We start from the raw sequence: 115,343 nt of genomic DNA, 5'->3' as shown, positions 1-115,343 counted from the left end.
ACCTGATGCAACCAATTTTGCTGAGTGGTTCCTTTCATGACCAATAGACTACCAGAAGTGAGCGTCATTTTGTGCTTCAATTTTGGCACTGTTTTATGCTTTAGGTGAAAAGAGCGCTCCTGACCCAAACTTAAGGACGCTATGACAGGATCCTTTCCCAACTCTTTTTCGTCATCCGCATGCCACCCCATACTGTCCTTTCCGTCACGATATAGATTGCACAGGACGCTATTAAAGTCACTGCCAACTTCGGCCTCAATACGTTCTTTTAACATTGCTAATGGCCTAATCCACGGTATCGGGGTATGCAGTTTGCCTGAATAACGATACTCAGCTTCCGTATCACCATACCAAGCCACTAACCGAGGAACTTGTCGCTCTTTTCCCGCAATCCACAGCGACTCTTGTCGCCACTCAATCTGTTGCGATAGTGCCTTAAAGACAGCAATAGCGTCATCGTCTTCAATAAAGTTAGGCTGAAATTGTACCGCGTCATTAGACTGTTCATCAGACTGATGAGCGCCCAATGCTAAAGTCTCAATCTCTTGGCCGAAGCCTAAACCAAACTGCTGCATATCAATCTTATACGTATAGGGTTAATCCCTAGCGGGAAAGTAATGACTAGACATAGAGTATCAGATATGGCACCGCTTTGTGGGTTAAATTGACATTCTTGAATTGACATTATTATGAGCATAAAAAAGGCCACCCATTTTCATGGCTGGCCTTTGTCAGTGCTGTTAAAAGTAACAGACAATCAGTAGTTAATTACTTCTCATCTCGTACTTCTTCTAGCACTTCTTTTCTTTCAACAACTTCTTGCTCCCACTTTCTACTAAACATACCAATAAGTAGAACAATGGCACCAACACCGATGCTGAAGGTCGCAATGAACTGGAACAAGCTAGGCATTTCTGACACATTGTCAGGATCGAAGCCGCCAGCCAGTAAGCCAGCAATAATACTACCGATAGAGTAGGTAAAGATGAATAGACCCATCATCTGACCCATGTAGCGACGTGGTGATAATTTACTGACAGCACTTAACGCGATAGGGCTTAAGCAAAGCTCACCCACCGTATGTAAGAAGTAAGTCAGGATTAAAAAGAATGCTGCAGATTTACCGCCGCCAGCTGCAATGTGCGCAGCAAAGACCATAACGATGAAACCACTACCCATGATAATCAAACCAAAAGCAGTTTTAAGACCGTAGCCTGGCGTTACCATGCGCTTACCTAGCTTTACCCAAAAAGCAGCAAAGAATGGCGTAAGTACGATGATGAAGAAAGAGTTCACACTTTGGAACCAAGCCGTTGGGATCTCAAAAGTGCTGATGAATCTATCCGTGTAATCTCTAGCAAATAGGTTTAAAGATGAACCCGCTTGCTCAAAACCTGACCAGAAACATGCAGAAGCAATACAGATGAGCAACAATGCCCACATTCCCTTCTTTTCAGTTGCGTCTAAGTTTCCGAAGAAATAAATAAATGCAAAATAAATAATAAACAAGGCGCTGAGAGTGATAGCTGTTTTCTCAGCTAGGCTTACTGCGTCGATCGAAATGGTACCGGCTAAGGTTAAGGCCGTAACAACCGCTAAAGCCACTAAGAACATACCAATGATTGACCAGCTTTTCTTACGAGCACTGTCTGAGATGGCAACCGATGGTTTGTCACTAACCTCTGGTAAGCTTCTATGAGTGATATAGAATTGAATTAAGCCTAATCCCATACCTACGGCAGCAGCACCGAATGCATAGTGCCAGCCTGCGCTTTCCATCAAGTATCCGCACACAAAGTAACCGATTAATGAGCCGATGTTGATACCCATATAGTAAATCGCGTAACCCGCATCACGACGCTCATCTTCACTGCCATAGAGTTGGCCAACAACCGCAGTAATATTAGGCTTTAACAGACCTGTACCTAAAGCGACTAAAATCAAGCCTACAAAAAATGAGCTTTCATTGGGAATCGCGAGCACTATGTGAACACACATAATGACGATACCGCCGTACCAAATGGCTTTTTTACCGCCGATCAATCGATCCGCAATCCAGCCACCAGGTAGCCCCATGAAATATACCGAACTGGTATACAAGCCATAAATAGCCGTTGCAGTAATCGTTGTCAGCCCTAAGCCACCTTCTTGCAACAAAGCCGTCATAAATAAAACCAAAATACCGCGCATGCCGTAATAACTCATGCGTTCCCACATTTCGGTCATAAATAAGGTCTGAAGCCCCTTAGGATGTCCAAAAAAGGACTTGTCTTTTGTTTGATCTGTCATTGATATACCCTTTAATTACTCAAAATCTTATACTTACCCTGAAGTAGAGTGATAGATCCTAGTGATTTATTGCGCTTACCCGACTGTGACTTTCGATCTTTTGTCGAAATAATAACCTGATAAGCTGCTGATTATCTTAATAATTTATATTTTAGTAACACATTTGGCCCAAAATAAGACACCACATTGTTATATAATGACTTTGATTCGTCCAGTCCTTTTTCTAGCTCAATATTGAGCATAACTGAAGATTTCTTTGCAAACGCGAGTCTAAATTTATTGGCGGCTTAATCTGATGTTTCGAGCTTTATGTCCAGCACTATTCGTTCTGAAAGGATTGATATCCAATCCGCCACGTCGTGTGTAACGAGCGTAAACGGTGAGTATATGAGGTTGGCAGATCCGCATGATGTCGCTAAAAATGCGTTCGACGCATTGCTCGTGAAACTCATTGTGGGTTCGGAATGAAATCAGGTACTTCAGTAACGACTCGTGATCGATGGCTTTGCCTTGATATTCGATGAAGACACTTGCCCAGTCAGGTTGGTTCGTAATCAGGCAGTTACTTTTCAGTAAATGACTATAAAGACTTTCCTCAACCACTTCATGACTGGGGTCAAGTTGCAGTAATTCAGGCTGATAGGAGTATTGTTCAATATCAATATCCAAATCATCCAGTAGCTGCCCTTCGAACCGCGTCACAGGGTATTCAAGGTCATACTCATCAGGATGATACAACTGAACTCTAACCACTCCATCAGCAGCCTCGGCTAAATCCTCAGTCAATCTTGATTGCACCTGCTCCCAGCTCTCAAAACGTGTTTGGTTATAAGAGTTGAGGTACAGCTTAAAGGATTTAGACTCAACGATATTGGTCGTATCGTGAGCAAACTCAAAAACGCCTAGCGCCACTTGAGGTTTTCCCTGACTATTTAACCAAGACAGCTCGTAGGCATTCCAGAAGTCACTGCCCTGGAACGGTAGCGCTTGGGTAAGGCCTAGCTCGTCACGCTTTAATTGTCGTGGTACCGGAAAGAGCAAGCTGGAGTCGTACTGATCGGGGTAGCTGACGTCTTTGCCTAAAGGAATATCATTATGGTTCATTGTAAGTTCCTCAGCCCTAATTCGGCGCGACTCTGGCCTTTAACCTGAAATAGACGGTGACTTCTTCGCGATCATGATAGAGGTGTTTTGCCTGCCAGAAGTAAGCCAGCCCAGCATCGTCTAAACGATCACAAATTAAACCAATACAGTCTGCGACTTCTTGAAAGCGCTTCTTCATCGGTAACTTTAAGTTAAACACCGCGTGCTGCGTGTGGCCGCCTTCAAGCCACTGAGCCATCAAGTCTGCCACCAATGAAGGCTTCTCCACCATATCGCAAACCAATACGTTGACTGGCTTTTCCGGCAGCCATGTGAAGGCGTTTTCCTTGAAATGCTCGACGTGCTCTGTCGCCATCAGCTTTTTGTCCATAGGGCCGTTATCGATCGCTGAGACTTGGAGCCCACGCTCCACCAACTGATAGGTCCAGCCCCCTGGCGCAGCGCCTAAGTCAACTCCAGTATTACCTAGACGGAAAGCATCTTTTTGCTGCTTACGAGAAATCAGCACTTGAATTGCTTCATCCAACTTTAAGGTCGAACGGCTTGGTGCATTTTTAGGGGCTTTTAAGCGGAGAATGCCGCCCTTGTGTGGACTCGAACACTCGATAGGCGAATAGCCAATGATGCAGTGGTCGGTAGCCAGGAAAAGTATATGCAACCTAAAGTCGCTGTCCTCATGGATCAAGCCTTGCTTTTCCATAGCAATAGTCAATGGCGTCGAAAACTTCTTACAAAACTTCGACAGCTCACGGCCATCATCATCGTCTAAATGTTCCACCAACAGTGTTTTTGCCATAGCGACTTCAGCACACACCTCTTGGATGGGTGAAATGCGATCGTCCAGCGGTAACTGTTCAAGTTCAGCCTTCGCCCAAAACCATTGCCGGGCAAAAATAATGTCATCCAAATCCAGTAGCTCAAAAAATTGTTCGGCACTCGATTCATCGAACATATGAAAACGAACATACCCTGTATCTGGCTGTGCGTTAGCGTACCCCGCAAAGTTATGAGCTGTCGCGATGGCCTGTACTTCTGCTGCACAGTCAGACTCAAAGCCCGGTCGGCAGAAAAAGATAAATGGAGCTTGTTGCATAGATAGACACGATTAAGAATATAAGTTGCGCAAATTCTAACATAGTGACGCCAGCTTTGATTAGGGTTTTAAAGGCGCTAGTGCTAAAATAGCGCCACTTTCCATGAATTTAGCTCAGTTACCCAGCAAATATGGCTCATTACACCAAATCGCAAATCGCGGAACTCAAAAAAGATCTCTCCATCGAAGATACAGTGACCGGTTATCCGATGTCTTTTGCCACCACGTGGGGAATTTTCTCACCTCGTGCGATCGACGATGGGTCAATCATGCTTCTCAAATATTTAGAAGTTGAGCCGGATGATAAGTGCCTCGACTTAGGTTGTGGTTACGGGGTGCTTGGGTTGACCATGGCAAAGATGGCTCCGCAAGGCGAAGTCATCATGGTCGATAAAGACTTTGTTGCGGTCAACTACGCCAACAAAAATGCCAAAAAGAACAATACTCCTCATGCCAGCGCTCGACTAAGCAATGGCTTTAGCGATGTCCCTGAAAAAGAGTTCAATGTCATCGTTTCGAACATTCCAGCCAAGGTCGGTAATGAGCTGCTCTATATTTTCCTTAACGACGCCTATCAACGTCTAGCCCCTGGCGGTCGTTTGTATGTGGTCACCATTACTGGCCTTCGTGATTTTATGAAACGCGCTTTTAAGGAAGTCTTTGGCAATTATAAAAAGCATAAACAAGGGCCGGCTTATACCGTCGCTAGTGCGACAAAAGAAGGCTAACTGTCATAAAGAAAGTCTATTTTCTGTACAGCCGTCATATTGTCATCTTATCGTCAAAAAGTTTACACATTTCCTGTGGATAACTTTGGGGAAAAATTGCCGAAACATGCTCATAGCCCATAAAATAAGGTGCACCTTAACAAATCGTTCATTTTTTGTACAACCTCATGCTTTTCCTATATATATCAAAAGGTTAGTACCTTGTTCATAGTCTAGGATAGCTCTATTTATTCATCGTAGCGGCTCAACCCCTTATAAAATAAGGCTTCTTTGACAATTGTGGATTTCTTACGGTCTCAGTGTCATGTTACCGAATACAATCTGTCAAAAAATCAAGTCATTTTTGTAGTTTTTTCACAGGTAAGCGTTTACTTACTGCTAAGGGTTTATGTTACGAGAAAAACCAATAGCTGAGACTGATCGCTGCAATAATTCCAGCCAAATCCGCAAGCAATCCACAGGACAAGGCGTGACGTATTCGTTTAATGCCAACAGCACCAAAGTAGACAGTTAAGACGTAGAATGTGGTTTCCGTACTCCCTTGTATCGTTGAAACCATGTAACCGGCGAGAGAATCCACGCCTTGCGACTCCATGGTTTCTAACATCATTGCTCGTGCTCCACTGCCGCTAAAAGGCTTCATCAATGCTGTCGGAATGGCTTCAACGAACTGAGTATCCAGACCCAGCGAACCAAAGAGCCAGCTCAACCCTTTAGCAAACGCATCAAGCGCCCCTGATGCGCGTAGTGCGCCAATCGCAGTCAACATGGCAACAAGGTATGGAATAATAGTGACCGCTACTTTGAAGCCCTCTTTAGCCCCTTCTACAAACTCTTCGTAAACAGCGACCTTGGCTCTCCAGCCATGAAGTAAAATCAATACGATTGCCGCCATCAGCAAAAAGTTACCTAAGGCTGAACTCATCGCTGACATTTCATCTGGCGGTAGAGCCATTAAAGCCCACACCAAACTCCCGATAATGCCAGCGAACACCAAAAAATAGAGGCCGATAACACGATTAAAGATGGAGAGACGTTGAACCATCGACACAGCCAATAACCCAACGAAGGTTGAAGCGCTGGTAGCCAATAAGATGGGTAAGAAAATAGCAGCCGGATCGGACGCACCTAATTGGGCTCGATACAGCATAATAGTAATGGGGATAATCGTCACGGCTGAGGTGTTTAACACCAGAAATAAAATTTGTGCGTTTGAAGCGGTATTTTTAACCGGATTTAACTCCTGTAACTGCTCCATAGCTCGAATACCCATTGGCGTAGCAGCGTTATCAAGACCTAACATATTGGCGGCCATATTCATGCTAATACTGCCCAGTGCTGGATGACCATCGGGGACTTCGGGCATCAACTTTCGAAACAGCGGCGCTAATAATTTGGCGAGCTTACTGACTAACCCACTTTGTTCGGCAATTTTTAGCAATCCCAACCAAAAGGCCAAGACTCCGATCAAGCCAATGGCGATCGTCACGCTGAGCTTTGCCATATCAAACAGTGATTTAACCAGCTCAGGGAAAGCCGCTTGATTGCCCCCAAAAACCCAATCAAAGAGCGCTAACGCAAAAGCAATGACAAAGAAAAATAGCCAGATGATATTCAGCATAGGTAGCTTATGTTGTTATTCCTGAGTCAAACTTACCCAAAATCATTGGTAGTGTAAATTTTGTTTTAAAATACGGCTAAACTGGGCAGACAGAGCAAACGCTAAACCCTAGTAGCATTAGTACTAAGGCAGAGGCTCATCAGCTAGCCATAAAAAAAGCACCTCGATGACTCTAAGTGCTCTTTCTATATCCTGTTTTAAATATGGCTTGCCGGACTACTTCGATACTTGAGATGAGCGCGATTTTTTACTCTTACTGTTTTTCATCTCAAACCGCTTCGACACATCTTTTGCAGCAAAAAACACACCTACGTTGGCTCCGGCCTCTAGCTCAGCCATCAACCTTTCTTGTTCTTGCGGCGTAATATCTCTATCAGCAACATAGCGTTTTCTGTTTTTATAGTTAAACTTTGAATCAATGCTTAACTTAACACCCAACAGCTTCTGCACACGATTTTTCGCTTTTAAGATATCCCCAGCACCAACGGTGTTAGAGCTTTTTATGATAATAACGTTTGTCGCAGTCGCTTCCGGCTGAACCATTTGCAACTGAGCTCCAAACAAGGGCATCACAAACAGACTGATAACAATTAAATACACTGCTTTTTTCATAATAAAACCTAACTTAGAAATCTGATGGGTTATCGCTGTAGTTGACTGGCATCGTCACAGTAACTTGGCCGCCAGCGGGGATATCAGCAGTTAAACTGACGCTAGTACCGCCAGCTGCACCACCTGACGCAGCACTACACGAGGCCCCACCAGAAGATACGCAGCTCCAGCTACCACTTAAGGTCACACCCGACGGTAAGTTATCTGAAATGGCAACACCGTTTGCTTCACTTGGCCCAGAGTTGCTGACCACTATGGTATAAGTATCGGTTCCGCCCGGCACAAAGTCATTGACCGATGTTTTGCTGACCGCAATGTCGACCACGCCCGCACTCACGTCAACAGAAGACTCATCGTCATCCGCAATACCGTCAGACAAATCATCCGTCGCAAAGCCACTTCTAAACTCAGAGTCTGGATCGACACGATCAGCATTAATAATTTCAGCCTGGTTAGTGATGACTGTGGCAGTATTGGGGCTAGCGACGATGTTCAACGTCACAGAGTTACCGTTAGCAACCGTACCCACGGTCCAAACACCCGACGCCGAGCTGTAACTGCCTTGACTTGCCGTTGAAGATACAAAATCTAACTCGGCCGGCAAAATATCCCTCACCTGAATATTGTTAGCGCCGTCTGGACCGTTGTTGACCAGGGTTAATGTAAAAGTGATATTTTCGCCGACATTAGGAGCGTTGTTGCTAACCGTTTGAGTTAACGATAAATCCGACTGCGGAACACAAACCACCATCTCCATGCCGTCACCACCAGCTCCTTCCAGCCCTATACCGTCTAGGCCAAGACTCAAAGAAGAATATTGACCTCGGTAGACAACAGAGCCCGCGGCGGTTCCGTTTGCTCCGTTTGTGGATGACTCTGTGTTTGCTGACTGCACAAGCATGGTTCTAAACAAGGTGTTGTTAGTAAAGGTTCGAAAGTGCCCTACCCCAGCTAAACGGCCTAAAGTGACACCAGCTGTATTGGTCGACCAACGAGCAGAGTTAGCAACGCCTCCACCGACACCACCCACACGATCTAGGTGAACAATCGCATTATTTACGGTTCTGCCACCAAAACTGATTTGCAGGGTACCAAGACCACCGGGATCATTATCATTAACCGCACCATCGGTATTAACGGCCTGATAAACAGGCTCAAAACCGTTGGCTCCGGGCGTTGGGTCCCACTCAAATAATGTTCCTAAGGATTGACGCCCTTGAACCGCTGTTGAGCTCCAGGCATTAATCGTATTCATGGTGTCAGCGCTAAATACCCATGATGCTGGAGAGGTCGTCGAGGTCGTGATTGCCACAGGAATCGAGCCAGAGGTGGCTTGGGGACTTGAAGCTAAATTCGACCAAGCACTGGTTAAGCTGGTGTTAGAACACGTCTGAGTGGTGGTTCCAGTAGCCGTATCACTTACAGCAAAAGTCGCTGTCGCAACTGATGTTGATGTACCTGTAGTTGGAACCGAAGCACTACCAATATTCACACCATTGATAAAAACGGTTACATCACCACCGCCGTCCCAACCATCACCAAAGCTGTCATACATGACAATGCTGTAGTTACCCGCAGGAACATTATTAAAAGTATATGTTTGAGTAAAAGGAGTGTTAGCGGTCGCCGCATTAGAGCAAAAGCCAGGCACACACATGGCATTTTCCCCGCCATAGCGCGTGGTCACCAAGTTACTATTAATGATTTCAGTAGTATTACCATCGTTATCGCGATCAACAGCATCCACTGCAGTATTATAAAACTCAATACGGTTTTCTTGTGACCATTGCGGCCAATCCACCTGAAATTCAACCGTCGCAGCTTTGGCACCTGATGCCAAAAACCCTCCGATTGCAACCATGACTGCTGTTAACTTACATTTTAAGCTTTTCATAACTTACTAATAACCACCCCAAATATTCACAGATATCTTTCATACCCAGTCGAGTAAACCTTCACAGTGGCTATAAATACCACACACCGGCCTTTTGCGACAGTCTGCCACAATAATTTATTATAATTTAACATTATAAGGCATCAAAGTTTGGTGAAAAAGGCTGCATTTCACAGAGCTCCTAAGGCATTTGATGTAGATTTTGGTACGGTTTTCCTTAGTCTCAGCCCACTTTTTTAGCTATAATTCACGTCCTTGTTAAGAACTGCTTGTAATGCTACTTCTAAAAATGACCGAACGACGCTCAAAACTAGAGTTTAATAAGCTCCAAAAACGCCTTCGTCGCAATGTTGGAAAAGCCATCATGGACTTTTCTATGATTGAGGAAGGCGACAAAATCATGGTTTGTTTATCCGGCGGTAAGGACTCTTACACTCTGCTTGATATCTTAATGAATCTACAAAAGAGCGCTCCAGTAAAGTTCGACTTGATCGCTGTTAACCTCGATCAAAAGCAACCCGGATTCCCTGAGGAAGTATTACCGAACTATTTATCGACACTCGATATTCCTTATGAAATCATTGAGGAAGACACCTATAGCGTTGTCAAACGAGTGATTCCAGAAGGCAAAACCACCTGCGGCCTTTGTTCAAGGCTACGACGCGGCGTGATTTATGGCTGGGCAGAGCGTAACGGCATTACCAAAATTGCCCTGGGCCATCATCGCGATGACATGATTGAGACGCTATTTCTCAACATGTTCTTTGGTGGCTCGATGAAATCCATGCCACCAAAGCTAAAAAGCGACGACGGTAAACATATCGTTATACGCCCCCTTGCTTACTGTAAGGAAAAGGATATCGCCAAATTCGCGCAGGAAAAGCAGTTCCCAATCATTCCGTGCAACCTTTGTGGCTCACAGGAAAATTTACAGCGCCAAAATATCAAAATGATGCTACAAGACTGGGATCGTAAATACCCTGGCCGGATCGAAACTATTTTCAAAGCCATGAGCAACGTAGCTCCCTCACACTTGGCTGATACCGAGCTGTATGATTTTCAAGGCCTGACACAAGACGTCCTTAGCCAAAAATCGGGTGGCGATACCTTGTTCGACGCGCCTGATTTCTCAAGTCTGCCGATTGACGACAATGATGATGACGCAGAGACACAAGAGCAGCCAATCCAATTTGTAAACATCGGCTAGCAACTGAGTTTGATTGAAGAAATCTATTCGCCTCAGTTCTAATCCTTGTTAAGATGGTCGGATGAGTTAAACAACCATCTTAACAATGATTATGAAAGCACATTCAGCTGACACCCTTGAACAATTTACCCAAGACTTTCCTGTTGTACTTCCTATTCGCGTAGCATGGGGAGAAATGGACGCTTTTCAGCACGTCAACAATGTTAGCTATATCCGTTACTTTGAGAGCGCCCGTATTGCCTATATGGAAACGATGAAGATGGAAGCCAACATCAAAACCTCACCGGTTGGCCCAATTCTTGGCGATATCTATTGCCGCTACCGTCGCCCAGTGGTTTATCCAGACACCTTACACATCGGCACTAAGATTAGTGAGTTGAATGAGTTCGGTTTTGTCATGGAGTATCAAGCTTTTAGCGAAAAGCAACAGACGGTGACCACGTTAGGACACTGCAAAATCGTGATGATCGATTATCGCAGTAACCAAAAAGTAGCGGTCGAAGGTGACATGTTGGAAAAAATCCTAAAGCTACAACCTGAACTGAAATAGTCACGCCCTTATAATCCAGATTCCCGCTGCTGCGGGGATCGCCACTTCTCCCCAGACCGTCCCTCCACATAGCCTTACTAAAAAGACTCTCTAGACATATTCTGTAACGATTAGCAGACTTGCAGCACTTCCACTGCCCTACAATTCTGGTAGTATGTTGTGCTAACAAAATTCTAACTTCACAAATAAAACAGGTGTCACTATGAAAAAACTGGTTATAAGCTCAGTATGCTTAGCCGTTTTAGCGGCGTGTAATTCTGAACAACCTCAGAAAGAAACAGCTGCCACTAAGACTGAAGTACAGGCTAGCGAACAAAAAGTTACAGCTTCAGAGAAACAGGAAGCCAAGCAGCAACTTGTGTCAGGTATCGAGACTAAGTACATCGATCGTTCGGTTCGCGCTCAAGACGATCTGTTCCGCCACGTTAATGGTAAATGGTTAAAAGAGTTTGAAATCCCAGCGGATAAATCAAACTACGGCTCATTTACTAAATTAGCCGAGCAAGCTAAAAAAGACGTTCGCGCTATCATTGAAGAAGCGGCACAAACAAAAGCTGCTGACGGTACTGAAGAGCAGCAAGTGGGTGACTTGTTCGAAAGCTACATGAATACGGACAAACTTGAAGAATTAGGCACAACGCCGATACAACCCGAGCTAGACCGTATTGCTTCTATCGAAAACCTATCGGATTTGTCAGAATACCTCGCTTATGCGCAAATGGTTTCAACGTCGCCATTCAGCACATACGTTTATGTCGATGCGAAAGAGCCTGATAACTATATTACCCAAATGAATCAAAGTGGCCTTGGCCTTCCAAGCCGTGACTCTTACTTAAAAGAAGATGAGAAGAGCCAGAAAGTACGCGACCAATATGTTGAACACATCGCAAAGATGTTTGAGCTGGCTGGCGTTGAAGGTGGCGAAGATAAAGCCGCTAAAGTCATGGGCTTAGAAACGGCGATTGCACAAAAACATTGGCCAAAAGAAAAATTGCGTAACCCTGTTGCTCGTTACAACAAAATGAGCTTCGCTGATTTACAAAACACTTTGTCTAACCTCGACTGGGATCGCTGGCACGATAACGCCATGTTGGGTGATATCGACAATGTAATCATCGGCCAACCAGACTACTTCGCGGCCCTTAATGATATGTTTAAGGAAGTCCCGCTGGAAGACTGGAAGACGTATTTCCAGTGGCACGCGATTACGAATAGTGCGAGCTTTCTTAACGAAGCAATGGACAAAGAAAACTTCCGCTTCTATCAAGGCGTATTGAGTGGTGTTGAAGAACAAGAACCGCGTTGGAAGCGTGGTGTTAACGTTATCAACGGTACGTTAGGCGAAGTGGTTGGCAAAATCTACGTCAAAAAACACTTCAAGCCAGAAGCGAAAGAGCGCATGGTTGAGTTAGTTGAAAACCTACGTCGCGCATACGCTCAAGGGATTAAAGAACTTGAGTGGATGAGTGAAGACACGAAAAAGCAAGCGTTGGATAAACTCAGCAAGTTCACGCCAAAAATCGGCTACCCTGATAAGTGGAAAGATTACTCTGACTTAGTAATTAAAGATGACGATCTTTATGGCAACATGAAGCGTTCAGCATTAATGCAGGTTAAGAAAAACCGTGAAAAGCTTGGTCAACCGATTGATCGTACAGAGTGGTTCATGACCCCACAAACGGTTAACGCTTACTACAATCCTGTGATGAACGAAATCGTCTTCCCAGCAGCCATTCTACAGCCACCATTCTTTAACATGGAAGCTGACGATGCGGTGAACTACGGCGGTATCGGCGCGGTTATTGGTCACGAAATGGGCCACGGGTTTGATGACTCAGGCGCACAGTACGACGGTGACGGCAAACTTCGCAATTGGTGGACTGAGGAAGACTTAACAGAGTTCGAGAAGCGTACTGATAAACTCGTAGCACAGTACAATAACTTTACGGTTCTTGATGGTGTTCACGTTAACGGTGAATTCACTCAAGGTGAGAACATTGGTGACTTAGGTGGTCTAACGATTGCTTATAAAGCTTACCAAATCTCTAAAGACGGTGACAAAGCACCGGTTATTGATGGCATGTCTGGTGATCAGCGTGTTTTCTACGGCTGGGCTCAAGTATGGCGTCGTAAATACCGTGATGAAGAACTTCGTAAGCGTATTGACACGGACCCGCATTCGCCAAGCGAATTCCGTGCAAACGGTACCGTACGTAACATGCCTGAATTCTACGAAGCGTTTAACGTAGAACCGACGGATGAGATGTACTTAGCGCCTGAAAAACGCGTTAAAATCTGGTAGTTCTAACCTCGTTTAGAACAGAACAGTAAAAAAGCCAGAGCAAACGCTCTGGCTTTTTTTGTTTCTGCCAATAAATATTCCCCGAAGTTAAGCCGATAATTTCTGGCGCGCCTCAACCGCAGCTTCAACTAGATTCTTCAATGCAGGCCTAACCTGATCCCAATTACGGGTTTTCAATCCACAATCGGGATTAACCCACAACTGATCCACAGGAACATGCTTCGCCGCCAACTCGATCAGTTCACTGACTTCTTCTTTAGTAGGAATACGGGGTGAGTGAATATCATAAACTCCGGGACCAATCTCATTCGGATACTTGAAGTCATTAAAAATCTGCAACAACTCCATGTCCGAGCGTGATGACTCAATCGTTATCACATCCGCATCCAGTCGTGCAATGGAGTCTATGATTTCATTAAATTCCGAATAACACATGTGGGTATGAATTTGTGTCGTGTCCGCAACGCCGGATGCTGACAACCTAAAGGCATTCACCGACCACTCTAAATATTCTGGCTGTTCACTCTTTCGTAGCGGCAATAATTCACGGAACGCAGGTTCATCGATCTGAATAACATCAATACCGTGCTTTTCTAAATCCAACACTTCATCACGTAGGGCCAAGGCAATTTGATCCGCGATCTGTGGCGCGGGTAAATCTTCTCGCTCAAAGGACCACGCCAGAATGGTTGTTGGGCCAGTTAACATTCCTTTCACTTTTTTATGAGAAAGTGACTGAGCGTATTTCGACCACTCTACTGTTATCGCTTGTTTTCGCGACACATCACCATAAATAATCGGCGGTTTCACACAGCGACTACCGTAACTCTGGACCCAACCAAACTGCGTAAACGCAAAGCCGTTTAATTGCTCACCAAAATACTCAACCATGTCATTTCGCTCGGCTTCCCCGTGAACCAACACATCCAGACCAACAGCCTCCTGCTCATGAATCGCTTGTTGAATTTCCTTCTGTATCGCCAATGTGTATTCTTGTTCACTGATATCCGCAGCTTTAAAAGCACGACGCGCCTGTCGAATGGAATCCGTTTGTGGAAACGAGCCGATGGTTGTGGTTGCCAGAACAGGGAAGTTGAAGTGCGCTCGTTGTGCCAATTTTCGTTGAGAGAACTCTGATTGACGTTGGCGCAAGATGTCCGTGATATTGGTTGTTCGCTCTTGAACGTTCAGATCATGAACACGTGATGATGTTTTTTTCGATGCAACCGATGCATCACTCGCTTCCAGCGCAATTCTCACCGCCTCTTCGCCTTTTACTAATGCCGCGGTCAGATCAGCTATCTCCTGCACTTTCTGCTCGGCAAATGCCAGCCAGGACGTCAGCTCGGCATCAAGTTGCTGCTCACTTCTGAGATCCACAGGACTGTGAAGCAACGAGCAAGACGACGACAGCCATAAGTTATCGCCATAACGCGACTTAATAGCCCCCAGCGCCTTTAAACTTTGTCGTAAGTCGTTTCGCCAAACATTACGTCCGTTGACAATACCAACCGAGAGTACTTTAGATTTTGGCCAGTAATCAACAACCTCCGACAACTGATCAATCCCTCCGCTAACCACGTCAAGGTGCAAGCCATCAACAGGCAACTCCGCTACGCGATCAAACTTATCAGCAATATGGCCAAAATAAGTGGTTAACAATAATTTTACTTCTGACTCTGAACCAAGCTCAGTATAAGCCTGAGTAATCGCATTCAACCACTTATCATCAAGATCTAGGGCCAATATCGGCTCCTCGATTTGTACCCACTCAACACCTTCCGTTTTCAAGTGAGTCAATAATTCTTGATAAGTTTTCACTAATTTGGGTAGCAGGCCTAACTTATCAAACTCATTGCTAGCGCGCGCTTTACCCAACCACAAATAACTGACTGGCCCAATTAGCTGCAACTTTAATTTTGCTGAATATTGTTTTGCTTGCTCGATTTGCGGAGCCAAAAGATCAAAGTTAAGCGAAAAACTCTGCTCCTCTGTAAACTCTGGAACAATGTAATGATAATTGGTATTAAACCATTTCGTCATCTCGCTCGGCTGTACCTGCTTTCCCTCAGGAGCAGAGCCGCGAGCAATGCGGAAGTAATTATCCAATAAGTTATCGGCTTTGCCTGCTTCAAAACGCTCAGGTACAACGCCTAACAAGACAGACGTATCTAAGACCTGATCATAAAATGAAAAGTCACCGACGGTTAACCAATCGATTCCCTTGTCTTGAGCCGACTGCCAATTATTTTCACGTACTGTTGTGGCGACCTGTTGCAACTGTTCCTGTGAAATCTCTTTACGCCAGTATTGCTCCAGTGCAAATTTCAACTCTCTTTTTGCACCAACTCTGGGTAATCCTAATACATGTGATTGTGCCATTCTTCCATCCTCAACTCTATTTAGAACAAAAAGAGCCCGCAGGCTCTTTTCATATCAGTATCAAACATCACAAAGATGTTTAGACGTCTAAATGGCCATTATCATCATTTATCGTATAAAAGCAACCCTATTAATCAATTCACTCCAAATCGTTCAAATTATCAATACAAGGATGTATCCGAGCGCTCACTGCTCAGAATAGGTCACTCGGTAGATCTTCCCAAAACCATCATCAGAAATGAGCAATGATCCATCCGGCATCTGAATCACATCGTTAGGTCGGCCTTTGACTTCACCATCTACCAGCCAACCGGTGACGAAATCAGTTTGGGAGACTACTTTCTGCCCGTCTAAAGTTAAGTGCACCACTTTGTAACCAACCTTTGTACTACGATTCCAAGAACCATGCTGGGTCACAAACATCGTATTTTTGTACTTCTCAGGAAACATATCACCGGTGTAGTACATCATACCTAATGGTGCGACATGCGCTTGGAACTCCCAAGCGGGCTTGGTGAACATGCGATCGCCCAGTTTTTTACCAAAAGCGGGATCCATGAAGTCGTCACCATGAACATAAGGAAAACCAAAGAATTCGCCGAGCTCAGTGACATGATTCAACTCACAAGCGGGCTCATCGTCCCCCAACCAGTCGCGTCCATTGTCGGTAAACCACAACTCTTTGGTTTTAGGGTGCCAGTCAAAGCCAACACTATTACGCACACCGGTCGCCACGACCTCTCGCTCTATGGTGTCAGCATCAAGGTCAATACGGATGATTAAGCCATAACCTTCATCATCACAGACATTACAAGGCACGCCGATAGGGATATACAACTTACCGTCTGGGCCAAACTTGATGTACTTCCAACCATGATGACTATCATCGGGCAAGTTGTCATACACCACTTCCGGCTTTTTTGGATCTTTATACTGATTATCGATGTCGTTAAATTTTAAGATTTTATCCACTTCAGCAACATACAAATCGCCATCTTTATAAGCAATACCACTTGGCATGTATAGGTCTTCGATAATGGTATAAACCTTGTCAGCTTTAAAATCTCCATCGGTGTCTTCAACCGCATAAACTTTACCCGCTTTACGAGTACCGACGTAAAGCACTCCCGAGTCTGATAGGGCCATCTGTCTTGCCCCCTCAACTTCAGGCGCAAAGAGTTCAATACTAAAGTTCTCTGGAACTTCAGCGGCCTGTAGACCGAGTGATAATAAAGCTAAGCTGCAACTATAAAAAATCTTCAACATAAAAACTTCCCAGTTATAGGTTTAATAACAGACTAATACTGATGATATCAATAGGCAAGCACGTTCCGTTGAGTCAAAAAAAAGCGACCCAAAGGTCGCTTCTTAAAGGGTACTGACTACTTCAGGTGTTCTTCAAAGTAATCGGTGATCGTATTGAACACATGCGTCCGTGTTTTTTGCCCCCAAATCGAATGCTTACTGCCCGGGTAATTCATCATGTCGAACGGCTTGTTCGCGTCCTGAAGTGCCTTGAACAGCTTGGTACTATTGGTAAACAACACGTTATCGTCTGCCATGCCATGAATGATCATTAAGTCACCCTTTAAGCCTGAAAGGTAGGGAAAAACATTGCTTTGCTCATAGCCTTCTTTATTATTTTCAGGATGGTCCAAGTAACGCTCTGTGTAGTGAGTGTCGTACAAATACCAGTCCGTAACGGGAGCAACGGAGACACCAGCCTTGAATACATCAGGCTCTTTGAACATGCTCATAATGGTCATATAACCACCATAAGACCAACCAAACATACCGATCCGCTCAGGATCAACAAACGGTAACGTTTTAAGGAACTCAACACCTTTTACCTGATCGATAACCTCGACATCACCTAATTTACGGTAAATCGGGTCTTCAAACTTTTTACCACGGTTCCACGAGCCACGGTTGTCCAGTGAGAAAATCACGAATCCCCTATCAGCCATCATGTGGTGCCAATAAGTATTACGCGCTCCCCAAGTATTGGTCACACGTTGCGCGTGTGGGCCGCCATAAACATCAACCACCACTGGATATTTTTTACCCGGCTCCATATTGGTTGGTTTATACAAGCGGTAATACATGCTCTGGCCATCTTCAGCTTCAATCGTACCAAACTCAGGTTTCGGGGCTTGTTGATAATAGGTAAAGTAAGGGTGACTACTATCCAGTTGGTTCTGCTCCAGCCAGGTCACTAACTCACCATCAGCCTTTCTTAAACTGACTTGGGGAGGCTGCTCGACCGACGAGAAATAATCAACGAATAAAGACATATCTTTTGAGAAGCTGACACTGTGTACACCCGCTTTACCGGTAACTTTCTTAATATCACCTTTACCATTCATCGGTACAGAGTAGAGATGCTGCTCAAGTGGACTTGCTTTGTTGGCGTCAAAATAAACCAAGCCCTTCTCTTCATCAACGCCATATAGACTATCGACAACCCACTCGCCATCGGTGAGTTGATTAATCAGATTACCTTTCAAGTCATACAAATAGAGGTGGCGGAAACCGCTGCGCTCAGAACTCCAGACAAAGGCATTATGGCGCTTCAAGAAATAGAGATCCTTGGTCAGGTTAATCCAAGTTTTAGAGGTTTCTGTTAAGACTTCATGGGATTTTCCAGTTTCTGCATTAGCAAACATCAACTTTAGCGTCTGCTGATCACGACTTTGCCACTGGAATGACACACGCTTAGAATCGCGCAACCATTTTACTCGTGGGATATAGATATCGTTATTTTTACCCATCTCTTGTGGAGAAGTATTCACCCAGGTTGTCTCGCCACTCTCTAAATCCAACACACCCAGCTTGATCAGGACATTATCCGTGCCGGTGCTGGGGTAGCGCTGCTCAAATACCTCAAAATCTTCAGCATTAATTTCATAACGCTTTTCGATATTAACAGGCGACTCATCCACCTTAAGGTAAGCCACTTTTTTACTGTTAGGAGACCACCAGTACCCCGTTAAGCGGCCCATTTCCTCTTGCGCCACAAATTCAGCCATACCGTTTTTGATTGGCCCCTCACCATCAGTGGTCAGCTGGCGCTCTTTGCCCGTCTCGATATCCACCATAAAGATGTCTTGGTCGCGAATAAACGAGACGCTCTTACCATCCGGAGAAAGCTTTACATCCGTTTCGTAAGCATCCGTTTGCGTTAGTTGCTTGGTAGCTTCGCTGCCCGACTTGCTTAAGTCATAGACAAAAATATCCCCTCCGAGCGGGAACAAAAGGGTTTCACCATCGTCTCCCCAGTAATAGCTAATGATACCTTTAGCAAATAACCGCATGCGCTCACGACGAGCTTTTTCTTCGGCTGAAAGATTTTCTTCGCCCGGCATTAAGTCAGCGGAGTCAACTAACATCCGAGACTGCTTATCGGCAAGGTTGTACTCCCACAAGTCTAAGCGCTCTTGCTCGTCCTCTTTACCTTTAAGGAAGGTCACACGCTTACCGTCTGGTGATAACTTTACCGATCGCGGTGCTGGACCGGTTAATGAAGGATCAGCATAAATTCGCTCAACCGTTAACGGTACTGTTTTATTCTCATCAGCCTTGGCGTTACTCATAACTCCAGCACCTGCCATAGCCAATACTGCGCAACCCAATAAGGACTTAACATAACTCATAACCTTATATTCCCCGTGATTTTTAGATACCGCATCATAGAATTTACAGCCGTAACAATCAACGCTAACACCCGCTACATTTTTCTACTTTAGTGCCGGTAATGGCTAGTCTCAGCCTATTATTTATTACATAATGCGGACTTTATGTCAGTTCGAGAGTCATTATGCATACTGTATCCGGTCGCTGGCAATTGGGCCTTATGTTATCGCTTACCACGGTATTCCTGTGGGGGTTACTTCCAATCGCGCTGAAAGGCGTTTTGTTGCAGATGGACGCTGTAACCGTGACTTGGTATCGCTTCGCCGTGGCGGCAGTTTTCGTCTTTTTCTATATGGCGCTACGTAAACGAATCCCCAACTTTAGAGCAATCAAAGGCCTTATCGCTATTTTAATGCTGATTGCGATCTTTGGACTTTGTGCAAATTACGTATTCTATTTGTTTGGGGTCGATAATATCACCCCCAGTAGTGCGCAGGTAATGATTCAGACCGCCCCCATGTTCATGCTGCTGGGCGGTTTGCTCGTCTTCAAAGAAAGCTTTAACAAGTGGCAGTGGCTAGGCTTTGCCTCTTTTGTCATCGGACTGGTGTTATTCTTCAATATGCGCTTCGCTGAGATTCTGAATAATTTAGATGGCGCTTATACGGTTGGACTGTTTTGGATGCTTTTAGCAGCAGTAACTTGGGCCGCCTACGCTTTAGCGCAAAAGCAATTACTCAACACCTTTACCTCAAACCAAATCATGTTCATCATTTACATCACCAGCACCATTATCTTGGCGCCAATGAGTGAACCTGATCAGGTCATGTCGCTGAACGCTTTAGGCTGGGCGCTACTGATATTCTGTTGCCTCAATACCATCGTCGCATACGGCGCATTTGCCGAAGCTTTGGCTCACTGGGAAGCTTCACGAGTTAGCGCGATATTAGCGCTAACCCCTTTGGTCACTATCATGTCGATGAAAGTGGTCGCTTACTTCTTCCCTGACTACCTGCCCGATGAGCCCATGAATGCACTTAGTATTGTCGGCTCTATTATGGTGGTATTAGGTTCAGCCACCACAGCCATAGCCGGCAAGAAAAAGTCTAAAATACTTAAAAAGGCGCCTTCACCATAAAAAGTTAACAGTTTCAGGCACAAAAAAGTCTTCCTCTAGGAAGCCTTTTTTAGCGTTCAAAATTAACGAGAAGCAATGTACTCGTCAATCTTAGCTTTTAGGTTATTGACCCAGCGTGGATAACTACGATGAATGGTACTTCCATTGTAATCCAAGTTTTTACTATCCACATACAGGATACTATAGTCGTTTAACGTATACGGTATGTCCACTACAGCAGTATGCGCTCTTAGATGTAAAGTACCACGAATCAAACCTGGCTTAACAGCATCCATTTTCCAACCTAAAACCTGTCCAGCTCGGAGAATACTTAACTTGATGTCTTCAACCGTTTCATCCTCGTCAACTAAATATTCGATACTATAATTGTTTAAATTAGTGAGTGGGCGACTCGTATTACAAGCACTTAAAAATCCAACTAAAAGTATCGATAAAATAATAACTCTCATCATATTTTCCCTTTATCGTTATTTCACTGCTAAAGAAAAGCCTCCAAAAGGAGGCTTCAAAACTTTACTTTGGTTTTAAACCAAACTAGAAATTAAGATTTTTGTTTCTGAGCGCGGCATAAAGCTTTTCGAGAAAGGAGTTTACTGTTAGTAAACGACTGCCGCTGAAAAGCTTTATAACAAGGCTCAGGAGCAAAAAGATAATTTCTTATTTCTTTTTGCGCTGAGGAGGTAAATCAGTACAAACACCTTCGTACACCTCTGCCGCAAAGCTCACTGACTCAGATAAAGTTGGGTGCGCGTGAATGGTTAAGCCGATATCTTCAGCATCACAGCCCATTTCAATCGCTAAACCAACTTCTGCAATCAACTCACCTGCATTAACACCAACGATAGCACCACCGATGACGCGGTTGTTTTTCTTATCAAACAACAACTTAGTGAAGCCTTCTTTACGGTCTACGCCAATCGCGCGGCCTGATGCAGCCCATGGGAATTTGCCCACGCCGTAATCAATACCTTGTTCTTTGGCTTCTTTTTCCGTTAAACCAACCCAAGAAACTTCTGGGTCTGTATAGGCTACAGATGGAATCGTTAATGGGTCGAAGTAATGCTTCTTGCCAGCAATAACTTCAGCTGCAACGTGTGACTCAGCTGTTGCTTTATGTGCTAGCATTGGCTGGCCAACGATATCGCCGATTGCATAGATGTGAGGCACGTTTGTGCGCATTTGTTTATCCGTATTGATAAAGCCGCGCTCAGTTACTTCAACACCCGCTTTATCAGCATCAATCAAGTCACCGTTTGGACGACGACCGACTGCTGAAAGAATCATGTCAAATTTTTGCGGTTTTTCTGGTGCGTTCTTGCCTTCGAAAGTAACGTATAAACCGTCTTTCTTAGCTTCAACTTTAGTTACGCTGGTTTCCATCAAGATATTTTCGTACTTACCTTTGATGAACTTCTCTAGCACCTTAACCACGTCTTTGTCTGCCGCTGGGATTAGCTGATCAGCCATCTCAACTACAGTAATCTTTGCGCCTAGTGCACGGTAAACAGTGGCCATTTCAAGACCGATGATACCGCCACCGATCACCAACATATGCTTTGGAATATCGCGAAGCTCAAGAGCACCCGTAGAGTCTACAATACGGTCGTCCTCTGGTAGAAACGGTAGATCAACAACACGCGAACCTGCTGCGATAATAGCGTTATCAAACGTTACTTTTTGTTTTTTACCATCGTGCTCAACTTCAATTTCATTAGCACCAGTAAATTTACCGTAACCTTGAACCGTTTTTACTTTACGACCTTTTGCCATACCAGCCAAACCGCCCGTCAATTGCTTGATGACGCCATCTTTGTAATCACGGATTTTATCGATGTCTAGTTTTGGCTTACCAAAGTTAACACCATGAGCAGATACTTCTTCTGCTTCATCAATGACTTTTGCTGTGTGCAGCAACGCTTTTGATGGGATACACCCTACGTTCAAGCAAACACCGCCTAATGTGGCGTATTTTTCAATCAAGATCACATCCATGCCTAAATCAGCGGCACGGAATGCTGCGTTGTAGCCGCCAGGGCCACTACCTAAAACTACGACTTGAGCGTGTAAATTACTCATGAGTTCCTCTTTTCTATCTGAATTTAGAGTTTTAACTCTTAAATTTTAAGCGCTTATGTGGCGCGTATTTTACCTAATTTGGCCGAAAAATCATCAAACAATTCGATATAACGCTATGCGTTACAAAATTGTTCGACGTATATCCGCTAACATTTTCGACAAATGAACCGTAAAGCGTGCAGCCACAGCACCATCAATCACACGGTGGTCATACGACAAAGACATCGGCAACATCATGCGTGGCTCAAAGTCTTTACCATTCCACACAGGTTTCATTTGATTGCGTGATAAGCCAAGAATAGCCACATCAGGCCAATTAACAATTGGCGTAAACGAAGTCCCACCAATACCGCCTAACGATGAAATCGTCATTGAACTACCCTGCATGTCTTTTGCAGTAAGCTTCTTATCGCGTGCTTTTTCGGACATCTCAGCCAGCTCTTCTGCCAACTGATAAACCGACTTTTTATCCACTTCACGGATAACGGGAACCACCAAACCATCTGGAGTATCCACGGCGACACCAATATTGAAGTACTTCTTCAAGATCAAGGTTTCGCCGTCTGCCGCCAATGATGAATTAAAGGTTGGGAACGCTTTCAAGCTTGCCACCAGTGCCTTCATGATAAAGGCCAAAGGTGTTAAACGAACGCCTTCTTTGGCAGCCTCTTCCTTCATTGATTTACGGAATTTATCCAACTCAGTAATATCAGCCTCGTCATGCTGAGTAACGTGAGGAATCAGATTCCAGTTACGTTGTAGCGTGACACTACTAATTTTCTGGATTCGAGAAAGCGACTTTTCTTCAACCTCACCAAACTTTGAGAAATCAATATCAGGTAAGTCCGCAGGAGCGCCAGCACCGGTATTAGCAGTAGCTTTTGGACGCGATAACTCAAACTTAATGTACGATTGCACATCTTCTTTCATGATGCGGTTCTTGCGACCTGAACCTTTTATTTTTGATAGGTCTGCACCGAACTCACGAGCCAAGCGACGTACGGCTGGGCTAGCATGAATGACATCGCCTTCGCTGCGCTCAAATGGCTCAACCGTGACCGGAGCTGGCTTATATTCAGACTTCGGCATTGGCTCATCTTTAACGCTGGTTTCTTTCTCAGCTTTTGGCTCAGAAGCTTGCGCACTTGAGTCTTCTTCTGAACTCTCATCACCGGTATCATCAGTCACTTTCATGGTGCCAATTTGATCGCCATGACTGACTTTGTCGCCGACTTTAACCGACATCGACTCGATCGTACCAGCAAACGGAGAAGGCACTTCCATCGTCGCTTTTTCGGTTTCCAGCACGATTAAGCTATCGTCTTTTTCAACGTCATCGCCTTCTTTCACGCTGACCTCAATAACGTCAACGCCTTCTGAGTCGCCGATATCTGGGATCGTAATAGGCTCAGAGCGTGAGCCGCCGGAAGACTTAGGCTTACTTGCTTTTTGCTCACCTTTATTTTCAGCACTACCGGGTTGTGAGTCATCACTCTCAGTAGAATTATCTGAAGAGTTGTCTTCCGTTGATTCCGAGCCTGAGTCTGAATCAGACGAATCATCGCTTGATGACTCGCTGGCTTCAATCTTCAAGATCAAGTCGCCTTCAGAAACCTTATCGCCGACCTTGATTTCAATAGATTTCACCACACCGGCATCGCTCGATGGCACTTCCATCGTCGCTTTATCGGTTTCTAAGACGATTAAGCCATCATCAACGCTGATCTCATCACCAACGTTGACCAAGACTTCAATCACATCAACCCCACTGGCATCGCCAATATCGGGGACTTTTACCTCAGTTAAATTTGCCAAGGGAACCTCCTCCAATTATAGGGTTGCTGGATCAGCTTTATCAGCGTCAATGTTGTAACGCTTTATCGCTTTAGTCACTTCTTTAACATCGATTTCGCCTTCATCGGCCAACGCTTTAAGCGCTGCCACGACAACATAATAGCGGTCAACCTCAAAGAAGCGGCGTAAATTTTCACGGCTGTCTGAGCGACCAAAACCATCGGTACCCAACACCGTGTAATCCATTGGTACGAAAGCACGGATTTGATCCGCGTAAGACTTCATGTAATCCGTTGCTGCAATCGCAGGGCCTTTTTGTTTCTCAAGACACTTCTCAACGTATGATTTCTTAGGCTTCTTATCAGGATGTAGCATGTTTTCACGCTCAACCGCCAAACCTTCACGGCGCAGTTCTGTAAAGCTTGGAACTGACCAAATATCTGCTAGAACCCCAAAGTCTTCTTCCAACAACTCAGCGGCATGCTCAACTTCACGTAAAATTGAACCCGACCCCATCAGCTGGACGCGAGGTGCTTTCTTACGCGACTTGTTCGCTTTCAGCTGGTACATACCTTTGATAATGCCTTCTTCAACATCGTCCGGCATTTCAGGGTGGACGTAATTTTCATTCAGCGTCGAAATGTAATAGAACACATTTTCTTGGACCTTATACATACGGCGCATCCCTTCGCGCACAATCACGGCCACTTCGTAGGCATAAGTCGGATCGTAACTGATACAGTTAGGAACCGTCGCCGCAATCAAGTGGTTGTGACCGTCTTGATGCTGTAAGCCTTCGCCATTCAACGTTGTACGGCCTGAGGTTGCGCCAATCAAGAAGCCTCGTGCTTGCATGTCACCAGCCGCCCAGGCCAAATCACCAATACGCTGGAAACCAAACATCGAATAGAAAATGTAGAAAGGAATCATCGGCAAGTTATTGCTCGAATAACTGGTAGCCGCAGCCATCCACGATGACATAGCGCCCGCTTCGTTGATGCCTTCTTCAAGGATCTGACCTTTCTTGTCTTCGCGGTAATACATGATTTGATCCGAATCAACCGGATCATACAGTTGACCTACTGACGAGTAGATCCCAATCTGACGGAACATGCCTTCCATACCGAAAGTACGCGCTTCATCAGGAATAATCGGAACGATGCGTTCTTTAAGACTTTTATCTTTTAATAGCACGTTCAAGCCACGAACAAAGGCCATCGTGGTCGAGATTTCACGGTCACCACTCGATTTTAGTAGGGCCTCAAATGCATCCAGCGAAGGAATATCCAGGCTCTGCGAATCAGGGCGACGCGCTGGCAAATGACCACCAAGCTTTTCACGACGTTCGTGAAGGTACTTAATCTCTTCACTGTCTTCACCAGGGTGATAAAACGGTACGTCCTCTAATTTGTCATCAGGGATCGGAACATTGAAGCGGTCACGGAAGTGCTTAAGTGCTTCTAAGTTCATCTTCTTCATCTGGTGAGCCGCGTTTTTACCCTCACCTGAAGAGCCCATACCGTAACCTTTAACGGTTTTAGCTAAGATGACTGTAGGCTGACCTTCAGTATTTACGGCTTTGTGGTAAGCGGCATAAACTTTGTGTGGATCGTGACCACCACGATTTAAGCGCCAAATGTCTTCATCCGACATGTTGGCAACCATTTCCAGTAACTTAGGATCTTTACCAAAGAAGTGCTCACGGGTATAAGCACCACCCTTGGCTTTGCAGTTTTGGTATTCGCCATCAACGGTTTCTTCCATCACTTTGCGCAAACGACCTTCAGTATCACGCGCAATTAATGGATCCCAATATCTGCCCCAGATGACTTTCAATACGCTCCAACCTGAGCCACGGAATTCGCCTTCAAGCTCTTGGATAATTTTGCCGTTACCACGTACCGGGCCATCCAGACGCTGCAAGTTACAGTTAACGACGAAAATTAAGTTGTCTAGCTTCTCCCGACCCGCAAGACTGATAGCCCCCATTGACTCAGGTTCATCCATCTCACCATCACCAAGAAACGCCCATACTTTACGCCCCTTAGTGTCAGCTAAACCGCGGTTTTCCAAATACTTAAGGAAGCGTGCTTGGTAGATGGCTTGAATTGGTCCTAAGCCCATTGATACTGTTGGGAACTGCCAAAAGTCAGGCATCAGCCATGGGTGTGGATACGATGATAAACCTTTACCATCAACTTCTTGGCGGAAGTTACTTAGCTGATCTTCTGATAAACGCCCCTCAAGGAAGGCGCGGGCGTAAATACCCGGCGAAGAGTGACCTTGGTAATAAATCAAGTCACCTTTGTCTTCGTTATTACCTTTGAAGAAGTGGTTAAAGCCTACATCATAAAGCGTCGCACTTGAGGCAAAGCTCGATAAGTGGCCACCCAGCTCAAGTTCTTTGTTAGACGCTTGAAGCACGATGGCAATCGCATTCCAACGAATGATTGCTCGTAACCGGCGTTCCATTTCTTGATCGCCAGGCATGTGCGCTTCTTGCGAAGGTGGAATCGTGTTTAAGTAGGCGGTGGTTAAATCAAATGGTAAGTTAGCACCAGCACGACGCGCTTTAGCCACTAACTTTTCTAACAAGAAGTGCGCACGTTCTACGCCCTCTTCAGCCATCACCGCATCTAACGCATCAATCCACTCTTGTGTTTCTATAGGATCAACATCCTGCGCTGCTGCGGTTCTCTTTAAATCGTTCTCAGACATATCTTTTATCGCCCTATGACAGCCACATGCATTTATTTAACACGTGTTAAACAGAATTATTAAAATTCACAAAGCAGTCATCTTAGTCAAAAAAGCTGCAAAAAGATACCGTAGTGGGCAAAAAACGCCCATTCACAGCAAGAGGTCTGACCTTCTGTCATTCGATACAATTATTTAACCCATGTTAACAATCAAGTTCGTCAACTACACAAAAGTCCAGCCAAGGAAAGACGCTACCGCAATGATGGCAAAGAGAATCACGCCAGCGCGTTGAGACAAACTGATCGCGCAATGGTTAGCGGCACAGGCAGAGTCATCCTCGTAAGAACCTCCCATGCTGCCGTTTGCAACAAGGTTCAGAAGCTCTTTACCACTAACCTGTAAATCAAAGAACTTGCCTTTGCCGTGTTCTATACCTTGCGCCATATCACCAGCAAGCAAGTAGGTTAATGCTGATAACCTGAAAGCCAACCACTCCATACCGTAATGAATCTTTTGACCAAATTCACCGAGTTTATTTTCCTGTTGTTGCCATAGCAGCATGCGATAGAGCAAAGCTCCCGCGGGACCGAGTAGCACAAACCAAATGGCAACGCTGAAATATTGACTTTCAATGTTATAAAAAATCGAGTCCGTGACATCTTGAATCATCGTGTCTTCACTATCCGACTCTTTTCCAGTATAGGTCTTGGCATACTCATAAGCTGCTTGAGAGTCATCATTCTCCATAGCGCCAAAGTACCCTTGGAGTTGTTTGCTCGGTAGTTGAGGCCCAAAGGTGTGAACTAAAATCAGTACCATGAGCGCCAGCATAATGACCGAAGCAACAAAGCCATCATCAAATAGCTTGAATAGGATAAAGACTAGAACCGCGGGAAGGATCACTTCGAAAACTTCTTTCAACCAAGCACGGTACCAGCTTTTATCGCCGAAGCTTTTATCAAGAAACTTTAGATAAGAAAAGTACCAGTTGTCACTGCTTAATTTGTCTCTCGCGACCGACTGGTTACCGTGATAATAACGCTCTATTAAAATCGCGATGACTAATGCTAATAACGCCATATCCCCTTCCTGATAATGTTAATAATGTGATGCTTTTGACCACTGTTATACCACAAGCATAGAACGCTTCGTAAGCGCCTAAGTTAAGTTAGCCAGCAATTCTCGATAATAATCCCACTGAAAAGCAGGTCCAGGATCGGTCTTACGACCTGGTGCGATATCAGAATGTCCGGCAATTCTGTCTAGCGTTATCTGAGGATACGCTTTGAGCAGCAAATAACTGACTTTAGCAAGAACCCGGTACTGCACATTTTCATAGGCAATATCATCAGCGCCTTCAAGCTCGATACCGATTGAGAAATCATTGCATTTCTCGCGACCATCAAAGCTTGATACACCAGCATGCCATGCCCGGCGATGAAAAGGCACATACTGAACCACTTCACCATCCCGCCGAATAAGCAAGTGGCTGGATACTTTGATGCCAGCAATTTCCTTGAAGAAAGGGTCATCACCAGGGCTGAGACACCCTCCAAACAACTGATCAATGTAGGGTCCACCAAACTGCCTTGGCGGCAAACTGATGTTATGAATGACTAACAAATTAATATCGGCCTTACTTCCACCCTCACCCTCACGCTCATCATGATGATGACACTCAGCTTGGCGTACATTCTCGATGAGGCCATTATGTAAATTTATACAATATTCCTGCTCCACGAATGACATGCTATTCCTAAACCCGTTTTTTGTGATTACAATACCACAGATTACGCGCATTATGATGCCAGACATACATTTTAGTAACTCAGCACGGAACCCATTATGATTGATATTCCTTATCAAGCCCAATTGCAGCAAAGCATTGATTATCAAATAAAAAAAGCGCTTGAAGAAGACTTGGATGGTCTTGATGGGGTTGATGTTACCGCCGAATTAATAGCCGCCGACAAGATCGCAAAAGGCCGGCTAATCACCCGTGAAGACTGTGTGGTGTGTGGTATCGACTGGTTCAATGCCGTTTTCGCTCAACTCGACCCAAGTATCAAGCTGGAATGGAAATGCCACGATGGTGACAAGATGTCGGCGAACGATACTTTGTGCGAGATTAGCGGTAATGCCCGAAATATTCTAACGGCAGAAAGAAGCGCTATGAACTTCTTGCAAACCCTTTCAGCAACAGCGACCATGACCGCTCGCTATGTCCGCGAATTGAAAGGTACCGACTGCCAGCTGCTGGACACGCGTAAAACCATTCCTATGCTTCGTTTGGCTCAAAAGTATGCGGTGTATTGCGGCGGCGGTAAAAACCATCGTATGGGGCTGTATGACGCCTTTTTGATCAAAGAAAATCATATTGTCTCAACTGGCTCAATTGAAAATGCGGTTAATAGCGCTCGTCGAAATCATCCCGACATTTTAGTGGAAGTAGAGGTTGAAACTTTTGCTCAGCTGGATCAGGCTTTAGATGCTGGAGCCGATGTGGTTATGTTGGATAACTTCAGTATTGACGATATGCGAACGGGAGTTGCGATCAATCGCATGCACTCTCATACTGCAAAAATTGAAGCATCGGGTAACGTCACGCTCGACACTTTGCGTGATATAGCAGAAACTGGGGTCGACTTTATTTCTGTTGGCGCCTTAACCAAACACGTTAAAGCGGTCGATCTATCGTTACGTTTGGAGATGTAGCTAACAAATAGCGAGTTCAAAGCTTAAGTCTTGTGAAAGCGGCTTAAGCTCCCCCTCCTTTTTTTCAATAAAACGTATACTGAAGTAATGCTTTGAACCACTAACTTCCGGGAAGTAGCTTGAATCATTGGGCAGGTTAATCCGTAGCAATTTCGGATTAGATTTGTCAGAAAGACTGCTTTGAAAGACGCCTTGCTGGCATGTTACGGCCTCAAAGCCACCATTTTCTCTGAACAGTCGGAGAAGAATCTTTATACACTGCGCCAGCCCTTCTAAATGGGAAAACCATCCTCTCAAACTTTCAAGTCGATACTCAAAGGGCTGGTTTAGAAACAAGTACAACTCTGGCAAGTCAAAACTACAAGTCCCGCCGGGCATTCTGATACGGTTTTTTAGCATGTCAATAAAGCGATCGGAACGTAATTTAGTACCAAACTTGCCTTGATAGGTTCCTAACCAACTAAGTAATTGATTGAGTTGCTCTAGAAATCGTTTGAGCTTTAAACCATCAATGTAGGGGCTTTCTTCAAGCTGGGAAAAATAAAGTCGCTGAGCCTCAAGCTCCTTGATCAGCTCGCCCTTAATATCACCCCTGTCTAAACAATCGAGAACCTCCCACAAATTGCGCAAGGCAGCGACATGACAGGCTTTAGAGTCTTGATCTCGTAAGTGAAGTTGAATTGCAAACAGCTGCTCTAAGCGCAGGTATGTTCTAACCTGCTCACACAAAGGGTGCTCATATAAGATTGGCTCTGAGACGTCACTCATTGAGTTAGCTCCTTGCTAATTCACGATATTGCTTGTCTAAGTTTATAACTTGTTGTTTTAACGATTGCAAATCTGAGCTGTTGGTAATGATGTCATCTGCTACCGCTACTCTTTTATCCCGGGATGCCTGACTGTTGATAATGGCCTTTGCTTGCTCTTCAGAGCTTTCATCGCGTTGCATGAGTCTGTGGAGTTGAGTTGGCCCGTCCACATCCACCAGCAGCACTCTTTGGTAATGCTTTGCCTCAGAGGTGCCATGAATCGTTTCTAAATAGAGCGGTATTACATTGAGGGTATAGTCTTCACTGCGCTGCTCTGCGTCCTGTCGTAACGTCGACATTCTATCTCGGATCATAGGATGCAAGAGCTGATTAAGCCAGTTTCTATGCTCATCATTAGAAAAAACAATGTCACGCAGTGCCTGTCGATTTAATGTACCGTCAGTATGTAAAACCGCTACTCCAAATTTCTCGGTAATTCTAGACAATCCTTCAGAGCCTACGGTGACTACATCTCGAGCGACGATGTCTGCGTCAATGACTGTCACGCCTAGTTGCTCAAAATACTGACTGACTGCGCTTTTTCCACTAGCCACTCCACCAGTAAGTACAATGTGATACGTCATGGTTTCTATGGAGTCAAAAAGTTAAGGTAATACCCAGTCAGCGGCTCCCCCCATAGTAGGGTTACCCAGCCTGAGATCGCTAGAAACGGTCCGAAAGGAATCGTGTAATCGCGGCCTTTTTTATTAATGACCATTGCGATAATACCCAAAACCGCACCGGTGACCGTCGATAAAATAATCACCAGCGGCAGCATTTTGAATCCCACGAAAGCTCCGATCGCTGCCAACAACTTGAAGTCACCATGCCCCATGCCTTCTTTACCAGTAACAATTTTAAACAACCAATAAATGCTCCATAACACTAAGTAACCACATAAGGCCCCTACCACCGAAGAATAGAGATCAGGTGCGAAACTCGGTTGAATGACACTGGGGTCTAAGAATAGAAATGTACTCAAACCAACCCAAATCAAAGGTAAGGTCAGTTGATCGGGTAAGATCTTATGATCATAGTCAATGAAGCTGCTGATAATCAGGTATGAAGTAAAAATCACTGCAAATAAAAGCAACCAACTAAAACCAAAAGCCCATCCACACAGGGCAAAAGTCGTCGCTGTTAATAACTCAACCAATGGATAACGGACTGATATAGAGGCTTTACACGAGCGACACTTACCTCCCAGTACTGCCCAGCTCAGCACTGGGATATTTTCCAGAGCAGTTATTTGATGGCCACACTTAGGGCAAGCAGAACGCGGGGTTACTAAAGTATACTTTTCAGGAAGAGAGTCCTGCGGACAGTCTACCTTACAGTCCGCTTCTTTTAATATCTCTGTCGCGGTTTCCCGCCACTCGCGGTTCAATATTTTCGGTAGCCGATGAATGACCACGTTATAAAAGCTGCCAAATAAAAGCCCCAGTATAAAAAGAAAACCTGCCAACAAAGGCAGGTTATTTGATAATAATTCAATCATATTATTGTCTGTCTATTTTGAATTAGAAGGCGTCACCAAGTTTAAAGATCGGCAGGTACATCGCAACAATAATTGTACCGACTAAACCACCGATGAATACAATGACGAAGGGCTCAATCAAAGAACTTAAGCCATCTACCGCGTCATCTACCTCTTGCTCATAAATATCAGCAACTTTCGACAGCATCGTATCTACAGAACCGGCTTCCTCACCGATAGCAACCATTTGGTTGACCATGTTAGGAAAAACACCTGTCGACGTCATAGCCATGTTAATTTGCAGGCCACTCGTAACGTCTTCCTTAATTTTCATGATGGCCTTTTTGTATACACTATTACCTGAGGCACCAGCAGCTGAATCTAACGCATCAACTAGCGGCACACCTGCTGCAAAAGTTGTCGCTAGAGTACGCGCATAGCGGGCTACCGCAGCTTTTTGTACCAAAGGTCCAAAAATAGGTACTTTTAATAAAAACCGGTCTTTTGCTTCTCTAAATTGCGGTGAGTGTTTACTCGCTTGAACATAACCAACTACAATTGCAATTATCACACCAAGGTAGAGATACCAGTTTTCTTGCATACTTTCTGAAGCAGAAACTACCATTCCAGTTAATGCAGGAAGGTCAGCACCGGCCCCTGAAAACAAGTCTTTAAACATTGGTACAACATAAATCAACAACACAGCTGTTACAGCAAGTGATACCACAATCACCGCAGCTGGATACATCATCGCTTTTTTAATTTTAGATTTTAACGCTTCAGATTTTTCTTTATAAGTCGCGATTCGGTCAAGCATCTGCTCCAATGTACCCGACTGCTCACCGGCATGAATCAAATCACACACCAGCTCATCAAAATACTTAGGTTGCGCACGTAAAGCAGTCGCAAATGGGTTACCAGATTCAACATCATCTTTGATTTTTAAAACCAGTTCTTGCACGCTTGCATTCTCATGCCCTTTACCAATGATGTCGAATGACTGCACCAAAGGAACACCGGCTTTCATCATGGTCGCTAGCTGGCGCAAAAATACTGCGATATCGACTGGCTTAATCGGCTTTTTTCCCCCGCCAAAAGAAGCAAATAAGTCAGCATTCACGGTTTTAGGCGTAATCCCTTGTTTACGCAGAGAAGATTTAACTTCATCGGCATTTACAGCAGGCATTGAGCCCTTCACTTTCTGACCTTGCTTATTAACACCTTTCCACTGAAAAACCTTTTGTTTTTTTTGCTTTGACGATGTTTTTCGTTTCTTTACTGCCGTAGCCATGATGCTCTACCTTTGATATTCAGTTAAACCAATATAGCAGAAAACACGAGTTTCTGCCCAATGAGCAATTTATTACAAGCCACTCAATATTATTCCTGAGTGACTCGGTTAATTTCTTCTAAACTGGTTGCCCCAATTTTCACTTTGTTTAACCCAGTTCTCCGCAAGTCTGGAATGCCTTCTTTTTTTGCTTGATCGGAAATATCTATAGCATTACCGCCTTCCATAATTATTCTTCCAGTCTCCTCAGAGACAGGCATCACCTGGAATAAACCTACTCGACCTTTATAACCTAACGTACATTTATCGCAACCCACAGGTTCATAAATTGTGAGTTCGTTCAGCTCTTCTTTAGTAAATCCCTCTTCAAGCAAAGCTTCCTCTGGCAACTCAGAAGGCTTTTTACAATGTTCACACAAACGTCTAGCAAGACGTTGCGCAACCACCAAGTTAACTGTCGTCGCAATATTAAAAGGAGCAACCCCCATATTAACAAGCCTTGTTAGGGTTTCAGGTGCTGAATTTGTATGGAGCGTAGATAGCACCAAGTGACCTGTTTGTGACGCTTTAATCGCTATTTCTGCTGTCTCTAAATCCCGAATCTCACCCACTAATACAATATCGGGATCCTGGCGTAGGAATGCTCTCAAAGCAGAAGCAAACGTTAATCCAGCTTTCACGTTAACATTTACCTGGTTAACCCCAGCTAGGTTAATTTCAACAGGGTCTTCTGCGGTGGAAATATTCTTATGCTCATCATTCAGAATATTAACCCCTGTATAAAGCGTCACTGTTTTACCTGAACCTGTGGGACCTGTTACCAACACCATTCCTTGCGGCTTATTGATGGCATCCATGAAGTGCTTTTTTTGTTGCGATTCAAAACCCAGCGCATCCACACCCAGCATGGCGCTCGTTGGATCTAATATACGCATCACAATTTTTTCACCAAACAGAGTAGGCAGCGTATTGACACGAAAATCTATCGCTTTTGTTTTCGATAGCTTTAACTTAACCCGTCCATCCTGAGGAACTCTTCGCTCAGAAATATCAAGGTTTGACAGTACTTTTAAGCGTGCTGAAATACGTGCCGAAAGTTGAATTGGAGGGCTTGCAACTTCATGTAAAATACCGTCGATACGGAATCGAACTCTATACTTCTTTTCATAAGGCTCAAAATGCAGGTCCGACGCACCTTTTCGGATGGCATCAACTAGCATTTTCTTCACAAACTTAACAACGGGCGCGTCATCTTTTTCAGCCCCAGCACCCACATCCTCTGTATCATTAGTATCTACGGCATCTAGGTCAATATTATCTAGATCAGCATCATCAAAGTCCGATAAAGACTCGCTCTCTTTCTCATCTATGAGCTTGTTGACTAAAGAATCAAGCTTGGATGGCTCTACGAGTACAGCTTCTATTGAACAGTTAGTCTGGAACCTCACTTCCTCTAAGCTCTTAAGGTTCGTAGCGTCAGCGACACCAACAAATAGTCTAGTGCCTCTTTTATATAGGGGGAGAACACGATGCTTCCGCATCATATTGAGATCAATAATATCCTTCGGTAAGTTATCTGGATTGATTGAACTAGCATCGAAATAAGGAGCGCCAAAGTTTACACCCTGAGCTTTTACAGCATCCGTTCCTTTTACCCATCCTGAAGAAACTAGCCAGTCTATTAAACCAACTTTATCTTCTTTAGCTCTGTCAACAGCCTCTTTGACTTTCTCTTTTTCTATGAGGCCTTCTGCAACCAACATATGTGCAAGACCAGTTAGCCCAGTTTCAACTAATGCCATCAGAATAACTCCGCTTAGAGTTAAGTTTAATAATAATGTCTATATCCTTGAATAAAAAGGGACAAAAGTCAATTCTGAAGGTTAGTTTAATGACTTTTAAGCCACTCATCTGCTGTCCTAACTCCAGTGTAATAGCACTCGATTTGTAACTTCACATCTTCTGCTTTTTCTTTTTCGCCTAATATTTGGTATGAGTAATAAAGGTTGAAAAAATACTGTAGTCGTGGACTTATTTGATTCTGCTCTTCTAACCACTGTAGAAAGTCTATGACTGGCTGCTTTTCTCCAGATTCAACAGCAATATTGGCACGATGCTTTAGTAGCAACGAATTATATTCTGGCCTCCAACCTATATGCACTATAGATTTTTTCAACTGTTGCTCAGTTCTATTTAACGCTTTTTCGAACACAACAGCTTGATATAATGAGTAGATATTTAGCAGCAATGCCACCGCAACACCAGCACCAACAACACCAGCAAAACCTCGTCCAAATTTCGAAATAGTGGGACTTACATTAAATTCAAACACTTTAAGCTCATTAGCACTAGAGGTTATATAGAAAAAAAGCAATATCGCCAGTAGTAAGTGCGCCCCTGAAATATAAAATGGAAGTTCTACCAAGGTATGAAGGCCAATTGGTGTTAATAGAGCTACTCCTGCAAAAGCTTTCTTCTTCCCAGTAAAGGCAGGTAACAACAGGCCTACTAATATAATAACCAACCCCAGTATTGAAATCAGTCCTCCCTGAACTCCCCAATATAATAACTCATTATGTGGGTGAGAAAGATTTTCAGCTCTAGGAGTTGATGCTTTAACTACCTCATTGTTCAAATTATTTTCTAAACCTATCAAATAGACTTTCTCAAAGCTTCCAAGTCCATGCCCAAACAAAGGTTTTTCCTCTATTGCATTTAAAGCTGTAGAGTAAATTAGCTCTCGATTGTGTGTTTTCGAAAAGTCCTTTACTTCACTGTTAAAAAAAGTACTCATAAATATCAATGAAGCTAGCCCTCCTAGCAGCATGGGAGCAATTACCTTAAGATGTTTTTTTGGAAACTTCGGACCACAAGAAACAAATATTAATAAAAGAGCCGCAACCAACGAATACAAGCCAACCCTTGAGTTTGTCAATACAAGTATGAATGCAGAAAGAAAAACTAACACCTCAAACGAATAGCGGAAACACGGTAAGCTGTTTTCGTATCGAGATAATCGACTCCCCTCTTTTGAGGCTTTCAAGTAGTATACGACGACAAGGGCAGTGGTGATAAAACTAGCTAGTAAATTCCTTTGATTGAAAGTTCCTTTTAATCTAGGTAACTCCATCTCAGTGGCATTGCTTGTCAACTGCATCATTATGTCATGGAATAATTGCCAGCAAGCAATAATCACTTGACTAAAAGCAATACCAATAAATATTAATAAAATTGTTTCTAAACTATGATCACTTAATTCATATTGAAATAACGCCAAATAAAACAGCAAACATAGAATCAGCGCTACAGGTAAGTATTTACCGTAATCAAAAGTATCGGCTGGGTTCAGGTATAAAGGTGCTACTGCAATTAATACCCCTAAAATCAACAAGGAAGATCTCTTCGGAAAAACTACTTTTTTCTTATTTAATACATTTATAAATGACGTAACCACAACTATGCAGATTAAAACCCAAGTAAAATTGTTACGAATAAAAGCTAAGCCACCTGCTGACTGCAGTTCTGTCCAAGGTAACAAGGACAACACTGTCAGTATGCTCAGAAAAGTGAACGATTTATTTCTCAATAATTTCATAGGCAAAAAAAAACGAGCCGGAGCTCGCTTTTTTTAACTAAACTAAATTAGTTACGGCAGTTAGCCGGCTTGTAACGAGAATCAATCGTTCCAGCACATACCCAACCAGTCATTTCTGTACCTGCACCACCAGCAAACTGAGGAGCAAGAGTTAATGTTTCACCATCAACACCGGCACCAATAGCCTGTGCTTCCACAGAAATAACACCTGCAGTAACTGTTAGAGATGCAGGGGTTACATACTGAGAACCCGTTGTGGAGCAGCCAGCAGCATCTGCAGAATCAATCGAAGCAATATTGCTACCATTTGAAGCGTATGTTTCAGCTACAGACGTTTTACAGGCAGCCAAAGTTGCAGCCAACTCAGATACCTTAGAACGCTTGATGTAATCTTGGTAAGCTGGAATTGCTACTGCTGCCAAAATACCGACGATCGCTACGACGATCATTAATTCAATAAGGGTAAAACCCGCTTGTTTTTTAGTTTGCATGAGACTCTCTCCTATACATTTAACAAAAAAGTTATTTCATTTGTTCATACAAGATTTGCTGTTTCTAAGTATCCCTCAGAGGTTCTCATACTTAGTTTGCACAAGCCGCTCAAAACGAACGAAACTGTTTGAACAAATCTTGTAACTAAATATAACTGTGCAATTCAAATATAGCAACTAACGATTGTAAAATATCTCGACACACCCAGTAAAACAATGACTTAGGTCACATTTGTATGCAAGGTCGCATCATTTATAGCGAGTTCATTGATTAAATATCAACCATTTACAGCTGTTATTGACAATATTTGTCACTTCTAGCCTTTAGACTTAAGCCCTAAACAAGGGTTAAAACACCATTATTTTCATATATGCCCTTGTTTTTAAACAGCTTTTAAGAAAAACACCTGTTCTTCTGAAAGCCAAGAAAAGTTTTACATTGTCTCAAAAGTTTAACAATCACTCTCGATTTTTCATCCTCATGTGCGTATCCTTACGCCAATATCATAGCAAATAAGCCTTAATTTATGTCTGAAACAATGATTGTAAAGTGCCCGACCTGTACAAAATCGGTTGCCTGGACTGGGAGTAATGACTTTAAACCCTTTTGCAGTAAAAGGTGTCAATTAATTGATCTGGGCGAATGGGCCAGTGAAGGACATAAAATTGCTGGACAACAACTTGACCCAAATACAGTACAAGAATTGGCGAGAACTGAGGATACTAATTCAGATTAGCTTAAGGATGGCTTGATTTGCCTCAGGGAACTGGTAATCGCTTAATCGGTGACGCGGACACCATATAAGAGGCTGGCCTTCTTTTCCGTTAGGTACACCTAGATAATCTTTGACTACACAAACTTCCAAGCGCACAGACTTATCATCATAGTCATGCTCGATCACCGTCAAAGGTTCCACGCTTGCTGGGATGATATCCAGCTCTTCAAAGCACTCTCTTTGAGCAGCCTGCTCTAGCGACTCGCCATTTTCGAACTTTCCACCGGGAAACTCCCAAAGCCCGCCTTGATGTTGGCTTTTTGCCCTTTTAGCAATAAGCACGCGGTCGGCAATAATAATGACTGCGACCGCGACTTTAATGACTGCCATATTTCTTACGAGGCTTTTCCGTGGCAATGTTTGAATTTTTTACCAGATCCACAAGGGCATGGCTCATTTCGTCCGACCTTGGGTTGCTCACGAACAAAGGTTTCCGCCTGACGCTGCGTCTCACTCTCTTGCTCTGCTGGCATCGCTGAAGCTGAATCGTGTTGTGCATTCATCTGTGATGAATCACGCTGTTGACGCTCCATGGCTTCAACTTCTTCAGGCATACGGAACTTAACTTTCGACAGCACCGTCACAACATCGTGTTTAAGGTTATCTAGCAAGCCAGAGAAAAGTTCAAACGCTTCACGCTTATACTCTTGCTTTGGGTTCTTTTGCGCGTAACTGCGTAAGTGGATACTTTGTCTCAAGTGATCCATGTTACCAAGATGCTCTTTCCAGTGCATATCAAGGTGCTGTAGCATGACTTGCTTTTCCAGCTGACGCATCATTTTTGGATCTGGCAGCGCTGCTTCTTTAGCTTCGTAGCCAGACTGGATTTCTTGGTAAAGCTTTTCGCGTAACTCTTCTTCAGCAAACTTGTCGTCCTCATCAAGCCACTTCTGAATCGGTAGCTCAATATCAAACTCTTGGTCAACGCGCTGCTCTAATCCTTTGATGTCCCACATTTCCTCAATAGACTGTGGCGGCACATATTGGCTTATAATATCCTGCACCACGTCATAGCGCATATCTTCAACGGTTTCCTGAATATCATCAGATTCCATCAACTCATTACGTTGCTCGTAAATGACTCGGCGCTGATCATTAGCCACATCGTCATATTCAAGCAGGTTTTTACGCATATCAAAGTTACGCTGCTCCACCTTACGTTGAGCGTTTTCAATAGCACGAGAAACCATTTTATGTTCAAGCGCTTCGCCTTCTTCCCACCCAAAACGCTGCATCATCATGCCTAAACGCTCTGAAGCGAAAATACGCATCAGATCATCTTCAAGTGATAGATAAAAGCGACTTAAACCCGGATCACCCTGACGACCCGAACGACCACGTAGCTGGTTATCAATACGACGAGACTCGTGTCGCTCAGTACCAATAATCGCTAAACCACCCGCGTTAAGCACTTCATCATGGCGTTTTTGCCACTCTTCTTTAGCCTTAGCAATTTTATCGTCACTTGGGTTTTCGCCCAAAGCAGCAATATCCGCCTGCAAGTTACCGCCAAGCACGATATCGGTACCACGCCCTGCCATGTTAGTCGCGATGGTCACTGACCCAGCTCGACCAGCTTGAGCAATAATATCGGCTTCTTTCGCATGGAACTTCGCGTTCAAGACTTGGTGCTTAATCTTGCCTTTTTTCAGCGCTTTAGAAATTAACTCTGAAGACTCAATAGAAACAGTACCCACCAAAATAGGTTGGCCTTTCGCCTGCAGGTCTTTAATCTCTTCAATAATTGCGGCGTACTTTTCTTCCTTGCTTAAGTAAATCAAATCAGGCATGTCTAAGCGCTGCATAGGCTTATTGGTAGGAATAACCACAACTTCCAAGCCGTAGATCATATGAAGCTCGGTGGCTTCAGTATCTGCAGTACCGGTCATACCCGAGAGTTTGTTGTACAAGCGGAAGTAATTCTGGAAGGTAATTGAAGCTAGCGTTTGGTTTTCATTCTGAATGTTCACACCTTCTTTGGCTTCGATCGCTTGGTGTAAACCATCAGACCAACGACGCCCCGGCATGGTACGTCCAGTATGCTCATCAACAATAACCACTTCGTTGTCCTTAACCACGTAATCAACGTCTTTTTTGAAGAGCTTATGCGCTCTCAATGCCGCATTAACATGGTGCAACAACATGATACTGGCTGGGCTATAAAGACTTTGCCCTTCAGGGAGCAAACCTGTTTTACGCAACAAGTCTTCAATGCGCTCCTGACCCAATTCTGTCAGATTCGCTTGCTTGCCTTTTTCATCAATCGTGTAGTCACCCGTATCTTCTTCGCCTTCCTCTGACTCTTTCTCTTGAGCTTCGAGCTTGGGGATAAGTTGATTGATGGCGCGATACATTTCCGAGCTATCCTCAGCTTGTCCAGAAATGATCAAAGGTGTTCGGGCTTCATCGATTAAAATCGAATCAACCTCATCGATAACGGCAAAGTTGAGTTCGCGCTGTACACGCTGTTCTTTCTCAAACGCCATATTGTCGCGAAGATAATCGAAACCGTATTCATTATTGGTGCCATAGGTAATGTCTGAACCATAAGCATCTTTTTTCTGCTCATGGCTTTGACCTGATAAAATCACCCCCACAGACATACCAAGGAAATCATAAACTGGCGCCATCCACTCAGCATCACGTTGTGCAAGATAATCATTCACTGTGATGACGTGAACGCCTTTACCTGACAAAGCATTCAAATACACCGGCAAGGTCGCCACAAGCGTCTTACCTTCACCAGTTCGCATCTCACCAATCTTTCCTTGGTGTAGAGTCATACCACCAATCAATTGCACATCAAAATGGCGCATACCCAGCGTACGCTTACTGGCCTCTCGAACGGCGGCAAACGCTTCTGGCAATATGTCATCAAGACTTTCACCCTGCTCAAGACGTTGCTTGAATTCCTCGGTTTTAGCCTTAACCTGTTCGTCACTTAAAGCTTCAAACTCAGCCTCAAGCTGGTTGATACGCTCAACCTGCTTTCCCATACGTTTAATTGTGCGTTGATTTCGACTGCCAAATATTTTGCTAAGAAGACTCATGCTATTGGTTCTTTTATCAAGTTATTAAACAACTGTAGACTCTTTTTTCGGCTCAAGACCTTTGTTCTAGGAAGCAACAATTGTTTAGGGAATTATCATTAAGCACTCGATTGTACCGATATTCTAGAAGCTGTAAACGCCTGATCGGGCTTTTCGAGCAAGTATCACCAACTTATGGGGGTTATCAACTGAAATTTCAATAGCATCCATTGCTATTTCGGAATGGCTATTTGACGAGTAACTATTTGAAGGGTTAAGACTTAGGGAGTGGCTATTTAAGAATGACGAAAAAAAGCGAAGCTATAAAAAAGCCGAGCTTGATGCTCGGCTTTAGGCTGTATAATGCAAGTCTACGACTCTTTGAGATAACGCCATGGGTTGACGCGTTTACCATTTCGAGTGACTTCGTAATGCACATGAGGTCCGGTCGATCGTCCGGTGCTGCCAACTTTTGCGATGGTTTCACCCTTTTCAACAAGGTCACCTTTCTTCACCAACACGGCTTTATTATGACCGTAACGTGTTGTGTAGCCATCACCATGGCTAACTTCAACAAAAATTCCATAGCCCGCTTTGCGCTCAACCGTTGTCACTACGCCTGCTGCGGTAGCCACCACATCCGAGCCAGCTAAAGCTGAAAAGTCGATCCCGGCATGCCAAGCACGCTTACCCGAGAAAGGATCTGCCCGATAACCGTAGGGCGATGATAACCATCCTGTATTAACAGGACGACCAGTAATTTTTTGCTCAGCACTAATATTTTTATCAAGCAGTAATGACTCTAGCGCAAAGAGTTGCTGTTCTTTCGCTTCAATAGAACTTTGAATCGTATCCAACGAAGAAGCAACATCATGGTAGGTTGCCTTGTCGGCGCTATCGCCTTCAGACGGACCACCCATCGCAGGAGCCGCACCAAAGCCAAACTCTTCTGTGATTCCGGCTTCCTCTGCTAAACGCGCACCGGCTGCATCTAACCGCAGGATGTGTGCCTGCATCGAAGCCAAACGGCTCGACAATGCCTGTACTTTATCTTCCGATAATTTTTTAGCCCGCTCTAACTCTTCTTTTTGCTGAGTTAATTCGACTTGCCATTTCTGGATCGCAGATTCACTCACTAAGTCCTGCTGAAGAACCCATTTAGTGATATAGAAGGTAGCAGTAACCACAGCAACCAAGCTGAGCATGCTCAGTAGTACTGTCACCACTAGCTTAGATCGTCCTAATTCCAAAGCCTTGATTCCTTTCTGATCACTTTTAATAATCGTAATTCGCATAATCAACCAAAGTTACTCAAGTCATCGAAATTGTAACACTCGTGTTTACAATCTTTTGCGGTTTTATCCGCGGTACCGGATGACAAATTCAAGTTCGTCAGATTACAATAGTAACCTAACACCCACTAAGCCCAGAAGCATAAAGCTTATGAAGCGTCCTTCCCGAGCCAAGTCCGTGGCTGACATTCTTAGCAAGCCAGACAGCTTGCTTAAAGGGCTATTGAAACAATCCAACAGCCTCAAATCCATAAACGAAGATGTACAAAAATTACTGCCTGACGAGCTAAAAGACCACTGTATGGTCTCTGAGTATAATCAAACCAGTCTAATCATCACTGCGGAAAATGCAGCTTGGAGTACACGACTTCGTTATATCTCTTCAGATTTACTGACCAACCTACGAAAGGCTGGCCACTACTCATTGGCTAATATTCAGATAAAAGTAAAGCCAAGTCAAATCTGATCGTAAAAAATACCGGTGCTAAATACTTGTTTAAGTTCTTATTAAACAGAAAGCACAGGGTTCATGATGTATGAAATTGGCGCTGTTTTAGCATCTTCATACGTCGCCAGTTCCCACGTTGACTCATCCGCCATTAGCGTACGAATTAACTGGTTGTTTAGCGCATGTCCTGATTTATAGCCTGTGAAAGAACCAATCAAGCTATGGCCCAATAAGAATAAATCACCGATTGCATCGAGAATCTTGTGCTTAACAAACTCATCGTCATAACGTAAACCATCTTCATTAAGAACACGGTAATCATCCATCACGATAGCGTTATCTTGGCTTCCTCCTAGCGCAAGGTTGTTGGCACGCAAGAACTCAATGTCTTTCATAAAACCAAACGTACGCGCTCGACTCACTTCCTTCACGAAAGAGGTCGTAGAAAAGTCGATCACAGAAGTCTGGCTGCTTTTCTTAAATACCGGGTGATCAAAATCGATCGTAAAAGCGACTTTAAAACCATCAAATGGCTCGAACGTTGCTTTTTTGTCACCGTCTTCGACAGTCACTTTTTTCTTAATCTTAATAAATTTCTTTGGTGCATTCTGCTCAGTCACGCCAGCTGATTGCAGCAAGAAAACAAATGGGCTCGCACTGCCGTCCATAATCGGAACTTCAGGCGCAGACACATCAATGTAAGCATTATCAAGCCCCAAACCAGCCATTGCTGATAAAAGGTGCTCGACAGTAGAAATACGCACATCACCTTTCACCAAACAGGTGGAAAGCGTGGTATCACCCACATTTTCAGGTTTAGCATCAATTTCTACAATTGGGTCTAGATCAACGCGACGGAACACAATCCCTGTATCCACTGGTGCTGGTCGTAGGGTCAAATACACTTTATCTCCAGTGTGTAAACCTACGCCAGTGGCGCGAATGGTTGTTTTCAACGTACGTTGTCGTATCATTCGGTGTTTCTCCAACTTCTTGATAAATCAAGAATTTAGGGTGAAAGATGTCTGAATTTTAGCGCATATTACCACAATATTTCTATTGTTTGAATAATTTTTGAACATTTTTTGAACATTTGTTTGAATTCGCATCTTCCACACAAATTCTCACTATTCCCTGATTATCGTAAGTTCACCCTTAATCAACACTGAATGTAGAACAAGGTGAGTTAAGGAGGCTCGAAGGGAGTGCCTCCTTAGCTCTAGAACGCGAGTTAAGCGTTTAGTTTCATCGAATCAGAACACTTGACTCCTTAGCGTTGGCATATCTCTCTCCATTGCCAATGTTCATTACTGCTTTCAACTTGTGTTAGTCTGCTTGCTTACGCAAGAACGCTGGAATATCCAAGAAGTTATCAACATCGCTTCCAACGGCTACTTTTTGCGTTCTTTCAGACTCTTCAACGCCAGCCTGCTTACGTGCCGCAGGTGGAACATCAAGCTTGTTAAAGTCAAGTTCACCGCTTGGTTTACGGACTTCTCTCTCTTTATTGTCAGCGACTAGACGCATACCTGCTTCTTGACCTAGGCCAGTAGCAACAACGGTTACACGCATTTCGTCACCCATCGAATCATCAATCGCAGTACCAACGACCACGATAGCATCTTCATGGGCAATATCCTCGATAACTTCACAAACCTCAGAAAACTCATCAATCGTGAACTCTTCGTTTGCTGTCACATTGACCAAGATACCGCGTGCTCCAGAAAGGTCCACATCTTCTAACAGTGGACTCGCCACCGCCATGTCAGCAGCCACTTGGGCACGGCCTTCACCAGACGCGATACCGGTACCCATCATCGCTTGGCCTTGCTCAGCCATGACCGTACGAACGTCCGCAAAGTCAACGTTGATTAAACCAGGACAAGTAATCAACTCGGCGATACCTTGTACAGCACCATGCAATACCGAGTTAGCGGATGCAAACGCTTCCGTTAAACGTAGTCCAGCAAACTGAGCCACTAACTTATCGTTTGGAATAATAATCAATGAATCAACCACATTGCGTAATTCATCGATACCGTTTTCCGCCAGTTTCATACGTTTTTTACGCTCAAACTTAAACGGTTTCGTCACCACAGCGACCGTCAGGATGCCCATTTCTTTCGCAATCTCTGCGATTACTGGAGCAGCGCCTGTACCGGTGCCACCGCCCATACCTGCGGTAATGAATACCATATCAGAGCCTTGCAGCACTTCCATCAAACGCTCACGGTCCTCTAATGCAGCCTGACGACCTACGTCTGGATTAGCTCCAGCACCTAAGCCGCGTGTAATGTTTTGACCAATTTGGATTGTTGTCTTCGCTGTCGACGAGTTCAACGCCTGTGCATCCGTATTGGCACAAATAAATTCAACACCATCGATGTTAGCTTTCACCATGTGCTCGACAGCGTTACCACCGCCGCCACCAACACCAATGACCTTAATTACTGCGCTATTTTGGCAGCTATCTACGAGTTCAAACATATTAGGCATAACTATATCCCCTTCGATTGTTTAGCCAATGTTCACTTAAGTCTTGCGTTAAAAGTTCAAAGACCCTAAGTGATTTCTCCACTTTAATTACGACGAATGAACGTCGTTATTAAAATCCACTAAACCAGCTTTTCATGCGCTCCCAGAGCCCATTAAAACCAGTCACATTTCGTTCACGGTGATGGCCTACGTCTTGTTTACCGTAAATCAATAAACCAACGCCCGTGGCATAAATTGGATTACGCACAACATCGACCAAACCTTTGATGTGTTGTGGCATCCCTTGACGAACCGGCATGTGGAACACTTCCTCTGCCAGCTCCATCAAACCTTCCATCTTCGAACCGCCACCGGTGATGACCATGCCCGAAGCAATTAAATTCTCGAATCCACTACGGCGAATTTCCGCGTGAACCAATTCAAAGAGTTCGCTGTAACGTGGCTCAACCACTTCAGCTAAAATCTGGCGCGACACTCTGCGCGGCTGACGCTCCCCTACACCGGGAACTTCAATAGTTTCATCCAGATTGGTTAACTGACGCAATGCGCACGCATATTTCACTTTGATGTCTTCCGCATGTTGCGTTGGTGTTCTAAGCGCAACCGCGATATCGTTTGTCACTTGATCGCCAGCAATCGGAATAACCGCTGTGTGACGGATCGCGCCGCCAGTAAAAATGGCGATGTCTGTTGTTCCGCCGCCAATATCAATTAAGCAAACACCCAACTCTTTTTCATCTTCAGTTAACACGGAGTAACTCGATGCTAACTGCTCTAAAATCACGTCTTCCGTTTCTAGTCCACAACGCGCTACACATTTAGTAATGTTCTGCGCAGCACTAACAGCGCCTGTCACCATATGTACTTTCGCTTCTAATCGAACACCAGACATCCCAATCGGCTCACGAATACCTTCTTGGTTATCGATCACAAACTCTTGTGGCAATACGTGCATAATCTTTTGATCCGCGGGAATCGCCACCGCTTTCGCAGCGTCAATAACTCGGTCAACATCACTCTGCGCGACTTCGTTATCTTTAATCGCCACGATGCCGTGAGAGTTCAAGCTTTTGATATGGCTTCCTGCAATCCCGGTATAGACTGAATGAATCTGGCAGCCAGCCATCAGCTCAGCCTCTTCCACTGCACGCTGAATGGAGGCTACAGTAGACTCAATATTCACCACCACACCTTTCTTCATACCGCGCGATGGATGTGAACCTATGCCAATAATATCGACGGTGTCATCAGCGCCGACTTCCCCAACAATGGCCACCACTTTTGATGTACCAATATCAAGCCCCACAATTAATCGTTTATCTGTTGATTTCGACATAGTCTTATCTACTGCCTCCGTCATTTATGACTGACGTTTCATTCTCTACCCATTGCGCTGCCATACCATTTTGATACCGCAGATCAACGTATGCCAAAGTGGCTTCTTTTTGTTGTTTTACACTATCGATGTACTGCATAAATCGCTCTATACGCTCTTCCACATGAACATTACCTAAGCGAACTTCTAAGCCATCGGTTAGTACCAAACTAATAGCACCACGCTGACTTAATTCCATGCGCTCAATAATCATATTTTTCTCTAGCAACTGCTGTTGATACAGTTTCAAGAGTTCGGTTAAATCTTTTGCTAACTTGTCCGGCCCACTTAACTGTGTCCACTCCGCTTTTGGCAACACTGAGGGGTACAAAACATCACCCTCAACCGAGACCACCCCGGCATCACCCCAGTAAGCCATCGGCTCATGCTCTACCACTGAGACTTGTAATGTATCTGGCCACACTTTTCGTAATTGCACTGACTTAATCCAAGGCAGCTCAACCAGTTTCACTTCCACCTGCTCCATTTCCATGGTGAAGAAACCGCGATCTTCAATGCTACGCAACACCTCATAAACGCCAACCGCGTCAGTGAACGTATGCTTCTGCAATTCCACCTTTTTAATCGGAAAGACATTGTCAGTGTTAATGCTGAATACCCAAATCCCACCAAACACCAATGCTACGGCAACCAGCGATCCCGCAAGCAAACCAGCCACCCACTTTAAAGGCTTTGCAAAACCTTCCAATGAACGCTGTTTTTTGTCGCTTCGAGTTGCCATCTTAGCCATAGACTAGTTAGCTCCTTCCGTCATCAACCCACCTTTGAACAAACCATCTTGGCGTCCAAAACTTGTGTCCAACACGCTCAATACCAACTGCTCAAAACTCATACCTTGAACTTTTGCTGCCTTCGGCACCAATGAAGTTTGAGTCATACCAGGTACAGTATTGACTTCCAGTAATAACCACTGTCCAGTGTGTTGTTCACGCATAAAATCCACTCGGCCCCAGCCATAACAACCTAACGACTTGAAGGCTTTTTCGCTCAATTCAGCTAAGTTCTTTTCATCGACTTCTGACAAACCACTTGGGCAGTGATACTCAGTGCTGTTACTTTTATACTTTGCCGTAAAGTCATAAAACGTATGTGGGGTCTTAACACGAATACTTGGTAAAGCTTTGCCGTTCAAAATCGACACCGTGTATTCGTCGCCTTGTATCCACTGCTCTAACATAATGTCGGTATCAAACTGTTTAGCATCAGCTACCGCTTTTTGTAACAGCTCTGCGCTATCAGCTCGCGCCATACCAACGCTCGATCCCTCATGAATCGGCTTCACCATGACGCAGCCGTTTAACTCGGCCAATAATGCTTCAGCCTCTTGCAGAGACAAATCCCCTGTCGTGACCATTCTGTGTTTTGCCACTGGCAAATCTTGCGCACTCCATAGCAATTTTGTACGCAGCTTATCCATAGCAATAGCCGATGCCATAACCCCACAGCCGGTGTACGGAATTTGGTGAAGCTCTAAGAAGCCTTGAATCACACCATCTTCACCACCGCGGCCATGCAGAGCATTCCAAACCCGATCAAAACCTTGTTCAGAAAGCGCGTTTAAACCATCAGTTTTTGGATCAACTTTATGAGCATCAACTCCAGCACCAATCAATGCTTGATACACTGTCTCTCCAGAAATTAGAGAGATCTCGCGTTCAGCAGAGAAACCACCATAAACAACGGCTACTTTGCCGTAGTCTTTAGGCGATAGTGTTGCAGGAGAAAAGTCGTTGCTCATTGCTCCTCCTTTGGGATCAAACGTTCAAAGTCCAAACCAACCTGTACCCAAGAAGGTGCCAAAGTGCCAACGTTGCCAGCGCCTTGCGTTACCAACACGTCACCATCTTCTAGAACATGGTGTAACGCTTCTGGTAACTCCAAAATCGACTCAACAAAGATTGGTTCAATCTTCCCACGTTGACGGATACTGCGACACAATGAACGACTGTCTGCGCCAGGGACATGATCTTCGCCTGCCGCATAAACTTCTAGCATCAACAGCTCATCAACCTCAGACAAAACACCGCAGAAATCTTCATACAAATCACGCGTACGTGAATAACGGTGTGGCTGATAGACCATCACCAATCGACGCTCCGGCCAACTTTTGCGTAACGCTTTAATGGTGGCGTTCACTTCACTCGGATGGTGACCATAATCATCAATTAACGTCACCGTCTTATCATTCACTGTAAAGTCACCATACATCTGGAAGCGACGACCAATCCCTTCAAACTCTGCCAAAGCTTTTTGAATCGCTTTGTCACTAACACCATCGTCGGTAGCCACAGCAATCGCAGCTAACGCATTCTGAACGTTATGCATGCCCGGTAAGTTAAGCTCGATATCCAAGTTACCGACACAATCACGGCGTACAACTTTAAAGAAACTTTTCGTGCCTTTTTGCTCGAAATCAATCGCTCGAACATCCGCTTTTTTACTAAAGCCATAAGTAACCGTTGGTCTCGAAATCCTTGATATCAAATCTTGAACGGTTTCATCATCGATACACATCACCGCTAAACCATAGAATGGCAAGTTGTGTAAAAACTCGATGAAGTTATTTTCTAAATTCTTAAAGTCGCCGCCGTAAGTATCCATATGGTCAGCTTCAATATTCGTCACCACTGAAACCATCGGTTGAAGGTGTAAAAACGATGCATCACTTTCATCCGCTTCAGCAATGAAGTAACGACTTCTACCCAGTTTGGCGTTAGAGCCCGCACTATTTAATAAGCCGCCAATCACAAACGTCGGATCACAATTACCTTCCGCATAAATACTTGCTAACAAGCTGGTTGTCGTGGTTTTGCCATGTGTACCGGCGACTGCAATACCGTGTCTAAAACGCATTAGCTCCGCCAACATTTCTGCACGACGAACGATTGGCACTCGACGTTCACGCGCCGCTTCAATTTCTGGGTTATGCTTTGGAATAGCCGTTGAGCACACCACAACATCCACATCCAAAATATTGTTACTACGGTGGCCTAAGAAAATTTCAGCACCCAAACTTTCTAATCGCTGAGTGACATGACTTTGGCGTAAGTCAGAACCACTTACGGCATAACCCAAATTCAGTAATACTTCAGCAATACCACTCATCCCCGCGCCACCAATACCAATAAAGTGGATACGTTTAATGCGACGCATCTCTGGAATTACTTGCTGTAATTTATCGTTGTTCATTTGTACTCTCCGCAGCTTCTTTATCAGAAGTACCGATTGCGGTTTTTTCTAATGTATTCTTCATAATCTCAAACTGGCCTATAGCAGCACGCTTACAATACTCAGCTACTTGAGTTGTCGCATTTGGCTTAGCCAAACTTTTGGCGATGGTGGCTATTTCAATAATTCGACTTTTGTCATTGGCTAGTGCCGTGATTTGATGGGCCAGTTTTTGCTCATCCAAATCATGTTGTTGGATAATTAAGGCGCCACCTTGGTTTGCCAAATAGCGCGCGTTGTGCGTCTGGTGATCATCTACGGCGTGAGGGTATGGTACGAAGATCGCAGCACACCCAGCCATCGCTATTTCAGCCACGGTTAAAGCACCGGCACGACAAATAACTAAATCCGCCCACTCATAAGCTTCAGCCATGTCATCAATAAATTCTGTGACATCATGCTTGACCAGCGGGTTCTTTAACTCTTTATAACGCGCCGCAACATCGCCTAAATTGCCACGCCCACATTGATGACGAACATTCACCTTTAAACCGCCGTTAATGACGTCAAGCATTGCTGGAATCTTTTGATTCAAAACTAAAGCGCCACGACTGCCACCAATCACTAATAAATTTATACTGCCTTCTTCAACCACAATTCGTTCTTTTGCTGGCGATATTGTCATCAAGTCGGTTCTCACCGGGTTACCAACCGTCGCCACTTTTTTCATATCAACAAACGCACCGGGATAAGCTTGCAAGGTGATTTTGCTGAAACGATTTAATTGTTGGTTAGTCATCCCTGCAATGGCATTTTGCTCATGCAAAACCAATGGAACGCCACATAACTTTGCCGCTAAACCTCCGGGACCGCTTGCAAAGCCCCCCATTCCTAGCGCTACGTCAGGCTGAATTCTTTTTATCGCTTTTCGAGCCAGCAACACGCTTTTTATCAATTGCAGTGGCGCCTTGATCAACGATGCCAAACCTTTGTTGCGAACACCTTTGACTGGCAAAAGCGTCATCTTAATACCGTGTTTTGGTACCAATTCTTCTTCCATGCCACCTTCAGAGCCAAGCCAATGCAGTGTCCAACCTTGCTGCTCTAATTCTTTACCCACGGCTAGCGCCGGAAAAATATGACCGCCAGTTCCACCAGCCATTAATAAGATCGTTTTCTTTGCTTTATTCATTACGACCTCCTCTACTTCTACCGCGATAAGACTGCTTTGCACTTGAATACTCGTGCTCTTTTCGACGAACTTCAAAGTCAACGCGTAACAATACCGCTACCGCCACACAACTGACGATTAACGAGTTACCGCCGTAACTAATAAACGGTAAGGTTAAGCCTTTGGTCGGCAATGAGCCGCTGGCTACACCGATATTGATTAACGCCTGTAAGCTCAACCAAAAACCAAAACCGTACGACATATAAGCGGCGAAATAGTGCTCCATCTTTAAAGCACGGCGACCAATAGTTAGGCTCTTCATAAAGATGATGGCAAATAAGGTAATCACTAACGCCACTCCTAAAAAGCCAAATTCTTCAGCAAAGACAGCGAACACAAAATCCGTATGCGCCTCTGGTAAATACGACAGTTTTTGTACGCTGTTTCCAAGCCCTGCGCCAAACCAATCACCGCGACCAAATGCAATTAAGGACTGAACCAACTGATAACCGCTGCCAAACTGATCCGCCCATGGATCTAAGAAGCTCGTTAGACGCTTCATGCGGTAAGGTTCCTGCCATGCTACTAACCCCATGACAATACCCACAAACCCCGTCAATGTAATGAACTGCCACAATCGCGCTCCCGCTAAAAAGAGCATGGCTAACGCTGTGGCTAAGATCACCGCAGAGGTGCCGAAGTCGGGTTGCAATAATAAGAAAGCCACCACCAAACCAATCACGAACAACGGCTTGATGAAGCCTCTAATTTGAGTCTGGAGTTCATCGCTGCGTCGCACCAAGTAACCAGCGAGATAAATCACAATAAAGAACTTCACCAGTTCAGCGGGTTGTATCGTTAATGGCCCAACGCCAATCCAGCGTTTACTACCATTAACTTCTCGTCCAATGAACAATACTGCGACTAATAATAAGATTCCTAGCACTAAGAACTTTGGCCCATTTTCTTGCCAAAAGCGGGTATCCAGTTGCAGCGCGAACACTGCGGAAGCCAAGGCTATTGCCAAGTAAATGCAGTGACGGATCAAAAAGTAGAATTCATTCCCTTTCATGTGATCTTCTGCATAAGGCATTGAGCTTGATGCCACCATAACGACACCAATCGCCAACAACGCTATTACAGGACCTAATAACCAAGGGTCCAATCGCGTGCGTGGATCTGACAGTTTTAATTGTTCAACAAAATCGTTGAGGCGCAATACTTGGGTAATACTACTCATAGCGCCTCCACCAAATGTTCAAACTGTCCACCACGCTCAATATAGTTTTTGAACATGTCCCAACTGGCGCAAGCAGGTGATAACAACACGCAATCGTTGGCTTCACTCGACGCCACAGCTTGCTCCACTGCTTCTGTTAAGTTACTCACCTGTATCGACTTATTCTTAGCCAAGTCAGCAATCGCTTTTCCGTCTTTGCCAAAACAAATGACTGTTTTAACGTGCTGTTCGATACTGTCTTTTAAGCTGCCAAGTTCTGCCCCTTTAGCATCACCACCCGCGATTAAAATAATGCGGCCGGTAAAGCGAGGTGCAAAACTTTGAATCGCAGCAACCGTCGCTCCCACATTGGTCGCCTTAGAATCATTGATATAGGTGACATCGTTTTTCACCGCTACTAACTGGCTACGGTGCGGCATACCGCTGTATGTTTTCGCACACTCGATAACAGCCGAGTCAATCACCACACCTGCGCCTTCTAATAAGGCAAAAGCAGCGGCAACATTCATTGCATTGTGCGAGCCTTGTAACCTTAAATCTTTTAGCTCTAAGACAGTGCGTTCACTGCGACGTAAAACCCCAGCGTTAACATCCACCTGCCAGTCGCTTTCGCTACTAAAGCCGAATGATAAGCGCTTTGCCGTTACCTTTTCGGGCTGTGTTAAATCGTCTTCTGAATTTTCAATAATGGTTTCTGCGTTATCAAAAATCCGCTGTTTCGCTAAAACGTAAGCTTGGTAATCCGCGTAACGGTCTAAGTGGTCTTCACTGACATTCAATATTGTCGCTGCCACAGGTTTGAGCGAGTGCGTGGTTTCCAGTTGGAAACTTGAGAGCTCCAATACCACCACAGCGTCGCCTGCTTCTTGGCTCAGTAAATCAAGCGCGGGCAACCCTATATTGCCACCAACCAATGCGTTTAGTCCTGCGGCTTGCAGCAACTTTCCGACTAACTCTGTGACCGTACTTTTACCGTTTGAACCTGTAATAGCGATCACTGGATACTGATTAGCGCGGGCAAACAACTCAATATCGCCAATAATTTCTACGCCAAAATCTTCAGCACGAGCTATATCAGGTTGTGTTACCGCGATACCGGGGCTTACCACTAATTGTTCATACCCCAGCATCTGCTCCCCATTCCAAGGAATCAAAGCATCGCGATCCAATTGCGCTAGCTCTTCTGAGCCGGGAGCTTGGTCACGTGTGTCCATAACTTTAAAAGGCTGATCATTCTCTGATAAATAACGCGCAACCGACAGCCCGGTCTGTCCCAGACCGAGAATCAAACGATTTTTATGTTCGACTGCGTGTTGTTGCATTAAACTTTATCGCCTCTTAACGTATTTTTAGGGTCGCTAGACCAATCAATACTAAAATCAATGAAATGATCCAAAAGCGCACGATAACTCGCGGCTCTGGCCATCCTTTTAACTCATAGTGATGGTGCAGTGGCGCCATCTTAAAAATTCTTTTGCCAGTCAACTTGTAAGAGCCGACTTGTAGCATCACAGACACGGTTTCAATCACGAACACGCCACCCATGATAAAGAGCACTAACTCTTGGCGAACCAATACCGCAATGGTTCCAAGCGCTGCGCCTAGACCTAGTGCGCCCACATCACCCATGAAAACTTGAGCTGGGTAAGTGTTGAACCATAGGAACCCTAAACCTGCTCCTACGATAGCCGCACAGAAAATCACAAGCTCACCAACGCCTTGAATGTATGGTATCGCTAAGTACTCAGAAAACACCTGGTTACCAGTAAGATAAGCAAAAATCCCAAGTCCGCCCGCAACCAATACCGTCGGCAATATCGCTAAGCCGTCTAAACCATCGGTTAAATTCACCGCATTACTGGTGCCTACGATGACCAGATAAGCCACTAAAATGAACATTAAGCCCAACTGTGGCATCACATCTTTGACAAATGGAATTAACAGCTGTGTTTCTTGTGGGCTCGCCGTATAGAACAAGTAAATCGCAATGCCCGCGCCAATCACTGACTGCCACAAATATTTCCAGCGCGCGATCAAACCTTTAGGATCTTTTCTTACCAACTTAATGTAATCGTCTGCTAGCCCAACTAAACCAAAGCCCACGATGGCAAATAAGCAAACCCACAGATAGCGATTTTCTAACTCACCCCAGAGTAAGCATGCGAGTACAATGGCAACGATAATCAAGGCACCGCCCATGGTCGGCGTACCGGCTTTGCTTAGGTGGGTTTTAGGGCCATCATCACGCACCGTCTGCCCAATTTGATAACTGCTTAAACGGCGAATCATCGGAGGTCCCACTATCAACGAAATACCCAACGCCGTGATCACGCTCAATATTGAACGGAACGTTAAATATTGGAAAACGTTAAAGCCTGAGTAAAATTGTGATAGATATTCTGCCAACCAGGTTAGCATGGTTAACCTCCCCTCTTTTCAGTCTGTTGCGGCTCTTGTAACGCTTGTACTACTTGTTCCATGCGAGCACTGCGCGAACCTTTTATTAATATAATTTGCGATGGTTGAAGCTGTTTTTTAACGGCTTCTATCAACGCCTCTTTTGCAGCGAATAACTCGCCGCCTTCCCCAAATGTTGTCACCGTATGCTCGACTTCAGTCCCCGTGGCGAATAATTTTTTGACGCCCTTGTCTTTGGCATACTGGCCAATTTCTTGATGATATCGAGCGCTTTCGTTACCAAGCTCGCCCATATCACCAAAAATAAAAATGGCTTCGCCGGGCTTACTGACCAAAACATCAATGGCAGCTTTAACCGAACCGACGCTGGCATTGTAAGTATCATCAATAATTAAACTACCTTGCTGACCAGCCACCATATTCAAGCGACCTTTAACCGCTCCAGCTTGCTCCAAGCCGTCTTTAATCAGGCCTAAGTCAACATCAAGCTGGGTGCAAATCGCTGCTGCCACTAACGCATTTGATACATTGTGTAAGCCCGCTAGTTGTAGCGTTACCGTAGTCGATTCTTTGCCCGTTAAGTTTCTTTTAATCACGTCAAACGTCACCAAACCTTCAGAGTTTAGGTGTACATTATTCGCGCTAAAGTGGGCATCATTATGTCGAGACACTGTAACTTTATGACAGTCGATAAATTCTTCGAGCCATTGCGATGCAAACTCACAGTCAAGGTTAATGATCGCTGTGCCACTTTCGCCCAATGACTGATATATTTCCGATTTTGCCTTGGCCACGCCTTCAATCGAACCAAACCCTTCAAGGTGTGCTGGCTCAACATTATTTATCACGCTGACGTCAGGTTTGGCTAAGCTGGCACAATAAGCAATTTCACCTTTATGGTTTGCTCCCATTTCGATGACGGCATACTCGTGGTCCTGCTCTAACTCCAGTAACGTCAGTGGAACACCTATGTGATTGTTAAAGTTGCCTTTTGTAGCTAACACTTTCCCTTTCAGGCGCAGAATCGATGCGACCAATTCTTTAACTGTCGTTTTGCCTGCGCTCCCCGTGATGCCAATCACTTTTGGGTTGACTTCCTGACGCACGAACCGAGCCAGTTGGCCTAATGCTTTTTCAGTATCTTGTACGATGATTTGTGGTAACGGGCTATCCACTTTACGGCTGACCATAAGGGCTACCGCGCCTTGGTTTTCAGCGGTAGTAATAAACTCATGCGCATCAAATCGTTCGCCAACTAAAGCCACGAATAAAGCACCGCTACAATCAGCTCGACTGTCAGTCATGACTTTCGCAATGGTTAAGTCATCACCGATAAGTTCACCAACGCAGAAGTCGGCAATCGCAGAAAGTGTTAAAGGAATCATGACTGCTCCCCCAGCAACTGCTTGACCGACTCAAGGTCGCTATAATCGACTTTTTCAGTGCCGATGACCTGATAATCTTCATGGCCTTTGCCTGCCACTAAAATCATGTCATCCGCTTCCGCATGCTCGATGGCATATTTAATCGCTTCGAAACGGCTACTGATATAAGGTGTTTCTTGATTCTCCATCCCTTGACGAATCATTGCCACAATCGAATCGCGATCTTCAGTACGCGGATTGTCGTCCGTAATGATGACGCAATCAGCGTTAGCTTCAACCACACCACCCATGATCGCTCGTTTAGATGTATCACGATCACCACCACAGCCAAATAAACACCAAACCTTTCCAGTGTCACAATGAGCTTTGAGTGCTTTAATCGCTTTTTCTAGAGCATCAGGGGTATGAGCGTAATCCACCACCACGGTTGGTTTGTCATGTGCACTAAACTGTTGCATACGCCCTGGCACGGCATTCGCCGAATTCAATGCCACAATCCACTTATGACTATCACCCAGCATCACACCTAAGGCTCCTGCTACCGCCATTAAATTCGAAAGGTTAAAATCACCCAGCAGCCCTGAGTGCAACTTTGCGCTACCCCAAGGTGTGTGCAGGTCTGCCTTTAACCCATTCAAACTTAACTCTGTATTATCCGCAGTAATCCATTGCTCGATATCCAGTTCAGGATTTTGCCCTGACTGGCTATAAGCAATTTTCTGGCACTTAATTTTTTCATCGTTTAATAAGCGACGTCCGTATTCATCATCGGCATTAATAACGGCGGCTTTTAAGTCCTTTTTCAAGAACAGCTCGCGCTTCGCTAGGAAGTAAGATTCCATATCACCGTGATAATCAAGGTGATCAACTGATAAATTCGTAAACAATGCCACCGTAAACTCGACGCCATTGACGCGGCCTTGCAATAAACCATGTGACGAGACTTCCATCGTCATGTAATGATTTTTATGCTGTAAATATTCCGCACAAATCTTTTGAAGCGACACGGCGTCAGGCGTGGTGTTTGACGTAGCCTGTAACGCTGATGGATTTCCATTGCCAATCGTGCTCAACATCAAGGTTGGGTAATTCAAAAATTCGAGCGCCTGCGCTAACAGGTAGCAACAACTGGTTTTGCCGTTTGTACCAGTAATGCCGGTAACCGACATTTTTCGCGTTGGGTTTCCGTAGAAACGAGCAGCAATATCGCCACAAGCTTGTGCAAGGTTTTCAATCGCAACTAACGGTATACCAGCAAAGTTACAGACATCGCTCTCAGCAGGAGCAAACTCTGCTAAACCCACTTTCTCAACAATTAAGACACTAGCACCAGAATCGACAGCTTGCTGTAAGTAATGGCGACCATCCGATTGATGTCCTGGGTATGCGATGAATGCAACCCCGTCAGTTACGGCACGGCTATCCAAGCAAACTCCAGCAACGTCCAAATCAGCATAAGAACCAAGCTGGTCTTTACTGATATGACTTTTCAACACTTTGGCCAGTGCTTTTGGTTTAAAACTTGCGCCTTGGAAGCTAGTCATTGCTTGCTCCTTTGGCAATAGCGCCTGTTGCTGTCGCCACAGTTGGGCGCTTAATGTCGCCATCTGGAGCAACATTCAATAAGTGTAGAGCGGTATCAGCGACTTCTGAAAATACCGGTGCCGATACTGTACCGCCGTAATAGCTATCACCAGCAGGCTCGTCCACCATAACTACGATGGCAAACTTTGGATCAGTCGCTGGTACTAAGCCCGCAAAATAGGTCACATATTCGTCACCGTAACCGCCACGAATGGCTTTACGAGAGGTTCCTGTTTTACCTGCCACTCGATAACCATCGACTCGTGCACGCGTTCCAGTACCGCCTTCTTGGGTCACATGCTCCATCATGTTGAGTACCGCTGACGCGATCTCAGGTTGGATAACCCGCTCGCTGTCAATTTCTTCATGTTCTGGACGCTTTAATAATGTCGGCGTACGTCGAATACCACCGGTACCGATAATAGTGTAAGCCTGCGCTAACTGCATCGGTGTCACCATAAAGCCATAACCGTATGACCAAGTGGCTTTTTCATGACGTGACCAATTTGGGCGAGGCGATAAACGCCCTTCCGCTTCACCCTGGATTCCAAGCCCGGTATCAATGCCAAAACCTACCGCATACAAGGTTCTTAGGAACTCTTCGTCGGTCAGTTCTAGTGCAATTTTTGAGACGCCCATGTTGCTCGACTTTTTGATAATGCCATCCAGGTCGAGCACACCGTGATTCCGCGAATCACGCACCCAAGCGTAATCCAAATACATCCGTCCAGGTGAGGTATCTATCTCACTGTTAACGCTGAATTTTCCGCTACTTAATCCGCTAATCACCGTTAAAGGCTTGACCGTTGATCCGGGTTCAAACATATCCGTAATCGAACGGTTACGCGTAAGCTCTGGCAAACGACTGTCTGAACGGTTTGGATTAAAAGATGGTTGGCTTGCCATTGCTAGCACTTCGCCAGTATCAACATCCATCACCACCACTGAGCCACCTTTAGCACCATTCGACAAGACTGCTTTCTTTAACTCTTTATAAGCTGCGGCTTGAATTCGAGAATCAATGCTCAGCTGTAGATCATTGCCTTGCTCAGCTTTAGCCAGTACACCACGCTCTTCAACCACGCGACGGTACAAGTCAACAACCACTTGCTCTTTACCCGGCTTACCCGTTAAAAAGCTATCGAATGCCTTCTCAACCCCTTCTAACCCTTTATCGTCAACCCCAGTAAAGCCGACGACATGCGCCGCAACTTCGGCACTAGGGTAATAACGACGGTATTCGGTTTTGAAGTTTACGCCTTTAATATCTAATCGCTTGATATACAAGGATACGTTAGGATCAACCTGACGCTCTAACCACACGAACTGTCGCTCAGAGCGGTTGATAACCCATTGATTTAATTCATCTTCATCGCGTTTCAATGCAGCAGAGAATGCTTTCCACTTTTCACTCTGCAAGACTTTTGGTGTCTGCAATAAGGTTTTAATATCCAACCACACAGACTCAGTTGGCACTGAACGCGCAAGCTCGACTCCATTACGATCAAGGATTAAGCCGCGGTGACTCGAGATACCTTTGACGCGGACTGAACGCGAGTCACCCGCTTTAGCTAAATCATCAGCGCTCACAACCTGTAAGTAAGCCGCGCGACCTAACAGGGCAAAAAAACCGCACAGCAATACCACGCTCATGGCATAAAAACGCCATGTGCAGAGTGGTACTGTCTTAACTTTGCGGTTTCTAACCTTCTTCATTCGTTATCGGTCCTAACCTATCAACTGCGTTTAATCATTATTTCTTAGCGCCGGTTTCATGATGATTTCGTCATCATTGTCCGTGTGCTTCATTTGTAACTGTTCTTCCGCCAGCCGCTCGATTCTGCTGTGGTCGGCCAGCGCGCTCTGCTCAAGCCTTAGTTTCTGCCATTGCAAATCCAGCGCAGTTTGCTCATCTTGTAACGCCTTTAACGCTATCGTTGCCTGACGTAATTGATGTGTTTGGTAAGCCACTGTGATCGCTGAAATCACCACCACCACACCTAAAACAATCACACCAAAACGTCTTGCGAAAGCTGCTATCAAACTATAAAAAGGCCATAAACTATTGGTTTCTCTAACCTTTTTACCAGCTGCGGCTTTCTTGCTTTCGCTCAAGAAATCTTCTCCGCAACACGCATAACCGCGCTACGCGCGCGGTTATTTCGTTCTAACTCATCGTCACCGGCCTTGGTGAACTTGCCGACTTTTTTCATTCGGCGGTTAATCATGTCTTCCGTCACCGGCAAGCCAGGTGGAAAATCCTGGCCTTTTTCCTGCTTCTGTATAAATCGTTTCACCATTCGGTCTTCCAACGAATGGAAACTGATGGCGACCAAGCGACCACCAATTTTTAAGCACTTCAACGACTGTTCTAAAGTGTGTTGCAAGTCATCCAGCTCACTGTTAACAGCGATTCGTATCGCCTGAAAACAGCGAGTTGCTGGATGTTTATGTTTTTCCCAGCGCGGATGTGCCTCTTTTATAATTTCCGCTAACTGTAACGTGCGGTTGATAGAGGCTTTTTGTCGCTTCTCAATGATCGCGCGCGCGATTCGTTTCGCGTAACGTTCTTCGCCAAAGGTTTTGAACGTCCACACCATATCGTCTTCACTGGTTTTGGCGACCCACTGCTCTGCGGTTTGCCCGCGTGTCGTGTCCATTCGCATATCCAGAGGACCGTCTTGCATAAAGCTGAAGCCGCGTTCCGCCTGATCCAGTTGTGGAGATGAGACCCCTAAGTCCATCATGATTCCATCAATAGCGCCGACTAGTGATTTTTCGCTAACCTTTTGTTCTAACAGGGAAAAACTCTCATGAATAATTTCAAAACGAGAGTCTTCTTGTTCTAAAGCTTGGCCCTCTTGAATCGCCTGAGGATCTTTATCGAAAGCCATCAGACGGCCCTGTTCAGATAGCATCGACAATACTGCTCGACTATGGCCGCCACGGCCAAAAGTGCAGTCAATGTAAATACCATCAGGGTTGATCACCAGAGCCTCCACTGTTTCATCGAGTAGAACCGAGTCATGCGCCTTGTCTTTCATGGTTAAAACGCCAGATCCGGTAAGTTCTCTGTATCTAATGGACCCTCGCCCAACGCAGTAACATCGTCTTCAATTTTCTTATGCCAGTTGGTTTCATTCCAAATTTGGAAGGTTTTACCTTGACCAGCTAATAACACTTCTTTTTCAAGATGTGCGTATTCACGAAGAACCGGTGGTAGTAGAATACGTCCGTTACCATCGATATCATGCTCAGAAGCATGGCCAAGTAACATACGTTTTATGCGACGTTGATTAGGGTCAGTGTTGGAAAAAGTGTCAAGAGTCGCTTCGAGTTGTTCCCATTGGGGGAGCGGGAAAAGCAGTAAACATGGGTCGAAGAGGTCAATAGTCACCACGATTTGATTAGCGCATACATCATGAAAACGCGAGCGGTACTTCGCCGGAATGGCGATACGACCTTTCGCGTCCATATTGATTGCTGTTGCGCCTCTAAACATTGGCTTCTTTTAACCCCAGTTAACTCGACTGTTCATCATTAAGGGCACTTTAGGGAAAGAAGCTTGAAAGAGGACTGCTAGGAGAGAGTAAAAGCAAGGCTCTTTCAAGGTTCTTTTTAAAGCTCGCCATCAGTAATGATGGTTTGTTACAACGCTCAGTAAATCGTTTTGATCGTCACTGATCCTTTACGATCCACTTTGCGACACTTTTCTCCACTTCTCTACACTATATGAAGTTTGGATGATTTTTGCAAGGCAAATCTGCATGTAAAATGTGAAAAATGTCCTTATTTGACAAACACTTAGCAATGGTTAGTTGGCACTAACAAACACCTAAAAATAAAAGCGAGACTTTTCATCAAATTAGCGTTATAAGTTAGAAACTACTTTAAGTTAGAGGCCAGTTTTGGTGGATTTTGGAGGTCTCAACCAGCCTGAAACCACCCAAATAGCAGGTTTTTAGTGACACAATTTTACAATTGGTCGCTTCTGAGCTTGTTATTCTGCTGGACAGAAACGTAACACCTTGACGCCAGCTATGTGTCGAGCCCAGTTATAACCAATCGACATATGCTACAAATCTAAGGTGGTATTTCTGAGCGGAGTGCCCTAGACTGTCCTTAAGACTAATGTCATGATAACTCTATGAATTATAAAGAAATCTTTGAACAAATTAGTGAAGAGCTAAAAGGCTTTGATGAAATCGGCCAGGTTGCAACCTATATCCCAGCATTAGCTAAAGCCAATCCTAACAAGTTTGGGATCTATTTGGTGACGGAGGAAGGCCATGAATATGCGCATGGCGACACTGACGAGTCATTTTCCATCCAAAGTATTTCAAAGGTTTTGTCTCTGGTATACGCCTTCAAGTTAGTAGGTACTGACTTATGGAAGCGCGTTGGTGTCGAGCCATCGGGCAGCCCTTTCAACTCTTTAGTTCAGCTTGAATATGAGCAAGGTATTCCTCGAAACCCGCTTATCAATGCAGGTGCCATCGTGGTTTGTGACATTTTAGTCAGCCAACTCGAGAACCCCTATCAGGACTTCATCCAGTTTGTACGTGAGTTAGCCGGAAACCCACATATTGATTACTGTGTAACAACAGCAGAGTCAGAAAAAGAGTGTGGCTTCAAAAATAACGCACACATAAACCTCATGAAATCCTATGGCAATATTGAGAATGACGTCGAGGAGGTTTTAGACTTTTACTTCCACCTTTGTTCGATCGAGATGAGCTGCAAAGACTTAGCACAGACTTTCATGTTCCTCGCTCGTAGTGGCAAAAACCCGCTCAATAATGACACCGTTCTTACAGCACGCGAAACTAAGCGTATCAACTCCATTATGCTGTTATGTGGTTTTTACGACGAAGCGGGTGAATTTGCCTTTAAAGTCGGGCTACCCGGAAAAAGTGGTGTCGGCGGTGGCATCGTTGCCATCTACCCGGATCAGTACAGTGTCGCCGTATGGAGTCCAGGCCTCAACAGTAAAGGTAACTCCAGCAAAGGCATTAAAGCCTTAGAAATATTTACAACCATCACACAGTCCAATGTCTTCGGCCCCTCTCCCTTGTTTGACGAACTCGAATACGAATAGTCGTACTCCACTGCGTCATCAAAGTGTAGTCAATCTCTCACAAAAGCTTCATCGTTTACACCTAGCATCAAATTCCTACTTATTATTAAATTACAAGTGAACCGACGGACTGGTTCCGCTTTTAAGGATAAGGGCGAAAGGGAATGTCTCAGGACGAGTCATCTCAAGGAGGATCCCTTTAAGGACAAATCTCAGGAAGAGATCTCTAGGGAAAGAGCTTGCTCATGATGAGCATGTTGATGAAAAAGGGGAACGGCACAGGATGTGCACTCCCCTTTCAACATCAAAGTCACATAGAGACACTGTTTCAGGGATTGAACATTTACGGAAATACTGAAAAAGGAACTTTTCATGGCGATCAAACTGATTCAAAAATACCAAGGCTGGTGGGACTCTAGTCAAAACCGTGGTCACTTCTGGTTTACCTATTACGATAATACTCGCGAAAGAAGCGTCTATGTAGATGCTCCAGAATTTCAAATCATGATGGACATGCTACGCAATGAAAAACCCGTCTACGGCGACCATACCCGAGCACTCGTCACAACACAGTCAGAAGAAACGGGTGAAGAAGAATCATAGTTCATTTACCAAGTCAGCTTTACTTCAGTGTAACAGTCAGCGCAGTGTTTTAACCCAAGACACCTAACTACCCCTTAGTAACCTTCGCGCTGACTGTTTTTTTTCAAAAATATTCTAGATTCTAGACTTGACCAAGTCACTGTTTGCCAAAGTATGTCGGCTCAGGCAAACTAATCACAACTGAATAAACCCAACCCCACAATGAGCAACAGACAACTCGAACACGCTGATCACTTAGAAATCCAAAATAGAACAAAGAAAAGCACACGCCCAATCAGCCTACTCGCCCACAACATCACCGTACCCATGAACGTCGGAAGCCTTTTCCGTATTTCTGATGCGCTCGGCATCGAAAAAATCTATTTATCCGGCGATACACCAGTACCACCCAACAACAAAATCCGTAAAACATCACGCAGCACCGAAAAATACGTGCCGTATGAAACAGCAGAAAACCCTGTTGAATTAATAAAAAGATTAAAAGAAGAAAACTACACCATCATCGCCCTAGAAATCACCAGCGACAGCACTCCACTACAAGAATTACAACTAGAAAAAGAACAAAAAGTTTGCTTGATACTCGGCTCAGAAAACACCGGCGTCAGCAAAAAACTATTAGAGTTAGCCGACATCACCACCCACATCCCCATGCTCGGCAAAAACTCCTCCATGAACGTCGCCACTGCCTGTGGGATAGCGGTTTATGGTCTTACTTTAGCAGCTATTTAATTTAGACGTTCATTTTCTTTGCTTGCCTAAGTGACCGAAGGGAATCCCTTTAGGGAAAAACGAACCAAAAGAAAAGGCACCCCAGACCGTTAGGTCCTTCGGACTTCCCTCGCTCATTAAAGTTACTTACGCGCCGCTAAACGAAACCTCCCTGTTTCGTCTTAGCTAAATTAGGCTCCATGCCTAATTTACGCTATAACTTTTTCTCTCTCGGCTAACTTTAAGGGGCTACTAAAAGCACAAGCCTGCACCGATTCCCCCTTATATTGAGCTGATCGAAATGAAAGGCATAGCAATTCAAATCGTGGAAGATTTGAATAATGAAATCCAGACCATGGATGGGCTGTATTTCATGGTGCGTTAAATGACTTGAATGAAGTGAAGGAAGTTATTTGAAAAATAACCTCAATATCGGGGTGTCTTTCTTTTGGCTACTTTTCTTGGACAAGCAAGAAAAGTAGCTCGCTATAAAGCGAAATAAATACTAAAAATAAACCTAGATTCCAAATTACCTAAAGGCATTCCCTGTGGTTACCATTTGGAATGACAAGACTTAAGCAACTGTTGGGTTACGCCTAGCGGCTAACCCAACCTATAGAAAGTCGCTAGATACCGTAGTAAGCGACCGAAGGAAGTGCCTTTGGCGCCACGGTATGACGAAGATGATAGATTCCAAATCAAGTTTTGAATGACAAAAATAAAAAATAAGAAAAGCTGGCCGATAAGCCGGATTCTGTCGTGGACAGTCATTCGTCTAGGCCATCAATCACTCGATGGCTCCAGCAACCTACCCGGTTCCAACGCGAGCAACGCCGTACGGAACCCTATTTGGTCTTGCTTCGGGTGGGGTTTACCTCGCCGCTTTCTGTTACCAGAAGCGCGGTGCGCTCTTACCGCACCCTTTCGCCCTTACCTGTGAACTTAGCGAACTAAGAACCATCGGCGGTCTTCTTTCTGCTGCACTTGCCGTCGGCTTGCGCCGCCCAGGCGTTACCTGGCACCCTGCTCTATGAAGTCCGGACTTTCCTCTCCCTATGAAACATAGGCAGCGACTGTCTGGCCAGCTTTGCAGCAAGTTTAGTCTTCGCACAAAAAAAGGCAAGGAAAACTTAATTTCCTTGCCTCTGGTGTTGTTACATTAAGCGATTAGCTTTTCTTAATCGTGTCTTCAAACCACTCTCGGAACATGTGTTTTTCATAGTAAAAACCTTCTTTATAACGTTTCCAGGTTTTTTCATGATAAAGGTAGTTCATATCTTTTAAGCTTGCTTCGCCCTGCTTTATCACACTTCCATCAGCGCCAACAAGCTTGTAGCTAAACTCCATGCGTGGGAAGTCAATATCTTTCATCACGCGGATGCTTCTGGTTGCCTCTAGCTTAATGTTGCCCGCAAGATCTAAATCATTGATCTTAATAGACAAGCTTTGGCCATCGGGTAATTCCGAACTGTATTCACTGAAAAACTTGTCAAAGCTTTTCTTGACGCGCTTGTGAAATACACCTTTTGCTTCAGTGGCTGGGCGTACATCGCGATAATCATCAAAATCGCTCCACTCTACGACGATACCCGCTTTAGATTGAGCGGACTCATCGTTCGGGTTAGCAGCGCTCATTCCGGCCCAGCTTAATGCTAAGACACTCACTGCACTGATTAACATACTTCTATAGTTTTTCATAAAACCTCCGCTTAATCTGCTTTCTGATCTAACGCCCATTGATACAAGTCTTTCTTTTTTGCACCTGTGATTTGTGCCGTTAGTTTCGCCGCCTTGTTGGGCGGTAACTCTGTCATCAGGTGTGACATTACCGTTTTAGCTTCGCTACTGATTTCTTGATCAGCGGCGTTTTTTGCCACACCTTCGACCATCACCACAAACTCACCTTTTTGCTGATTCGGGTCGTTAATAACTTGTTGTAGTACTATAGACGTAGTTCCTGACAAAATAGTTTCAAAGTTTTTTGTGATTTCTCTGGCAATAACGACCTGACGCTCTCCAAAAACGTCGCTTAAATCCTTTAAACTATCTGCGATACGGTGTGAAGATTCATAAAATACCAGAGTTTCCTTATTATCTAAAAGCTGTTGATAACGCTCTTGACGAGCTTTTGATTTTGCCGGCAAAAATCCCCAGAAACTAAAGCTGTCGGTAGCTAATCCAGCTACCGACAAAGCTGAAATCAACGCACTGGCCCCGGGTATTGGGCTAATCTTAAAGCCTTGCTGTCGTAATCCTCGAACCAGTTTAAAGCCAGGATCACTGATTAATGGCGTGCCAGCATCTGAAATTAGTGCTATCGACTGCCCCGAGCTGAGTTTTTCCGCAATCTGCCCTAGGCGGGCCTCTTCATTGTGCTCGTGCAGGGATATCATTGGCGTACCAATATGATAGTGCACCATGAGCCTCTGACTATGGCGCGTATCTTCAGCACAAATTAAGCTAACCTGTTGTAATGTTTCTATAGCACGGTAAGACATATCGCTGATATTGCCAATCGGCGTTGCCACAACATACAAGGTTCCACTGCCAGGATGGAACTGATTGATTTGTTGTGAATTTTCCTTGTTAGAATCTGTCAAATCTGCCATTGGTTCTTTGCCTTGTTGTGCCCGAGCGCTTAGAATAACACTAACTATTTCTTGAGAACGGAATTATGACAAAAAAGTCCTTGAACAAGAACCTATCTTTAGCAATATGCAGTTTTTTGCTGGTCTCTTGTGTCACGACACAACCTCGCTCATCGAGCCAAGACTCGGGTATCCGTGATCGTGTGGCAGAGTCTCCCGACTATTATCTTGCTCAAGCTGAGCAATATCAGGGCACAGCTCAAGCTCCCTTTAAGTTAAAAGCCGCAATCGCCTATCACGAAATGGGCAATCCCGCTGAGTCTTACGCATTATTGCGTAGTTTCCAGCCGACCGAACTCCCGCTAGAACAACGCGATGGGTACTATCTTTTGCTCGGTGAAGTTGCATTAACTCAGGATAAGCCATTCGAATCCATCCGAGCCTTACACTCCGTTGGCAACCCTCAAGATCACAGTGTTAACTGGCAAGCTCATTATGCAATAACACTCGCGGATAGCTTAGCTGCCAATAATCGCCTTGCCGACGCCGCCGTTGTTCGCCTTGAAGCTGAGCCTCTTTTTAATGGTTACCTTAACGATAGTCGAATTGCTGAAGCGCAGTTCGAAAGAGCTTGGCAGGAGCTGTTAGCATCACCACTGGGCGCAATCGAGTTAAAACGCTCGCGGGCTTCTAGTCACCACGTCTTGGGTTGGCTCGACATGGCGATTATCCGTCACCGCTACATGCGTAATGCCTCCAATATGTCGACAGCGATGGAAGAATGGTCACACATTTACCCTGAACACCCTGCCATTGATTATCTCGATATGAGCCAAATGGGGTCTTTTGATTTCACCGCGTCAGCTCCGACTAAAATCGGCTTGTTTGTCCCCATGTCAGGAAACTTAGCGCCTGTCGGACAGTTAATACGTGATGGATTCATGGCTGGTTATTACCAACAACCCAATCGCTTTGAAGCTGCGGATGTGGCTGTTTACGATACCCATGGTATTGATATGCAAACGCTTTATCAGCGAGCTTTCGAAGAAGGTGTCGACTTTATTGTTGGGCCTTTACTTAAGCAAAATATGGAGGAGCTCGCGGCTCAGCCCAATCTTCCGATTCCAACTTTGGCTCTAAACCGCCTAGACTCGTATTATGCACCCAGTAACTTTTTCCAGTTTGGGTTACCGATTGAAGACGAAGCAAAGCAAATAGCTCGCCATGCCATACGACAAGGGCAGGATCGTGCTTTTATCATTAACGCTGACTCATCGTTAGGCAAACGGGCAGTAGATGCTTTTACCGAGGAGTTTGAGCAACTTGGCGGCTACATTGTCAAAACCGCCAACATTGCCCACAACCAAAATGTCAAAGCAGCAGTTATGACCATGCTTGGCGCAGATCAAGCTGAAAAACGTGCACAAGATCTGCAAAACTTCCTCAATATTCCAATTGAAGCCAGCGGCCAAGGCTCAGCCACAGCAGACTTCATTTTTATGATCTCAAAAGTTGAAAAGGCACGCATTATCAAACCTTACCTTAATTATTATTACGCGTATGATCTGCCGGTTTATGCAACCTCTGCAGTGTATGAAGGGTATACCAACCCAACCCGTGACAATGACTTGGATGGAATATCGTTTACCGATGCCCCTTGGATGCTAGGGAGCACCGAAGAATTACGCGATAGTCGCCGCAAAATGCAACAGCTGGTGCCTAACTCAACCAATACTTTGGCACGTTTTTTTGCGTTAGGTCACGACGCCTTCGCCATTATTCCCGAACTTCAGGAGTTTGCCCGTAATCCCAACCATCAAATCCAAGGCTTATCCGGTGGTTTGACAATGGATGCCTATGGCCAGTTTGTGCGACAACTTTCCTGGGGCTTATTTAGAGGCGGTCAAATGACCCCTGCTGGGGCAAATAACTAGCGCGGGAACTTTAAGGCTGGCAACAGTCAAAATCACTATCAAGGATTGATATGTTAGCTCGAACAAAGGGAGATAAGGTTGAGCGCTTTGCGATGAAATATTTGCGTCGCCAAGGGCTTGAACTGGTAGAAAGAAACGTTAACTCACGCTACGGCGAAATTGATTTGGTCATGCTCGAAGGCAAAACTCTGGTATTTGTCGAGGTGCGCTTCAGAGCTAAATCAACTCATGGCTCCGGCGCCGAGAGCGTTGACTTTCGTAAGCAACAAAAAATTATCAAAACGGCACAATTTTTTCTGCAACAGTCGAAAAAATATCAACATCTGAATTGTCGTTTTGATGTGGTTTCCGTAACATTACAACACAAATTGCTATCAGCCAATTGGGTAAAAGACGCGTTTCAAGTATCTGGCTGGTAAATAACATTAGGCTCTCTATGATAGAACGTATAAGAGATATTTTTACAGAAAGTATTCAAACCAAAATAGCCGCCGCCGACTCCTTACCAGAGTCAATCGCCAAGGCTGGCCAGATCATGGTTAACTCTCTGCTGGCAGGTAACAAAGTACTTAGCTGTGGTAATGGTGGTTCGGCGGGCGATGCACAACATTTTTCCTCAGAGATGCTCAACCGCTTTGAACGAGAACGTCCCAGTTTACCGGCCATAGCCTTAACCACGGATACTGGTACTCTGACCTCGATCTCTAATGATTATAGCTACAATGACGTATTTTCAAAGCAACTGCGAGCGCTAGGACAGCCTGGAGATATTCTGCTTGCTATTTCTACCAGCGGTAATTCCCGTAATGTGATCAATGCCATGGAAACTGCGCTCAGTAAGGATATGCTTATTGTCGCTCTGACTGGCAAGGATGGTGGCGAAATGGCAGGCCTGATGGGGCAAAATGATGTCGAAATACGCGTTCCATCAAACTCTACCGCTCGAATTCAGGAAGTACACTTAGTCGTGATCCACGCTTTGTGTGATTATATTGATAACTCTTTATTTGGTACCGAGGCTTAAATACCATGACTTTTAGACAAACCTTGCGCACATTGAGTCTTATATTCGTAACGCTGACCGTTGTACCTGCGTGTACAACTTTTGGCACCATGGCTGAAGATAACAGCATCGAAAGCCGCGTTTACACAATCACAGATGCTATTGAGGCTAAAAACCCTCCCTCATTTATTGGCGTCGATAGCCACAACTTATACGTACTGATCTATGGCCAAGTGCCTAATCAGGCAATCATTAACCAAGTTTCCAACGAAGTTAAGGGTATACCTGAAATACGCAAAGTATTTAATGAGTTAAGGGTCGCAAACCCGGATGATGTCAGTACCATGTCTGATTCATGGATTACCACCAAGGTTAAATCCAGTTTAGCTGCTGAAAAAGGACTCGACTCAAAACGCATTAATGTTACAACCGAAGCAGGCGAAGTTTTCTTGATGGGACTCGTAACGCGCGAAGAAGGCGATAAAGCTGCATTAGTGGCGCGAAATATCTCTGGCGTCCAAAAAGTCGTAAAGATATTCGAGTATATAAACTAGTGCATCTGTAATAAAACTCCCTAAAATAAAAGCCCAGCAGATGCTGGGCTTTTTTATGCTACTTCACGACTTTTAAATTCGGCCGTCCTTTTGGTGGCGTTGGAGGCTCATCATCTGGACCATCACCATCATCAGACTCAGAGTTTGAATCTTTTAATTGTGGCGCATCACCAACACCGTACATATTCGGTGAGAACATGATGCCTTGATCGTTTTCACGAGCATAAATAGCAACAATAGAGTTCATCGGAATATAAATATCAAGTGACTTGCCAGAAAAGCGAGCACTAAAACTTAAGTAATCATGATTTAACTCAAAATTTGCAACAGCACTCGGTGCAATATTGAGCACAATTTTACCATCATTGGCAAACTGCTGAGGCACATCCACTTCTGGGTGGGAGCAGTCGACTAGAACCTGTGGCGTCCAACCGTTATCAATCATCCACTCATAGTAAGCAATAAGCAGGTAAGGTTGTAATGGCGAAACATCCGCCATTACATAAGACCTAATTTCATTTCACGCTCTTCTTCAGTCAAACTGACCTTAAATGATTCGCGCTCAAAGATACGTTCCATATACTCGTGAATGGCTTTACTACCACGGCCACTGATTTCAATACCTAGCTGATCTGCGCGCCATAAAAGTGGAGCAATGACACAGTCAACTAAAGAGAACTCCTCGCTCATGAAGTAAGGATTACTAGCAAATACTGGAGATAGCGCCAAGATGCTTTCCTGAAGCTCTTTACGGGCTTTCTTAGCCTTTGCTTCAGTGCCGTTGACAATGATTTCATATTGGCTGTACCACTCTTTGTGGATACGGTGCATCATTAATCGGCTACGTCCGCGAGTGACTGGGTAAACAGGCATCAATGGCGGGTGTGGGAAGCGTTCATCAAGATACTCCATGACAATACTCGCTTCATAAAGCACTAAGTCACGATCGATTAGAGTAGGGACTGAGCCATACGGGTTCAGATCCATCAAGTCTTCTGGAACTTTATCAGACGTTACTTCAACCACTTCATAATTGACACCTTTCTCAGCAAGCACTATGCGCGCCTGATGACTGTATACGTCATTACCTGAATAAAGGGTCATTACCGAACGTTTGGCAACTACGGCCATATTTTTCTCCTAAACAGTAAGGGCCTCTGGGATGAGGCCCATCAAACCGATTTACTTCTTCTTGATATCTTTCCAGAACTCTTTCTTCAAGAAGTATGCTAATACCAGTAAGACGAGTAAGAACAACAAGGCCCATAGACCAATTGCCTTACTTTTCAGTTTTACTGGGTTAGCGGTATAAGCCATGAAAGCGACTAAGTCACGAACGGCGTGGTCGTACTCTTGTGGCGTCATGTCACCTTCTTCAACGATGGTGAACATTTTACCTTCGCGAGCAATCTTCGCGATTTCAAGCTCAGCGTCATGAACTTCTTCTTCAAGCAAAGCAACACCTTCTTCTGCTTTTGCTACTGCTTCAGCAGACGCATCAGCATCTTTCAAAGTCGCTTTTAATTGTTCGATACGAGCTTTTCCACTAGTAATCGCCTCTTCCGCAGCCACTAACTCATCACTTTTAACTTGTAGACCTTGCAGGTCCGCCAAAACGTGAGGCATACCAACACTTGGGAAGACAGTGTTATTAACGCCATACGGGCGTGAGTCATCGAGGTAGAATGCACGAAGGTAGTTATAAACCCAATCGTTACCACGAACGCGAGCTACCAAAGATAAGTCTAGTGGGTTCACACCAAACCATTTTTCTGCAAGCCCTGCATCCATCGCTTTATCCATCGTATCACCAAGCTTACCGTCACCTAAGATAAGCGCTGATGCTTGATCTTCAGTTAAGTCTAAGTCTTGAGCAATACGTGAATAACGCACGTACTCCATTGAGTGACACCCTTGGCAATAGTTAACGAATAACTTGGCGCCGTTTTGGATCGACGCCTTATCACCATAGTTCACGTTAGCCTTATCGTTCGGATAAGTCGTGCCGCCACCCGCAGCAAAGGCTGCGACGGGTAGCAGGAATAAAATAGCTGAAATTAACTTTTTCATTTGTCTGTTACCCTCTCTGGTACTGGCTTCGTTTTCTCGAACTTCGGTAAGAACCAAAGCGCGATAAAGAAGAAGAAATAGTAAGCCGTACAAACTTGACCTAGCAATGCTGTCGTTGGTGTTACTGGAACCACACCTAACACACCTAAGATGATGAACGACACAACAAAGAAGAACAGAAGTACTTTGAACGACAAACCACGGTAACGGATTGACTTCACTTTTTGACGATCAAGCCATGGCAACAAGAACAAAATCACGATTGCCAATGCCATCACCACAAAGCCACCAAACGGATCTGGAACCGCACGCAACATCGTATAGAACGGCGTAAAGTACCAAACTGGCGCAATGTGTGGAGGCGTTTTAAGCGGGTTCGCAGGCTCAAAGTTTGGACGCTCTAAAAAGTAGCCGCCAAAGTCTGGAGCAAAGAACACGATGCTTAAGAAAATCATTAAGAAGACCACCACACCCACGATGTCTTTTACGGTGTAGTATGGGTGGAAAGGAATGCCGTCTAGTGGAATACCGTTCTCATCTTTCTTCTCTTTAATTTCTACGCCGTCAGGGTTGTTAGAGCCTACTTTGTGTAACGCAACAATGTGTAAGAACACCATCGCAACTAACGCCAAAGGCACAGCGACAACGTGTAACGCGAAGAAACGGTTAAGAGACGCTAGCGACAAGGTAAAGTCACCACGAATCCACTCAACCAAATCAGGACCGATCACAGGAATAGTACCGAACAGGTTGATAATTACCTGAGCACCCCAGAATGACATCTGACCCCATGGCAATAAATAGCCCATGAATGCTTCAGCCATTAATAGTACAAAGATGATCATACCGAAAATCCACACTAACTCACGTGGCTTCTTGTATGAGCCGTAGATAATGCCACGGAACATGTGAAGATAGACCACCACGAAGAAGGCAGATGCCCCGGTCGAGTGTAAATAACGGATAATCCAACCCATGTCCACATCACGCATGATGTACTCTACAGACGCGAACGGCTCGCTTGGGCTGTAGAACATGGTCAACCAGATACCGGTTAATAATTGGTTAACCAGCACCAAAAGTGCTAATGAACCGAAGAAGTACCAAAAGTTAAAGTTTTTTGGTGCGTAGTATTCAGCTAAATGCTCGTTCCATACTTTTGTCGCAGGAAAACGTGCATCAAGCCATGTCATAAAACTTTTAAACATTAGGCACCTCCATCTTCGCCCACAACGATAACTTTGCTCGTTGTGTTAATTGAATAAGGCGGGACCTCTAAATTCGCGTTCGCTGGTACGCCAGAGTAAACTCGACCAGCCAAATCAAACTTAGAACCATGACATGGGCAGTAAAAACCACCAAGCCAGTCATTCTCAAATGAACCAGGCTCCGCATAAAGTGTTGGCGAGCAGCCTAAGTGCGTACACAAGCCAACTGCCACGAAGATTTCCGGCTCAACAGAACGATATTCATTTTTACAATATTCTGGTTGTTGGTCTGCTTCAGAGTTTGGATCGGCTACCTTTTCTTCACTTTTAGAAATGCTGCCAAGCATTTTCTTATCACGGCGAATAACCCATACAGGTTTTCCACGCCACTTTAGTGTCATTTGCTGACCCACTTCTAATTTAGTGTAGTCATACTCTACTGGCGCACCGGCCGACTGTGCTTTCGCACTCGGTGCCCAAGAACGGACAAAAGGTACAGCCGCACCAATCACACCAACCGCGCCTACTGCTGAAGTAGCCCCGATTAGGAGATTCCTGCGTCCTTTGTTAACGCCCTGATTACTCATTCGAATAGTCTCCCCACGAAGAAAACCCACCTGTTACAACAACACGTGGGACAAAATCAATATTGATAAATAAACTGCTCAAAGCCGCTAGAAACACACACGGTGTCAGTGGCAGGTTACTGGGCGCATATCTTATAGGAAATGTGGGGTTATTACAATGTGGTCAGACCACTCAGCGCTAAATGGGTTATTTAGGATGAAGAGATTTAACTATTTGAAAATAAATACTTAAAACAAAAACACCCGCCAAGAGGCAGGTGTTTTGTAATCCAACGATTCTCGCTTCCCGAAAAGAAGCGCGTAAAAATTAACGCTTAGAGAACTGAGGACGTTTACGTGCTTTATGAAGACCAACTTTCTTACGCTCAACAGCACGTGCATCACGAGTCACATAACCCGCTTGACGTAGTGGTGCGCGAAGCTCTTCATCATATTCCATAAGTGCACGAGTAATACCGTGGCGGATTGCACCCGCTTGACCAGTACCACCGCCACCAGAAACAGTAACGTAAACATCGAATTTTTCAAGAAGTTCAGTCAACTCTAGTGGTTGACGAACGACCATACGTGACGTCTCGCGACCAAAATATTGGTCTAAGCTCTTTTGGTTAACGGTAATTTCACCGCCACCAGGACGCAAGAATACGCGAGCTGTTGAGCTTTTACGACGACCTGTACCGTAGTATTGTTCAGCCATGATTTCCTACCTTAAATATCTAATTTAATAGGTTGCTGAGCGGCATGGTTATGCTCAGAGCCTGCGTAAACTTTCAATTTGCGGAACATATCACGACCTAATGGATTCTTAGGTAACATACCTTTAACCGCCTTCTCAATAATCATTTCAGGCTTTTCAGCTTGAAGTTTATTGAAGTTAGTCTCTTTGATACCACCTGGGTAGCCAGAGTGACGGTAGTACATTTTATTTTCCGCTTTGTTACCCGTTACAGTAACTTTCTCAGCGTTGATAACAACGATGTAATCGCCAGTGTCAACGTGAGGTGTATATTCAGCCTTATGCTTGCCTTTTAGACGGCGAGCGACTTCAGTCGCCAAGCGACCTAATGTTTTGCCTTCTGCATCGACGACATACCAGTCGCGCTTAACAGTTTCCGGCTTTGCACTAAATGTTTTCATATTCGTTAAGCTCCAAAAAGCCATTTGCACTCGCAAACAAATAAGAGGCGTTAGCGAACCTATTCAGCCGTTAACATCTCTTATATGAGCCTTCAGCGGCTCAGAAAAAAGAGCGCAAATCATACAGAACCCGCCCCTATATTACAAGTGGCAGGCGAAGGATTTACTAAATTTATATTTCGTCTTGGGCAAATTTACGAATTTTCAAACAAATCCTTTCAAAAAGACTTTATTTACGGGGCTTTTAACGCTATAAATAAAACTGCGTTGGGAGAGTCAATTTTGCATTGCTCGCCAAGACAAGTAACTATTTTAACAGTCAAACAACCCAAGAGGCAAAGGAAAAATGGCAGATAATAAAACTCGCAAGATTACTGCGGTCAAAGAGAAGTTCACCAAAACCCAAATTTTAAACGAAATCGCTGCTCAGACAGGCCTTACCAAGAAAGACGTAGGTGCCGTCATTGATGAACTAGGGATTGTTATTGAGCGTCACATCAAAAAGCGTTCAGTGGGTGAGTTTACACTTCCAGGACTATTAAAGATTAGTACAGTGAAAAAACCTGCTGTGAAAGCACGGAAAGGCATCAACCCTTTCACTGGTGAAGAAACCACATTCAAAGCTAAGCCAGCTTCAACAGCAGTTAAAGTTCGTCCTCTTAAAAAGCTAAAGGATATGGCGAAGTAATAAGTACTCCTAAAGATTCCAAAAAGCCGGCTTATGAGCCGGCTTTTTCTTACATTACAAAGTCCTAAGCTTAAAAAACAACATCAAAATGAAGCGCCCCCCAAGCAACTCGAAAAACACTAACAATACCTACAAACTGATCCCATTACTGCTGATCATGGCAATATTCACTGGATTTATCGTCTTGAGCCTATACGACATGGATCGTGGGAAACTGGTTTTTTTGGGGCAAGACACAGAGAATCAAATTTTTAGCGTCTTTTGTCTCGGTATTATTTTGTGGGCCTGCTACGGCATTTATCGAGTCTATCACCCCACATTTAAGCCACTGGCCGAGGCAGAAGAAATACCCACCGATTTAATTATTAAGCAATACAGTAGTAAATATGGCGTTCTAGGCAAAACCATTTTTTTACTATTAGCAGTACTGTCCACAGTGCTTTTTCCTACCATGATTTACATGATGGCTACGGGGCAAACTGAAGATCATATGCCGCCGTTAGAAACACTCCTGTTCTCGATAATTTTTGTAACCGTCATGCTATGGAGCACGATTTCAACACTCAAAGCGGCCTTTTATCAATACACAGTTACCATTGACCCTCTATTGAATGTGTTGATTCACGAAAGGTCTTTCTTATTTTGGTCGACTAGCGCCACCTACAGTTTTGATGATGTGCAATACGTTATTCCATCACCTCGAAAGTTCATGAACAGATACGTTGCATTTCAAGTGAGTTATGGCGGCAAGCACAATAAAACTTACATGTACTATATTTACATCAAACCGTATAACACAAGTCCAATCCTCTTTCTGGAGAGTAAGAGCTGGCTGGAAGTAGAAGAAAAAGCACAAGAACTTGCAAGTCTATTAGGGTGCAAAACTTACACCCTACCGTTTAATAAATGGATAAGTACTTATTGGTAGTGATCGTTATGCTAAATGCTCTAGACTTAAGTAATCGGTACTCTGCATTTCCTGCAGTCGACTTAAGGTCCTTTTAAACTCAAAAGCGAGTCCTTTGCCGGTGTAGAGCTCTTCCATTGGCACTTCTGCTGAGATGATAAGCTTGACGTGGCGCTCGTAGAATTCATCAATCAGCGCGATAAAGCGGCGAACCGCGTCATTTAAGGAGTCGTCCATTTGTGGCACTTGTCCGACAAAGACGGTGTGGTACCCACGTGAAATTTCAATATAATCCGATGCCGATCGTTCGGTGCGACAAATGGCATCAAAGGTAAACCAAACCACGCTGTCCGAAAGTTTTACTGTGTCAATTAATCGACCTTCTACTTTCAGCTTGCAGTTATCTTGGCCTTCGGTTGCCGCCAGTTGCTTGAAGTATTCGCGCATATTGGCGTTAGCGTCACTGTCCAATGGGTAATGATAAATTTCGGCTTGTTCTAAAGTTCGCATCCGGTAATCAATACCGGCATCGACATTGAGCACTTCGCAATTTTCTTTGATCAGCTCAATGGCTGGCAGGAACCGCTCACGTTGAAGGCCATTCCAGTACAGGCGATCAGGGGGAATATTCGAGGTCGCCACCAAGACCACGTGCCGCTTAAAAAGCTCCTCAAACAAACTTCCCAAGATCATGGCGTCAGTAATGTCAGTGACAAAAAACTCATCAAAACAGATGATTTTGGCGCGCTCGGCGAGCTGATCGGCGATTTTAATCAGCGGATTTTTTTCACCCGCTAAGGTTTTCAGTTCATTGTGAACTTCGTGCATAAAGCGATGGAAATGCAACCGTATCTTAGCGTTCAAAGGCAGAACATTAAAAAAGGTGTCCATCAGATAGGTTTTACCACGGCCGACACCACCCCACATGTACAGGCCTCTAACCGGCTGACTGTCGCCCGACAACCAGCGTGTGAGTTTTCGCATAAAGCCCGAATCTGGGCGCACTTGCATCAAGTCATCGTAAACTTTTTGCAAAGCTTTAACGGCCTCTTCCTGCGCAGGGTCTTTGCTGAACCCGTTGGCCAGATCGTGGTGATACTTTTCAAGTGGCGTCATGGCTTACAACGCTTCAGGCAACTGTGGTTTTAGTGCGGCCTCGAGCTCTTCACGCAGCTCTACTAAACGACCATGAAAGAAATGTCCCGCTTCCGGCATCTTGATCAGCTCTGGCTGAGGTTTAAGCTCATCTATCCAATTAAACACAGCTTCAGGATCAACCACTTCGTCAGCATCGCCCATCACGACTAACCAAGGGCAATCTGGAATTTCAAAGTTATCAAAGCTAAAACGATTGACCGGCGGAGCGATCGAAATAAGCTGCGCCGCATTGTGAGACTTTGCTTGAAGCGCTGCAATCCAAGAACCAAAACTAAAACCCGCTAACCATAATGGTCGGCCAGGATACTCTTTCTGCGCCCACTCAATCACCTTGAGTAAGTCTTGCTGTTCGCCTTCGCCTTCATCATAGCTGCCCTCCGAAGCACCAACGCCACGGAAATTAAATCGAATAGAAGGAATACCAAGGCTCGCCAGCGTCCGCGACACGGTGTGAATGACTTTATTGGTCATGGCCCCACCATGCACAGGATGTGGGTGACAACAGACGGCCACAGCATTGCGCTCATCGCCATTAGGAGTATCTAACGTGGCCTCGATAGCACCAATAGCACCATCAATCAAAAACTTGTCTTTGCTCAAAATGATGTAAGAATAAGGACTTATGTCAGTATTTTCGCATGTTTTGCTTGGTCATGGAACCATAAGGCAAGCAACGCCAAACGAAAGCAAATGGGCTAAAACAAAAAAGGAGTCCCGAAGGACTCCTTGCTCTACGAGAGAGCCACCATGACTGGTTATCACTCGCTACTTATCATCTTCTAAGCGAGTCTCTGATTCGGCTTTTACTTCAGCCTTAATTCGAGCATCCTTTTCTTCTTCGGATACCTCGGCTTTTGTCTCGGACTTAACTTCGGCCTTGGTTTTAGCTTCAGCAGCGCGTTCTTTCGCACGCTCGGCACGTTCTTTAGCTTCTTCAGCACGCTCACGAGCGGCCTCACGCTCTTCCTGAGCTTTTTCCATCGCCTTTTCAGTCGACTCTTGGACTTCCAGCTTTTTCTCAACTTCAACTTGGCTTTTAACGCCCACCGCTGAAGCACCAGCTGATAAGGTCATTGCGATAATCGTTGCAATTGCTAATTGTGTTTTCATAATCAACACCTGCTATGTTTTTGCTCAATGTGGACTATCAGGCTAGCTCAACCGCTAATATCCATCTAGCGATTGAGGCTGATAACAGCCATCTTTTACACTTTTTAATACAATTCAAAGGTTTCGTGAATAACGTCACAGTTCACTAAACCATTCTTACAATAGCCTTATTTATCAATGACTTGATTAAATTTTATCGTGTTCCCCCAAAGGGCGATTATCTTTAACACGAAAAGAGTCACTCCATTCTTTGGCAAAGTCGCGCTGCCACTTAAAGTTAATCGCCGCCACCAGTAGCATGGTGATTAAAGCGCCGATACTGGCGAGCGCCATATCCTTGTGGGCATCCCATACATCGCCTTGCGTTCCTAAGTATGCCACTCCTAAATCGCCACCAAAGTATTCAGCCGCGCCCCATTCAATTAACTCAAAGATCATGGAAGTGGACATGGTCAAATCCAACGGTAAAAAATAGCCCCAGAAACCTTTAACATTACCCACCCGAATAAACACTTCACGGATCGGATAGGCGAACAGGAAACCGTATAAAAAGTGCACCAAGCGGTCGAAGTGGTTACGCTCCCACCCAAACCAGCTGTTCAGCTCTGAGCCGAAAACGGCCAGGGTCCAATCGTTATAGGGGACTTTGGCGTAAGTATAATGTGAGCCAATTTCATGCAAACACAAAAAGATGAAAATACAACTGTAAGAGATTTTCGATAACGGAAAAATTTTATAAGTAGCCGCGAGTCCAATCACAAAGAGAACCGTTAAAACGTTCTCAAGCGCCCAGTCTGCTCGGTCATGAGGGTTAATTGCACAGATAATAAAGACGATACTGAATAGAACCCCAAGTATCATCAAAAAACGACTATTGTGTGTCATTATTCTACTCGAACTTTAGCTTATAATTTGTGTATCATAAGCGTAAAGTACAGATTTCTGCAATTTTACGTGAATCGCGTGAGTTGCAGAATTCTCATGGGCAATACACATCGTTAAAAAAGGATATTCTGAATGTCAGCAGTTCTTACCATTGTTCTCATCCTGCTTGCCGCCGTCGCTGCATTTTTCGTCGGACGTTGGCACGGACTTTCAACAGGCAGCAAAGAGCTGACCAAAGAACTTGAGTCTAAAGATAAAGAGCTTGAAGCATTAAAGTCTGGGGTCAATGAGCACTTTGATGAAACAGCCCGCCTTTTCTCTAACCTGACGGAAGAGTACAAGACGCTTTATCAACACCTCGCCACCGGTGCCAACACGCTTTCGAATAAAGAGTTTAAATTAAAGCTGTCGGCTCCTGTTGGCGCGGGCGCTCTGCCGTCTGAGTCATCAGCCTCACAAGCCAGTGCAACAGACGTTATTGATGCCGAGGAGCACTTAAGCAAAGAAGCTTCAAACAAGCAAGCAACTGACAGTCAGCAACATGAAGAAGAGTCCTTCATCCGCAAAGATGACAGCTCTGACGCACTTGAAGCTGAAGAGACGGACACTGATACTGACACCCAAACATTGGCAGACACCAATGATAAGCCTCTGGATAAAGATAAACCGGATCTGGATATCGAGGTATCACCACCTCGAGATTGGGCCGATGGTGATATGGATGATGATTATCACCCGAATGGTTCTAAGGGCGAAGAGTCCGAATTTGCCGATCTGGCGAAAGAAAAAGCAGACACAACCAATGCCAGTGGCCATAAGAGTGACAAGACCGAACCATCGGAATCAAATAACACCACAACAAAAGCATAACCTTTGAGAATAGAATGAAATTACTGGAATTTTTAGGATTCATCGTTAAGTATTTATTGATTGGCTTAGGCATCGCTGCACTATTCATTGTCTTTATGCCGGACCGCTTTTCGCAACAGACGCAGACGCAGCCGCAATCACAGACACAAAATACGGTAGAGCCGCACCAAGCGGAACATCGAACCAGCCAAAAAAATGGTTACGCTGACATGTTGGCGAAAGTAACGCCGGCAGTAGTCGCCATCAAGGCACGCTCTCAAGCATTCCCTCTAAACAGTGAAGCTTGTAGCTCCCGACTCCAGGCGTTACCGCCTGAAACCAATGCCTGCGCTTTTCTTAATAATGGCTCGGGAGTTTTCATTGATGAAGAAGGTCATATCGTGACCAATGCGCACGTTCTTGATAAAGCCTCAACCATTATCGTCGAGCTTAAAGATGGCCCGCAACTGAAAGCCGCCGTAGTCGGCATTGATGCTGATTCAGATATTGCGTTACTCAAAGTGAATGTAACACCGAACCACTATTTACCACTACCTCAAACTGATCCTACACGGGTTGGAGATTGGGTCTTCGCCATCGGTACCCCTAACATGGCATTCAACCAAACCGTAACTCAGGGTATTATCAGTGCCAAGTTTTTCTCTCGCGTGACCCACTATATTCAAACTGACGCTTCATTACGTCCTGGCAATTCAGGTGGCGCACTGGTCAATGCTACCGGTGAGCTGGTTGGCATTACCTCCCTCAGCTCTCAAAGTGAGCAAGGGGAAAAGCTTTATCAAAGCTATGCCATCGTCTCCAGCAATGTTGCGCACATCGTTGAGCAACTGAAGCAGCATGGCGAAGTTCACCGTGGCTGGCTCGGGCTAGATGGCGATATGACGATAAACCTTGATTCCATCAGCATGGAACTCAGTCTTACTTCTGAACAACGCCAGCAACTCCAAAACCGCATTAGTCAATTACCTTATGGTAAAGGTATCGTTGTAACAGGTATCAACCCTGACGGCCCCGCAGATACCGCAGGCTTGCAGCCGCTGGACATCATCACCAATGTAAACGACAAACCGATTTACAACACCGTCGACCTAATTTCAGCAATCTGGAACTTACCACCAGACAGCTCCGTCGAGGTGATGTTCATGCGTGATGGTCAGCAGCAGACAGTAGACGTAATGTTAGGGCAGCGCCCATAACGAAAACTCATTTGTTGCTATTCAAGACACAAAAAAGGCGCCAACTGGCGCCTTTTTGATTTTCAAATAACCGATGATTTATCCGACACGTTTAATCGAAGCGCCAATATTTTGCAGCTTCTCTTCAATCGTTTCGTAACCACGATCGATGTGGTAAATACGATCAACCAAAGTTTCACCATCCGCAACCAGCCCCGATAAAACAAGGCTCGCTGAGGCACGAAGATCCGTTGCCATAACCTGAGCACCTGACAGTTTTTCCACGCCACGGCAAATTGCGGTATTGCCTTCGATGGCAATGTCCGCGCCCATGCGCTGCATTTCTAGAACGTGCATAAAACGGTTTTCAAAGATAGTTTCGGTGATAGTACCAGTACCATCAGCGACCGCATTCAGCGCACAAAACTGTGCCTGCATGTCAGTTGGGAAAGCAGGATAAGGGGCTGTTTTAATGTTCACAGCTTTAGGGCGCTTGCCCTTCATATCCAACTCAATCCAATCATCACCCGTATTAATTTCTGCGCCACTTTCCTCTAGCTTCTTCAATACCGCGTCCAACAACACAGGGTCTGTGTTTTTACACATAATCCGTCCGCGAGTAATTGCCGCAGCCACAAGATAGGTCCCCGTCTCTATTCGGTCGGGTTGAACGTTGTGTTCGCCACCATGTAGACGCTCAACACCCTCAACCGTAATCACTGAAGTGCCTTCGCCCTTAATTTTAGCGCCCATTTTGTTGAGGAAGTTGACTAAATCAACCACTTCAGGCTCGCGCGCGGCGTTTTCAATAACGGTCGTGCCATCTGCTAGGGTTGCCGCCATGATCAAGTTTTCAGTCGCGCCGACACTGACTGTGTCCATCACGATTTTAGCGCCTTTTAAACGTCCATTAACTTTCGCTTTGACGTAACCACCTTCCACTTCGATGTCCGCGCCCATTTCACGCATGCCATCAATGTGTAAGTTAACTGGGCGTGCACCAATCGCACAACCGCCCGGTAACGACACTTCAGCCTGACCATAACGCGCTACGAGCGGCCCTAGAACCAGAATCGATGCACGCATGGTTTTCACTAAGTCATAGGGTGCTTCGTGGCTGTGAATATCTGAGGCATCGATCTCCACATTAAACTTATCGTCAATGGTCAGTTGCGCACCCAAACGGCCCAACAACTCAAGCGTCGTGGTCACGTCGTTTAGGTGAGGCAAATTACCGATGGAGGTCACACCATCAACCAATAAGCTGCCCATTAAGATCGGTAGCGCGGCATTTTTTGCGCCAGATATTTTTACTGAACCGTCCAATGGACCAGCGTCTTTGATTAATAATTTATCCATCAGTAAGCCTTAGTACGTTTGCAAATAAAAAACCGCTTTACACGAATAATTTCGCTTTTTCCCACTCAGCAGGAGTGTAAGCTTTAATGGTTAGGGCATGGATCTCACCACTGGCGATATGTTCATTCACCGCTGCGTATACCATCTGTTGCTTCTTGACTGCACGCAAGCCATCGAACTCCTCACTCACAACGATCACTTGGTAATGGCTACCGTCGCCGTCGACACGTAATTCAGTAGTCTTAATGTCTTGCTCAATTAATTTTTTAATCTCTTCTATCATTAGGAAATTCTTTGTTTGCTGATAAATGACTGATTAGCCCACAGTATGACGCCAGATGTTGACGAATTAAAGCCCGAAAGCGGCCTTGGAGCTATCAAATATGACTGTAAAGTGGCGCGATTTTACCTCAATTTGAGATAATAAACACTATTAGCGGTTTATCTTTACCATAAACCCGATTTGGCATGATGCTTTAACACGCAAAACAAAGGATCGGAAAACCCAGTGGCAAGCAGCTGCAAGCTCTCAATAAAACCACTCAGAGCTTGCTTGACGCCCGCGCCGCCTTCCTGCACCTCACTTGTAATGACAAGCTTCCGGCGACCTAGTACAATAGCCCGCTAAATTAGGGATTCTAAGCGGTTGAAAGCAAAGCTTGGTTACATTTTGCAACTGTAAACTTACGACTTGCTCACCCTATAATGGTCATCTAAAGAATTCATTAAGGTCCTCATGATAGAAAATATAGCGTTTATCGTTATCGGTATTACTCTCTTGGTGTGGAGCGCAGATCGCTTCACCGACGGCGCAGCAGCCATAGCGCGCAACTTGGGTGTGTCGCGTTTAATCGTCGGCTTAACCATTGTTGCCATCGGCTCTTCCGCTCCTGAGATTTTCGTTTCCATCTTGGACTCTTTAAAAACATGTGCTCCGGATAAGCCTGACTGTGGCCCAGAAGTTGCCATAGGTAATGCCCTCGGCTCAAACATTACCAACATTGCTTTAGTGCTCGGTATCACCGCCTTGGTACGCCCGCTCATGATCCATTCGGGACTCCTAAAACGTGAAATCCCGATTCTTTTTCTGAGCTCGGCAGCGGCGTTCGTGTTCTTCTGGGATTACCGTCTAAGCCATACCGAAGGTTTTATTTTACTGACCGGTTTAGTGTTCTATTTCTTCTGGTTGGTTCGAGTCGGCATACAATCCAGAAAAGAACATGACCCGATGGTCGATGAAATGATCGATGAACTCCCCGAAGGGATGCCGACAGGCAAAGCGACCTTCTGGGTCATACTAGGCTTGGTCTTGCTGGTAGGTAGCTCAAAATTATTGATTGAAGGCGCCAGCGGTATTGCTTCAACTTTTGGCGTCTCAGAAACCGTGATCGGCTTAACCATCGTCGCTTTAGGGACGAGTCTTCCAGAGCTTGGCGCATCCGTCGCCAGTGTGTTAAAGAACGAGCACGAAATTGCTATTGGTAACGTCATTGGCTCAAATATCTTTAACTTATTAGGTGTACTTGGCATTCCTGCCGCGATTGCAGCGCCCGTCATCGAAAAGAACATACTGCATATCGACTACCCGTTAATGCTAGGGTTAATTATCGCTATGGCAATTATGGCCTATGGTTTCCGCGGTCCAGGCAGAATCAACCGCATTGAGGGCACTATTTTAGTTGCGGTCTTCCTAGGGTATTATATAGTTCGGTTCTTTGTGCTTTAATTGCATAAAAACCCTTTAAAGCCAAATAGTTAGGGAGCTTAGTTTGACTCAAAAGGCCACCAAAGAGCAGTTATTGAAAAGTGCTGATCGCGTGATTAGTATTGAAAGCCAAGCCGTAGAGCAGCTGAAAACACAACTTAATGATAACTTTGTTGCGGCATGTCATCGATTGCTTGAATGTCGCGGAAAAGTGGTTGTCATCGGCATGGGTAAGTCAGGACATATTGGCGGCAAAATGGCGGCAACTCTCGCCAGTACCGGCACCCCAGCATTTTTTGTCCATCCGGCTGAAGCCAGCCATGGCGATTTGGGCATGATTGAAGAGCGAGACGTGGTCATCGCTCTTTCCAACTCTGGCGAAACACACGAAGTCACCTCCCTAATCCCTGTTATCAAACGCCGTGATATTCCGCTGATTAGTATTACCAGCAACCCTGACTCGAGTCTTGCCAAAGCCAGCGAAATCCACTTAACCGTCAAGGTTGAACAAGAAGCTTGTCCACACAACCTCGCGCCGACGGCATCAACCACAGCCGTTTTAGCATTAGGCGATGCTATCGCTGTCAGTCTGCTTGAAGCCAAAGGGTTTACGCCCGATGATTTCGCTTTATCACACCCAGGCGGTAGCTTAGGTAAGCGCCTATTGCTTCATGTCGGTGACTTAATGCATACCGCTGAAAATTTTCCTGCCGTATCTCCTAACACGTCGGTCAAGGATGCTTTATTGGAAATCACTGATAAACGTTTGGGTATGACCGCTGTCCTTGATGAGCACAAGCACCTCTTAGGTATTTTTACCGATGGTGACCTTCGACGCGCTTTTGAAAAAGGCATCAATGTTGATACGCCTATTAAAGAAGTGATGACCACAGGCGGTAAGACCATCACCTCCGATGCTTTAGCCGTCGATGCGGTAGGGCTTATGGAGCGTAACAGCATCACCTGTTTAATCGTTGTGAACACCCAGAACAAACCGGTTGGCGCGGTGCACATGCATGACTTATTAAAAGCGGGAGTGGTCTAAATGAGCAAACCAAGCTATAAACAAGACTTACTGCGTAAAGCAAAAGATATCAAACTTTTAATTTGTGATGTCGATGGCGTCTTAAGTAATGGCCAAGTGATCATTGGCAACCAAGGTGAAGAGTTAAAGACCTTCAACATTAAAGATGGTCTCGGTCTAAAAAGCTTGATGAAACATAGGGTTGAGGTCGCGATTATTACTGGTAGGCGCTCTGAAATCGTTGAAAAACGTTGCCGAGAACTGTCGATCAAACATTGCTATCAAGGCCAAAGCGACAAAGTTGCAGCTTATGAAGAGCTTTGCGAACGATTGTCGTTAGAGCCGAGCCAAATATGCCACGTTGGTGATGACTTACCGGACTTGCCGTTAATGCGCCGTTCAGGCCTTGGTGTTACAGTAGCAGATGGACACTGGTTCGTCCGTCAAAAAGCAGACTGGGTCACTCAGAGCAACGGTGGTTTTGGTGCCGTTCGCGAAATTACTGATCTGATTTTAGAAAGCAAAGGCGTGTTAGAAAAGCTTCATCAGGAGTACTGTTAATGACATTTTTGAAAGGTCGCCAGATATTATGGTTACTGGTTCCAGCTACTTTTGTAGTGGCCTTTCTATGGGACAGTTCAGTCCAAGAAAAACCAAGCTTTGTTGAAGCCGACAATAACCCTGACTATTACCTGGTTGAGACTTCGACTTTAGAGTTTAATACTGACGGTCAGCGCGTCCGGAAATTTACCAGCGAGAAAACCTCGCATTTTAAGGACATCATGCAGACTCGCCTTGAAAAACCTGTTTTCAAGATGATGACTCCAGAGCAAAACTGGCAAGTCTCAGCGGATTTCGCCGTCAGTAATGAGCTGAGTGAGCAACTGGATCTTGATGGCGATGTTACCATCAAGATGAACTCCAGCGATGAACGTCCGCCAATGACCCTATCCATGCCAGTACTCACGGTGGACTTTGCCACCCAAACCGCATTTACGGACGCAGAAGTAGAGTTAACCAACACGATTTTCAAGCAGACTGCCAAAGGCATGAGCGCTGACTTAAAATCCAATACTATAGAATTTAAATCTCAGGTCGTTTCAGAAGAACTATGAAAACATTGATTTATTCAATCATCCTTTTATGCAGCAGTGCTCTTTTGAGCCAGCCGCTTTATGCCGCACAATTTGAAAAGTCGCGTTTAAAAGCTGACAACTCTTATCTCGATGCATCAAAAGGAACGCCTACCGTCGTGTATGAAAACAATGTTGTGTATCAGCACGGCCAAATGACGATTCATGCACAAAAGCTCATTAAGCAAGGCGAGGATGCAGGCACCATCACAGCAGAAGGTTCGCCAGTGAAAATTCATTATATCGATGAACTGGGTGAAACTACTGATATAGAAGCCCCCAGCATCAGCTACGAACAACAAACTGGTGAGCTGGCAGCCGATGGTGATATCCAAATCATCCAAACTTCTGAGCAAGATCAACTGACGCTGCTAGGCAATAAACTGCGTGCCAACCAACGTATCACCAATGGCTTCAGCTTCGTACTAACTGGCAACCCAACTACATTTATTTTAAAGCAACCAAATCAAGCTGAAATCACTGCCGTCGCAGATACGCTTCGTTCGAACGGCAAGGATAGACAAACCCAGCTTGTGGGCTCCGTTAAGCTAAGCCAAGGTTCCTCCAATACCTCAGCAGCTCTTTTGACCTACGATGGGCAGACAAAGCGCATTTCAGCGGGACAAAGCGACAACAGTAACCAGCAAGTGGTCACCGAATTCTACTGGCAGGAAGAGCCTAACACTGAGAAAACAGAAACCGAAAAAGCGCTTGAGCAAACCTCTCAAAGCACGTCAGAAGCGTCTGTAGAAAACTCTGACCAACGCGCCGATGAAAGCCCTGAAACTGGAGAAGGTGAACAGTAACATGAGCTCCCTTCAAGCAAAGAACTTGGCGAAAAGTTACAAGGCACGTAAAGTCGTCGAAAGCGTTTCTCTCGATGTTGAGCAAGGCTCCATCGTCGGCCTTTTAGGCCCTAACGGCGCAGGTAAAACAACCTCCTTTTATATGATCGTCGGCCTAGTTCCATCTGATGCCGGCCAAATCTTTTTAGCGGGCGAAGATATCACTGGCGCTGCGATGCACTCGCGCGCTCAAAAAGGCATTGGCTACCTACCTCAAGAAGCCTCAATTTTTAGAAAGCTCTCGGTGCAAGACAACATCATGTCAATCTTGCAGTTGCGCAAAGATTTGGATGAGCAGCAGCGTGAAGACAAACTTGATGAGCTGTTGGCCGAGTTTCATATTGAGCACATTCGCCTGAGTATGGGCATGAGCTTATCCGGCGGTGAACGTCGCCGCGTAGAGATTGCCCGAGCCCTTGCCAACGACCCCAAGTTTATTTTATTGGACGAACCTTTTGCAGGCGTTGATCCTATCTCGGTAATCGAAATTAAAAGCATCATTATGCAGCTTAAAGAACGCGGTTTAGGGGTTTTAATCACTGACCACAATGTTCGTGAGACTCTGGATGTGTGTGAGCGAGCTTATATTGTTGATAGTGGTAGCATTATCGCTGATGGTGATACGGACACCATCCTTGAAAATCCTGTAGTTAGGCAGCGATACCTCGGTGAACACTTTAAAATGTAGCGCTAGCTTATTAAAAGCTTCACTCCAGAAATCTATAATTTTTTGCTCAAAAAACAACCGTAATCATTGAAAATGTTAAGCCAATCCCCAGATTTATAATAAGCCTTGCAAGATCACTCATCTCAAGGTAACTTGTAATTAAAGGGTAATAAAAAGGAAACGATTGGCTTACGTGGTAACGACTAAACGCCTACAACTCACTCCCCTTCATATTTGGTTCCTATCAAAACCAAAGACATGGTTTAAGCCAATGACATCTCCCTTCAAACGTCTTACGTTTACCCTAAAAGATTTTCTAACAAGTTGTCTCCAACATAACTCAGGAGGTGAACTATCAATAAGTCTCAACATCAAACCTATTGCAATACAACATCAACCTTACCGTCTATGCGTGGAACCTTCCCACCCTAGACCAAGTAGTCATCGATTAGAACGACTACCACTATTCCATTAAATCAATGATAGAAGGAAAGTATATTATGCAAATCAATCTAACAGGGCGTCATTTAGATATAACAGAACCATTAAAACAATTTGTTGACGAGAAATTCTCAAAACTGGAGAGACACTTTGACCACATCAATAATGTTTACGTTATTTTAAGCGTCGAGAAAATTCGTCAAATTGCTGAGGCTACCGTCCATGTCAATGGCGCAGAGATTTTCGCCAATAGTGAATCCGAAGATATGTATGCTGCTATTGATTTATTGATTGATAAGTTAGACCGACAAGTTATCAAGCATAAGGAAAAGATCACTCGACACTAATCCCTATAGCCGATTCAGGCTCGCCTCTGTTGCGCCTAAAATATCGTCAACAGAGGCGTAAGATGGTACTATTGAGTCATTCTAAATCAATAGCTTACAACGAAGAATGACCTTAGCTAAGCCTCACCCCTACTCCCCCAAATGGGCTGGGGCTTTTTTTCCGCCCAGCAGAGATGCTTTATGAGTGAATCAAAGACCCAATCAATGCACATATTAGATACCATTGCGCCAGAGCGTTGTAAGTTAGGTCTACAAGCCACCAGTCGAAAAAAAGCCTTACAAGCGATAGCCAACCAATTCAGTAAAGACAACCTTAAGCTGGTCTCTTTTGAAATCCTTCAGGCGTTCACTGAAAGAGAACAGCTGGGCAGTACGGCGATTGGGCATGGTATCGCCTTACCTCATGGGCGCTTAAAAAACTGCGAAAAGCCTGTTGCCATCTTAACTACTTTAGAAAAGGGCGTTGATTTCTTCGCTTCTGATAAAGAAAATGTGGATATCATTTTTGCGTTACTGATTCCTCATGACCTCGACTTTAGGGATCTTCAAGGAATTGAACTCGTAAAAGCCATTTTTGATAACAAAACGTTATGTGCTCAGATAAGAAATGCCCACAACGATGAGGCATTATTTGATATTATTGAGCACGCCATCAAAGAATACAGCACTAAGGATGAAGCTTCGTGAAACTTGTTATTGTTAGCGGACGTTCAGGATCAGGAAAGTCAGTGGTACTGAAAGCGCTTGAAGACGCCGGCTACTATTGCATTGATAACTTGCCACTCATTTTAACCCTTAACGTGATCAACGATCACATCTTAAAAAATGAGCTTATCGCCATCAGCGTCGATGCCAGGAACCCTTCCGACTTGGAAACGTTTTCTGACGAAATGGAAAAAATTAAAGCTGCCGCGCCCCATGCCCGTATTCTCTTCATTGATGCTGATGAAAATATTTTACTGAAACGGTTCAGTGAAACTCGTCGCCGACACCCTTTAACCAAAGAGGGCTACTCGCTTCGAGATGCCATTAAGGAAGAAAACAAGCTATTAGCACCAGTCAGAGCACTGGCTGACTTAGTCGTGAACACCTCAGAGCTTACGCCACATGAGTTACGCGAGCGTGTCAGAGAGCGTGTCAGTGCCAACAAAGCGCCACAAATGGATATTCGACTGGTATCTTTCGGCTTCAAACATGGTGCGCCTAAAGACGCTGACTTTGTGTTTGACGTACGCTGTCTGCCCAACCCCTACTGGGTTGAAGAGCTTCGCGAGTTTACGGGAAAAGACCAAGAGATTATCGATTATTTATCCTCAAGCTCAATGGTCATGGAGTATACATGGCAGTTGAAAGTCTTCCTCACCACCTGGATTCCAGAATTCAGTAAGCAAGATCGCAGTTATTTTACTTGTGCGATTGGTTGTACCGGTGGCCGGCACCGTTCAGTCTACATGGTCGAAACTTTGGGACAATACTTAAAGCAGCACTACCCCAACATCTCGGTAGAGCACAGTCGACTCAACAAAATGTAAATCTTGATAAAGAATCAGCGAGGTAACCAAATCTCGCTGGATAAGGCCCTCTAGCTACGTTAGAATAAGCAATAAAATCAAATACTAACGGAGAAGAGCTATGGCTGAGAATCAAAACAATCAGACTCGTCAAGAGCAGCTACAGCTACTTAACTCCGCACTGGATAGTGGCCACCTTATTCCCGTTCGCAACCTGCTCGAAGAGTTGCACTCAGCGGACATTGCCCACCTTCTAGAATCGACGCCCCCTCGTGTTCGTAACGTCATATGGCAATTGCTCGACAAAGAGCGCGAAGGTGATGTCCTACAGCACTTAAACGATGAAATTCGTCAAAACTTCATCGAAAACATGCAGCCACAAGAGCTGGCTAATGCTCTTTCTGATCTTGATACCGATGACGTGGTAGACATCCTAGGTGATCTATCCAATAACGTCAGTAATCAAGTTTTGCGTCTTTTAGATGAGCAGAATCGTGCCTTGATTGAGCACGCATTAACCTATCCAGAAGATACCGCTGGCGGCTTGATGAATATTGATACCATCATGATTCGCCCACGAGTATCGGTTGAAGTGGTACTGCGTTATTTGCGTATTCGCGGTAGCATGCCACCCAATACTGACCACCTTTACGTCGTCAACTCGCGTGATGTCTTGATCGGATCGGTACCTATTAGTTCAATCTTAACGTGTGATCCTGACACTTCCATTACGCAAATTGTTGATGAAGAGATGTTTACCATCCCAGCGGATATGAAAGACACTGAAGTGGCTCAAATCTTCGAGCGTCATGACTTAGTTTCTGCGCCGGTGCTAGACGAAGAAGGCCGACTATTAGGCCGTATTACCATTGATGACGTGGTAGACGTTATCCGTGAAGAAGCGGATCACTCATTGATGTCGATGGCAGGTTTGGACGAGTTGGCTGATACCTTCGGTCCGGTGATGGTTACCGCCAGAAAGCGTGCCATTTGGTTGGGGATTAATTTACTGACCGTTATTTTGGCAGCATTGGTTATTGGCATTTTCGAGAGCACTATTGCTAAAGTTACGTTGTTGGCCGTACTGCTACCAATTGTTCCAAGCATGGGCGGTATTGCCGGTACTCAGACGCTAACACTGGTGATCCGTGGTATGTCGCTTGGACACATTAGTGACGGTAACCAATCCTATTTACTGAAAAAAGAGCTCGCCGTTAGTGTTATCAACGGCATCCTTTGGGCGATAACCATCGCTTCTTTAGTCTATGCTTTCTCCTACTACAAAGAGTCAGGAGTCAATCACTTACATCTAGCCATCACCATAGGTGGCGCCATGCTTATCAATTTAGTGACTGGTGTGTTAAGTGGCGCTAGTATTCCGCTTATTTTGAAAAAGCTCAATATCGATCCAGCCATTGCCGGTGGCGTTGTATTAACCACCGTGACTGATGTCGCAGGCTTCTTTGCGTTACTCGGTTTAGCGACTTACTTTTTCGCTTAAACTAGCTTAAACCGCTACCGTCATCGCTTTCAACGCGACCGAGCCGGTTAAAATGCTAGAGCGCTTATCGAGATCATCCCCCAAAGCAACAATATCCTGCAGCATCTGCTCAAGGTTACCGGCAATGGTGATTTCTTGGACATAGTGTTTTATTTGACCATGTTCAAACCAAAAGCCGCTGGCACCTCGCGAATAGTTTCCGGTAACAATATTAACGCCCTGCCCCATAACCTCTGTAACCAATAAGCCCGTGCCCAACTCTTTGAGTATTTCATCTAGCGGCTGCTTATCGCCATCAATCGAAATGTTATGAATACCGCCAGCGTTACCTGTCGGCTCCATACCTAGCCGTCGTGCCGAGTAACCACTTAAGAAATAACCATCCAGCTGGCCTTTATCGACAATGGTACGCTTGGCGGTAGCCACACCATCACTATCGTAATTCGAACTACCGAGTCCCTTAGCGATAAATGGATCTTCAATGATGGAAATTGATTGAGGCAGAATAATGTCCCCCAACTTATCCAGCATAAACGACGAACGCTGATACAGCGCGCCACCTTTCAAGGCTCCAAACAAATGCGACCATAGACCTCGCGCGACTTCAGGACTGAAAACCACTGGAAACTTGCCAGAGGTACAACTTCCTTGCTTTAACTTGCGTTCAATTCTGTGGGAAGCTTCCTCGCCAACTGACTTAGCCTCTAGTAAATCTGAAAACTCCCGACCCAAGGTATAATAACCATCTCGTACCATGCCTTTTTCAGTCTGACCGATCAAAACATTGGATAAACTATAGCGAGTGGTTCGATTAAAACCGCAAAAGTCATGGCTATTGGCGTAACAGGATACGGAGCGATGACTGTAGAAGTTCGCTCCCTCTGACTGTTTAATGTATTGGCTTTGTAGCGCTGTCGCCTCAGCTTCTTTAGCCGAAGCAACCATATCCTCAATCGTTAATTGAGCCGGATGATCTAGCGACAGATCTCGACACTCAGTTGCCATGCGAGATTTATCAACCAACCCAGCATGAGGGTCAGGTTCCGTAAACTTAGCGATATCACAGGCGGCTTCTAACCCTTGCATTGCTGCAGCTTCGGTTAAGTCATTGACTGAAACCGTGCCTTTTCGCTGCTCAAAGTAGACATTAATGCCCAGGTGGCTGTCTTGGTTAAACTCTAACGTTTCCAGATCACCATTACGCACTTCGACACTGTTGCCGATAGTGTTATAACTCCAGATCTCGGCAGCATCCGCGCCAGCTTTTTTGGCTTTAGCGATCACTGTCTCAGCGATCTGCTTCATGGTTGCAGAAGTTTGCTCTTGCTGCTCGGCAATTTGCGCTAACGTTAACTGTTTATTGTCACTTTGAGTCAATCAATTCACCACTTTAAATCACTTAATATTGAGTTGAATAAACTAGGCCAACACCGACCCATTTATTATTTATTTACTTGCTTGCTACCACTCATCATCGGAAAACGTTATCATAAACCGGAACCCAATAACCAGCTGACTCCATGATTGATAACTTTGATGAGCATGATGACTTTGAACACGATAAGTCTAAATCACAAATCAAAAAAGAGTTGTTAGAACTTACCGCTTTAGGCGATAAGCTCGCTAAACTGCCAAAGCACCAATGGCAGGCGTTACCTATTTCGGATACGCTAAAACACGCGCTAAACGAAGTCTCAAAAATCAATCATCACATTGGCCTCAAGCGTCACATCAAATACATCGGCAAGCTCCTCCGAAATGAGGATGTTGAAGCTATTGAGCAACAATTACTGCAAGACAATCAACAACACACACTTGAAGTCCAACGCGAGAAACTCTGTGAGCACTGGCGCAACCGACTGCTACAAGAGGGTGATGACGCCACGTTTGAACTGCTACAAGCAGCTCCGAACCTGGATCGCCAACAACTGCGTCAACTGGTTCGAAACGCCACTAAAGAACAGCAACAAGACAAACCACCAAAATATCAAAGAGAGCTGTATCGCTACCTTAGAGATAACGCTCAATTCCAAAGCCCGTAGGCATAACCACCAACGTTAGCCTGCCTGCGTTCCGCCAACGGTCAATTTATCAACTTTTAAAGTTGGCTGCCCTACGCATACAGGAACGCTTTGCCCATCTTTACCACAAACACCGATTCCTGGATCGAGTTGGCTATCATTGCCCACCATGCTGACATATTTTAAGACTTCAGGGCCATTACCCGCCAATGTCGCCCCCTTGATCGGAGAAGTCAATTTGCCATCCTCGATCAAATAGGCCTCACTGGCGCTAAACACAAAATTGCCCGACGTGATGTCCACTTGACCACCAGCAAAGTTAGGGGCGTATATCCCTTTTTTCACGCTGCGGATAATCTCTTCAGGATCGGAGCTGCCACCTAACATCAAGGTATTGGTCATGCGCGGCATCGGCAAATGAGCATAAGATTCGCGACGACCATTGCCGGTTGCTTGTTGACCCATAAGTCGAGCATTGTGTTTATCCTGCATATACCCTTTAAGGATACCGTTCTCGATTAACACATTGGATTGGGTTGGCGTTCCTTCATCATCCACATTTAAAGAACCGCGATGCCCTTCCAGAGTGCCATCATCCACAACAGTACATAAATCCGAAGCAACCTTCTCACCAATCCGTCCTGCGTAGGCTGACGAACCTTTACGGTTAAAATCGCCTTCTAGGCCATGTCCAACCGCTTCGTGCAACAAAACTCCAGGCCAGCCATTGCCCAAAACCACAGGCATAGTTCCTGCTGGTGCTTCGACAGCATCTAAATTGATGATCGCTTGCTGTACCGCTTTCTTAGCCAACTGCTCGAGATCCAGGGACATCAAATGATGCCAATCATAACGGCCACCCATACCCGCACTCCCCCGTTCACGACGACCGGCGTGCTCAGCAACCACCGTAACATTCAGTCGAATCATCGGACGAATATCTGCCGCTAAAGTACCGTCAATGGCCGCCACTAACATATGTTCATCGGCGGCTGACAGACTGACAATAACCTGCTGAACCTTTTCGTCTAACTGTCTCGCCTGTGCATCCAGTTGACGCAACAGGGCAATCTTATGCGATTGCTCAATATCACCTAAGGTTTTATTGTCGGTGTACAGGCGGTGCTGTGCACTGGCTTGATTAAAGCTAACTGTCTTTGACTGGCCCGCTCGACTGATGCTGGTCGCAGCAGTCAGCGCATTATTAAGTGCAGTTTGCTCAAATTGGTTGGCGTAAGCAAAACCAGTTTTTTCACCGTCGATACTGCGAATGCCTAAACCTTTATTTAAGTTAAAACTGGCATCTTTTACCAATCCATCTTCCAGCTGCCAGTACTCCATAACCACTTCCTGCAGAAAAATATCCGCATAATCTTGTTGGAAACGACTCATGGATTCTATGGCTTTTTTTATAGCATCTACGGACAGATCACTATCGTTAAATAGGTGCTGCTCAACGCTCTGTATCACTTCTGACATGCTTTACCTTATAATTTTCTGTGCGTATGCACTGGAAAACGTTTTTGGATTGATTCAATTTGCGCGATATTAAGTTGGCGATTAATGAAGCCAACGTCACTCCCCATTGCTCCGAGTACGTCTCCCCACGGTCCGACAAACATACTATGACCATAGGTTTTTCGTTTATTGTCATGCTCGCCGGTTTGGTTAGACGCGGCTACAAAAGCAAGATTTTCCACCGCCCTTGCCTGCAGCAACAGCTGCCAATGGACTTCACCCGTTTTTAACGTAAACGCCGATGGCGCCAGTATCACATCGACACCAAGCTTCTGATATTCACGGTAAAGCTCCGGGAATCTCAAGTCATAGCAAACCGATAAACCAAAAGTAATACCGTTGTATTCAAAGGTTTTTATATCATCACCCGCAAGGGTATTATCGGACTCGGAATAGACTTCATCTTCTTTCACAGCGACATCAAACATGTGTATTTTGTCATAGAAGGTGATCAAGTCGCCCTGCTTATCATAGACATAGCAACGTGCAACGGGGCGCTTTTCAAGACCAGAAGCAATAGCAATGGTGCCACCAACAATCATCACGTTATTGTCTTTCGCGACTCGCTGCATCCAATGCTGGATTGGCCCTTCTAAGTGTTGCTCGACAAAATCCAGTTTTTGACCATTATATTTTTCCATTAGCGCAAAAGTTTCTGGCAGTATGACCATCTCTGCGCCATCTGCAACAGAATCTTTAATCAGAGCCTCGGCTTGCTTTAAGTTGTCCTCGACACAGCTCGATGAAGACATCTGAATCAATCCGATAGTGATACTTCGTTTATCTGACATTATTGATCACCTTCCGTAAGCTTGTTCTCTTGCTCTTGTGGCGGCATTGAATTGGTTTCACTCTTTACCTTGTCAGACATATCTACCTCATCAGTCTTATCGACCTTGTCAGTGTTTTCAACCTCTTCGGTCTCATCCTCTGTATCAGGCACCGCAACCTCTTTTGATTTTTTGCTAACCTCTACGACGCTCGGATTAGCCAAGTTGCCGCTGACTTTATACTCAATACTCACCACAACATCGATCACGGGTTCAAAGATTTTATTAACGAGCAGCATAATCAAACCAGTCGTTGGCTCTACTGCCCAACCTGCTAGGACCGGTAAACTCGCACCCAACTTGGGCACGACCGTAACATTTTGGTTTACCGTTTGCTTCACCAGATCAATTGAGCCTTTCACTCTGACGTCAGCTGCAGTACCGTCAATAAACACATTGTCGCTGTGAACAACGCCATTTTTGACCGTAAACTCACCATTCATTTTGTCATAGAAGAAGCCGTCTTCAAACAAGTCACTAAAATCTAATGACAAACGTCTGCGGACACTTTGTAGCGAAAACAAACTAAAAACACGGGCCTGTCTGTCGCTCAACTCTTTAACAGCACCCTCACCAGTTTCTAATTTAACCTGACCGTTTAATTGCGGTAAGCTGAACTCATGGAAGCCCCCGGTCCAATTAAGTTTGACACTCCCTGAGGCTTTGGTTTGAGAAATACCATCGCCATATCCCCAGCGTTTTAATAATTTGCCGGTGTCTTGCGTGTCAAAAGTCAAATCTACCGAGCTTTTATCACCAGCCCAAAGCCCCTCTAAGTAAGCGCTCAACTGGCCGTCAATTTTGGTATCACCTTGAAGCTTAACGGCACCATTCTCTAACTTGGATAACAGTGTTAACCGCCCTATATCAATACCATTAATTTTGCAGCTTAAACACTCTAACTGCCAATTATCCAGCGCTGACTTACTGATATTCACTTCTGTATCAGAAAGCTCGGAAAACGTATCCAATTCAATTTCGAGTTTTTCAATGGTGACATGCTTGCGACCATCGTTGTGCAAGGTTAAGTTACCCAGGCCTTCACGCGCCTTGACGTTGAACCTGATGCTTTCATCCGCCAACAACGAATCTGTGAACACAACATCGTGTAACGATTGACCGCCAATAGTAAAAAGTGCGGTTTGAATAGAGATATGGTCAATCCACTCAGGCCAGAAAAACTCACCCTCTTTTTTTACTTGTAGACTGTTGAGCCACTCTGCACTGTGAATTTCTGCAAAGAAACCTTCAATCGCCACCCCTTTTGCAGGTACCTTTATTGAATGAGTGGCTAAGTCACCAAGCGCAATAACACCATTGATGTCGTTCGGTGTATCAACGCCAAAGTCGAGTTGCGAGGAAACCGTATCGCGATAGATGGTTCTCGCATGAATTCTATTTTTCTTTCTATAGAGTGTCGCTAAGAAGGAGCTTTGCGCATCTTTTTCTTTGCTGACCCAAGAAGGTCCTTTGATTTCTGTCCCGGCTAGATCACTACGTACAATTAATGACTCAGACCCTTCGCTATCTTGTCGATAATGTAGGTTAGCCTGACTCTTGCCCTCAACGTATATCGGTAACTGTATGTCGAGCGAAGCCACGGCTTTAGCCAAATCAAAATTAGAGTTCGCATCAATGTTAACTAAGTCGTCATTGTTGGTGTATTCATCGACAGCAATATCAATTGTCACAGGGCTCTGCCATAAGCTAGCGTTAAGCTGTTTAGCCGATGCACCACGCTCCGAGTAATTTAAAATCCCTCTAAGATTATTAAGCGCCAACTGATAACTTTTTAATTCAACACTTTCTCCAGCAAATTCGATCTCACCATTTAAAGTAATGTCATCACTGTTCTCACTCAAAGGCACTGTCGCTGATAGCTGATTCTTAAGACTTCCCGAAAACTCTAAGTCCAACAGCTCTTCGCCCAACCACTCTTTTAGCGGTGAGTTTAAAAACAACTGCTTGTAACTATCAAAAGCCACTCTATTGCTGACGTCTAAGGTTAATACTGAGCCTTCTGTGAAGAGTGATTCGATAACACCTTTCGCTTGCTCGACAGTATTCCCCATGATCGAGCCTTGATGGGCAGTCATCAACACTTCATTATTGGTAAAGTGAACAGAAGCCGATAACCCATCGACAATGGGCCAGGCTTCATCAAAGCGGAACTGGCTATCAACCACACGAGCTTTGATATCAAATTGACCAGTATTATTTTGATAGGGAAACTGTTCAAAGTTGCCACGCCAAGTTAACTTAGCAAAATCAACACGGCCCGCCACTAAAGCCATATCTAAAAAATCCAACACATCGTCTTCAATATGACTTCTAGGCCAGTAATCTTCTAGCTTAGCAATATTGATATTTTTGGCTTCTGCATAGATTGATAACTCGGCGTCCTCATCTATTATCCTGACGGAACCATTGACAGCAACATCGAGATCGGGAGTGGTAAAGGTTAATCCATTAATATCAATATAGGGGGTGTCAATATAACTCACCCAAGCATCAAGCGTCAGTTGTTTGACGGGAATAATGCCTTTCAACTCCTTGTCCCATTGAAGCTCGCTATTCTTGCTGTCAGCCTTTAGACGCCAACCTTCGCCTTCGTTATTAATGAGTATTCGATCTAAACTCATCCTAGGCGACAATCTGCTTTGCTGCGTTTGAACGTTAATAATTTCTGCAGAACCAAACTTAGGAACTAGGCCATGCTCAGACTGAGTCGCCTCCATATCTAAAGAAACCAATTCACCCGTTGGTTGAACTTGATTCAAGGTATTACGCAAGTCTGAAGGCAAAAATGGGGATACTAATGCTGAAAAATATCCTATCGGTGTATTTTCAGCTTCAAGGATCCAGTCTGTCGTATTGCTCTCTTTTTGATGGCGGACAAGCTTGAAGAAACTATCATAACTTCGTAACTCACCCGATTCGGTTCGTTCGACAACGTGGAACTGGTCACTGGAAAAAATGGATAAGGCCCCATCAACCTGATAATTGATTTCAGAATTCAACGCCGCGACTTTTGAGCTGCTGCTGTCTGCAGAAAAAATAAGTCTTCCTGAAACAGGATCTTCGCCTTGATAACTTACCCAAAACTCACTGTCGGCTAATTCTACGGGGATGCCCTGTGGTAATTCAAAAAAGCTGGTGCTATCGACCACATCAAAATCTCGCAATAAACCGTAAATTTTGATCGGGCTGTTTCCAACAAAAGGTTGGCCTTTACTTTCTATAATTAGACGAGCTTGAGAGGCAAAGGCGCTTTGCGACTCTACAATTAACTGTCTTTGCTTACCTCGCTTAGTAAAAGATAAGTCACTAATTTGGATTTTTCGAGTTTCATCTTTTTTATGAAGGTTAATACTAAAGTCAGTAATACTGATGGATTCCTGATCAATCATTTCAGGATAACGTTTAAGAAGAATTCCAAAGTCAGTGGATAAGGGGGTTTCTTGACCAGCCAATTGCGGCAGCATAATTTCTGCATTAACCGAATTGAGGTCTACGCTTTCTGTTACCAAATACCCTTTGAATAAACTTTCCCAAAAGTTAAGAACCACATGAGCCTTGCCCGCCCGATATGACTGGTCTTTGCTTTCACTACTCCAACTTATACCATTGACAAAAATACTCGGTTTAAATTCAGACCAATCAACTTCAAGACTCGAATAATTAAAATCACCACCAACTTTATCTTCCAACAAAGCGATCATTCGATCTTTGTTTTCAGTCCAATAGGGCAGGCTTAATTTAATAACAGAAACGACGAGAACAAATACAATGACAAGCAGGGACACTAACCACAGAATGTAGGTTAAGAATCGTCTAAAAAGTCTTGTCAAAGATTTCGCCATTAAGAAACCAGTTTTACATTAGAACAACATCAAACTGCTCGGGTGAATATAGACTTTCAACCTGCAGCTTGATCGGCTTATCAATATCAACTTCCAAGTCACCTAAACTGCTTGCCTCTTCATCTAACAAACAGTCCACCACTTCCTGGCTAGCTAAGACTAAAAACTTTTGTACGTCATAAGTTCTAGCGGCTCGGCTTAATTCTCTAAAAATTTCATAACACACGGTGACCGCTGTTTTAACGTAGCCGCGACCATTACATTGCTGACACGGCTCACATAATAAACGCTCCAAGCTTTCCCTAGAACGCTTGCGCGTCATTTCGACCAAACCCAATGATGACACTTCTGTAATTTGAGTTTTAACATGATCTTTTTCTAGAATTTTTTCTAAGGTCCGAAGCACTTGACGTTTGTGCTCTTCCTCTTTCATGTCGATAAAGTCGACAATAATAATACCGCCCAAATTTCTCAGCCTTAGCTGACGAGCCAACGCCGTTGCCGCCTCAAGGTTCGTCCTAAAAATCGTTTCCTCAAGATTTTTGTGCCCCACAAAAGCGCCGGTATTAACGTCAACCGTGGTCATCGCTTCGGTTTGATCAATAATTAAATAACCGCCAGACTTGAGTTGAACTTTACGCTCTAAAGCCTTTTTGATTTCCTCTTCAACGTTGTACAAGTCAAAGATTGGACGTTCGCTTTGGTAAAGCTCAATTCGGCTTTCCATCTCAGGCAAAAACTCTCTAACAAAATCAAGAATACGCTCTAAGGTGACTTCATTATCAATTCTTACGCGCTCTACATCATCCTCAAAAATATCCCTCATGATGCGCAGTTCTAATCCAAGATCTTCATGCACCAAACCGGGTGCACTCACTTGCTTCGATTTTTCCGTAATGCCGTGCCACAACTTGGCCAGAAACAGTGCATCTCTGACCAGCTCTTTTTCGGTGGCACCTTCTGCTGCCGTTCGGATGATAAAACCGTTATCGAGGTCTTCATGATCTTCTAACAGTTCACGTAACCGTACTCGTTCGTCGTGGTCATCAATTCTCTGTGAGACACCGACATGCTCAGTATCTGGCATCAATACTAAGTAACGTGATGGAATCGTGATATGCGTCGTTAACCGCGCTCCTTTACTGCTAATCGGATCTTTGATGACCTGAACAATAATTTTTTGCCCTTCATGGAGTACAGAGGTGATATCAGTTTCCTGGGCTTGTTGCTTGTCCAGAAGTTTAGAGCCTTCCACTGCCTGCTTACTGCCTTCGGCTTTATCGGTTACGATATCGGCTAAATGAAGAAAGGCCGCTTTCTCATGACCAATGTCTACAAAAGCGGCTTGCATCCCGGGCATGACTCGTCGAACCACACCTTTATAGATGTTTCCAACGATGCCTCGATTCTCCGTGCGCTCAATATGAACCTCTTGCAATACCCCGTTCTCGACAATCGAAGCTCGAGTTTCCTGAGGGGTAATATTAATTAAGATTTCATCACGCATAGTTCGGCCGCTCCCTAATAGATTAACCCAGTCTGCTTAACGCAAACTGAACTTTTGCCTGTTCTAACAGCTGGCGTGTTTGATAAACGGGCAAGCCCACAACATTTGTGTAACTTCCAGAAATCGATTCAATCAGGCTACCACCAAGCCCCTGAATCGCATAGCCACCTGCTTTCCCCAGCGGTTCTTGTGTCTGGCAATAAGCTTCAATGGTTTGCTGCTTCAAAGGCGCGAACGTAACCTCGGTTTCTACCGTCGTTTGCAGTGGCTCTTCACCAACCATCAACACAACACTCGACAACACTTTATGCTTCTGACCACTCAATCGTAATAATAGCTGTGCAGCGTGTTCTATATCCCGTGGTTTGCCTAAAGGTTCACCACCATGAACCACCGTTGTATCGGCACTTAGGATGGGGAAATCAGGAGTGTCCGTCATGCTCTCACGTGCTGATTGCGCTTTGCCTAAAGCCACCCGTTCAACATATTGTAACGGCGTCTCTTTTGTTAATGGCGTTTCATCAAAATCATTCTCGATCTGGATGAACGAGACTCCCAACTGAGTCAGCAATTCTTGCCGACGTGGAGAGCCCGAAGCCAAGTAAATTTTTGAGTAACCTTGTTCCATTCTTATGCCACCTTAAAGTAACGACGGATGTCACGCAGCAAAATGAAAAGCCATGGCCACAACAAAGCATTAATCCCTGCTGAGAGCCAATAGTCGAATGAGCTTTCAGGGCTACCAGTAATGCGGGATAGCCACAACACGAGTGCCAGATACAATAAACTCAAGCCACCCATGGTTAACGCTTGTTTCCAGATCGGATACAAACGAATTCTTAAATAACTTAATTGCAGAATGAAGGCCACAATACAAAAAGTAAAGCTGTGTAAGCCCAAAGTGCTGCCCAATAAGCCATCGAAAATAAGCCCCCAAACAAACGCCCAAAGCAACCCAATACGATGGGGTAGCGCTACCACCCAGTAAGAGAAGACCAAAAAGACCCAGTCAGGACGATAAGGCTGCCACGACTCTGGCAAAGGAATGACACTCAAAATCAGTGCGATCAGTAGCGATAAAATAATTACCCAAGAGCCACGTTTTTGTTTATTCTGCATCTGGGCTTACCTCTGACTTATCATCTTCTTGAAGCGCTTCATCATCAAAACTGCTGCTAGGATCATGGTATGGCCATAGCAATAACACGTGATTCGCTCGATTAATATTTGCTGTGGGTTCCGCTAGAATTTCAGCGTAAGGCTGTGCAGGCTGACGCACCACAGAAATAACTTTAGCGACAGGGTAGCCATCAGGAAATTTCTGTCCTAAGCCAGAACTGAGTAGCAAGTCCCCTTCTTCGATATCGATCGTGTTTGGTAAGTGTCTCAAGTAAAGTACCTGTCCATTACCTTGAGCAATTGCTCGAACCCCATTGCGATCGACTCGAACGGGGATCGCATGTTTTTGATCATTCAATAAAATCATGCGCGAAGTTGAAGTCGACACTTCAACAATCTGGCCCATAATACCTTCAGCGTCGACCACTGGCTGACCCACAAACACACCATCGAGACTGCCTTTATTCAGTAATAACTCATTAGCGAATAAGCTACTGTCGATATTCAATACTTCGGCAATCACTCGCTTTCCGCGTAAAGTGCGTGACGATCCTAACAAAGAACGTAAACGAGCATTTTCTGACTCAAGACCAATCAACCGCTGGTTCTGAGCTTTCAAAATTAACAGCTCGTCTTTCAATCGACGGTTCTCACCCAGTAAATCATTACGGCTAACAATGTTACTATCGGCCCAAGCCGCAACTTCGTTGGGCAAGTTGGCTAAAAAATAGATGGGGGCTAACACGGTAGATACCCCTTTACGGGCGCTACTTAGATAGTCATAGCGATAGTCCAGCACCATCAAAATTGCCGCTAAAATCAGGCTGAACACCAGCTGCAAAACCAATGATGGGCCTCGAGTGAATAGATTTTTAATGGCCTACTCCTCCCGCAAGAGTAAATTCTTATAGTTAGTCCACATAGATAGACTTTAGTTTAGCAATTTTTATGGTATAGATACAAAAATCGGGCAATCTAAGTGCCCGATTTTAATGGACTTTTTTCAAAGTCTTTAATGTGACCGATTAATCGTCAGAGAATAAGTCGCCACCATGCTCGTCGATGGTCTCTAATACTTTACCGCCACCGCGTGCCACACACGTTAGAGGGTCTTCAGCCACAATTACTGGCAAGCCAGTTTCTTCCATCAATAAACGGTCGATATCACGAATCAAAGCACCACCGCCCGTTAAAACCATACCGCGCTCCGAAATGTCTGCCGCCAACTCTGGTGGAGACTGTTCAAGCACCGTTTTAACCGCACGAACAATGCCGTGTAATGGATTTTGTAGCGCTTCAAGAATTTCGTTACTGTTAATGGTAAAGCTTCTTGGAATACCTTCAGCCAAGTTACGACCACGTACGTCAAGCTCACGAACTTCAGTACCAGGGTAAGCCGTACCGATCTCGTGCTTAATACGCTCAGCCGTAGCTTCACCAATAATAGTGCCATAATTGCGACGAATGTATTCGATAATCGCTTCATCAAAACGGTCACCGCCGATGCGCACAGAGTCTGAATAGACCACACCATTCAATGACAAGATGGCGATTTCCGTCGTACCACCACCAATATCCACAACCATTGAACCGCGCGCTTCGTTGACTGGCAAGCCAGCACCCACCGCGGCCGCAACCGGTTCTTCAATCAAGTAGACATCACGCGCACCAGCACCGAGCGCTGATTCTTTAATCGCACGACGCTCGACCTGAGTTGAGCCACAAGGAACACAAACCAACACTCGTGGGCTTGGGCGGAAAAACGTGTTGTCGTGAACTTTACGAATAAAATGCTGAAGCATTTTCTCGGTCACTTCAAAATCAGCGATCACGCCATCTTTCAAAGGACGAATCGCAACGATATTACCCGGCGTACGACCTAGCATTCGTTTCGCAGCTTCACCAACTGCAGCTATGGACTTAGCACCACCAGAGCGATCTTGTCGAATCGCTACCACAGAAGGTTCATCAAGAACGATTCCTTGGTCACGAACATAAATCAAAGTATTTGCCGTACCCAAGTCAATTGATAGGTCGGTAGAAAAAAGGCCACGTAATTTATTAAACATCGGAGGAGGTTTCCCGCTTAAAACTTGTTTTACTCAAATTCGTTAAAATAATTGTCATTAAAAAGGGCTTAAAACCAATAGCGACAAGGCTTGTGAGAATATTCTCAATCGCGTTACTCTAACAATACTCGTCAAGCTCGGCAAGCTTAAAAGCCTACCATACAAGATTATTTTCACAGATTGGCTAATCTGTGCGGTTTTTGTCGTTGAGCGCTTTAGAAAAGACCCTTTTTACCGCTTAAAGTTCAGCTTTTGTCCATAAGTCACTCGATCAAGTCCAGCGTAATCCGCTTCAGTTTCGACGCATGCAAAACCTTGGGTTTGAAGAATGTGTCGCACAACGCCACCTTGATTATAACCATGCTCAAGCATCAACCAGCCACCAGCTTTTAAATGCAGCATGGCTTGCTCTGTAATTTCTTTGATATCGGACAGCCCGTCATCATCCGCCACTAACGCCGATATTGGCTCATAGGTCAGATCCTTCAAATGCGGATCGTTGGGTTCAATATACGGCGGATTGCTGACAATGAGATCAAAGCCCTCCCCTGTCCAGTTTCTGAGCCAGTGCCCTTTGCGACAAGTGACGTTCTCCAACTGCAGTTGCTGGCGGTTATGCTCAGCAACAGCCAAAGCTTCATCACTCACATCCATCGCCCAAACCTGACATTGAGGACGCTCTGAGGCAATGGCGAGCGCAATGGCACCAGTGCCAGTGCCGAGATCGACAATGTTCAACGGTTGATCATGCGGCGCTTTACTCAGCACAGACTCAACCAAGTGCTCGGTTTCCGGTCTTGGGATTAAGGTCGCTGGGGTGACTTTTAAACTCAGCGTCCAAAAGTCTTGTCGCCCCACGATATAGGCCACGGGCTCGCCTTGCTGGCGACGGCCAATATACGCTTTAAACTGGGCTAGCTGCTGCTCTGAGATAGGTTTATCTGACCAGGTCTTAAGCCAGGTTCTGGATTGCTCCAATGTTTCAGCGAGAAGTACTTCCGCATCCAACTTGGCGTTATCGGTATTAGCCAGCTCTAAAACGGCCCACTGCAACACCTCTTGAACCGTTTTAGTCATGATGCATTAGCGCTCTAAGTTGAAACGAGTGGCTGCCAAAGTTAATCAGCTTGGCCGGATAACGCCGCTAACTGATCCGCCTGATGCTCTTGAACTAATGGCTCAAGGATTTGATCGATATCCCCTTCCATAATTTCGTCCAACTTATACAGCGTCAGGTTAATGCGATGATCCGTCATGCGTCCCTGAGGATAATTGTAAGTACGGATTCGATCTGAGCGATCGCCCGTCCCCACTAAGTTACGACGTATTTCCGTCTGCTCTGACTGGTGTTTCGCTTCTTCAGCCGCCTGCAAACGAGACTGTAATACTGACATCGCTTTCGCGCGGTTTTTGTGTTGCGAACGCTCGTCCTGACACTCGACTACAACGCCTGTTGGCAAGTGAGTAATACGGATCGCTGAGTCAGTTTTATTAACGTGCTGACCACCCGCGCCCGACGCTCGGAAAGTATCGACTTTCAGATCCGCAGGATTAATATCAATCGCGTCAATCTCGTCAGCTTCTGGCATCACCGCCACAGTACAAGCCGACGTATGAATACGCCCTTGAGACTCAGTTTCAGGTACACGCTGCACGCGATGCGCGCCGGATTCAAACTTCAAGTGCGAATAAACCGCATCACCAACGATACGCAAAATAATTTCTTTATAGCCACCGTGTTCACCTTGGCTCTCGCTGATCACTTCAACCTGCCAGCGTTTCTTCTCCGCATACTTGCTGTACATACGGAATAAATCACCCGCGAAAATAGCGGCCTCATCACCGCCCGTACCCGCACGAATTTCTAAGAAGGTGTTTTTGTCATCGTTCGGATCACGCGGCAACAGTAACTTCTGTAAATCGACTTCAAGCTGTTCGATGGTCGCTTTTGATGCTTTAAACTCTTCTTGCGCCATTTCGCGCATGTCAGGATCATCGTCCTTTAACATCTCCTCGGCGTTCCCAAGGTTCTCTACCGCTTCTTGATACTCCTGGAACGTTTTGACCACTTCCTCAAGCTGCGAATACTCTTTCGACAGATCGCGAAATTTATTTTGATCAGAAATAATCTCTGGGTCACCGAGTAATGCTTCTAACTCTTCATGGCGATCAACCAGAACTTCTAATTTTTGACTGACAGAATCCTGCAACATGCTATTTCTTTGTTCCTATCGGTATAATTCTTTATAAAACAATGGTTAAAGTAACGTTGTACTTAATCATCTGAGTTTTTGTCAAGCTGAAACAGTTGACGAGTAATGTCATGACGATCCAGTTCGTCGTCATCTTCTCTGAGCCAAACCATCGGCTGATGTAAAAACTTTTTGGTTAAACGGTGAGAAAAATGCTCTAACGCCGCTTCAATGTCATTACCATTCTTCAGCTGTGCTTTGGCACGATCCAATTCCGTCTGGGCAATTTCCGCGAAGACTTGATGCAATTCGCGTACCGTATCATGTTTTTGACGACCGGCGTGCCACTTTTCAAAGTCGCCCGCAAATTCATCCAGTATGACCAAAGCCTCTTCAGCGGCTTCTTGGCGCGCCTGTAAATTTTCTTGAATCACGCCTTCCAAATCATCAACGCTATAAAGGTAGACATCGTCGAGTTTCGCCACCGAGCTTTCAATATCGCGCGGTACCGCTAAATCCACCATGAACATACTTTTGCGACGACGCGCCTGAATCGCAGTTTCGACCATGCCTTTACCAATAATCGGTAACATACTTCCGGTCGAGCTGATCACAATATCGGCTTGAGCTAAATAATGCGGAATAGCATCCAAGCCAACGGCCTTGCCGTTAAATTGATCCGCTAATTTATGCGCGTTAGCCAAGGTCCGATTCGCCATCACCATCTTCTGCACGCCGCTTTGCTCTAAATGACGCGCGGCCAACTCAATGGTTTCACCGGCGCCGACAAATAACACCGTCAGCTTAGAGAAATCGGCAAAGATATGTTTAGCCAAGGTCACAGCTGCATACGCCACCGAAACAGGGTTAGAGCCTATGTCAGTTTCATGGCGCACTCGCTTAGCCGCGGCGAAGGTTTTCTGGAACAAACGTTCCATCACCTGCTCAACCGTCCCGGCTCGCTTCGCTTTTTGATAACAGGCTTTTAACTGACCTAATATCTGCGGCTCTCCTAGCACCATTGAATCCAAGCCACTAGCGACCTTCATCAAGTGCTTAACCGCTTCTACGCCTTTGTAATAGTAAATTGACGCTTCTAAGTCATCATCCAGCTCTTTTTTTGCTTTGAGCCACGTCAATAACTGCGCTTTGATTTGCTCATGCTCTTGAGATTCATTCGATAAGTAGAACTCGACCCGATTACAAGTCGACAATAGAGCAACCTCAGATCCTTGCGTCTGTGCTTTTACTTCAGCCATAATTTCGCCGAGTTCATGATCAGCAAAGGCCACCGTCTCACGAACGGCAAGCGGTGCGGTTTTATGGTTAATTCCTAAAACAATCAAAGACATAGGTCAGAACTAGCTATCAAAAAGGTCACTCACAAAAGACACGACATAGCTCAGGCATGTAGCGCAGGCATGTAATTGGCGCGAATTATAACACCGCTTCATTGTGTCCGCTAATTTTAAAAAATCGTCAAAACTACATTTTGACACTGTTTTCGCCCAATATTCCTGATAATCTGTTTTCATTAGCGACTCCCTCACACTTTGCCGAGTGCTTTCTGTGGAGTACTTTCACAAAACCTTTATAGGAATCTTTTATACTATACGGATGAAAAGTTATTCTTTGGCCAAAACCCTATTGGTTTCAAGTTGCTGCCTTGCCCTGGTTGCCTGTTCGACCACGCAGCCTAAAACGATTGAAGCCGCCACCGAATCCAGCGTCAATCAGTCGCAGGAGCATCCTTCTGTGGCCAACTTATCAGCCGAAGAACGCAGCCAACTTTACTTTAGTATCATGCTTGCGGATATCGCCAACAAGCAAAAGTTATACGATGTTGCTCAGAGCAACTACTTTTATGCCGCCGAGCAAACTGGCAGCAAAGAACTCTCCTCACGCGCCGCCATGGTCGCGCTGATTGAGCGAGATTACAGCAATGCGATTGAGGCCACACAACTTTGGATCAAGTCAGCGCCCGATGACAAAAATGCCTATAAAACAGGGTTAATCGCCAGCTTGGCCCAAGGTCAGCAAGAAAGCGCCAATCGTTACTTATCACAGCTGCTCCCGCTGTTACCGGATAATGCGGATGAAAAGCTGTACGAACTATTACGAATGGCCAGTTTTCAGGAAGATGCGGACTTTATCGAGTTTTTTGACCGCAACAACCAACCTTTAAGCTCACCTTATACCGCTACAGCCGAGGCCTACTTGCGCCTTAAATCCAGCGTTCCATTAAAGCAATCGGAGCGGATTCATCAACTGTTAGATTACGCACTTGAAAAACGTCCGAATTTTCTATCAGCGATTGAGCTAAAAGGTGAAGCTTTCGCCCTGAACTCAAACGAAGCACGACGCGAATACTTGAGTAACGCTCTAAAAAGCAACAGTTTAACCATTGACCAAACCTATAAGATTGGCGAGCTGTTGTACACACAACGCAACTTTGGTGACGCCTTAAAAGCATTTGATAGAGTGTTGGATAAGCGCCCCAGTGATAAGCAAACTCAGTTTTTAGAAGCCAGCAGCCACTATGCGTTAGAACATTATGCACAAGCCAGCGAGCTATTCTGGAAGCTGGCCCAAGGCGATTACAAAAAAGACATTGCCAGTTATTACTGCGCTGATTCAGCTGCACGGATCGACGATTTAGTGAAAGCCTACAGCTGCTATGAAATGGTTCCATCGGGTCGTTATTACATGACCGCTCGCACCGAACTGGCGCAACTTTACGCCGAGAACGACCTCATAAAACAGGCTATTACGAGCCTACGCCAAGCTCAGCGTGAAGTTGGACTCGACGATAGGCAACGTCTGCTTGAGTTTGAAATTAACCTTTTAACTCAAGCTGGTGACTATGAGCAGGCAGAACGCCGTATCACATCAGCACTACAGGTCAGCCCCAATAAGCCGTTCCTTTATTACCTCAAGTTACAGCTGCTTAACCAGACGCAATCCGTCACCGAGTTTGTGGCTTCGGTCAAATCCTTACAGCAGGTAACGAACGAGCAACAGCTCAAAAACGATATTTTGTTGATGGCAACGAACTTCTTGCAAGGAAGGAACAGCTATTTATTGGCTTACCAGTTGCTGGACGATGCCGTGGCCGATGACCCGGATAATGTTGAGCTACTCTATGGCAAGGCCATCGCTGCCGAACCTCTGGAATACTACAGCTCGATGGAGCGTGACTTACGACAAGTGCTGAAACTCGACCCTGATCACTATCATGCTAAAAATTCCTTAGGGTATACGCTAGCCGACCTTAACCGTTCGCTTGATGAAGCTAAGTCGTTGATTGAAAGTGCCTACGAGCATCAGCCTGATAATGTCGCCATCCAAGACTCGATGGGCTGGGTTCATTACCGATTAGGGAATTACCAGCAAGCCTTAAAATACTTAGAAATGGCTTACAAGCAAGACGAAAGCCCTGAAATCGCTTCACACCTGGGTGAGGTCCTCTGGACCATGGATTTGCACCAGCGCGCTATCGACGTTTGGCAAAAAGCCTTGCGAATGGCACCCAATAACCAGTATATTTTGCGCACACTCAGACGTTTTCCTGAAGCAAACCTTCTAGGCAACTAGAACGAGTACTGAAAGCCGGTATTCATTCTTAATGCTGAAAAAGCACCGTTTCAGCTACACTAACCCCAGTGATTAATACTTTATGCCGATAACAATGATAAAAAACCTCGTTATAACCGCCTCATTGATTCTTTTTTTAGCGGCTTGTGAAACAACGCCGGTTAAGCAAGAAACCACCGTTTGGGACGATCCCTTGTGGCAAAAGCATTACAAGCGCTTGAAAACCTTTGAAACGTATCAATTGAAGGGGCGTATCGGCATTACCCACCCAGAAGATAGCTTTTCTTCCAACTTTATATGGCAGCAACAAGAACCGAACCGTTTTACTTTCCGCATGTACGGCGCTTTTGGCCAAACCTACATGATTCTAAAGGTGCAGCCGAACCTCAGCACACTAGACACTGCTGATGACGAACACTATCAAGGCTACGATGCACGCGAATTACTTTATGGCGTTTCTGGCTGGAATATTCCAGTCTCGCTGATGCAAGACTGGATCAAAGGCTTACCCACCGGCATCAACAAAAGCGACTTACTGATTAACGCAGACGGTACTTTACAACAAATTAAGTACCTCGATTACGTGGTCAGTTTTGTACGTTACCAAGATGCTGAATTACCTATAGCTGGTAACGGAACCGACGGTGACAAAACCATCAACCTAAAAATGCCAGACAAAATACGCATCGTCCAAGGGCCTAACAAAATTGCCTTATCGATTCGCTCGTGGGAAATAGCTGTCAGCGGAGACTAACCAATGACCTTTTCGCATGAAGCGGGTTATACCAACGAACATAGTTACTCCTATTGGCCAGCTCCAGCCAAGCTGAATCTAGAACTGCGTATCTTAGGCCGCCGTGATGATGGCTACCATGAATTGCAAACCTTATTCCAACTGCTGGATTGTGGTGATGAAATTTGGATCAAGCCAAACCTCACCGGCCACATCACGCTCCAGTCAGAATACGACGAAGTACCGAGTGACGACAACCTCATCGTAAAAGCAGCCCGCGCGTTATCCGACTATAAAGAGGCGCAGCAAGGCGCAGACATCGTGCTCAATAAAAACCTTCCGTCAGGCGCAGGTCTTGGCGGCGGCAGTTCGGATGCCGCGACAACCTTGGTCGCGCTTAACCATTTATGGGATTTGCAGCTTTCTAATTCGCAGCTGTGTGACATTGGCAAAAATCTAGGGGCAGATGTACCGGTTTTCGTCAAAGGAAAAACTGCGTGGGCGGAAGGGATTGGTGAAATTTTAACCGAGACCCAAATGCCCCCAAAGTGGTATTTAATTGTCTATCCTGATGTAAAAATAAACACTTCGGAAATTTTTTCGCATCCAGCGTTGACAAGAGACAATAAACCGATTAAATTACGCGCCACTCGCACAGAGGCAAGTTTAGAACTTGGTTACAACGCCTTTGAGCCTCTTGTCGCAGAGCTTTATCCAGAAGTCCGGGAAGCCCTTGAGTTTCTTAGTAAATTTGGAAAAGCAACGCTGACAGGAACTGGTAGTTGTGTGTTCTTAACCTTTGACAATGAGCGAGAAGTCCGTAAAATAGCGGCACTGTGCAAGCAGCGCTGGCTAACCTTAACAGCACGAGGTATTAACACTTCGCCGCTCGTTTAAGGTGCTACATTGCAGGGGTATCGCCAAGCGGTAAGGCAGCGGCTTTTGATGCCGCCATTCGTTGGTTCAAATCCAGCTACCCCTGCCATTTTTCTTTACGTTTAAACATCAACTCTCTGCTTGTGAATTTGGGGCAAAACACAGGGCTTTCCGATGTCAGATTTAATGCTTTTCAGTGGTAACGCCACTCCTGATCTCGCTCAACGTATTTCCACTTACTTAAAAGTTCCTCTTGGTAAAATCAACACGTCTAGCTTTAGCGATGGCGAATGTAATGTTGAAATCCTTGAGAATGTTCGTGGTAAAGACGTTTTCATTATTCAATCAACCTGTGCGCCTACGAATGACAACTTGATGGAGTTGATCATTATGGCTGACGCGTTAAAGCGTGCTTCTGCCAAGCGTATTACAGCCGTTGTTCCTTATTTTGGTTATGCACGTCAAGATCGCCGAGTTCGCTCAGCGCGTGTACCGATTAGTGCTAAAGTTGTTGCTGACATGATCAGCGGCGTTGGCTTTGATCGCGTACTGACAGTTGACTTACACGCTGACCAAATCCAGGGTTTCTTCAACATTCCAGTAGATAACGTTTACGCCACACCAGTGCTTCTCGACCATATCGCTTCTCAGTCGGGTAAAAACCTGATGGTTGTTTCTCCTGACGTTGGCGGTGTTGTTCGTGCTCGCGCTATTGCGAAACGTTTAGATGATGCCGACCTATCGATTATCGATAAACGTCGTCCACGCGCGAACGAAGTTGGCGTGATGAACATCATCGGTGATGTTGCTGGTCGTGACTGTGTTATCGTTGATGACATGGTTGATACCGCCGGTACGCTTTGCCAAGCGGCGAAAGCCTTGAAAGACAACGGCGCCAACAGCGTATCCGCATACGCAACGCACCCAGTCCTTTCAGGTAAAGCGATTGATAACCTGAACAACTCAGCACTAGACGCACTCGTCATCACCAACACCATCCCGTTGAGCGATGATGCGAAAACCTGTGATCGTATTGAAGTGCTTGATTTAGCACCATTGCTTGGTGAGTCGATTCGCCGTGTAAACACCGAAGAGTCGATTTCAACAATGTTCTTGGACTAAGTTTTTAGACTAGGGCTGCGACACTCCCCCCTACTGCTCGAACACCTAAAATCCCGCGCCTTGCCGCGGGATTTTTGTATCTGACGTCGTTTGATGAAAAAAATACGCCAAAATCCCCAAAAACCTTGAATTTATCAAGATTTAGGCTGGCTTATTGCTTTTGGATCACGGTATAATTCGCGTCCGATTTTTCGGGTTGAGCCTGGTCGCAAGGCTTAACCTTTTACTTACTCAACTTGTGGAGAAACACAATGAGCGAATTTAATTTAAAAGCTGAATCACGCAGCGATATAGGGAAAGGTGCGAGCCGCCGCCTACGTCGCCTTGCGGACAAAATCCCTGCCATCGTATATGGCGGTAAAGAAGACGCTAAGTCGATCACTCTTGACCATGACGAAATCAACAACATGTTGGATGATGAAGCAGCATACTCTTCAATCATCAACTTGGACATTGATGGTGAAACTGAAGAAGTTCTTATCAAAGACCTTCAGCGCCACCCGTTCAAATTGAAGCTTCTTCACGTTGACTTCAAGCGCATCGTTCGTGGTGAGAACATGGAAGCTAACGTTCCATTACACTTCATCAACGAAGAGAAAGCACCTGGTAAGAAAGATGGTGGCGTAATGTCTCACCAATTAACAACGGTTGAGATCTCATGTCGTCCACGTAACTTACCTGAGTACATCGAAGTTGACCTAGGTGAGATGAACATTGGTGATTCTATCCACTTAAGCGAAATCACATTACCAGAAGGCGTTGAGCTAGTTGCCTTCATGCACGGTGATGTTGAAGAAAACGACCTAACTGTTGCTAACATGGTACCGCCAGCGGTTGAAGAAGTTGAAGAAGACGCTGACGAAGTTGATGAAACTGAAGTTCCAGCTAGCGAGCAGAAAGATGATGAAGGCGGCGACGCTGAGGAAAAGAACGAAGAGTAACTCTTCGTTCACCCTGTCTTGCCTTCGTTAGACCTTGGAATCAATCCTGTGTCTAGCATCAAGTTAATTGTGGGCCTGGCCAATCCAGGCTCACAATATCAAGATACCCGTCATAACGCTGGTGCCTGGTATGTCGAAGAACTGGCACGCGCGTATAACATCCCCTTCAAAGTCGAAAGTAAGTTCCATGGCCTATTCGCCAAAGGCTTAATTGGCTCTGAAGAGATCAAATTATTAATCCCCTCCACCTTTATGAATC

At 45.0% G+C, this 115,343-nt stretch carries 105 protein-coding genes, 1 tRNA gene and 1 other RNA gene (2 of these 107 running past the window's edge); 37 read left to right on the top strand and 70 right to left on the bottom strand.

All coding sequences use genetic code 11. From position 1 onward, the window contains the following. The 4 genes from ABD943_RS09465 to rlmM all read right to left on the bottom strand — a co-directional run. Nucleotides 1-575: the 5' portion of an alpha-ketoglutarate-dependent dioxygenase AlkB family protein gene (locus tag ABD943_RS09465; RefSeq protein ID WP_345292944.1), read on the bottom strand. 64 nt of this gene lie to the left of the window's left edge; only the first 575 of its 639 coding nucleotides appear in the window; its start codon is at nucleotides 573-575; its stop codon lies off the left edge, out of view. Between the two features lie 193 nt (nucleotides 576-768). Beyond that, on the bottom strand, nucleotides 769-2,289 hold the full coding sequence (locus ABD943_RS09460) for a peptide MFS transporter (protein WP_345292943.1): 1,521 nt from the start codon (nucleotides 2,287-2,289) through the stop codon (nucleotides 769-771). 276 nt (nucleotides 2,290-2,565) lie between these two features. Then, complete coding sequence (gene queF / locus ABD943_RS09455; RefSeq protein ID WP_345292942.1) at nucleotides 2,566-3,393, bottom strand: NADPH-dependent 7-cyano-7-deazaguanine reductase QueF; 828 nt, start codon at nucleotides 3,391-3,393, stop codon at nucleotides 2,566-2,568. Nucleotides 3,394-3,409: 16 nt separating this feature from the next. Next, entirely contained in the window at nucleotides 3,410-4,486 is a 1,077-nt protein-coding gene (rlmM, locus tag ABD943_RS09450; RefSeq protein WP_345292941.1) for a 23S rRNA (cytidine(2498)-2'-O)-methyltransferase RlmM, read from the bottom strand. Between the two features lie 131 nt (nucleotides 4,487-4,617). Between rlmM and ABD943_RS09445 the strand changes: the two genes are divergently transcribed. After that, nucleotides 4,618-5,214, top strand: coding sequence for a class I SAM-dependent methyltransferase (locus tag ABD943_RS09445; protein ID WP_345292940.1), 597 nt, complete (start codon nucleotides 4,618-4,620; stop codon nucleotides 5,212-5,214). A gap of 391 nt (nucleotides 5,215-5,605) precedes the next feature. Here ABD943_RS09445 and ABD943_RS09440 read toward each other — a convergent pair whose 3' ends face one another. The 3 genes from ABD943_RS09440 to ABD943_RS09430 form a co-directional block, all read right to left on the bottom strand. Further along, nucleotides 5,606-6,835: a nucleoside recognition domain-containing protein gene (locus ABD943_RS09440; protein ID WP_345292939.1), complete on the bottom strand. Its 1,230-nt coding sequence runs from the start codon at nucleotides 6,833-6,835 to the stop codon at nucleotides 5,606-5,608. 216 nt (nucleotides 6,836-7,051) lie between these two features. Continuing rightward, nucleotides 7,052-7,447 carry a hypothetical protein gene (locus ABD943_RS09435; protein ID WP_345292938.1) on the bottom strand — a complete coding sequence of 132 codons (396 nt, stop codon included), beginning with the start codon at nucleotides 7,445-7,447 and terminating at the stop codon, nucleotides 7,052-7,054. Nucleotides 7,448-7,460: 13 nt separating this feature from the next. Further along, entirely contained in the window at nucleotides 7,461-9,341 is a 1,881-nt protein-coding gene (locus ABD943_RS09430; RefSeq protein WP_345292937.1) for a DUF11 domain-containing protein, read from the bottom strand. 289 nt (nucleotides 9,342-9,630) lie between these two features. On the opposite strand from ABD943_RS09430, the gene ttcA reads away from it, so the two are divergent. From ttcA to ABD943_RS09415, 3 genes are all read left to right on the top strand, one after another. Next, nucleotides 9,631-10,548, top strand: coding sequence for a tRNA 2-thiocytidine(32) synthetase TtcA (gene ttcA / locus ABD943_RS09425; protein WP_425559474.1), 918 nt, complete (start codon nucleotides 9,631-9,633; stop codon nucleotides 10,546-10,548). 91 nt (nucleotides 10,549-10,639) lie between these two features. Next, nucleotides 10,640-11,098, top strand: coding sequence for an acyl-CoA thioesterase (locus tag ABD943_RS09420; protein ID WP_345292935.1), 459 nt, complete (start codon nucleotides 10,640-10,642; stop codon nucleotides 11,096-11,098). A gap of 202 nt (nucleotides 11,099-11,300) precedes the next feature. Beyond that, the gene (locus ABD943_RS09415; protein WP_345292934.1) at nucleotides 11,301-13,400 is read left to right on the top strand and encodes a M13 family metallopeptidase; all 2,100 of its coding nucleotides are present in this window, start codon (nucleotides 11,301-11,303) and stop codon (nucleotides 13,398-13,400) included. Nucleotides 13,401-13,487: 87 nt separating this feature from the next. Here the strand turns inward: ABD943_RS09415 and metE are convergent, their stop codons facing one another. From metE to ABD943_RS09400, 3 genes are all read right to left on the bottom strand, one after another. Then, complete coding sequence (metE, locus tag ABD943_RS09410) at nucleotides 13,488-15,782, bottom strand: 5-methyltetrahydropteroyltriglutamate--homocysteine S-methyltransferase (RefSeq protein ID WP_345292933.1); 2,295 nt, start codon at nucleotides 15,780-15,782, stop codon at nucleotides 13,488-13,490. Nucleotides 15,783-15,968: 186 nt separating this feature from the next. Further along, nucleotides 15,969-17,048 carry a PQQ-dependent sugar dehydrogenase gene (locus ABD943_RS09405; RefSeq protein WP_345292932.1) on the bottom strand — a complete coding sequence of 360 codons (1,080 nt, stop codon included), beginning with the start codon at nucleotides 17,046-17,048 and terminating at the stop codon, nucleotides 15,969-15,971. A 116-nt stretch (nucleotides 17,049-17,164) separates the two neighbouring features. Next, nucleotides 17,165-19,393, bottom strand: a complete 2,229-nt coding sequence (locus tag ABD943_RS09400; RefSeq protein WP_345293370.1) for a S9 family peptidase — start codon at nucleotides 19,391-19,393, stop codon at nucleotides 17,165-17,167. Between the two features lie 206 nt (nucleotides 19,394-19,599). Between ABD943_RS09400 and ABD943_RS09395 the strand changes: the two genes are divergently transcribed. Then, complete coding sequence (locus ABD943_RS09395) at nucleotides 19,600-20,553, top strand: DMT family transporter (protein WP_345292931.1); 954 nt, start codon at nucleotides 19,600-19,602, stop codon at nucleotides 20,551-20,553. Between the two features lie 62 nt (nucleotides 20,554-20,615). On the opposite strand, the gene ABD943_RS09390 is transcribed toward ABD943_RS09395, so the two are convergent. From ABD943_RS09390 to ampD, 6 genes are all read right to left on the bottom strand, one after another. After that, entirely contained in the window at nucleotides 20,616-21,005 is a 390-nt protein-coding gene (locus tag ABD943_RS09390) for a hypothetical protein (protein ID WP_345292930.1), read from the bottom strand. Between the two features lie 205 nt (nucleotides 21,006-21,210). Further along, nucleotides 21,211-22,629, bottom strand: a complete 1,419-nt coding sequence (lpdA, locus tag ABD943_RS09385; protein WP_345292929.1) for a dihydrolipoyl dehydrogenase — start codon at nucleotides 22,627-22,629, stop codon at nucleotides 21,211-21,213. 120 nt (nucleotides 22,630-22,749) lie between these two features. Next, on the bottom strand, nucleotides 22,750-24,444 hold the full coding sequence (gene aceF, locus ABD943_RS09380; protein ID WP_345292928.1) for a dihydrolipoyllysine-residue acetyltransferase: 1,695 nt from the start codon (nucleotides 24,442-24,444) through the stop codon (nucleotides 22,750-22,752). Nucleotides 24,445-24,459: 15 nt separating this feature from the next. Further along, complete coding sequence (gene aceE, locus ABD943_RS09375; protein WP_345292927.1) at nucleotides 24,460-27,141, bottom strand: pyruvate dehydrogenase (acetyl-transferring), homodimeric type; 2,682 nt, start codon at nucleotides 27,139-27,141, stop codon at nucleotides 24,460-24,462. Between the two features lie 204 nt (nucleotides 27,142-27,345). Then, entirely contained in the window at nucleotides 27,346-28,203 is an 858-nt protein-coding gene (ampE, locus tag ABD943_RS09370; RefSeq protein WP_345292926.1) for a regulatory signaling modulator protein AmpE, read from the bottom strand. Nucleotides 28,204-28,281: 78 nt separating this feature from the next. Continuing rightward, nucleotides 28,282-28,872 (bottom strand): 1,6-anhydro-N-acetylmuramyl-L-alanine amidase AmpD, encoded by a 591-nt coding sequence (gene ampD, locus ABD943_RS09365; RefSeq protein WP_425559471.1) that lies wholly within the window; start codon nucleotides 28,870-28,872, stop codon nucleotides 28,282-28,284. Nucleotides 28,873-28,968: 96 nt separating this feature from the next. On the opposite strand from ampD, the gene nadC reads away from it, so the two are divergent. After that, nucleotides 28,969-29,838: a carboxylating nicotinate-nucleotide diphosphorylase gene (gene nadC, locus ABD943_RS09360; protein WP_345292925.1), complete on the top strand. Its 870-nt coding sequence runs from the start codon at nucleotides 28,969-28,971 to the stop codon at nucleotides 29,836-29,838. Here the strand turns inward: nadC and zapD are convergent, their stop codons facing one another. The 7 genes from zapD to ABD943_RS09325 form a co-directional block, all read right to left on the bottom strand. Next, nucleotides 29,839-30,606 (bottom strand): cell division protein ZapD, encoded by a 768-nt coding sequence (gene zapD, locus ABD943_RS09355; protein WP_345292924.1) that lies wholly within the window; start codon nucleotides 30,604-30,606, stop codon nucleotides 29,839-29,841. Nucleotides 30,607-30,610: 4 nt separating this feature from the next. Next, nucleotides 30,611-31,231, bottom strand: coding sequence for a dephospho-CoA kinase (gene coaE, locus ABD943_RS09350; RefSeq protein ID WP_345292923.1), 621 nt, complete (start codon nucleotides 31,229-31,231; stop codon nucleotides 30,611-30,613). A 5-nt stretch (nucleotides 31,232-31,236) separates the two neighbouring features. Further along, nucleotides 31,237-32,145 (bottom strand): prepilin peptidase, encoded by a 909-nt coding sequence (locus tag ABD943_RS09345; protein WP_345292922.1) that lies wholly within the window; start codon nucleotides 32,143-32,145, stop codon nucleotides 31,237-31,239. A 22-nt stretch (nucleotides 32,146-32,167) separates the two neighbouring features. Beyond that, nucleotides 32,168-33,415, bottom strand: a complete 1,248-nt coding sequence (locus ABD943_RS09340) for a type II secretion system F family protein (protein WP_345292921.1) — start codon at nucleotides 33,413-33,415, stop codon at nucleotides 32,168-32,170. An 89-nt stretch (nucleotides 33,416-33,504) separates the two neighbouring features. Next, the gene (pilB, locus tag ABD943_RS09335; RefSeq protein ID WP_345292920.1) at nucleotides 33,505-35,217 is read right to left on the bottom strand and encodes a type IV-A pilus assembly ATPase PilB; all 1,713 of its coding nucleotides are present in this window, start codon (nucleotides 35,215-35,217) and stop codon (nucleotides 33,505-33,507) included. 86 nt (nucleotides 35,218-35,303) lie between these two features. Then, nucleotides 35,304-36,953 carry a PglL family O-oligosaccharyltransferase gene (locus ABD943_RS09330; protein WP_345292919.1) on the bottom strand — a complete coding sequence of 550 codons (1,650 nt, stop codon included), beginning with the start codon at nucleotides 36,951-36,953 and terminating at the stop codon, nucleotides 35,304-35,306. A gap of 104 nt (nucleotides 36,954-37,057) precedes the next feature. Then, nucleotides 37,058-37,501 carry a pilin gene (locus ABD943_RS09325; RefSeq protein ID WP_345292918.1) on the bottom strand — a complete coding sequence of 148 codons (444 nt, stop codon included), beginning with the start codon at nucleotides 37,499-37,501 and terminating at the stop codon, nucleotides 37,058-37,060. Nucleotides 37,502-38,028: 527 nt separating this feature from the next. Here ABD943_RS09325 and yacG point away from each other — a divergent pair. After that, a complete protein-coding gene (gene yacG / locus ABD943_RS09320; RefSeq protein ID WP_345292917.1) occupies nucleotides 38,029-38,238 on the top strand; it encodes a DNA gyrase inhibitor YacG in 210 nt (69 codons plus the stop codon). On the opposite strand, the gene ABD943_RS09315 is transcribed toward yacG, so the two are convergent. The 3 genes from ABD943_RS09315 to ABD943_RS09305 all read right to left on the bottom strand — a co-directional run bounded on the left by ABD943_RS09315 (nucleotide 38,230) and on the right by ABD943_RS09305 (nucleotide 42,601). Continuing rightward, entirely contained in the window at nucleotides 38,230-38,607 is a 378-nt protein-coding gene (locus tag ABD943_RS09315; RefSeq protein WP_345292916.1) for an NUDIX domain-containing protein, read from the bottom strand. The genes yacG and ABD943_RS09315 overlap by 9 nt on opposite strands. 5 nt (nucleotides 38,608-38,612) lie before the next feature. Then, the gene (gene secA / locus ABD943_RS09310) at nucleotides 38,613-41,327 is read right to left on the bottom strand and encodes a preprotein translocase subunit SecA (protein WP_345292915.1); all 2,715 of its coding nucleotides are present in this window, start codon (nucleotides 41,325-41,327) and stop codon (nucleotides 38,613-38,615) included. A gap of 350 nt (nucleotides 41,328-41,677) precedes the next feature. Further along, nucleotides 41,678-42,601 carry a peptidoglycan DD-metalloendopeptidase family protein gene (locus tag ABD943_RS09305; protein ID WP_345292914.1) on the bottom strand — a complete coding sequence of 308 codons (924 nt, stop codon included), beginning with the start codon at nucleotides 42,599-42,601 and terminating at the stop codon, nucleotides 41,678-41,680. A 148-nt stretch (nucleotides 42,602-42,749) separates the two neighbouring features. Here ABD943_RS09305 and ABD943_RS09300 point away from each other — a divergent pair, with 148 nt between their 5' ends. Next, entirely contained in the window at nucleotides 42,750-43,064 is a 315-nt protein-coding gene (locus ABD943_RS09300; protein ID WP_345292913.1) for a DciA family protein, read from the top strand. Between the two features lie 41 nt (nucleotides 43,065-43,105). On the opposite strand, the gene lpxC is transcribed toward ABD943_RS09300, so the two are convergent. The 16 genes from lpxC to mraZ all read right to left on the bottom strand — a co-directional run bounded on the left by lpxC (nucleotide 43,106) and on the right by mraZ (nucleotide 61,406). Further along, complete coding sequence (gene lpxC, locus ABD943_RS09295; RefSeq protein WP_345292912.1) at nucleotides 43,106-44,020, bottom strand: UDP-3-O-acyl-N-acetylglucosamine deacetylase; 915 nt, start codon at nucleotides 44,018-44,020, stop codon at nucleotides 43,106-43,108. Between the two features lie 352 nt (nucleotides 44,021-44,372). Next, on the bottom strand, nucleotides 44,373-45,533 hold the full coding sequence (gene ftsZ, locus ABD943_RS09290; protein WP_345293368.1) for a cell division protein FtsZ: 1,161 nt from the start codon (nucleotides 45,531-45,533) through the stop codon (nucleotides 44,373-44,375). A 118-nt stretch (nucleotides 45,534-45,651) separates the two neighbouring features. Further along, nucleotides 45,652-46,878: a cell division protein FtsA gene (gene ftsA, locus ABD943_RS09285; RefSeq protein WP_223578395.1), complete on the bottom strand. Its 1,227-nt coding sequence runs from the start codon at nucleotides 46,876-46,878 to the stop codon at nucleotides 45,652-45,654. Between the two features lie 4 nt (nucleotides 46,879-46,882). Further along, on the bottom strand, nucleotides 46,883-47,668 hold the full coding sequence (locus ABD943_RS09280) for a cell division protein FtsQ/DivIB (RefSeq protein WP_345292911.1): 786 nt from the start codon (nucleotides 47,666-47,668) through the stop codon (nucleotides 46,883-46,885). Nucleotides 47,669-47,671: 3 nt separating this feature from the next. Further along, on the bottom strand, nucleotides 47,672-48,676 hold the full coding sequence (locus ABD943_RS09275; protein WP_345292910.1) for a D-alanine--D-alanine ligase: 1,005 nt from the start codon (nucleotides 48,674-48,676) through the stop codon (nucleotides 47,672-47,674). Then, entirely contained in the window at nucleotides 48,673-50,127 is a 1,455-nt protein-coding gene (murC, locus tag ABD943_RS09270; RefSeq protein WP_345292909.1) for a UDP-N-acetylmuramate--L-alanine ligase, read from the bottom strand. Before murC ends, ABD943_RS09275 begins: the two co-directional genes overlap by 4 nt. Beyond that, complete coding sequence (murG, locus tag ABD943_RS09265) at nucleotides 50,114-51,298, bottom strand: undecaprenyldiphospho-muramoylpentapeptide beta-N-acetylglucosaminyltransferase (protein WP_345292908.1); 1,185 nt, start codon at nucleotides 51,296-51,298, stop codon at nucleotides 50,114-50,116. The genes murC and murG overlap by 14 nt, the downstream gene beginning before the upstream one ends. Then, nucleotides 51,291-52,517, bottom strand: a complete 1,227-nt coding sequence (gene ftsW, locus ABD943_RS09260; RefSeq protein WP_345292907.1) for a putative lipid II flippase FtsW — start codon at nucleotides 52,515-52,517, stop codon at nucleotides 51,291-51,293. Before ftsW ends, murG begins: the two co-directional genes overlap by 8 nt. Further along, nucleotides 52,514-53,839, bottom strand: coding sequence for a UDP-N-acetylmuramoyl-L-alanine--D-glutamate ligase (murD, locus tag ABD943_RS09255; protein ID WP_345292906.1), 1,326 nt, complete (start codon nucleotides 53,837-53,839; stop codon nucleotides 52,514-52,516). The genes ftsW and murD overlap by 4 nt, the downstream gene beginning before the upstream one ends. 16 nt (nucleotides 53,840-53,855) lie before the next feature. Continuing rightward, nucleotides 53,856-54,935 carry a phospho-N-acetylmuramoyl-pentapeptide-transferase gene (mraY, locus tag ABD943_RS09250; protein ID WP_345292905.1) on the bottom strand — a complete coding sequence of 360 codons (1,080 nt, stop codon included), beginning with the start codon at nucleotides 54,933-54,935 and terminating at the stop codon, nucleotides 53,856-53,858. 2 nt (nucleotides 54,936-54,937) lie between these two features. After that, nucleotides 54,938-56,320: a UDP-N-acetylmuramoyl-tripeptide--D-alanyl-D-alanine ligase gene (locus ABD943_RS09245; RefSeq protein WP_345292904.1), complete on the bottom strand. Its 1,383-nt coding sequence runs from the start codon at nucleotides 56,318-56,320 to the stop codon at nucleotides 54,938-54,940. After that, the gene (locus tag ABD943_RS09240; RefSeq protein WP_345292903.1) at nucleotides 56,317-57,864 is read right to left on the bottom strand and encodes a UDP-N-acetylmuramoyl-L-alanyl-D-glutamate--2,6-diaminopimelate ligase; all 1,548 of its coding nucleotides are present in this window, start codon (nucleotides 57,862-57,864) and stop codon (nucleotides 56,317-56,319) included. Before ABD943_RS09240 ends, ABD943_RS09245 begins: the two co-directional genes overlap by 4 nt. Further along, nucleotides 57,857-59,620, bottom strand: coding sequence for a peptidoglycan D,D-transpeptidase FtsI family protein (locus ABD943_RS09235; RefSeq protein WP_345292902.1), 1,764 nt, complete (start codon nucleotides 59,618-59,620; stop codon nucleotides 57,857-57,859). Before ABD943_RS09235 ends, ABD943_RS09240 begins: the two co-directional genes overlap by 8 nt. Nucleotides 59,621-59,650: 30 nt before the next feature. Next, nucleotides 59,651-60,019 (bottom strand): cell division protein FtsL, encoded by a 369-nt coding sequence (gene ftsL / locus ABD943_RS09230; protein ID WP_345292901.1) that lies wholly within the window; start codon nucleotides 60,017-60,019, stop codon nucleotides 59,651-59,653. Beyond that, nucleotides 60,016-60,948, bottom strand: coding sequence for a 16S rRNA (cytosine(1402)-N(4))-methyltransferase RsmH (gene rsmH / locus ABD943_RS09225; protein ID WP_345292900.1), 933 nt, complete (start codon nucleotides 60,946-60,948; stop codon nucleotides 60,016-60,018). Before rsmH ends, ftsL begins: the two co-directional genes overlap by 4 nt. Nucleotides 60,949-60,950: 2 nt before the next feature. Then, a complete protein-coding gene (gene mraZ / locus ABD943_RS09220; RefSeq protein WP_345292899.1) occupies nucleotides 60,951-61,406 on the bottom strand; it encodes a division/cell wall cluster transcriptional repressor MraZ in 456 nt (151 codons plus the stop codon). 645 nt (nucleotides 61,407-62,051) lie between these two features. On the opposite strand from mraZ, the gene ABD943_RS09215 reads away from it, so the two are divergent. The 3 genes from ABD943_RS09215 to ABD943_RS09205 all read left to right on the top strand — a co-directional run bounded on the left by ABD943_RS09215 (nucleotide 62,052) and on the right by ABD943_RS09205 (nucleotide 64,313). Then, complete coding sequence (locus ABD943_RS09215; protein WP_345292898.1) at nucleotides 62,052-63,002, top strand: glutaminase; 951 nt, start codon at nucleotides 62,052-62,054, stop codon at nucleotides 63,000-63,002. A 351-nt stretch (nucleotides 63,003-63,353) separates the two neighbouring features. Continuing rightward, the gene (locus ABD943_RS09210) at nucleotides 63,354-63,584 is read left to right on the top strand and encodes a hypothetical protein (protein WP_345292897.1); all 231 of its coding nucleotides are present in this window, start codon (nucleotides 63,354-63,356) and stop codon (nucleotides 63,582-63,584) included. Between the two features lie 201 nt (nucleotides 63,585-63,785). Then, a complete protein-coding gene (locus ABD943_RS09205) occupies nucleotides 63,786-64,313 on the top strand; it encodes a TrmH family RNA methyltransferase (protein ID WP_345292896.1) in 528 nt (175 codons plus the stop codon). A 706-nt stretch (nucleotides 64,314-65,019) separates the two neighbouring features. On the opposite strand, the gene rnpB is transcribed toward ABD943_RS09205, so the two are convergent. The 3 genes from rnpB to rsmI all read right to left on the bottom strand — a co-directional run bounded on the left by rnpB (nucleotide 65,020) and on the right by rsmI (nucleotide 66,901). After that, nucleotides 65,020-65,381: RNase P RNA component class A (rnpB, locus tag ABD943_RS09200), an RNA gene on the bottom strand. Nucleotides 65,382-65,459: 78 nt separating this feature from the next. Continuing rightward, nucleotides 65,460-65,990, bottom strand: coding sequence for a DUF3016 domain-containing protein (locus ABD943_RS09195; RefSeq protein ID WP_345292895.1), 531 nt, complete (start codon nucleotides 65,988-65,990; stop codon nucleotides 65,460-65,462). Nucleotides 65,991-66,001: 11 nt separating this feature from the next. Further along, complete coding sequence (gene rsmI / locus ABD943_RS09190) at nucleotides 66,002-66,901, bottom strand: 16S rRNA (cytidine(1402)-2'-O)-methyltransferase (RefSeq protein ID WP_345292894.1); 900 nt, start codon at nucleotides 66,899-66,901, stop codon at nucleotides 66,002-66,004. 65 nt (nucleotides 66,902-66,966) lie between these two features. Between rsmI and ABD943_RS09185 the strand changes: the two genes are divergently transcribed. The 4 genes from ABD943_RS09185 to ABD943_RS09170 are packed head-to-tail and all read left to right on the top strand — an operon-like array spanning nucleotide 66,967 to nucleotide 70,371. Beyond that, on the top strand, nucleotides 66,967-68,814 hold the full coding sequence (locus ABD943_RS09185; RefSeq protein ID WP_345292893.1) for a penicillin-binding protein activator: 1,848 nt from the start codon (nucleotides 66,967-66,969) through the stop codon (nucleotides 68,812-68,814). 50 nt (nucleotides 68,815-68,864) lie between these two features. Further along, on the top strand, nucleotides 68,865-69,233 hold the full coding sequence (locus ABD943_RS09180) for a YraN family protein (protein ID WP_345292892.1): 369 nt from the start codon (nucleotides 68,865-68,867) through the stop codon (nucleotides 69,231-69,233). 17 nt (nucleotides 69,234-69,250) lie between these two features. Next, entirely contained in the window at nucleotides 69,251-69,838 is a 588-nt protein-coding gene (locus ABD943_RS09175) for a phosphoheptose isomerase (protein WP_345292891.1), read from the top strand. A gap of 5 nt (nucleotides 69,839-69,843) precedes the next feature. Next, entirely contained in the window at nucleotides 69,844-70,371 is a 528-nt protein-coding gene (locus ABD943_RS09170; RefSeq protein WP_345292890.1) for a BON domain-containing protein, read from the top strand. Nucleotides 70,372-70,429: 58 nt separating this feature from the next. Here the strand turns inward: ABD943_RS09170 and ABD943_RS09165 are convergent, their stop codons facing one another. The 7 genes from ABD943_RS09165 to rplM all read right to left on the bottom strand — a co-directional run bounded on the left by ABD943_RS09165 (nucleotide 70,430) and on the right by rplM (nucleotide 75,373). Beyond that, the gene (locus ABD943_RS09165; protein ID WP_345292889.1) at nucleotides 70,430-70,870 is read right to left on the bottom strand and encodes a ClpXP protease specificity-enhancing factor; all 441 of its coding nucleotides are present in this window, start codon (nucleotides 70,868-70,870) and stop codon (nucleotides 70,430-70,432) included. After that, nucleotides 70,870-71,502, bottom strand: a complete 633-nt coding sequence (gene sspA / locus ABD943_RS09160) for a stringent starvation protein SspA (protein WP_345292888.1) — start codon at nucleotides 71,500-71,502, stop codon at nucleotides 70,870-70,872. The genes ABD943_RS09165 and sspA overlap by 1 nt, the downstream gene beginning before the upstream one ends. A 51-nt stretch (nucleotides 71,503-71,553) precedes the next feature. After that, entirely contained in the window at nucleotides 71,554-72,441 is an 888-nt protein-coding gene (locus ABD943_RS09155) for a cytochrome c1 (RefSeq protein WP_345292887.1), read from the bottom strand. After that, nucleotides 72,438-73,649 (bottom strand): cytochrome b, encoded by a 1,212-nt coding sequence (locus ABD943_RS09150; protein WP_345292886.1) that lies wholly within the window; start codon nucleotides 73,647-73,649, stop codon nucleotides 72,438-72,440. Before ABD943_RS09150 ends, ABD943_RS09155 begins: the two co-directional genes overlap by 4 nt. After that, nucleotides 73,649-74,236 carry a ubiquinol-cytochrome c reductase iron-sulfur subunit gene (petA, locus tag ABD943_RS09145; protein ID WP_345292885.1) on the bottom strand — a complete coding sequence of 196 codons (588 nt, stop codon included), beginning with the start codon at nucleotides 74,234-74,236 and terminating at the stop codon, nucleotides 73,649-73,651. The genes ABD943_RS09150 and petA overlap by 1 nt, the downstream gene beginning before the upstream one ends. A 307-nt stretch (nucleotides 74,237-74,543) precedes the next feature. Beyond that, the gene (rpsI, locus tag ABD943_RS09140) at nucleotides 74,544-74,933 is read right to left on the bottom strand and encodes a 30S ribosomal protein S9 (protein ID WP_345292884.1); all 390 of its coding nucleotides are present in this window, start codon (nucleotides 74,931-74,933) and stop codon (nucleotides 74,544-74,546) included. Nucleotides 74,934-74,944: 11 nt separating this feature from the next. Then, nucleotides 74,945-75,373: a 50S ribosomal protein L13 gene (gene rplM / locus ABD943_RS09135; RefSeq protein ID WP_345292883.1), complete on the bottom strand. Its 429-nt coding sequence runs from the start codon at nucleotides 75,371-75,373 to the stop codon at nucleotides 74,945-74,947. A gap of 346 nt (nucleotides 75,374-75,719) precedes the next feature. On the opposite strand from rplM, the gene ABD943_RS09130 reads away from it, so the two are divergent. Further along, the gene (locus tag ABD943_RS09130; RefSeq protein ID WP_046561710.1) at nucleotides 75,720-76,061 is read left to right on the top strand and encodes an HU family DNA-binding protein; all 342 of its coding nucleotides are present in this window, start codon (nucleotides 75,720-75,722) and stop codon (nucleotides 76,059-76,061) included. Between the two features lie 88 nt (nucleotides 76,062-76,149). Continuing rightward, a complete protein-coding gene (locus ABD943_RS09125) occupies nucleotides 76,150-76,989 on the top strand; it encodes a hypothetical protein (RefSeq protein WP_345292882.1) in 840 nt (279 codons plus the stop codon). Between the two features lie 6 nt (nucleotides 76,990-76,995). Here ABD943_RS09125 and zapE read toward each other — a convergent pair whose 3' ends face one another. The 4 genes from zapE to ABD943_RS09105 all read right to left on the bottom strand — a co-directional run bounded on the left by zapE (nucleotide 76,996) and on the right by ABD943_RS09105 (nucleotide 80,121). After that, a complete protein-coding gene (zapE, locus tag ABD943_RS09120; protein WP_345292881.1) occupies nucleotides 76,996-78,084 on the bottom strand; it encodes a cell division protein ZapE in 1,089 nt (362 codons plus the stop codon). 3 nt (nucleotides 78,085-78,087) lie between these two features. Further along, a complete protein-coding gene (locus tag ABD943_RS09115) occupies nucleotides 78,088-78,726 on the bottom strand; it encodes an alpha/beta hydrolase (protein ID WP_345292880.1) in 639 nt (212 codons plus the stop codon). A gap of 165 nt (nucleotides 78,727-78,891) precedes the next feature. Then, on the bottom strand, nucleotides 78,892-79,236 hold the full coding sequence (locus ABD943_RS09110) for a hypothetical protein (RefSeq protein ID WP_345292879.1): 345 nt from the start codon (nucleotides 79,234-79,236) through the stop codon (nucleotides 78,892-78,894). Between the two features lie 186 nt (nucleotides 79,237-79,422). Further along, nucleotides 79,423-80,121 carry a DUF2238 domain-containing protein gene (locus tag ABD943_RS09105; RefSeq protein WP_345292878.1) on the bottom strand — a complete coding sequence of 233 codons (699 nt, stop codon included), beginning with the start codon at nucleotides 80,119-80,121 and terminating at the stop codon, nucleotides 79,423-79,425. Nucleotides 80,122-80,253: 132 nt separating this feature from the next. Here ABD943_RS09105 and ABD943_RS09100 point away from each other — a divergent pair, with 132 nt between their 5' ends. Next, nucleotides 80,254-80,991, top strand: coding sequence for a ZapG family protein (locus ABD943_RS09100; protein WP_345292877.1), 738 nt, complete (start codon nucleotides 80,254-80,256; stop codon nucleotides 80,989-80,991). A gap of 14 nt (nucleotides 80,992-81,005) precedes the next feature. Then, on the top strand, nucleotides 81,006-82,187 hold the full coding sequence (locus ABD943_RS09095; RefSeq protein ID WP_345292876.1) for a S1C family serine protease: 1,182 nt from the start codon (nucleotides 81,006-81,008) through the stop codon (nucleotides 82,185-82,187). A gap of 78 nt (nucleotides 82,188-82,265) precedes the next feature. Here ABD943_RS09095 and murA read toward each other — a convergent pair whose 3' ends face one another. Beyond that, nucleotides 82,266-83,525, bottom strand: a complete 1,260-nt coding sequence (murA, locus tag ABD943_RS09090; RefSeq protein ID WP_345292875.1) for a UDP-N-acetylglucosamine 1-carboxyvinyltransferase — start codon at nucleotides 83,523-83,525, stop codon at nucleotides 82,266-82,268. Nucleotides 83,526-83,562: 37 nt separating this feature from the next. Then, entirely contained in the window at nucleotides 83,563-83,808 is a 246-nt protein-coding gene (locus ABD943_RS09085) for a BolA family protein (RefSeq protein WP_345292874.1), read from the bottom strand. Nucleotides 83,809-84,261: 453 nt separating this feature from the next. Here ABD943_RS09085 and ABD943_RS09080 point away from each other — a divergent pair, with 453 nt between their 5' ends. The 10 genes from ABD943_RS09080 to mgtE all read left to right on the top strand — a co-directional run bounded on the left by ABD943_RS09080 (nucleotide 84,262) and on the right by mgtE (nucleotide 92,699). Continuing rightward, entirely contained in the window at nucleotides 84,262-85,251 is a 990-nt protein-coding gene (locus ABD943_RS09080; RefSeq protein ID WP_345292873.1) for a calcium/sodium antiporter, read from the top strand. 43 nt (nucleotides 85,252-85,294) lie between these two features. Continuing rightward, complete coding sequence (locus tag ABD943_RS09075; protein WP_345292872.1) at nucleotides 85,295-86,275, top strand: KpsF/GutQ family sugar-phosphate isomerase; 981 nt, start codon at nucleotides 85,295-85,297, stop codon at nucleotides 86,273-86,275. Beyond that, nucleotides 86,276-86,815, top strand: coding sequence for a 3-deoxy-manno-octulosonate-8-phosphatase KdsC (kdsC, locus tag ABD943_RS09070; RefSeq protein ID WP_345292871.1), 540 nt, complete (start codon nucleotides 86,276-86,278; stop codon nucleotides 86,813-86,815). It abuts the gene before it with no gap. Further along, complete coding sequence (gene lptC / locus ABD943_RS09065) at nucleotides 86,815-87,369, top strand: LPS export ABC transporter periplasmic protein LptC (RefSeq protein WP_345292870.1); 555 nt, start codon at nucleotides 86,815-86,817, stop codon at nucleotides 87,367-87,369. The genes kdsC and lptC overlap by 1 nt, the downstream gene beginning before the upstream one ends. Continuing rightward, nucleotides 87,366-88,193 carry an LptA/OstA family protein gene (locus ABD943_RS09060; RefSeq protein ID WP_345292869.1) on the top strand — a complete coding sequence of 276 codons (828 nt, stop codon included), beginning with the start codon at nucleotides 87,366-87,368 and terminating at the stop codon, nucleotides 88,191-88,193. The genes lptC and ABD943_RS09060 overlap by 4 nt, the downstream gene beginning before the upstream one ends. A 1-nt stretch (nucleotide 88,194) precedes the next feature. After that, nucleotides 88,195-88,920: an LPS export ABC transporter ATP-binding protein gene (lptB, locus tag ABD943_RS09055; protein ID WP_345292868.1), complete on the top strand. Its 726-nt coding sequence runs from the start codon at nucleotides 88,195-88,197 to the stop codon at nucleotides 88,918-88,920. A gap of 479 nt (nucleotides 88,921-89,399) precedes the next feature. Then, on the top strand, nucleotides 89,400-89,687 hold the full coding sequence (gene hpf / locus ABD943_RS09050; protein ID WP_345292867.1) for a ribosome hibernation promoting factor: 288 nt from the start codon (nucleotides 89,400-89,402) through the stop codon (nucleotides 89,685-89,687). A 180-nt stretch (nucleotides 89,688-89,867) separates the two neighbouring features. Beyond that, complete coding sequence (locus ABD943_RS09045; protein ID WP_345292866.1) at nucleotides 89,868-90,374, top strand: PTS sugar transporter subunit IIA; 507 nt, start codon at nucleotides 89,868-89,870, stop codon at nucleotides 90,372-90,374. Then, nucleotides 90,371-91,219 carry an RNase adapter RapZ gene (gene rapZ / locus ABD943_RS09040; RefSeq protein WP_345292865.1) on the top strand — a complete coding sequence of 283 codons (849 nt, stop codon included), beginning with the start codon at nucleotides 90,371-90,373 and terminating at the stop codon, nucleotides 91,217-91,219. The genes ABD943_RS09045 and rapZ overlap by 4 nt, the downstream gene beginning before the upstream one ends. Before the next feature lie 100 nt (nucleotides 91,220-91,319). Further along, nucleotides 91,320-92,699: a magnesium transporter gene (gene mgtE, locus ABD943_RS09035; RefSeq protein WP_345292864.1), complete on the top strand. Its 1,380-nt coding sequence runs from the start codon at nucleotides 91,320-91,322 to the stop codon at nucleotides 92,697-92,699. 6 nt (nucleotides 92,700-92,705) lie between these two features. On the opposite strand, the gene pmbA is transcribed toward mgtE, so the two are convergent. Next, the gene (pmbA, locus tag ABD943_RS09030; RefSeq protein WP_345292863.1) at nucleotides 92,706-94,076 is read right to left on the bottom strand and encodes a metalloprotease PmbA; all 1,371 of its coding nucleotides are present in this window, start codon (nucleotides 94,074-94,076) and stop codon (nucleotides 92,706-92,708) included. A 143-nt stretch (nucleotides 94,077-94,219) separates the two neighbouring features. On the opposite strand from pmbA, the gene yjgA reads away from it, so the two are divergent. Further along, nucleotides 94,220-94,741, top strand: coding sequence for a ribosome biogenesis factor YjgA (yjgA, locus tag ABD943_RS09025; RefSeq protein ID WP_345292862.1), 522 nt, complete (start codon nucleotides 94,220-94,222; stop codon nucleotides 94,739-94,741). A gap of 15 nt (nucleotides 94,742-94,756) precedes the next feature. Here the strand turns inward: yjgA and tldD are convergent, their stop codons facing one another. The 11 genes from tldD to hemA form a co-directional block, all read right to left on the bottom strand. Then, nucleotides 94,757-96,199, bottom strand: a complete 1,443-nt coding sequence (tldD, locus tag ABD943_RS09020; protein WP_345292861.1) for a metalloprotease TldD — start codon at nucleotides 96,197-96,199, stop codon at nucleotides 94,757-94,759. A gap of 8 nt (nucleotides 96,200-96,207) precedes the next feature. Beyond that, entirely contained in the window at nucleotides 96,208-97,029 is an 822-nt protein-coding gene (locus tag ABD943_RS09015) for a carbon-nitrogen hydrolase family protein (RefSeq protein ID WP_345292860.1), read from the bottom strand. After that, nucleotides 97,029-100,931 (bottom strand): YhdP family protein, encoded by a 3,903-nt coding sequence (locus ABD943_RS09010; RefSeq protein ID WP_345292859.1) that lies wholly within the window; start codon nucleotides 100,929-100,931, stop codon nucleotides 97,029-97,031. The genes ABD943_RS09015 and ABD943_RS09010 overlap by 1 nt, the downstream gene beginning before the upstream one ends. Before the next feature lie 13 nt (nucleotides 100,932-100,944). After that, nucleotides 100,945-102,438 (bottom strand): ribonuclease G, encoded by a 1,494-nt coding sequence (rng, locus tag ABD943_RS09005; RefSeq protein WP_345292858.1) that lies wholly within the window; start codon nucleotides 102,436-102,438, stop codon nucleotides 100,945-100,947. A gap of 22 nt (nucleotides 102,439-102,460) precedes the next feature. Further along, nucleotides 102,461-103,066, bottom strand: a complete 606-nt coding sequence (locus ABD943_RS09000) for a Maf family protein (RefSeq protein WP_345292857.1) — start codon at nucleotides 103,064-103,066, stop codon at nucleotides 102,461-102,463. A 2-nt stretch (nucleotides 103,067-103,068) separates the two neighbouring features. Next, complete coding sequence (mreD, locus tag ABD943_RS08995) at nucleotides 103,069-103,557, bottom strand: rod shape-determining protein MreD (RefSeq protein ID WP_345292856.1); 489 nt, start codon at nucleotides 103,555-103,557, stop codon at nucleotides 103,069-103,071. Beyond that, on the bottom strand, nucleotides 103,547-104,434 hold the full coding sequence (gene mreC / locus ABD943_RS08990; RefSeq protein WP_345293367.1) for a rod shape-determining protein MreC: 888 nt from the start codon (nucleotides 104,432-104,434) through the stop codon (nucleotides 103,547-103,549). The genes mreD and mreC overlap by 11 nt, the downstream gene beginning before the upstream one ends. A 148-nt stretch (nucleotides 104,435-104,582) precedes the next feature. Continuing rightward, entirely contained in the window at nucleotides 104,583-105,626 is a 1,044-nt protein-coding gene (locus tag ABD943_RS08985; protein ID WP_345292855.1) for a rod shape-determining protein, read from the bottom strand. Nucleotides 105,627-105,857: 231 nt separating this feature from the next. Next, on the bottom strand, nucleotides 105,858-106,703 hold the full coding sequence (gene prmC, locus ABD943_RS08980) for a peptide chain release factor N(5)-glutamine methyltransferase (RefSeq protein ID WP_345292854.1): 846 nt from the start codon (nucleotides 106,701-106,703) through the stop codon (nucleotides 105,858-105,860). A gap of 41 nt (nucleotides 106,704-106,744) precedes the next feature. Then, nucleotides 106,745-107,836, bottom strand: coding sequence for a peptide chain release factor 1 (gene prfA / locus ABD943_RS08975; protein ID WP_345293366.1), 1,092 nt, complete (start codon nucleotides 107,834-107,836; stop codon nucleotides 106,745-106,747). Between the two features lie 65 nt (nucleotides 107,837-107,901). Then, nucleotides 107,902-109,170 carry a glutamyl-tRNA reductase gene (gene hemA / locus ABD943_RS08970; protein WP_345292853.1) on the bottom strand — a complete coding sequence of 423 codons (1,269 nt, stop codon included), beginning with the start codon at nucleotides 109,168-109,170 and terminating at the stop codon, nucleotides 107,902-107,904. 265 nt (nucleotides 109,171-109,435) lie between these two features. Between hemA and ABD943_RS08965 the strand changes: the two genes are divergently transcribed. From ABD943_RS08965 to pth, 7 genes are all read left to right on the top strand, one after another. Next, nucleotides 109,436-111,412 carry a tetratricopeptide repeat protein gene (locus ABD943_RS08965; RefSeq protein ID WP_345292852.1) on the top strand — a complete coding sequence of 659 codons (1,977 nt, stop codon included), beginning with the start codon at nucleotides 109,436-109,438 and terminating at the stop codon, nucleotides 111,410-111,412. Nucleotides 111,413-111,506: 94 nt separating this feature from the next. Further along, complete coding sequence (gene lolB / locus ABD943_RS08960) at nucleotides 111,507-112,166, top strand: lipoprotein insertase outer membrane protein LolB (RefSeq protein ID WP_345292851.1); 660 nt, start codon at nucleotides 111,507-111,509, stop codon at nucleotides 112,164-112,166. A gap of 3 nt (nucleotides 112,167-112,169) precedes the next feature. Continuing rightward, a complete protein-coding gene (ispE, locus tag ABD943_RS08955; protein ID WP_345292850.1) occupies nucleotides 112,170-113,042 on the top strand; it encodes a 4-(cytidine 5'-diphospho)-2-C-methyl-D-erythritol kinase in 873 nt (290 codons plus the stop codon). A 13-nt stretch (nucleotides 113,043-113,055) separates the two neighbouring features. Next, nucleotides 113,056-113,130: transfer RNA gene (locus tag ABD943_RS08950), tRNA-Gln, on the top strand. Between the two features lie 65 nt (nucleotides 113,131-113,195). Further along, nucleotides 113,196-114,143: a ribose-phosphate pyrophosphokinase gene (locus tag ABD943_RS08945; protein WP_345292849.1), complete on the top strand. Its 948-nt coding sequence runs from the start codon at nucleotides 113,196-113,198 to the stop codon at nucleotides 114,141-114,143. Between the two features lie 251 nt (nucleotides 114,144-114,394). Continuing rightward, nucleotides 114,395-115,084, top strand: a complete 690-nt coding sequence (locus tag ABD943_RS08940; RefSeq protein ID WP_345292848.1) for a 50S ribosomal protein L25/general stress protein Ctc — start codon at nucleotides 114,395-114,397, stop codon at nucleotides 115,082-115,084. A 48-nt stretch (nucleotides 115,085-115,132) separates the two neighbouring features. Then, nucleotides 115,133-115,343: the 5' portion of an aminoacyl-tRNA hydrolase gene (pth, locus tag ABD943_RS08935; RefSeq protein ID WP_345292847.1), read on the top strand. Its footprint extends 383 nt past the window's final position; 211 of the gene's 594 nt are visible here — the first part of the coding sequence; its start codon is at nucleotides 115,133-115,135; the stop codon falls past the right edge of the window.

The organism is Kangiella marina (assembly GCF_039541235.1).
In the GTDB taxonomy this organism is placed as follows: domain Bacteria; phylum Pseudomonadota; class Gammaproteobacteria; order Enterobacterales; family Kangiellaceae; genus Kangiella; species Kangiella marina.
The sequence above is the reverse complement of the archived record's forward strand: the minus strand, read 5'-3'. Positions and strand labels throughout refer to the sequence as shown.

What these genes read in the sequence shown, in the direction of transcription:
- hemA (WP_345292853.1), bottom strand. Translation starts at nt 109,170, where the DNA reads ATGTCTTTGATTGTTTTAGGAATTAACCATAAAACCGCACCGCTTGCC.
- rlmM (WP_345292941.1), bottom strand. Translation starts at nt 4,486, where the DNA reads ATGCAACAAGCTCCATTTATCTTTTTCTGCCGACCGGGCTTTGAGTCT.
- mgtE (WP_345292864.1), top strand. Translation starts at nt 91,320, where the DNA reads ATGGCTGAGAATCAAAACAATCAGACTCGTCAAGAGCAGCTACAGCTA.
- ABD943_RS09300 (WP_345292913.1), top strand. Translation starts at nt 42,750, where the DNA reads ATGAAGCGTCCTTCCCGAGCCAAGTCCGTGGCTGACATTCTTAGCAAG.
- ABD943_RS09185 (WP_345292893.1), top strand. Translation starts at nt 66,967, where the DNA reads ATGACAAAAAAGTCCTTGAACAAGAACCTATCTTTAGCAATATGCAGT.
- ABD943_RS09180 (WP_345292892.1), top strand. Translation starts at nt 68,865, where the DNA reads ATGTTAGCTCGAACAAAGGGAGATAAGGTTGAGCGCTTTGCGATGAAA.
- zapE (WP_345292881.1), bottom strand. Translation starts at nt 78,084, where the DNA reads ATGACGCCACTTGAAAAGTATCACCACGATCTGGCCAACGGGTTCAGC.
- ampD (WP_425559471.1), bottom strand. Translation starts at nt 28,872, where the DNA reads ATGTCATTCGTGGAGCAGGAATATTGTATAAATTTACATAATGGCCTC.
- ABD943_RS09170 (WP_345292890.1), top strand. Translation starts at nt 69,844, where the DNA reads ATGACTTTTAGACAAACCTTGCGCACATTGAGTCTTATATTCGTAACG.
- ABD943_RS09245 (WP_345292904.1), bottom strand. Translation starts at nt 56,320, where the DNA reads ATGATTCCTTTAACACTTTCTGCGATTGCCGACTTCTGCGTTGGTGAA.
- rng (WP_345292858.1), bottom strand. Translation starts at nt 102,438, where the DNA reads ATGCGTGATGAAATCTTAATTAATATTACCCCTCAGGAAACTCGAGCT.
- rplM (WP_345292883.1), bottom strand. Translation starts at nt 75,373, where the DNA reads ATGAAAACATTTAGTGCAAAGCCGGAAACTGTTAAGCGCGACTGGTAT.
- rpsI (WP_345292884.1), bottom strand. Translation starts at nt 74,933, where the DNA reads ATGGCTGAACAATACTACGGTACAGGTCGTCGTAAAAGCTCAACAGCT.
- ABD943_RS09105 (WP_345292878.1), bottom strand. Translation starts at nt 80,121, where the DNA reads ATGACACACAATAGTCGTTTTTTGATGATACTTGGGGTTCTATTCAGT.
- ABD943_RS09080 (WP_345292873.1), top strand. Translation starts at nt 84,262, where the DNA reads ATGATAGAAAATATAGCGTTTATCGTTATCGGTATTACTCTCTTGGTG.
- ABD943_RS09445 (WP_345292940.1), top strand. Translation starts at nt 4,618, where the DNA reads ATGGCTCATTACACCAAATCGCAAATCGCGGAACTCAAAAAAGATCTC.
- pilB (WP_345292920.1), bottom strand. Translation starts at nt 35,217, where the DNA reads ATGGCATTAGTTGAAACTGGGCTAACTGGTCTTGCACATATGTTGGTT.
- ABD943_RS09415 (WP_345292934.1), top strand. Translation starts at nt 11,301, where the DNA reads ATGAAAAAACTGGTTATAAGCTCAGTATGCTTAGCCGTTTTAGCGGCG.
- petA (WP_345292885.1), bottom strand. Translation starts at nt 74,236, where the DNA reads ATGAGTAATCAGGGCGTTAACAAAGGACGCAGGAATCTCCTAATCGGG.
- ftsZ (WP_345293368.1), bottom strand. Translation starts at nt 45,533, where the DNA reads ATGTTTGAACTCGTAGATAGCTGCCAAAATAGCGCAGTAATTAAGGTC.
- aceE (WP_345292927.1), bottom strand. Translation starts at nt 27,141, where the DNA reads ATGTCTGAGAACGATTTAAAGAGAACCGCAGCAGCGCAGGATGTTGAT.
- sspA (WP_345292888.1), bottom strand. Translation starts at nt 71,502, where the DNA reads ATGGCCGTAGTTGCCAAACGTTCGGTAATGACCCTTTATTCAGGTAAT.
- ABD943_RS09150 (WP_345292886.1), bottom strand. Translation starts at nt 73,649, where the DNA reads ATGTTTAAAAGTTTTATGACATGGCTTGATGCACGTTTTCCTGCGACA.
- ABD943_RS08945 (WP_345292849.1), top strand. Translation starts at nt 113,196, where the DNA reads ATGTCAGATTTAATGCTTTTCAGTGGTAACGCCACTCCTGATCTCGCT.
- rsmH (WP_345292900.1), bottom strand. Translation starts at nt 60,948, where the DNA reads ATGAAAGACAAGGCGCATGACTCGGTTCTACTCGATGAAACAGTGGAG.
- ABD943_RS09130 (WP_046561710.1), top strand. Translation starts at nt 75,720, where the DNA reads ATGGCAGATAATAAAACTCGCAAGATTACTGCGGTCAAAGAGAAGTTC.
- ABD943_RS08965 (WP_345292852.1), top strand. Translation starts at nt 109,436, where the DNA reads ATGAAAAGTTATTCTTTGGCCAAAACCCTATTGGTTTCAAGTTGCTGC.
- ABD943_RS09195 (WP_345292895.1), bottom strand. Translation starts at nt 65,990, where the DNA reads ATGAAAAACTATAGAAGTATGTTAATCAGTGCAGTGAGTGTCTTAGCA.
- ABD943_RS09280 (WP_345292911.1), bottom strand. Translation starts at nt 47,668, where the DNA reads ATGGCTAAGATGGCAACTCGAAGCGACAAAAAACAGCGTTCATTGGAA.
- secA (WP_345292915.1), bottom strand. Translation starts at nt 41,327, where the DNA reads ATGAGTCTTCTTAGCAAAATATTTGGCAGTCGAAATCAACGCACAATT.
- ABD943_RS09175 (WP_345292891.1), top strand. Translation starts at nt 69,251, where the DNA reads ATGATAGAACGTATAAGAGATATTTTTACAGAAAGTATTCAAACCAAA.
- murD (WP_345292906.1), bottom strand. Translation starts at nt 53,839, where the DNA reads ATGCAACAACACGCAGTCGAACATAAAAATCGTTTGATTCTCGGTCTG.
- ABD943_RS09095 (WP_345292876.1), top strand. Translation starts at nt 81,006, where the DNA reads ATGAAATTACTGGAATTTTTAGGATTCATCGTTAAGTATTTATTGATT.
- ABD943_RS09405 (WP_345292932.1), bottom strand. Translation starts at nt 17,048, where the DNA reads ATGTTGAAGATTTTTTATAGTTGCAGCTTAGCTTTATTATCACTCGGT.
- ABD943_RS09085 (WP_345292874.1), bottom strand. Translation starts at nt 83,808, where the DNA reads ATGATAGAAGAGATTAAAAAATTAATTGAGCAAGACATTAAGACTACT.
- ABD943_RS09275 (WP_345292910.1), bottom strand. Translation starts at nt 48,676, where the DNA reads ATGAGCAACGACTTTTCTCCTGCAACACTATCGCCTAAAGACTACGGC.
- ABD943_RS09235 (WP_345292902.1), bottom strand. Translation starts at nt 59,620, where the DNA reads ATGAAGAAGGTTAGAAACCGCAAAGTTAAGACAGTACCACTCTGCACA.
- ABD943_RS09045 (WP_345292866.1), top strand. Translation starts at nt 89,868, where the DNA reads ATGAGTGAATCAAAGACCCAATCAATGCACATATTAGATACCATTGCG.
- ABD943_RS09205 (WP_345292896.1), top strand. Translation starts at nt 63,786, where the DNA reads ATGAGCAACAGACAACTCGAACACGCTGATCACTTAGAAATCCAAAAT.
- ABD943_RS08985 (WP_345292855.1), bottom strand. Translation starts at nt 105,626, where the DNA reads ATGTTTAATAAATTACGTGGCCTTTTTTCTACCGACCTATCAATTGAC.
- ttcA (WP_425559474.1), top strand. Translation starts at nt 9,631, where the DNA reads ATGACCGAACGACGCTCAAAACTAGAGTTTAATAAGCTCCAAAAACGC.
- coaE (WP_345292923.1), bottom strand. Translation starts at nt 31,231, where the DNA reads ATGACGTATCACATTGTACTTACTGGTGGAGTGGCTAGTGGAAAAAGC.
- prmC (WP_345292854.1), bottom strand. Translation starts at nt 106,703, where the DNA reads ATGACTAAAACGGTTCAAGAGGTGTTGCAGTGGGCCGTTTTAGAGCTG.
- lptB (WP_345292868.1), top strand. Translation starts at nt 88,195, where the DNA reads ATGAGCTCCCTTCAAGCAAAGAACTTGGCGAAAAGTTACAAGGCACGT.
- tldD (WP_345292861.1), bottom strand. Translation starts at nt 96,199, where the DNA reads ATGTCAGAAGTGATACAGAGCGTTGAGCAGCACCTATTTAACGATAGT.
- yjgA (WP_345292862.1), top strand. Translation starts at nt 94,220, where the DNA reads ATGATTGATAACTTTGATGAGCATGATGACTTTGAACACGATAAGTCT.
- mraZ (WP_345292899.1), bottom strand. Translation starts at nt 61,406, where the DNA reads ATGTTTAGAGGCGCAACAGCAATCAATATGGACGCGAAAGGTCGTATC.
- kdsC (WP_345292871.1), top strand. Translation starts at nt 86,276, where the DNA reads ATGAGCAAACCAAGCTATAAACAAGACTTACTGCGTAAAGCAAAAGAT.
- ABD943_RS09215 (WP_345292898.1), top strand. Translation starts at nt 62,052, where the DNA reads ATGAATTATAAAGAAATCTTTGAACAAATTAGTGAAGAGCTAAAAGGC.
- yacG (WP_345292917.1), top strand. Translation starts at nt 38,029, where the DNA reads ATGTCTGAAACAATGATTGTAAAGTGCCCGACCTGTACAAAATCGGTT.
- ABD943_RS09000 (WP_345292857.1), bottom strand. Translation starts at nt 103,066, where the DNA reads ATGGAACAAGGTTACTCAAAAATTTACTTGGCTTCGGGCTCTCCACGT.
- ABD943_RS09390 (WP_345292930.1), bottom strand. Translation starts at nt 21,005, where the DNA reads ATGATGAGAGTTATTATTTTATCGATACTTTTAGTTGGATTTTTAAGT.
- ABD943_RS09460 (WP_345292943.1), bottom strand. Translation starts at nt 2,289, where the DNA reads ATGACAGATCAAACAAAAGACAAGTCCTTTTTTGGACATCCTAAGGGG.
- ftsW (WP_345292907.1), bottom strand. Translation starts at nt 52,517, where the DNA reads ATGAGTAGTATTACCCAAGTATTGCGCCTCAACGATTTTGTTGAACAA.
- ABD943_RS09340 (WP_345292921.1), bottom strand. Translation starts at nt 33,415, where the DNA reads ATGGCTACGGCAGTAAAGAAACGAAAAACATCGTCAAAGCAAAAAAAA.
- ABD943_RS09155 (WP_345292887.1), bottom strand. Translation starts at nt 72,441, where the DNA reads ATGAAAAAGTTAATTTCAGCTATTTTATTCCTGCTACCCGTCGCAGCC.
- ispE (WP_345292850.1), top strand. Translation starts at nt 112,170, where the DNA reads ATGACCTTTTCGCATGAAGCGGGTTATACCAACGAACATAGTTACTCC.
- ABD943_RS09060 (WP_345292869.1), top strand. Translation starts at nt 87,366, where the DNA reads ATGAAAACATTGATTTATTCAATCATCCTTTTATGCAGCAGTGCTCTT.
- ABD943_RS09325 (WP_345292918.1), bottom strand. Translation starts at nt 37,501, where the DNA reads ATGCAAACTAAAAAACAAGCGGGTTTTACCCTTATTGAATTAATGATC.
- ABD943_RS09015 (WP_345292860.1), bottom strand. Translation starts at nt 97,029, where the DNA reads ATGTCAGATAAACGAAGTATCACTATCGGATTGATTCAGATGTCTTCA.
- ABD943_RS09305 (WP_345292914.1), bottom strand. Translation starts at nt 42,601, where the DNA reads ATGCGAATTACGATTATTAAAAGTGATCAGAAAGGAATCAAGGCTTTG.
- hpf (WP_345292867.1), top strand. Translation starts at nt 89,400, where the DNA reads ATGCAAATCAATCTAACAGGGCGTCATTTAGATATAACAGAACCATTA.
- ABD943_RS08940 (WP_345292848.1), top strand. Translation starts at nt 114,395, where the DNA reads ATGAGCGAATTTAATTTAAAAGCTGAATCACGCAGCGATATAGGGAAA.
- queF (WP_345292942.1), bottom strand. Translation starts at nt 3,393, where the DNA reads ATGAACCATAATGATATTCCTTTAGGCAAAGACGTCAGCTACCCCGAT.
- ABD943_RS09400 (WP_345293370.1), bottom strand. Translation starts at nt 19,393, where the DNA reads ATGGCAGGTGCTGGAGTTATGAGTAACGCCAAGGCTGATGAGAATAAA.
- ABD943_RS09240 (WP_345292903.1), bottom strand. Translation starts at nt 57,864, where the DNA reads ATGACTAGCTTCCAAGGCGCAAGTTTTAAACCAAAAGCACTGGCCAAA.
- rsmI (WP_345292894.1), bottom strand. Translation starts at nt 66,901, where the DNA reads ATGGCAGATTTGACAGATTCTAACAAGGAAAATTCACAACAAATCAAT.
- ABD943_RS09125 (WP_345292882.1), top strand. Translation starts at nt 76,150, where the DNA reads ATGAAGCGCCCCCCAAGCAACTCGAAAAACACTAACAATACCTACAAA.
- lptC (WP_345292870.1), top strand. Translation starts at nt 86,815, where the DNA reads ATGACATTTTTGAAAGGTCGCCAGATATTATGGTTACTGGTTCCAGCT.
- zapD (WP_345292924.1), bottom strand. Translation starts at nt 30,606, where the DNA reads ATGAGTGACGTCTCAGAGCCAATCTTATATGAGCACCCTTTGTGTGAG.
- ABD943_RS09100 (WP_345292877.1), top strand. Translation starts at nt 80,254, where the DNA reads ATGTCAGCAGTTCTTACCATTGTTCTCATCCTGCTTGCCGCCGTCGCT.
- murA (WP_345292875.1), bottom strand. Translation starts at nt 83,525, where the DNA reads ATGGATAAATTATTAATCAAAGACGCTGGTCCATTGGACGGTTCAGTA.
- ABD943_RS09435 (WP_345292938.1), bottom strand. Translation starts at nt 7,447, where the DNA reads ATGAAAAAAGCAGTGTATTTAATTGTTATCAGTCTGTTTGTGATGCCC.
- ABD943_RS09420 (WP_345292935.1), top strand. Translation starts at nt 10,640, where the DNA reads ATGAAAGCACATTCAGCTGACACCCTTGAACAATTTACCCAAGACTTT.
- ABD943_RS09315 (WP_345292916.1), bottom strand. Translation starts at nt 38,607, where the DNA reads ATGGCAGTCATTAAAGTCGCGGTCGCAGTCATTATTATTGCCGACCGC.
- mraY (WP_345292905.1), bottom strand. Translation starts at nt 54,935, where the DNA reads ATGCTAACCTGGTTGGCAGAATATCTATCACAATTTTACTCAGGCTTT.
- ampE (WP_345292926.1), bottom strand. Translation starts at nt 28,203, where the DNA reads ATGGCGTTATTAGCATTAGTCATCGCGATTTTAATAGAGCGTTATTAT.
- ftsA (WP_223578395.1), bottom strand. Translation starts at nt 46,878, where the DNA reads ATGTCGAAATCAACAGATAAACGATTAATTGTGGGGCTTGATATTGGT.
- murG (WP_345292908.1), bottom strand. Translation starts at nt 51,298, where the DNA reads ATGAATAAAGCAAAGAAAACGATCTTATTAATGGCTGGTGGAACTGGC.
- ABD943_RS09210 (WP_345292897.1), top strand. Translation starts at nt 63,354, where the DNA reads ATGGCGATCAAACTGATTCAAAAATACCAAGGCTGGTGGGACTCTAGT.
- mreD (WP_345292856.1), bottom strand. Translation starts at nt 103,557, where the DNA reads ATGCAGAATAAACAAAAACGTGGCTCTTGGGTAATTATTTTATCGCTA.
- ABD943_RS09440 (WP_345292939.1), bottom strand. Translation starts at nt 6,835, where the DNA reads ATGCTGAATATCATCTGGCTATTTTTCTTTGTCATTGCTTTTGCGTTA.
- metE (WP_345292933.1), bottom strand. Translation starts at nt 15,782, where the DNA reads ATGGCACAATCACATGTATTAGGATTACCCAGAGTTGGTGCAAAAAGA.
- ABD943_RS09430 (WP_345292937.1), bottom strand. Translation starts at nt 9,341, where the DNA reads ATGAAAAGCTTAAAATGTAAGTTAACAGCAGTCATGGTTGCAATCGGA.
- nadC (WP_345292925.1), top strand. Translation starts at nt 28,969, where the DNA reads ATGATTGATATTCCTTATCAAGCCCAATTGCAGCAAAGCATTGATTAT.
- ABD943_RS09395 (WP_345292931.1), top strand. Translation starts at nt 19,600, where the DNA reads ATGCATACTGTATCCGGTCGCTGGCAATTGGGCCTTATGTTATCGCTT.
- ABD943_RS09165 (WP_345292889.1), bottom strand. Translation starts at nt 70,870, where the DNA reads ATGGCGGATGTTTCGCCATTACAACCTTACCTGCTTATTGCTTACTAT.
- lolB (WP_345292851.1), top strand. Translation starts at nt 111,507, where the DNA reads ATGATAAAAAACCTCGTTATAACCGCCTCATTGATTCTTTTTTTAGCG.
- ABD943_RS09110 (WP_345292879.1), bottom strand. Translation starts at nt 79,236, where the DNA reads ATGAAAACACAATTAGCAATTGCAACGATTATCGCAATGACCTTATCA.
- lpdA (WP_345292929.1), bottom strand. Translation starts at nt 22,629, where the DNA reads ATGAGTAATTTACACGCTCAAGTCGTAGTTTTAGGTAGTGGCCCTGGC.
- ABD943_RS09345 (WP_345292922.1), bottom strand. Translation starts at nt 32,145, where the DNA reads ATGATTGAATTATTATCAAATAACCTGCCTTTGTTGGCAGGTTTTCTT.
- lpxC (WP_345292912.1), bottom strand. Translation starts at nt 44,020, where the DNA reads ATGATACGACAACGTACGTTGAAAACAACCATTCGCGCCACTGGCGTA.
- ABD943_RS09010 (WP_345292859.1), bottom strand. Translation starts at nt 100,931, where the DNA reads ATGGCGAAATCTTTGACAAGACTTTTTAGACGATTCTTAACCTACATT.
- murC (WP_345292909.1), bottom strand. Translation starts at nt 50,127, where the DNA reads ATGAACAACGATAAATTACAGCAAGTAATTCCAGAGATGCGTCGCATT.